This window comes from Flavihumibacter sp. (genome assembly GCF_036676075.1).
In the GTDB taxonomy this organism is placed as follows: Bacteria; Bacteroidota; Bacteroidia; order Chitinophagales; family Chitinophagaceae; genus Flavihumibacter.
This window is the reverse complement of record NZ_JAKFDQ010000007.1, coordinates 1-115343: the sequence shown is the minus strand read 5'-3', so window position 1 is coordinate 115343 and position 115343 is coordinate 1. Positions and strand designations below refer to the sequence as shown.

At 44.0% G+C, this 115343-nt stretch carries 94 protein-coding genes, 1 tRNA gene, 1 rRNA gene and 1 riboswitch (1 of these 97 running past the window's edge); of the genes, 49 read left to right on the top strand and 47 right to left on the bottom strand.

From position 1 onward, the window contains the following. From V6M43_RS03340 to V6M43_RS03325, 4 genes are all read right to left on the bottom strand, one after another. Positions 1-1623, bottom strand: partial view of a sensor histidine kinase gene (locus V6M43_RS03340; RefSeq protein WP_332732621.1) — the 5' portion only. The gene continues 249 nt to the left of window position 1, outside the view; the window shows 1623 of its 1872 coding nt (coding positions 1-1623); it begins with the start codon at positions 1621-1623; its stop codon lies beyond the left edge, outside the window. A gap of 16 nt (positions 1624-1639) precedes the next feature. Then, entirely contained in the window at positions 1640-2794 is a 1155-nt protein-coding gene (locus V6M43_RS03335) for an acyl-CoA dehydrogenase family protein (protein ID WP_332732620.1), read from the bottom strand. Positions 2795-2804: 10 nt separating this feature from the next. Further along, positions 2805-3221 carry a response regulator gene (locus tag V6M43_RS03330; RefSeq protein ID WP_332732619.1) on the bottom strand — a complete coding sequence of 139 codons (417 nt, stop codon included), beginning with the start codon at positions 3219-3221 and terminating at the stop codon, positions 2805-2807. Between the two features lie 65 nt (positions 3222-3286). After that, positions 3287-4297, bottom strand: a complete 1011-nt coding sequence (locus V6M43_RS03325) for a zinc-dependent alcohol dehydrogenase family protein (protein WP_332732618.1) — start codon at positions 4295-4297, stop codon at positions 3287-3289. Between the two features lie 518 nt (positions 4298-4815). Between V6M43_RS03325 and V6M43_RS03320 the strand changes: the two genes are divergently transcribed. From V6M43_RS03320 to V6M43_RS03285, 8 genes are all read left to right on the top strand, one after another. Next, on the top strand, positions 4816-5751 hold the full coding sequence (locus V6M43_RS03320; RefSeq protein WP_332732617.1) for a fasciclin domain-containing protein: 936 nt from the start codon (positions 4816-4818) through the stop codon (positions 5749-5751). Positions 5752-6105: 354 nt separating this feature from the next. Continuing rightward, positions 6106-6816, top strand: a complete 711-nt coding sequence (locus V6M43_RS03315) for a ferritin-like domain-containing protein (protein WP_332732616.1) — start codon at positions 6106-6108, stop codon at positions 6814-6816. A 10-nt stretch (positions 6817-6826) separates the two neighbouring features. Next, positions 6827-7687 carry a ferritin-like domain-containing protein gene (locus V6M43_RS03310; RefSeq protein WP_332732615.1) on the top strand — a complete coding sequence of 287 codons (861 nt, stop codon included), beginning with the start codon at positions 6827-6829 and terminating at the stop codon, positions 7685-7687. Positions 7688-7808: 121 nt separating this feature from the next. Then, entirely contained in the window at positions 7809-8168 is a 360-nt protein-coding gene (locus V6M43_RS03305) for a hypothetical protein (RefSeq protein ID WP_332732614.1), read from the top strand. 145 nt (positions 8169-8313) lie between these two features. Then, the gene (locus V6M43_RS03300) at positions 8314-10626 is read left to right on the top strand and encodes a TonB-dependent receptor (protein ID WP_332732613.1); all 2313 of its coding nucleotides are present in this window, start codon (positions 8314-8316) and stop codon (positions 10624-10626) included. A 44-nt stretch (positions 10627-10670) separates the two neighbouring features. Next, a complete protein-coding gene (locus tag V6M43_RS03295; protein ID WP_332732612.1) occupies positions 10671-11237 on the top strand; it encodes a hypothetical protein in 567 nt (188 codons plus the stop codon). A gap of 107 nt (positions 11238-11344) precedes the next feature. Further along, positions 11345-11710, top strand: a complete 366-nt coding sequence (locus V6M43_RS03290; RefSeq protein WP_332732611.1) for a DUF3347 domain-containing protein — start codon at positions 11345-11347, stop codon at positions 11708-11710. Beyond that, on the top strand, positions 11707-14367 hold the full coding sequence (locus V6M43_RS03285) for a multicopper oxidase domain-containing protein (RefSeq protein ID WP_332732610.1): 2661 nt from the start codon (positions 11707-11709) through the stop codon (positions 14365-14367). The genes V6M43_RS03290 and V6M43_RS03285 overlap by 4 nt, the downstream gene beginning before the upstream one ends. Here the strand turns inward: V6M43_RS03285 and V6M43_RS03280 are convergent. Both V6M43_RS03280 and V6M43_RS03275 read right to left on the bottom strand, forming a co-directional pair. Further along, positions 14357-15043, bottom strand: coding sequence for a response regulator (locus V6M43_RS03280; protein WP_332732609.1), 687 nt, complete (start codon positions 15041-15043; stop codon positions 14357-14359). The two genes, V6M43_RS03285 and V6M43_RS03280, sit on opposite strands and share 11 nt — an antisense overlap. Beyond that, positions 15040-16116 carry a sensor histidine kinase gene (locus V6M43_RS03275; RefSeq protein WP_332732608.1) on the bottom strand — a complete coding sequence of 359 codons (1077 nt, stop codon included), beginning with the start codon at positions 16114-16116 and terminating at the stop codon, positions 15040-15042. The genes V6M43_RS03280 and V6M43_RS03275 overlap by 4 nt, the downstream gene beginning before the upstream one ends. 141 nt (positions 16117-16257) lie before the next feature. On the opposite strand from V6M43_RS03275, the gene V6M43_RS03270 reads away from it, so the two are divergent. Together V6M43_RS03270 and V6M43_RS03265 are read left to right on the top strand one after the other, a co-directional pair. Further along, the gene (locus V6M43_RS03270) at positions 16258-18228 is read left to right on the top strand and encodes a KUP/HAK/KT family potassium transporter (RefSeq protein ID WP_332732607.1); all 1971 of its coding nucleotides are present in this window, start codon (positions 16258-16260) and stop codon (positions 18226-18228) included. 9 nt (positions 18229-18237) lie between these two features. Further along, positions 18238-19353 carry a porin gene (locus V6M43_RS03265; RefSeq protein ID WP_332732606.1) on the top strand — a complete coding sequence of 372 codons (1116 nt, stop codon included), beginning with the start codon at positions 18238-18240 and terminating at the stop codon, positions 19351-19353. Here the strand turns inward: V6M43_RS03265 and V6M43_RS03260 are convergent. Next, positions 19336-20295, bottom strand: coding sequence for a bifunctional helix-turn-helix transcriptional regulator/GNAT family N-acetyltransferase (locus tag V6M43_RS03260; RefSeq protein ID WP_332732605.1), 960 nt, complete (start codon positions 20293-20295; stop codon positions 19336-19338). The two genes, V6M43_RS03265 and V6M43_RS03260, sit on opposite strands and share 18 nt — an antisense overlap. 93 nt (positions 20296-20388) lie before the next feature. On the opposite strand from V6M43_RS03260, the gene V6M43_RS03255 reads away from it, so the two are divergent. From V6M43_RS03255 to V6M43_RS03245, 3 genes are all read left to right on the top strand, one after another. Continuing rightward, positions 20389-21129, top strand: coding sequence for an energy transducer TonB (locus V6M43_RS03255; RefSeq protein WP_332732604.1), 741 nt, complete (start codon positions 20389-20391; stop codon positions 21127-21129). Between the two features lie 102 nt (positions 21130-21231). Continuing rightward, on the top strand, positions 21232-23595 hold the full coding sequence (locus V6M43_RS03250) for a TonB-dependent receptor (protein WP_332732603.1): 2364 nt from the start codon (positions 21232-21234) through the stop codon (positions 23593-23595). A 70-nt stretch (positions 23596-23665) separates the two neighbouring features. Further along, entirely contained in the window at positions 23666-24775 is a 1110-nt protein-coding gene (locus V6M43_RS03245; protein ID WP_332732602.1) for a PepSY-associated TM helix domain-containing protein, read from the top strand. Between the two features lie 79 nt (positions 24776-24854). On the opposite strand, the gene V6M43_RS03240 is transcribed toward V6M43_RS03245, so the two are convergent. Both V6M43_RS03240 and V6M43_RS03235 read right to left on the bottom strand, forming a co-directional pair. Beyond that, positions 24855-26096 (bottom strand): hypothetical protein, encoded by a 1242-nt coding sequence (locus tag V6M43_RS03240; protein ID WP_332732601.1) that lies wholly within the window; start codon positions 26094-26096, stop codon positions 24855-24857. 132 nt (positions 26097-26228) lie between these two features. After that, the gene (locus V6M43_RS03235; RefSeq protein WP_332732600.1) at positions 26229-27140 is read right to left on the bottom strand and encodes an alpha/beta fold hydrolase; all 912 of its coding nucleotides are present in this window, start codon (positions 27138-27140) and stop codon (positions 26229-26231) included. 63 nt (positions 27141-27203) lie between these two features. Between V6M43_RS03235 and V6M43_RS03230 the strand changes: the two genes are divergently transcribed. Genes V6M43_RS03230 through V6M43_RS03220 form a run of 3 tightly spaced genes read left to right on the top strand, consistent with a single transcriptional unit; the run spans position 27204 to position 29532 of the window. After that, the gene (locus tag V6M43_RS03230; RefSeq protein WP_332732599.1) at positions 27204-28436 is read left to right on the top strand and encodes a sensor histidine kinase; all 1233 of its coding nucleotides are present in this window, start codon (positions 27204-27206) and stop codon (positions 28434-28436) included. Beyond that, positions 28433-29020: a response regulator transcription factor gene (locus V6M43_RS03225; RefSeq protein ID WP_332732598.1), complete on the top strand. Its 588-nt coding sequence runs from the start codon at positions 28433-28435 to the stop codon at positions 29018-29020. Before V6M43_RS03230 ends, V6M43_RS03225 begins: the two co-directional genes overlap by 4 nt. A gap of 20 nt (positions 29021-29040) precedes the next feature. After that, a complete protein-coding gene (locus tag V6M43_RS03220) occupies positions 29041-29532 on the top strand; it encodes a DUF1579 domain-containing protein (RefSeq protein WP_332732597.1) in 492 nt (163 codons plus the stop codon). Positions 29533-29582: 50 nt separating this feature from the next. Here V6M43_RS03220 and V6M43_RS03215 read toward each other — a convergent pair whose 3' ends face one another. The 5 genes from V6M43_RS03215 to V6M43_RS03195 form a co-directional block, all read right to left on the bottom strand. Continuing rightward, on the bottom strand, positions 29583-30410 hold the full coding sequence (locus V6M43_RS03215) for a CHRD domain-containing protein (RefSeq protein ID WP_332732596.1): 828 nt from the start codon (positions 30408-30410) through the stop codon (positions 29583-29585). Between the two features lie 54 nt (positions 30411-30464). Then, positions 30465-31724, bottom strand: coding sequence for a homoserine dehydrogenase (locus V6M43_RS03210; RefSeq protein ID WP_332732595.1), 1260 nt, complete (start codon positions 31722-31724; stop codon positions 30465-30467). 22 nt (positions 31725-31746) lie between these two features. Beyond that, positions 31747-32940 (bottom strand): trans-sulfuration enzyme family protein, encoded by a 1194-nt coding sequence (locus V6M43_RS03205; protein ID WP_332732594.1) that lies wholly within the window; start codon positions 32938-32940, stop codon positions 31747-31749. A 160-nt stretch (positions 32941-33100) separates the two neighbouring features. Further along, positions 33101-33212: riboswitch (SAM riboswitch) on the bottom strand. 130 nt (positions 33213-33342) lie between these two features. Further along, complete coding sequence (locus V6M43_RS03200; protein ID WP_332732593.1) at positions 33343-34008, bottom strand: porin family protein; 666 nt, start codon at positions 34006-34008, stop codon at positions 33343-33345. A gap of 39 nt (positions 34009-34047) precedes the next feature. Beyond that, positions 34048-34722, bottom strand: coding sequence for an OmpA family protein (locus V6M43_RS03195; RefSeq protein ID WP_332732592.1), 675 nt, complete (start codon positions 34720-34722; stop codon positions 34048-34050). 84 nt (positions 34723-34806) lie between these two features. Between V6M43_RS03195 and uvrA the strand changes: the two genes are divergently transcribed. Next, on the top strand, positions 34807-37674 hold the full coding sequence (gene uvrA, locus V6M43_RS03190; RefSeq protein ID WP_332732591.1) for an excinuclease ABC subunit UvrA: 2868 nt from the start codon (positions 34807-34809) through the stop codon (positions 37672-37674). A gap of 293 nt (positions 37675-37967) precedes the next feature. Here the strand turns inward: uvrA and V6M43_RS03185 are convergent, their stop codons facing one another. The 9 genes from V6M43_RS03185 to aspS all read right to left on the bottom strand — a co-directional run bounded on the left by V6M43_RS03185 (position 37968) and on the right by aspS (position 47086). Beyond that, the gene (locus V6M43_RS03185) at positions 37968-38321 is read right to left on the bottom strand and encodes a hypothetical protein (protein ID WP_332732590.1); all 354 of its coding nucleotides are present in this window, start codon (positions 38319-38321) and stop codon (positions 37968-37970) included. A gap of 27 nt (positions 38322-38348) precedes the next feature. Next, entirely contained in the window at positions 38349-39323 is a 975-nt protein-coding gene (locus tag V6M43_RS03180; RefSeq protein ID WP_332732589.1) for a hypothetical protein, read from the bottom strand. A gap of 121 nt (positions 39324-39444) precedes the next feature. Next, positions 39445-39894 (bottom strand): GNAT family N-acetyltransferase, encoded by a 450-nt coding sequence (locus V6M43_RS03175; RefSeq protein WP_332732588.1) that lies wholly within the window; start codon positions 39892-39894, stop codon positions 39445-39447. Between the two features lie 27 nt (positions 39895-39921). Continuing rightward, a complete protein-coding gene (locus V6M43_RS03170) occupies positions 39922-41184 on the bottom strand; it encodes a replication-associated recombination protein A (RefSeq protein WP_332732587.1) in 1263 nt (420 codons plus the stop codon). A 43-nt stretch (positions 41185-41227) separates the two neighbouring features. Next, the gene (locus V6M43_RS03165) at positions 41228-42169 is read right to left on the bottom strand and encodes a transglutaminase family protein (protein WP_332732586.1); all 942 of its coding nucleotides are present in this window, start codon (positions 42167-42169) and stop codon (positions 41228-41230) included. Between the two features lie 8 nt (positions 42170-42177). Next, positions 42178-43119, bottom strand: a complete 942-nt coding sequence (locus tag V6M43_RS03160) for an alpha-E domain-containing protein (protein WP_332732585.1) — start codon at positions 43117-43119, stop codon at positions 42178-42180. 19 nt (positions 43120-43138) lie between these two features. Continuing rightward, positions 43139-44587: a circularly permuted type 2 ATP-grasp protein gene (locus V6M43_RS03155; RefSeq protein WP_332732584.1), complete on the bottom strand. Its 1449-nt coding sequence runs from the start codon at positions 44585-44587 to the stop codon at positions 43139-43141. A gap of 110 nt (positions 44588-44697) precedes the next feature. Next, the gene (locus tag V6M43_RS03150; RefSeq protein ID WP_332732583.1) at positions 44698-45204 is read right to left on the bottom strand and encodes a hypothetical protein; all 507 of its coding nucleotides are present in this window, start codon (positions 45202-45204) and stop codon (positions 44698-44700) included. Between the two features lie 64 nt (positions 45205-45268). Next, positions 45269-47086: an aspartate--tRNA ligase gene (aspS, locus tag V6M43_RS03145; protein ID WP_332732582.1), complete on the bottom strand. Its 1818-nt coding sequence runs from the start codon at positions 47084-47086 to the stop codon at positions 45269-45271. A 305-nt stretch (positions 47087-47391) separates the two neighbouring features. On the opposite strand from aspS, the gene V6M43_RS03140 reads away from it, so the two are divergent. Then, positions 47392-48189: a zinc-dependent peptidase gene (locus V6M43_RS03140; protein ID WP_332732581.1), complete on the top strand. Its 798-nt coding sequence runs from the start codon at positions 47392-47394 to the stop codon at positions 48187-48189. Here the strand turns inward: V6M43_RS03140 and V6M43_RS03135 are convergent. Further along, positions 48186-48881, bottom strand: coding sequence for a Crp/Fnr family transcriptional regulator (locus V6M43_RS03135; RefSeq protein WP_332732580.1), 696 nt, complete (start codon positions 48879-48881; stop codon positions 48186-48188). The two genes, V6M43_RS03140 and V6M43_RS03135, sit on opposite strands and share 4 nt — an antisense overlap. Further along, positions 48856-49644 (bottom strand): uroporphyrinogen-III C-methyltransferase, encoded by a 789-nt coding sequence (cobA, locus tag V6M43_RS03130; protein ID WP_332732579.1) that lies wholly within the window; start codon positions 49642-49644, stop codon positions 48856-48858. The genes V6M43_RS03135 and cobA overlap by 26 nt, the downstream gene beginning before the upstream one ends. A gap of 199 nt (positions 49645-49843) precedes the next feature. Between cobA and nirB the strand changes: the two genes are divergently transcribed. The 7 genes from nirB (at position 49844) to V6M43_RS03095 (ending at position 61127) form a co-directional block, all read left to right on the top strand. Continuing rightward, entirely contained in the window at positions 49844-52345 is a 2502-nt protein-coding gene (gene nirB / locus V6M43_RS03125; RefSeq protein WP_332732578.1) for a nitrite reductase large subunit NirB, read from the top strand. Between the two features lie 85 nt (positions 52346-52430). Next, the gene (gene nirD / locus V6M43_RS03120; protein WP_332732577.1) at positions 52431-52772 is read left to right on the top strand and encodes a nitrite reductase small subunit NirD; all 342 of its coding nucleotides are present in this window, start codon (positions 52431-52433) and stop codon (positions 52770-52772) included. A 17-nt stretch (positions 52773-52789) separates the two neighbouring features. Next, the gene (locus tag V6M43_RS03115; protein ID WP_332732576.1) at positions 52790-54313 is read left to right on the top strand and encodes an alginate export family protein; all 1524 of its coding nucleotides are present in this window, start codon (positions 52790-52792) and stop codon (positions 54311-54313) included. Between the two features lie 40 nt (positions 54314-54353). Then, positions 54354-55658 (top strand): NarK family nitrate/nitrite MFS transporter, encoded by a 1305-nt coding sequence (locus V6M43_RS03110; RefSeq protein WP_332732575.1) that lies wholly within the window; start codon positions 54354-54356, stop codon positions 55656-55658. A gap of 9 nt (positions 55659-55667) precedes the next feature. After that, positions 55668-59171, top strand: coding sequence for a molybdopterin-dependent oxidoreductase (locus V6M43_RS03105; protein ID WP_332732574.1), 3504 nt, complete (start codon positions 55668-55670; stop codon positions 59169-59171). Continuing rightward, entirely contained in the window at positions 59159-59623 is a 465-nt protein-coding gene (locus tag V6M43_RS03100; protein WP_332732573.1) for a nitrate reductase associated protein, read from the top strand. The genes V6M43_RS03105 and V6M43_RS03100 overlap by 13 nt, the downstream gene beginning before the upstream one ends. Before the next feature lie 16 nt (positions 59624-59639). Next, positions 59640-61127 carry a rubredoxin gene (locus V6M43_RS03095; protein WP_332732572.1) on the top strand — a complete coding sequence of 496 codons (1488 nt, stop codon included), beginning with the start codon at positions 59640-59642 and terminating at the stop codon, positions 61125-61127. On the opposite strand, the gene V6M43_RS03090 is transcribed toward V6M43_RS03095, so the two are convergent. Next, positions 61113-61700 carry a molybdenum cofactor guanylyltransferase gene (locus tag V6M43_RS03090; RefSeq protein WP_332732571.1) on the bottom strand — a complete coding sequence of 196 codons (588 nt, stop codon included), beginning with the start codon at positions 61698-61700 and terminating at the stop codon, positions 61113-61115. The two genes, V6M43_RS03095 and V6M43_RS03090, sit on opposite strands and share 15 nt — an antisense overlap. A 17-nt stretch (positions 61701-61717) precedes the next feature. Beyond that, complete coding sequence (locus V6M43_RS03085; protein ID WP_332732570.1) at positions 61718-62002, bottom strand: SelT/SelW/SelH family protein; 285 nt, start codon at positions 62000-62002, stop codon at positions 61718-61720. A gap of 70 nt (positions 62003-62072) precedes the next feature. Between V6M43_RS03085 and V6M43_RS03080 the strand changes: the two genes are divergently transcribed. Continuing rightward, positions 62073-62870, top strand: coding sequence for an MOSC domain-containing protein (locus V6M43_RS03080; protein WP_332732569.1), 798 nt, complete (start codon positions 62073-62075; stop codon positions 62868-62870). Here V6M43_RS03080 and V6M43_RS03075 read toward each other — a convergent pair. Further along, positions 62860-63282: a hypothetical protein gene (locus V6M43_RS03075; protein ID WP_332732568.1), complete on the bottom strand. Its 423-nt coding sequence runs from the start codon at positions 63280-63282 to the stop codon at positions 62860-62862. The genes V6M43_RS03080 and V6M43_RS03075 overlap by 11 nt on opposite strands. A gap of 51 nt (positions 63283-63333) precedes the next feature. Continuing rightward, on the bottom strand, positions 63334-64410 hold the full coding sequence (locus V6M43_RS03070; RefSeq protein ID WP_332732567.1) for an NAD(P)/FAD-dependent oxidoreductase: 1077 nt from the start codon (positions 64408-64410) through the stop codon (positions 63334-63336). Positions 64411-64486: 76 nt separating this feature from the next. On the opposite strand from V6M43_RS03070, the gene V6M43_RS03065 reads away from it, so the two are divergent. Next, positions 64487-66325: a glycoside hydrolase family 2 protein gene (locus tag V6M43_RS03065; RefSeq protein ID WP_332732566.1), complete on the top strand. Its 1839-nt coding sequence runs from the start codon at positions 64487-64489 to the stop codon at positions 66323-66325. On the opposite strand, the gene V6M43_RS03060 is transcribed toward V6M43_RS03065, so the two are convergent. The 10 genes from V6M43_RS03060 to deoC form a co-directional block, all read right to left on the bottom strand. Continuing rightward, a complete protein-coding gene (locus tag V6M43_RS03060) occupies positions 66292-72249 on the bottom strand; it encodes an alpha-2-macroglobulin family protein (RefSeq protein WP_332732565.1) in 5958 nt (1985 codons plus the stop codon). The genes V6M43_RS03065 and V6M43_RS03060 overlap by 34 nt on opposite strands. A gap of 204 nt (positions 72250-72453) precedes the next feature. Next, positions 72454-73092, bottom strand: a complete 639-nt coding sequence (locus V6M43_RS03055; protein ID WP_332732564.1) for a T9SS type A sorting domain-containing protein — start codon at positions 73090-73092, stop codon at positions 72454-72456. A 209-nt stretch (positions 73093-73301) separates the two neighbouring features. Further along, on the bottom strand, positions 73302-74423 hold the full coding sequence (locus V6M43_RS03050; RefSeq protein WP_332732563.1) for a T9SS type A sorting domain-containing protein: 1122 nt from the start codon (positions 74421-74423) through the stop codon (positions 73302-73304). A gap of 165 nt (positions 74424-74588) precedes the next feature. Next, a complete protein-coding gene (gene sucD, locus V6M43_RS03045) occupies positions 74589-75458 on the bottom strand; it encodes a succinate--CoA ligase subunit alpha (RefSeq protein ID WP_332732562.1) in 870 nt (289 codons plus the stop codon). 64 nt (positions 75459-75522) lie between these two features. After that, complete coding sequence (locus V6M43_RS03040) at positions 75523-76332, bottom strand: ABC transporter ATP-binding protein (protein WP_332732561.1); 810 nt, start codon at positions 76330-76332, stop codon at positions 75523-75525. 22 nt (positions 76333-76354) lie between these two features. Continuing rightward, entirely contained in the window at positions 76355-77092 is a 738-nt protein-coding gene (locus tag V6M43_RS03035; RefSeq protein ID WP_332732560.1) for an MlaE family ABC transporter permease, read from the bottom strand. A 26-nt stretch (positions 77093-77118) separates the two neighbouring features. Next, positions 77119-79464 carry an NADP-dependent malic enzyme gene (locus V6M43_RS03030; RefSeq protein ID WP_332732559.1) on the bottom strand — a complete coding sequence of 782 codons (2346 nt, stop codon included), beginning with the start codon at positions 79462-79464 and terminating at the stop codon, positions 77119-77121. 55 nt (positions 79465-79519) lie between these two features. Continuing rightward, the gene (locus V6M43_RS03025; protein ID WP_332732558.1) at positions 79520-80710 is read right to left on the bottom strand and encodes a M20 metallopeptidase family protein; all 1191 of its coding nucleotides are present in this window, start codon (positions 80708-80710) and stop codon (positions 79520-79522) included. Positions 80711-80749: 39 nt separating this feature from the next. Continuing rightward, entirely contained in the window at positions 80750-81178 is a 429-nt protein-coding gene (locus V6M43_RS03020) for an SPOR domain-containing protein (RefSeq protein ID WP_332732557.1), read from the bottom strand. Between the two features lie 44 nt (positions 81179-81222). After that, positions 81223-81897 carry a deoxyribose-phosphate aldolase gene (deoC, locus tag V6M43_RS03015; RefSeq protein WP_332732556.1) on the bottom strand — a complete coding sequence of 225 codons (675 nt, stop codon included), beginning with the start codon at positions 81895-81897 and terminating at the stop codon, positions 81223-81225. Positions 81898-81982: 85 nt separating this feature from the next. Here deoC and V6M43_RS03010 point away from each other — a divergent pair, with 85 nt between their 5' ends. From V6M43_RS03010 to V6M43_RS02995, 4 genes are all read left to right on the top strand, one after another. After that, on the top strand, positions 81983-85063 hold the full coding sequence (locus tag V6M43_RS03010; RefSeq protein WP_332732555.1) for an amidohydrolase family protein: 3081 nt from the start codon (positions 81983-81985) through the stop codon (positions 85061-85063). A 10-nt stretch (positions 85064-85073) separates the two neighbouring features. After that, positions 85074-86378 carry an amidohydrolase family protein gene (locus V6M43_RS03005; protein ID WP_332732554.1) on the top strand — a complete coding sequence of 435 codons (1305 nt, stop codon included), beginning with the start codon at positions 85074-85076 and terminating at the stop codon, positions 86376-86378. 243 nt (positions 86379-86621) lie between these two features. Next, positions 86622-87062, top strand: a complete 441-nt coding sequence (locus V6M43_RS03000) for a hypothetical protein (RefSeq protein WP_332732553.1) — start codon at positions 86622-86624, stop codon at positions 87060-87062. A 63-nt stretch (positions 87063-87125) separates the two neighbouring features. Then, positions 87126-87545: a hypothetical protein gene (locus V6M43_RS02995; protein WP_332732552.1), complete on the top strand. Its 420-nt coding sequence runs from the start codon at positions 87126-87128 to the stop codon at positions 87543-87545. A 67-nt stretch (positions 87546-87612) separates the two neighbouring features. Here V6M43_RS02995 and V6M43_RS02990 read toward each other — a convergent pair whose 3' ends face one another. Both V6M43_RS02990 and secA read right to left on the bottom strand, forming a co-directional pair. Continuing rightward, positions 87613-88446 carry a 3-keto-disaccharide hydrolase gene (locus V6M43_RS02990; protein ID WP_332732551.1) on the bottom strand — a complete coding sequence of 278 codons (834 nt, stop codon included), beginning with the start codon at positions 88444-88446 and terminating at the stop codon, positions 87613-87615. A 67-nt stretch (positions 88447-88513) separates the two neighbouring features. Further along, positions 88514-91843 (bottom strand): preprotein translocase subunit SecA, encoded by a 3330-nt coding sequence (secA, locus tag V6M43_RS02985; RefSeq protein ID WP_332732550.1) that lies wholly within the window; start codon positions 91841-91843, stop codon positions 88514-88516. Positions 91844-92055: 212 nt separating this feature from the next. Between secA and V6M43_RS02980 the strand changes: the two genes are divergently transcribed. The 8 genes from V6M43_RS02980 to V6M43_RS02945 all read left to right on the top strand — a co-directional run bounded on the left by V6M43_RS02980 (position 92056) and on the right by V6M43_RS02945 (position 99459). Then, positions 92056-92565: a hypothetical protein gene (locus V6M43_RS02980; protein ID WP_332732549.1), complete on the top strand. Its 510-nt coding sequence runs from the start codon at positions 92056-92058 to the stop codon at positions 92563-92565. 129 nt (positions 92566-92694) lie between these two features. Continuing rightward, positions 92695-93576: an ATP synthase F1 subunit gamma gene (gene atpG, locus V6M43_RS02975; RefSeq protein ID WP_332732548.1), complete on the top strand. Its 882-nt coding sequence runs from the start codon at positions 92695-92697 to the stop codon at positions 93574-93576. A 207-nt stretch (positions 93577-93783) separates the two neighbouring features. Further along, positions 93784-94590: an SMC-Scp complex subunit ScpB gene (gene scpB / locus V6M43_RS02970; RefSeq protein WP_332732547.1), complete on the top strand. Its 807-nt coding sequence runs from the start codon at positions 93784-93786 to the stop codon at positions 94588-94590. 47 nt (positions 94591-94637) lie between these two features. Then, on the top strand, positions 94638-95849 hold the full coding sequence (lysA, locus tag V6M43_RS02965; protein ID WP_332732546.1) for a diaminopimelate decarboxylase: 1212 nt from the start codon (positions 94638-94640) through the stop codon (positions 95847-95849). Positions 95850-95974: 125 nt separating this feature from the next. Beyond that, a complete protein-coding gene (locus V6M43_RS02960) occupies positions 95975-96637 on the top strand; it encodes a ferritin-like domain-containing protein (protein ID WP_332732545.1) in 663 nt (220 codons plus the stop codon). Positions 96638-96661: 24 nt separating this feature from the next. Further along, complete coding sequence (locus tag V6M43_RS02955) at positions 96662-97498, top strand: ferritin-like domain-containing protein (protein ID WP_332732544.1); 837 nt, start codon at positions 96662-96664, stop codon at positions 97496-97498. 73 nt (positions 97499-97571) lie between these two features. Next, entirely contained in the window at positions 97572-98051 is a 480-nt protein-coding gene (locus V6M43_RS02950) for a PaaI family thioesterase (RefSeq protein WP_332732543.1), read from the top strand. Positions 98052-98055: 4 nt separating this feature from the next. Further along, the gene (locus tag V6M43_RS02945) at positions 98056-99459 is read left to right on the top strand and encodes an MBL fold metallo-hydrolase (protein ID WP_332732542.1); all 1404 of its coding nucleotides are present in this window, start codon (positions 98056-98058) and stop codon (positions 99457-99459) included. 6 nt (positions 99460-99465) lie between these two features. Here V6M43_RS02945 and V6M43_RS02940 read toward each other — a convergent pair whose 3' ends face one another. Further along, positions 99466-100629 (bottom strand): trans-sulfuration enzyme family protein, encoded by a 1164-nt coding sequence (locus V6M43_RS02940; protein WP_332732541.1) that lies wholly within the window; start codon positions 100627-100629, stop codon positions 99466-99468. Positions 100630-100664: 35 nt separating this feature from the next. Then, positions 100665-101093: an OsmC family protein gene (locus tag V6M43_RS02935; protein ID WP_332732540.1), complete on the bottom strand. Its 429-nt coding sequence runs from the start codon at positions 101091-101093 to the stop codon at positions 100665-100667. 64 nt (positions 101094-101157) lie between these two features. Between V6M43_RS02935 and metX the strand changes: the two genes are divergently transcribed. Then, the gene (metX, locus tag V6M43_RS02930; protein ID WP_332732539.1) at positions 101158-102177 is read left to right on the top strand and encodes a homoserine O-acetyltransferase MetX; all 1020 of its coding nucleotides are present in this window, start codon (positions 101158-101160) and stop codon (positions 102175-102177) included. 8 nt (positions 102178-102185) lie between these two features. On the opposite strand, the gene V6M43_RS02925 is transcribed toward metX, so the two are convergent. Together V6M43_RS02925 and V6M43_RS02920 are read right to left on the bottom strand one after the other, a co-directional pair. Continuing rightward, positions 102186-102881, bottom strand: coding sequence for a LytR/AlgR family response regulator transcription factor (locus V6M43_RS02925; RefSeq protein WP_332732538.1), 696 nt, complete (start codon positions 102879-102881; stop codon positions 102186-102188). Positions 102882-102887: 6 nt separating this feature from the next. Beyond that, entirely contained in the window at positions 102888-103280 is a 393-nt protein-coding gene (locus V6M43_RS02920) for a hypothetical protein (RefSeq protein WP_332732537.1), read from the bottom strand. 74 nt (positions 103281-103354) lie between these two features. On the opposite strand from V6M43_RS02920, the gene V6M43_RS02915 reads away from it, so the two are divergent. Continuing rightward, positions 103355-105502 (top strand): ATP-binding protein, encoded by a 2148-nt coding sequence (locus V6M43_RS02915; protein ID WP_332732536.1) that lies wholly within the window; start codon positions 103355-103357, stop codon positions 105500-105502. A gap of 34 nt (positions 105503-105536) precedes the next feature. Here V6M43_RS02915 and V6M43_RS02910 read toward each other — a convergent pair. Then, a tRNA-Glu gene (locus tag V6M43_RS02910) sits at positions 105537-105608 on the bottom strand. A gap of 133 nt (positions 105609-105741) precedes the next feature. On the opposite strand from V6M43_RS02910, the gene gap reads away from it, so the two are divergent. The 5 genes from gap (at position 105742) to V6M43_RS02885 (ending at position 109978) form a co-directional block, all read left to right on the top strand. Beyond that, a complete protein-coding gene (gap, locus tag V6M43_RS02905) occupies positions 105742-106755 on the top strand; it encodes a type I glyceraldehyde-3-phosphate dehydrogenase (RefSeq protein ID WP_332732535.1) in 1014 nt (337 codons plus the stop codon). A gap of 54 nt (positions 106756-106809) precedes the next feature. Next, a complete protein-coding gene (locus tag V6M43_RS02900) occupies positions 106810-108006 on the top strand; it encodes a phosphoglycerate kinase (RefSeq protein ID WP_332732534.1) in 1197 nt (398 codons plus the stop codon). 99 nt (positions 108007-108105) lie between these two features. Further along, positions 108106-108696, top strand: a complete 591-nt coding sequence (locus V6M43_RS02895) for a LemA family protein (RefSeq protein ID WP_332732533.1) — start codon at positions 108106-108108, stop codon at positions 108694-108696. Between the two features lie 9 nt (positions 108697-108705). After that, a complete protein-coding gene (locus V6M43_RS02890; protein ID WP_039135030.1) occupies positions 108706-109167 on the top strand; it encodes a TPM domain-containing protein in 462 nt (153 codons plus the stop codon). A 19-nt stretch (positions 109168-109186) separates the two neighbouring features. Continuing rightward, positions 109187-109978 carry a TPM domain-containing protein gene (locus tag V6M43_RS02885; protein WP_332732532.1) on the top strand — a complete coding sequence of 264 codons (792 nt, stop codon included), beginning with the start codon at positions 109187-109189 and terminating at the stop codon, positions 109976-109978. A gap of 184 nt (positions 109979-110162) precedes the next feature. Here the strand turns inward: V6M43_RS02885 and V6M43_RS02880 are convergent, their stop codons facing one another. Next, positions 110163-112652 (bottom strand): M1 family metallopeptidase, encoded by a 2490-nt coding sequence (locus tag V6M43_RS02880; RefSeq protein ID WP_332732531.1) that lies wholly within the window; start codon positions 112650-112652, stop codon positions 110163-110165. 113 nt (positions 112653-112765) lie between these two features. Between V6M43_RS02880 and V6M43_RS02875 the strand changes: the two genes are divergently transcribed. The 3 genes from V6M43_RS02875 to V6M43_RS02865 all read left to right on the top strand — a co-directional run. Next, complete coding sequence (locus tag V6M43_RS02875; RefSeq protein ID WP_332732530.1) at positions 112766-113476, top strand: hypothetical protein; 711 nt, start codon at positions 112766-112768, stop codon at positions 113474-113476. A gap of 15 nt (positions 113477-113491) precedes the next feature. Then, positions 113492-114241, top strand: coding sequence for a tRNA pseudouridine(38-40) synthase TruA (gene truA / locus V6M43_RS02870; RefSeq protein ID WP_332732529.1), 750 nt, complete (start codon positions 113492-113494; stop codon positions 114239-114241). A gap of 692 nt (positions 114242-114933) precedes the next feature. Next, positions 114934-115343 (top strand): 16S ribosomal RNA (locus V6M43_RS02865); the annotation flags it as partial.

The window sequence follows — 115343 nt, the reverse complement described above, 5'->3', positions numbered from 1 at the left end:
ATAAGAGCTGATCTCTTCCTGCAGCGCGTTGGTGGAAATTATTTCAATGAGAGGCGGAATGCCAGGTTTGGAGAATTTAAGGGCGTTGTTGATAAGGTTGTAGAAGAGCTGCTGCATTTGCACCGGAATTGCTCTCAGCACCGGAAGCTCTTCCAGTTTAATGGTGGCATTTTTTTGCGCGATCAAAAGTTCGAGGTCAACCAGCACCTGCGCAACCACTTCATTCAGGTCAACCGTGCTAAACTTATCTTCACTTTTTAGTCGGGAGTAAGTCAACAGATCTTTTAAAGAGTCGCTCATCCTTTCTGCAGTAGTGCTGATCTTGTTGAGGTATCTGTTTGACTGCTCATCGAGCTGCTGTTGTGAGGTGCTTTGAAGCAGGCTTGCAAAGGTCATGATCTTTCGAAGCGGTTCCTGCAGATCATGACTCGATACATGCGTAAACTGTTCCAGCTCGTTATTGATAAGTTCCAATGAGTGGGTGCGCTCCTTTACTTTTTTTTCAAGCTCTTCGGTTAACAACACCTGGTCATGAATATCGGTGCAGGTGCCTACCCACATTACAATTTCATTACCCATACCATATATGGCGGAGGCACGGGCAAGATGCCATCTGAATTCTCCTTTAGCATTTCGATACCTGGCAGCCTGCTGAAAAGGTTTTCCGCTGATCAGGGAAGCTTTCCATTGGAGAAAAAGTTTTTCTTTATCGTCCGGAAATAAAACATCAGCCCAGCCAATGCCTTCAGCTTCTTCTTTGGTTTGATTGGTATAGAAGTACCATCCCTGGGTAAAATAAGTTACCGATCCATCAGCTCCGGCAGTCCAGGCCATTTGAGGCAAGGCTTCAAGAATATTATGGATACGCTGGGTTTCCTGTCGCACATGGGTCACATCGTTCAAGAGAAGCAGATAGTGTTTTTGTCCATCTTCACTATATACATCGGAGGAAGTTAATTCGAGAATTTTTTGCTGGATGGAGATCTCGATGCTATTATCCGGACTATGGTCGCGGTGAATGAAGTTCCTGATCTGCAAAATCTGTTGCTTTGATAAAACCTGCGAAAGTTCAATGCCTATAGTCTCCAGCATGGGGAATAGTTTTCTTGCCTGCTGGTTAAAATTCACAATGCGGTCGGTATCGCTCAGAAGAATTGCACTGATGGGAGCGTATTCAAGGAAGCTACCCATCTGCGCCACTTTGATTTTTTCAGCATCTGCTTTTTTGGGCGGGGCATTTAAATTCAATTGATGGAACGATCGCTTTTGCCTTGTGCGGTTGGCGGCGTTTTCGCATAGGGTAGGAAGATCAAGTTCAGGATTCAGGTTTACAACAAGCGTGTTTTTGCCAATGAAGGGAGCAAACTGGAATGCTTGCTTAACCTGTTTTAGATCTATTGGTTTCACCAATACAAGTATGGAGAGGTGCTTATCGGCAGCATAAATTTTTTGCACTTCTTTTACCGGTGTGGTAATACCCGGACCAATCAGGAAAACCTCTGCTCCGGGCAGCAGGTACTGATTAATTGCTTCATCGGCGGTATCCACTTCGGTGAGTGGAAATGCTGATGCTACCTGGTGAAGTTCTGATGGTTTGTTATGCAGGCCGGCGTAAATGATCATTTCGATTTATTTACGTTTAGTCTGATAATAGAGGCTGGTCGAGCAGGGCACGTCCCAGCCAGGTATAAAGAATATCTGTTGTTGGCGCCATCACATGTGCGGCTCTCGCATCACGCAGCAGCATTCCTAGCATGCCATTATTTTCGTACCCCATTCCGCCCGCGAGGGTCATCGCTTCATTAACGGTATCCACGGCGCAAGAGGCCACTTCAGCCTTAGCGGCCAGGATAGAAAGTACCGCGGAATCATCACCGTTATCGCCGGAGAGGGCAGCATTATAAATCAGCTGCCGCGTGCGCTCCACTTTTGCCCAGAGCGTACCCAGCCGGTGTTGCAGGATGGAAACCTGAGCAAGGGAGCTGCCGTTATGAGCATACATTCTTTTGGAGAGCGTTGACCTGGCTTCTGATAATGCGCGGTCGGCAATGCCGAGGTAGGTGCCAGCCATTGCCGTCAAAAAATATGGCGCTACTACATTGAAAATATACCAGAGCTGATCATCTTTTTCACCAAGTATCTGGTCTTCTGATATGCGGACATTATTCAGCTTCAGAGAGCGGGATGAGTTGCCACGCATGCCGAGTCCATCCCATTCTTTACCCCAATGCATGCCTTCCGTGTTCTTGTCCACCACGATGCAGGAAAACTGATCGGGATTGGCATCACTGCTGGCGCCAACTGTTGAGAGTACATAGGAATCGGCCTTAGATCCATTGGTAACAAAGGTCTTCATTCCATTCACGAGGAAGTCGGATTCGGATATAGGAAGCAGTGAGGTTTGCGGAATATAAAAATGTGCGCCTGTTCCTTTTTCACTGAGGGAGAGTGTAGTGATATGCTGTCCTTTTGCAATAGGTTCAAGGTAGTTTTCCTTTTGCCATGCTGTGGGTTTTGCTGCTATCACGGCAGTGCCAACGCAATGCATGCCAAAACATAATCCGGCAGAGGAATATCCTTTTCCAAGTTCTTCACAAACTCTGGCTAGTCCATATAAGCCGTGGCCATGTCCACCACAATTGGAGGGTGCGGTTAATGCGGTAAGTCCGGATTCTTTTAATGCGCTCATGGTTTCAGCAACCCACACACCATTTTTATCGGCAGTGACTGATTCTTTCAGTGCAACATCAGAAGCAATTTCTTTGGCCTTATTGATCAGCGATTGAATATTCATTATGTTCAGTTTACCTGCAATACCTGAGCATCCCTTCTACTGTTTTTACAAAATCGGGCATATTGGCCGGCTTAACTACATAATCAGTGGCACCTTTTGATAAGCTGCGATCCCTGTCAACTTCAGAATCAGAGGTTGTAAAAATGATCTTGGGGATATGCTGAAAGGTAGATTTGTTGCTGAGGATCTCCAGTGTTTGAATACCGTCGAGTACTGGCATATTTAAATCGAGGATGATGACGCAGGGCAGGCTTTCTTCAGTGGAAAGGTTGGATAAAATTTCAAGGGCTTCCTGACCGTTTGAAGCCATATGGATCTTATGATAAGATCCTACATCCTTAAGTGCGTGCATTAAAAATTCTCTATCATCTTCATCGTCTTCAGCAAATAAAATGGAGAAAGAATGACCGGAATTAGAAATAGACATATTCTGCGAATTTACAACTAGAGACGCAGGAATGGTCTATAAAGACATGAAAATATATGCTAATGTTAGTTGGGGAAAATTGTCACCACTACTTTCCCCATGTTTCTTCCGCTTTTTAATAGACTATGAGCCTCATCGATAGTTTGAAGGGAAAAGTTTCTGTGGTCTACAAGAACTTTTAATTTTCCTTCTTCTGCAAGTTTTGTCGCCTCGCGTAATATTTCTCCATGATGCGCTCTGCCGATTCCTGTTAATAGAGGTAGTAAGGTAAATACACCAGAATAGGTTGCTGCCCTAAATGATAGCGGAGCCAGAGAATGTGTACCCCATCCCAGACAGCTTACGACATGCCCGGTATATTTTTTCACTGCCTGAAAAGAATTATCAAGTGTGGTTCCGCCAACAGTATCATATACAATATCAAAACCTTCACCATTGGTGGAAGCATTTACATATTGCTCAACAGTTTCCTTTTTATAATTGATAGCGATCGCACCAAGGGCTTCAACTGTTTGCTGGTGTTTTTCAGACACCGTTGCAAATACAGTTGCGCCAAAAGCTTTGGCTATTTGAACTGCCATGTGGCCCACACCCCCGGCACCGCCATGGATCAGTACTTTTTGTCCGGCATGGATTTTAGCTCTGTCAACCAATCCCTCCCATGCAGTAATAAAAACCAGGGGAGTTGCAGCAGCTTCTTTCATTGTAAAATTGGAGGGTTTTACTGCAATCAGGTCAGGGTCTACAACAGCGTATTCTGCGAGGGAGCCTGGAATATTTCCAACGCCTCCTGTCATTCCAAATACTTCATCACCCGGTTTGAAATTTGGTACTAGCGTCCCCACAGATTCTACAGCGCCGGCTAAATCAATCCCAAGTATGGCTGGTAATTCCACCTTTGCGTGTGGGGCATTGCCACTACTGATTTTTACATCCAACGGATTTGTTCCGCTTGCTTTAAGACGCACAAGAACCTGGTGATCTCCTACAGATGGTCGCTCTAACTCCAATACTTTTAACGGGCTTTGGTGAGTCTCTAAAATTGCCGCCTTCATCAATATTTTATTGTCATCCATAGTGGGAGTTTGAGAATATGTGCTATGTAAAGGTGGGTTGAACTGTCGGGTTTCATTTTCCAGTAATGGCTAAACAATTTGATTTTTCAGTTCAAGCTGGCAGAGAAAATCCAGCACCAAATAAAGCTTCGTGCAACAAATAAGGCGTTAGTGTATATCAGAAGTCTGTTAGTCCAGTTAGATTTGGAAACCCCTGCTCCGGCAATGTATAATTGTACAGTTATGACTAAAGCATATACTAGAAACTGTCAGGTTTCATTCATTTTAAATGCAATGCAAATGGTTATTACTTATGTTCTCCGAACCCTCTTCGAAGGATGCTCGAAGGACGCTCGAAGGATTGTCGAACCAATACGCACAAACGGGCTAGGCCCTCTTAAACACGAATATTTATATCTGAAATTGTACAACATTTTGAGAACATTTCATTAACACTCTTGTTGAATTCTTTCCATTCCGCTATAGCTGATTTACCCTGGGAAACGAAACAAATTGTAAAACATATAAAAAATATGCCCATGAGGAAGTTTTTCATGGCGGCCATGCTGCTGCCCTCTTTATTATTTCTATCCTGTCAAAAGGAATCCGCAGATCTTACTGATCAAATATCAACAGGCGATGGCATTCTTTCCCAACTGAAAGAAGGCAGAGCCCGCCAGGCTAACTTTCAACTGCTGTCTTTTGCTATTGCAAGGGCGGGACTCACAAATGAATTGAACGATCCGAATTTTGCCTACACCTTATTTGCACCAACAGACGAAGCTTTCGCATCAATCGGATTAGACAGTCGCGCGGCCATCAATGGTGTGCCAGTAGAAACCCTGAGGGGAATACTTCTCTATCATGTATTAGCCAGCAAAGTACTGGCTGCACAGGTTCCATCAACTTCAACCGAACTGACTATGCTGAATAGCCAGAAAGCTTATATAGAAAGCAGTGCTGCCGGTGTATTTATAAATGGTGTTCAGGTGGTATCGGCAGATATCAGCTCCAAGAGCGGCGTGATACATGCAGTAAACCGGGTGTTGCTGCCACCAGCCGGAAATATTGTTGATGTGGTTGCGGGCGATGACAGATTCACTTTCCTGGTTGCGGCTGTTCTAAAGGCCGACCTGGCTGGGGCACTTTCTGGTGCGGGTCCATTAACCGTATTTGCTCCAACCAATGATGCCTTTATTGCAGCAGGTTTTACAACTATCGAGGCTGTTGAAGCAGCAACGGCAGAAGCCCTGGCCCCCATTCTCACTTATCATGTTGTTGATGGCCGTGCTTTCTCTTCCGACCTATCTGATGGACAGGTATTGGAAATGTTATCCGGCTTGTCAACCACTATTTCTTTAAGCGGTGGTGCGCAGATTGATGGTAACAAGTCAGCTCCGTCTAATATTATTCAAACAGATATCATGGCCACTAATGGTGTGGTGCATGTTATTGACGGTGTATTGCTTCCGTGATTTGCAGATCTTTTATAATGAGAAGACCCTTTTTTTAAGGGTCTTTTTTTGTTTTCAGAATATGGCCGGTTTTGACATCTTCCTGTCCATTTAGTCCTTACAATCAAGGCTAGCTTTGCATTATACAATAACAATCAAAAAACATTAAAATGAAAAAGTCAGTATTCGCAACCCAGGTATTAGTGCTGATTGCACTCCTTCCATTAGTAGTAATTCTTGAAATGTGTTTCGGGTAAATCCAGATCAAACTGTTTTGCGTAGATAGCTCGTACCCCTTCTTAAAATTGTACAGTTAATCCTGTCTCCTTTTAAGTGAAAGGGGTTTTTGTTTTTATCATACTTCAAAACAATTTTATGCCTGAACAAAAATTACCCGACGCAGTTTCGCGCCGCAAGTTTTTAAACTATGCGGCTCTCTCATCAGTGATGGGAGTAGCATTGATTTCCTGTACAAAAGAATTCAGGGAGGGGGAGCCTAACGCGCCTTTCGCCCAGGACGATCCGCAGAACATGCCCAAGAACACCGTCAACCTCGGATCCGGCGACATTGGCATCCTGAATTATGCCTATGCCCTCGAGCAGTTGGAAGCAGCCTTCTATATTAAGGCGGCATCCTCATTTTATGCAGGCGCAACCATGAAAGAAAAAACTTTCCTGGAAGACATCCGCGACCATGAGATAGCACACCGCGAGTTTTTTAAAACGGCATTGGGCAGCAAGGCTATCGGTTCGTTGCTGTTCGATTTCAGTTCCATTGATTTCAATAGCAGGGATAGTGTACTGTCAACGGCTAAAGCATTTGAAGATTTAGGCGTATCGGCCTACAATGGGGCAGGAGAGCTTTTGAAGAGTCCGGATTATCTACTGCTTGCCGGGAAAATTGTTTCCGTGGAGGCGCGCCATGCTGCTGCCATTCGTGATCTGCTGAGCTATGGAAGTTTTGCAGGTCCGGATGTTATTGATGGCAATGGCCTGGATGTTTTCCGTATGCCTAAAGAAGTTTTGGCCATAGCCGGCAACTACATTGAAACAAAGATCATTGCAAATAATCTCCCCACCTCTTAAAACCAGAACTATGAATCTGCATAATATAATAACCGAAATCGAAAAGATCGATCCTGAAGTATATGACCGGCTGGATGGAAGAAGAAATGCTATAAAGGCCCTTTCCCATGCAGGAGGTAAGTTAGCGCTTGCCGCCGTACCTCTTGCACTGGGTTCTCTTTTGTCAAAAGCCTATGGACAGGCAAGTTCCAACCAAATATTGGATGTACTCAATTTTGCGTTGACACTTGAATACCTTGAAGCAGAATTTTACAATACTGGTCTAGCTGCGGGTGCATTAATCCCTATGGGTGACGACCGTAATTCATTCCAGGTAATTGCTGATCATGAAAATGATCATGTTGAATTTTTACGAACTACCATAACTGCGCTGGGAGGCATGCCCGTTACTAAACCAACATTTGATTTTTCTGCCGGTAAGGGAAGCGGAGCGGGACCTTTTGCAGCTGTATTCACTAATTACAGTTTGTTCCTTGCCGTGTCTCAAACTTTTGAGGATACCGGCGTGAGGGCATATAAAGGCCAGGCCGGAAACCTTATAAGTAGTAATGGGGTATTGAGAGCCGCCCTGCAGATCCATTCTGTGGAGGCAAGACATGCAGCCCATGTTCGTGAATTGAGGAGCAGGCGGATGGGTGATGGACTGGTGGCGGGCATTCCGCAGCCATGGATAACACTTAATCAATCAAATATACCATCGGATGCTGTGCAGGCAAGTTATAATGGTGAAGAAAATACCATGCAGGCGGGCGTTCAGATAACCGGTATCAATGGATTTGCTATTACTGCGGAAGACGCATCGGAGGCATTTGATGAACCATTAAGCAAAGAGCAGGTATTAATGATCGTTGATCCGTTTATTGCGAGTTAGGATCTCAGGAACAAAAGCAGGAAGCCGATATGCGCGCTTCCTGCTTTATCCAGTCTATATCAATCACCCTCGGGTGATTTTTTTATCTTACATCCCCTATATTTGCATCATTGTTTCAAATATGCCATTAACCACTAAAAAGAAATACAGGCAATTTATAGCCATCATTTTGATGGCGCTGTATGCTTTTGTGGCAACACCGGTTCAGTTCTGGCATCACCATAAAGATGAACAACAGTCGGGTGTTACTCGACAGGCTGAAAAGAACGATGCTGAATCCCTGTCAAGTTCTGCGGGTAAATCGTTGGAAGGAAACTGCGAGACATGTTCGCATAAATTCTCTAGTTACAATGAAGGGGCTACAATAATATTTGCAGCACCTGTATTTTATCCAGTCCTGAAAGCAGGATTTTATTATTCCTTAGTTCCTTCATCCCCCTTATTCAGATTATCTAATAAGGGTCCGCCTGCATTAGCTTGATCTCTCCTTTGTAATGATGGTGATTTTCTGCCATTTCTTTCTGCTTGCTTGAAAGCAGCTTTAATTTAATTCAATAAGGTCACTCCCTTTAGTAACCCGCATTAGCCGGGTGCTCCAATCATTTGTGTATTTAAAATTTCTTCAATTGAAATTCATTTCAACCATCCTGGTCTTGTTCCTGATTGTGCATACAAGCCGGGCTCAATCATGTAGCATCAAACTTTCCGGACATGTGGAAGATGCAGATACAAAAGAAAAGCTACAAGTCGCCACGGTTATAATAAGGGAGACGGCTAAAGAGATCGTTACTGACGCGGCGGGTGATTTTGTATTTACCGGTTTATGTGCCGGAGAATATACCATCTTAATTACGCATCCCAGTTGTAATCCGGTAGAAAGGAAAATAACGCTCACAAAAGACCATCATATTGATGTATGGCTACCGCACAGCCGGCAGGTACTGGGCGTGGTAAAAGTGGATGCACAGAAAGGAATTGCCAATACGGGTTATAAAAAAGAATTGAGTGGAAGGGCATTGGAAGAAACCAAAGGTCTATCACTGGCAGAAGCATTGAGTAAGATAAACGGGGTGACTATGCTTCAAACGGGATCTACCATTTCAAAGCCGGTAATTCATGGTTTACACAGCAACCGCATACTCACCATCAATTATGGGGTTCGGCAGGAAGGACAACAATGGGGCAATGAGCATGCACCAGAAATTGATCCCTTTATTGCCGATAAATTGATCGTAATAAAAGGCGTGGATGAATTGCGCTATGGTTCTGATGCCATTGGCGGGGTTATACTGGTAGAACCTAAAGCATTAAGAAGCAAACCCGGATATGCTGCTGAAATAAACACGGCCTACTTTAGCAATAACCGGCAATATGTTGCTTCTGCACTCTTTGAGCAGCAATTAAAAAAGCAACCTGCTTTCAGTTACCGGGTGCAGGGAACGTATAAAAGGGGAGCAAATGTTGCGACGCCCAATTACCGTCTTAATAATACCGGTAATGAAGAAAATAACTTTTCGTTGACTGCAGGATGGAAAAAAGAGAAGTTTAATACTGAACTTTTTTACAGTCACTTTTCCGGCAAAATGGGCATTTTTACCGGGGCGCATATTGGCAATTTAACTGACCTTCAAAATGCAATTAATGCATCCAGGCCCAATGATGTTTTCCTCGGACAGAATACCTACAAAATTCAGCGGCCATACCAGGATGTTACACATGACTTATTAAAATCAAAATCCTTTTTTTATAGGGGGGAACATAAGTTCACAGTATTGCTTGCGGCACAATTTAATCGCCGTAAAGAGTTTGATATAGTAAGAAGCAGTAATAATAAAAAACCACAGTTAGACTTATCGATTTATACCCTCAGCGAGGAGCTAAGCTGGGAGCATCCGCGGAAAAATAATTTTAGCGGCGTTGCGGGTATTTCAATGATGCAACAGGATAACAGTTACCGGGGACGTTATTTTATACCAAATTATTTTGCATACTCTTTTGGTGGTTATTATATTGAAAAATGGAGCAAACATAAATGGGAATTGCTGGCGGGTATCCGGTACGACAATAAGAGCATCAATACTACCCGGCTGAAATTCAATAGAGATACCATTAATTACGATTTCAATTTCTCAACGCTGGCCTCATCTTTCAATGCTATTTACAAGCCCACCAATAACTGGCGGCTCAATACCAATATCAGTTTAGCCAACAGGGCTCCTTTTGTAAATGAATTGCTAAGTGATGGAATTCATCATGGCACCGGCACTTATGAAAAAGGGAATCTGGCTTTAGTTCCGGAGCGTTCACTGAATATTTCCACGGGGGTTAACTACCAGCATCCCTCCAATATATTCAGCATAGATCTTTTACTGTATTCAAACCGTATCCGGAATTTTATTTATCAGCAGCCGCGGCCAAATGATCCTGTCCTGACCATTGCGGGGGCCTTCCCTTTGATCGAGTACAAACAAACCGATGCCGTATTGAGCGGATTCGATATTTCCACCATGGTAAAACCTCTTCCTGCTGTTGAATGGATTTCAAAATTCTCCTTTTTGAATGCAAGGAATAAGATGTTAAACGATTGGTTGATACTTATGCCAGCCAACAGGTTCAGTAATGAAATTACCTACCAGTTAAAAGATGGTAAGAAAATTACCAATACCTACCTGAGTGCTGAAATGATGAATGTAATGCAGCAAAAAAATGTACCCGGTGAAGAGAATGGGAAGCAGGATTATAAGTTGCCCCCGCCGGCCTACACATTGATCAGTCTGAATGCCTCAGCAACGGTGCCTGTTTATAAAAAACCTGTAACAGTAAGTGTGGGTGTAAGAAACCTGTTAAATACTGTGTACAGGGATTACCTGAACAGCATGCGTTATTTCACCGACGAAATGGGAAGAAATATCAGTCTTCGTTTAAAGATTCAATTATAATAACCTATACCATCCTCTATTAAAAATTTAAAACAAAAAGAAAAATGAAAAAGCAATTTATGAAGATCGCGCTGGGAATGTTTCTATTAAGTGCATTGATAACATCCTGTTCAAAAGATAAAGTTGAAGAAGCCAATGAAGAAGAACTGATAACCACCATGAAACTCAGTTTTGTACCTACAGGTGGCGGTGCAACTCTAACCTACCAATTTAAGGATACTGATGGGCCGGGTGGAGCAGCACCAACTATCGATGAAATAGTACTGGCTCCATCCCAGTCTTACAATGTAACGGTGCAATTACTGAATGAAGCTGAAACGCCTGCTGAAGATATTACGCTTGAAGTGGTTGAGGAAGCAGATGCCCACCGGTTTTATTATGAACCAACTGCAGGAAGCAATATAACAGTATCCGGACTGAATAATGATGGTTCAGGCATTCCATTGGGTACTAATGGTACCTGGACAACCGGGGCTGTAGCCACAGGAAAGGTGAAAGTGACATTGCGTCATTATCCAGGTGTGCCTCCGGGAAAAGCTGCTGCCGACCTGGTTAACAGTTCTAAGTCGAACACGGATATTGAAGTGGAATTCAATACAAAAATTCAATAATGCAATAAAGGGAGCAAGGTTCTACTCTGCTCCCTTTAATCTTTGGATGGGCTGGCATGGTATTTCCATGCTTTTGTTATTTATAGTAAGCCCAATTGTATTCCCACATGAAAAAACTGTTATTGTTAATAGGCCTTTTCACTTCATTGGGTCTGCAATATGCCTCTGCGCAGGACAGTAGCTCAAAAGCTTCCCCCCAAATTACCGCACTCTTCTCTGCTTTTTATGGAATTAAAGAGTCGCTGGCAGCCGGTAAAGCCGATAAGGCAGCAACCAGTGCCACCGCTTTTATAAAGGAAGTAAATGGCATTGATTATAAAGAAGTTTCAGAAGGTAATATCCATGCATTGCTAAAAGATGCCGGTGCCATTTCAGCAACAACTGATATCGAAAAACAGCAACGTAGATTTGATAATCTTTCTGCAAATATGGCCATATTGGCAAAGGCTTTCAATATTACAATACGACCATGAAGAAGATAATAATCCTTTCTATTCAGTTGGTTTTAATGCTGGTTTTTGTGAATGACATGCATGCACAGAATACACCATCTCAGGTGATCTATACCTGTCCGATGCATCCCGAAGTGAAAATGGTAAAGCCGGGTAATTGTCCAAAATGCGGGATGACCTTGGTGAAGAAAACGGTCGATAAGCCAAAGCCGAAGACTATTATTAAAAAACGAGCGGAGACTAAAAAGGCCGTGGCAAAGCCATCCGAAAAGAAAGTAAATGAGATGCACGAGATGCATGAGAAAAAGGATACTTCGGATAAGATGGAAATGGCTGAAAAGAAAGATACGGCGGATAAGAAGGATATGGAAATGCACCAGCATGATCAAATGGATATGCAGCATTCACAAGCCGATACTATGGAGCCCGCCGGCGAAAAACTTATTATGACCGGTGGTAGAACAGTTCGCTATGATCTATATGTTAGCGACACGATGGTTCATTTTAGCGGTAAGCATCGCCATGCGCTTGCAGTAAATGGATCTATTCCAGCTCCTCCGCTCGTTTTCACAGAAGGCGATACGGCTGAGATCTATTTACATAACCAGCTTAAGACTTCAACATCTATCCATTGGCATGGCGTGATATTACCCAACGAACAGGATGGGGTCCCTTTTTTAACCACTTCTGTAATTCCGGGCGGTACCACGCATCTGTACAAGTTCAAAATTGTTCAGAATGGAACTTACTGGTATCATTCGCATACGGGCCTTCAGCAGCAGGTGGGAACCTATGGTGCATTGGTCTTTAAAAGCAGGGAAGACAGTGCCATACACGGAGGTGGCCATGATATGAAGGAGATGAGCCACGCTTACACGGCTGAACTGCCACTTGTTTTGAGCGACTGGACCGATGAGCATCCCCACCAGGTACAAAGGCGTTTAAGGAGCGCCAACGATTGGTATGCTATCAAGAAGGGAAGTGTGCAGGCCTATGCCGAAGCCATCGCTAAAGGGCATTTTGCTACCAAGCTTTCCAATGAGTGGAAGCGCATGAATGCCATGGACGTGAGTGATGTGTACTATGAAAAATTTCTGAGCAATGGAAAGCCCGAAGCGGAAGCCCCGCAGTTTAAAGCTGGCGATAAAGTGAGGCTGCGCGTAGTGAATGGAGGATCCTCGTCATATTTCTGGCTGCAGTATGCCGGAGGAAAAATGACCGTGATAGCTAATGACGGAAATGATGTAGAACCGGTAGAAGTGGATCGTTTGATCATAGGCGTTGCTGAAACCTATGATGTGGTTGTAACGATTCCGGAAAACATGAGCTATGAATTCCGGGCTACACCTGAAGACCGCACGGGACATACTTCGCTTTGGCTGGGCACTGGCATGAAAATGATCGCTCCAACCCTGGGGCGACTCAAATATTTTGAAGGGATGAAGATGATGAATGGTATGATGAAGATGAATGGTGATATGAAGGAAATGCCGGGAATGAAAATGAGTCTGCAGAAGATGGATATGAATAGTGTGATGTATCCGGAGGTTGGCGAAGGTGAGATGGGAGCTGGTTATGATATGCATGCAATGCAAGACACGAAAGAGATGGACCATAGCAAAATGGAGCATGGCAAAATGGAGCATGGCAAGATGGATAGCAGCACTGGACTGGTAACGCTTAATTATGCCATGCTTCGATCCCCCGTTATTACAACACTTCCCGATGCGCCTGTTAAAGAACTTCATTTTACGCTGGAAGGAAACATGAATCGTTATGTATGGTCCATCAATAACAGAACGCTGGGTGAGTGGGAGAAAATATTGATCAGGCAGGGCGAAAAAGTGCGCATTATTCTTACCAATAATTCAATGATGCGCCACCCGATGCACCTGCATGGACATGATTTCAGGGTATTGGGAGCACAGGGTGAGTATGCGCCCAATAAGAATACATTGGACATCATGCCGATGGAGACGGATACCGTAGAATTTGCTGCTAATAAAGACGGCGATTGGTTTTTCCATTGCCATATACTCTATCACATGATGGCCGGCATGGGGAATGTGTTAAGCTACCAGAACTCACCACCCAATCCACAGCTACCCGATAAAGCAAAAGCATGGAAGCAATTTAAGCGCAGCGAGCAAATGATCCATCCATCCTTCAATATTGGCCTGGAGAGTAACGGAAGTGATGCAAGCTTTATGATAGCAGGTAACCGCTTTGAGTTGCAGGGTTTGTGGCATCTTGGATTAACCCCTGAAAAGGGCAGGGAAGTAGAAGTGAATTTTGGTCGATACCTCGGCAAGATGCAGTGGTTGTTTCCTTATGTGGGATATGACTATCACTATGCAAAAGTAGGCGATGATGTAGAAAAGAATTCATTCGGGCAGGTAAGCAATAAGAACGACCGGAACACCTTTGTCGTAGGATTGCAGTATACCTTACCCATGCTCGTTATAGCCGATGCAAGGGTTGATGGTGATGGCAAATTCCGTTTCCAATTGGGAAGGGAAGATATACCACTTACCACCCGGTTAAGGGGAAACCTGATGTGGAACACCGATAAGGAATATGCAGCAGGTCTGAGATATATACTTAAGAAATGGCTTGCCTTATCAGCCCATTATGATAGTGATATGGGGCTGGGTGGAGGTGTTGCTGTTATTTATTAAATATAAACCGGTAGCCTACTCCCGATTCGGTTAACAGGTACTGGGGCCTGTTGGGATCATCTTCTATTTTCTTTCGTATCTGTGCTATAAAAACGCGGAGGTATTGGCTCTGGTTAATATATCCCGGTCCCCATATAGCCCTCAGTAAAAACTGGTGTGTCAGCACTTTGCCTTCATTGCGCGCAAGTAATGAAAGAAGGTTATATTCAGTGGAAGTAAGCTTAACAAGCTGGTTATCCTTTTTAACGGTTCTGGTAATAAGATCAATGGTCAGTCCATCAAAATCCATCGTTGTTTCTCCTTCTTCATTACTGCTGTTCCTTATCACTGAACGAATGCGGGCGAGTAGCTCGCCTGTTCGAAAAGGCTTTGAGAGATAATCATTGGCGCCATTGTCCAGGGCTTTTATTATCTCTTCTTCTGCTTTCTGAACAGAAAGAATAATGATTGGATTAGTATACCACTGTCTTAGTTTTTGCAGAACAATATGACCACTTTCATCCGGCAGTCCAAGGTCAAGCAAAATAAGTACAGGGGGATGATTGCCAGCCATTATAAGTCCCTCTTTGGCAGATGTAGCAGACTTTACCAGGTAGCCGTTGCTGAGAAGGGTGATCTCCAGCAGTTTCCTGATCTGTGGCTCATCATCTATTATTAGAATTTCTGCTTTATTCACTGCAATCTGGTTTCATGTTGATATGTTCTAACGGGAAGGGTTACCGTAAACTTTGATCCTGTTTGTCTGCTACTAACTAATTCTATATTTCCTCCCAATGCTTCAGTAAATCCTTTTACAATGGTGAGTCCCAGCCCTGAGCCGGAGGTTGTTGGATTTTTTGTGCGGGAGAATTTATGGAACACTTCCTTGCTGTTAACATTATTAAATCCCGCCCCATTATCTTCTATCTCTATTTGTAGTATATCCACATGCTGGATGATGGTGATGGCAATGGAACATTCCGGCGCTGTATGGATCGCCGCATTATTGAGGAGGTTGTAAATTATCTGGTCCAGCATCCCTTTATCAATAGCACAGAGAGGCATATCGGGGTTAATGCTGATAGCGATCTTGCGGGCCGGATTATTTTCTTCCACTCTTTTTACTACATCATAAACAAGTTCGATAATATCGGTCCAATCGTTTTTAGGTTTTATATGTCCCGATTCAAGTCTGGATATATTCAACAGGTTTTCAACCTGCTGGTTCAGCCGGAGAGATGCATTTGATATTTCCGTCACAAGTTGGTTTCTGTCGTTAGTGGAAAGGTTGTTATTGGATTGCAGGTTGTCGGTGGCGGCTATGATGGTGGCTATAGGCGTTCTAAGTTCATGCGAAAGGGAGTTCAGGATGGTGTTATAGAGTTTAACGCTATTTGCTCTTTCTTCCTTTAGACGGGTTATTTTTTCTACCTGCCTGATCTTATAGGTGAGTACTCCGCTGATGATGGCGATAACAAAGTACATGATCAGCAGGATAGTATCCTCTGTGGTCTCAACATGGATAGCATAGCGTGGTGGAATAAAAAAGAAATCCCATAGCAGCGCACTTAATGCCGCAGATAAAAGTACCGGCAAAATATCAAATGTTACTGCCAGCAAGGAGACAGTGATCAGGAGGATGAAAGCTGCAACGCGATAACCCATCAGGCCCGAGAAGGCATAGCATATCGCCGCCACTACCACAATAATGGAAATACTATAAAGATATTGCCTGCCTTTTGGGAGTGTGTTAAATAAGAACTTATTCATGGAAGATTCCTGTTAAGCAAAAGTAGTTTTTAAGTTGAAGCGATGAAGGTGCTGTAAAGAGTATAAAGATTTTATAAGGATTTATGTGTCAACAATCACTTAAGGCCTTAACCCATCTACATTTGAGGCCGAAAACTACAAATGATGTCATCACATAATCGGGTTACGGTAGCGGGGGTTCTAATTGCGCTGGGAATTATTTACGGCGATATTGGTACTTCACCGTTATATGTACTCAATGCTATAACCAGTGGAAAGGTGATCTCAGAAGAGCTTATAATCGGGGCATTATCACTGATCATCTGGACACTTACCTTACAGACCACCATCAAATATGTTATCCTCACATTAAGGGCCGATAATAAAGGGGAGGGTGGAATATTTTCTCTTTTTGCATTGGTGCGACGGAGGAGAAAATGGCTGGTGATACCTGCGATGATGGGTGGTGCGGCGTTATTAGCCGATGGCATGATCACCCCGCCTATTTCAGTAACCTCGGCCATTGAGGGATTAAAGCAGGTGCCCGCATTTCATGAGATCAGTCAGTGGACGGTTATTTATATAGTGATAGGAATTATATCAGTGCTTTTTTTTGTGCAGCAGTTTGGGACAGCATTTATCGGAAAATATTTTGGTCCGGTTATGACGGTCTGGTTTTTAATGCTGGCCGTATTGGGTTTAAGCAATTTTATTCATGATATAAGCATACTGAAAGCATTCAATCCCTTTTATGGCATCAGATTGTTAACTGTTTATCCCAATGGATTTTATATTCTGGGTGGGGTATTCCTTTGTACTACGGGAGCAGAGGCACTTTATTCTGATCTGGGGCATTGTGGTAAATGGAATATCAGGTACTCCTGGATCTTTGTAAAGAGCTGTCTTATCATAAATTATTTAGGACAGGGGGCATGGCTGCTGAAGAATCATAGTGGAAAACTGATAAGCGCAGAAATTATTGAGAGTGGATTCAATCCCTTTTATGGTGTGATGCCTTCCTGGTTTTTATATTTTGGAATTGCTATTGCAACGGCGGCAACTATTATTGCATCGCAGGCCTTGATATCGGGATCATTCACTTTGGTGAGTGAGGCCATGCGACTTAATCTCTGGCCAAAGATGGAGATAAAATATCCAACGGAAGCGAAAGGACAGTTATTTGTACCGGCGGCCAATATTTTATTGTATATCGGGTGTATTGGAATAGTGTTATACTTTAAGAAGGCCTCCAATATGGAAGCTGCGTATGGACTGGCCATCACTGTTACCATGATCGCCACTTCCATTCTTTTTGCCAATTACCTGGTGCTTCGCCGAACAAGGCCTGCACTGATCTATTTGTACCTTATTATTTACCTTGGGATAGAATTCAGTTTTTTCTACGCTAACCTTGAGAAGTTTCCACATGGGGGATATGTTACACTGCTTGTAGGAGGGCTGTTGTTTCTGATCATGTATGACTGGTATAAGGCAAGGCAGGTTAAGAACAGGTATGTGGAGTTTGTTCGGATGGAGGATTATATACCAAGAATCCAGGAACTAAGTAATGACAAAACAATACCAAAATATTCAACGCATCTTGTTTACCTGACAAGTGCGGCTAACCGAAAAGAGATAGAGCATAAGATCATTTATTCAATACTGAACAGGAAGCCAAAACGGGCCGATATATATTGGTTCATTCATGTGGATACAGTGGATGATCCATATACGGCGGAGTATAGTGTTGATCATATAATCCCGAATGATATCATCAGGGTAGAGTTCAAACTGGGCTTTAGGGTGCAGCCGAGGATCAATTTGTTATTCAGGAAAGTGGTGGAGGAACTGGTGAAGAACCGGGAAGTGAATATCACCAGCCGGTATGAGAGTCTGGAGCGGAGCAAAGTGGTGGGTGATTTCTCTTTTATTGTGATGGAAAAGTATCTAAGCCAGGATAATGAATTGCCATTCAGTGAAAGGTTGATCATGCGACTGCATTTTTGGCTGAAAGAAATATCACTATCAGAAGAAAGGGGTTTTGGTTTGGATCCGGGTAATGTGGTGGTAGAGAAATTCCCGCTTATTGTATCGCCCATCACTAATCTTCGGTTAAAGCGGGTCATGGAATAATGAATCAGCATGAAAAGATCCCTTCGTTTATTGATCTGCGGTTTCATTGCTATGGGGTGTTTCTCATTATGTAGTAAATCATATGCACAGGAAGAAATAACCATCGATAGTGCGGAAGCTGTAAAGAAGTTCCAATGGAAAGCTTTTATTGATGCCTATTATTCATATGATTTCACTGCTCCGGTTAACCATGAGAAAGCATCTTTTATCTACAATCATAAGCGGCATAATGAATTTTCTATCAATCTTGCTATGCTTGGGGGGGCATATGATGATGGATCAGTAAGGGCAAATCTGAGCATGATGGCGGGCAATTACCCACAATATAACCTGGATGCAGAGCCGCAATTGTTCCGTTCGATTTTTGAAGCCAATATAGGTGTTAGGATTTCCAGAAAGAAAGCCCTTTGGCTCGATGCGGGCATCATGCCTTCGCATATTGGATTTGAAACGGCGATCAATCCGGATAACTGGACGCTAAGCAGGAGTATTCTTGCTGAGAATTCACCTTACTATGAAGCGGGGCTGAGACTTTCTTACAATTCGGTTAATGGTAAATGGTATATGGCTGCCTTGCTCTTGAATGGTTGGCAACGCGTACGGCGTGTTGATGGTAATAATACACCGGCTTTTGGTAGCCAGATAACATTTAGTCCAGCAGGTAAAATCAGTTTTAACTGGAGCACCTTTATCGGAAATGATAAACCTGACAGCGCGAGGCTTTGGCGTTATTTCAATAACATTTTTGCGAAATGGATGCTGACCGAAAATATTGGAATCATCTTAGGACTTGATCATGGGCTGGAACAAAAAACAAAGAACAGTTCAAAACTAAATAGCTGGTATTCGCCTATGATAATTGTGCATTACAAGTTAAGTAAATGGTCGATTGCAGGTCGGGCGGAAATTTATAAAGATAAAAATGGGGTAATTGTATCATTGATTAACGAGGAGCCCTTTGAGATGCAATCCTATTCATTAAATGTTGATCGCCAGATCGGGAAGAACTTGCTATGGCGAACAGAGGGGAGGATATTTAAGAACAGTAGTGCATATTTTGTAAAGGAGAATAGTTTAGTACGGTCCAATCAGCATATTACAAGTTCATTATCGATCAGGTTCTAGATCAAGTTCCATGTGGATATTGCATCGCTCGTAGGGGGTAGATCGACCGGAGATTTTCTTAAAGCCAAGTTTGTAATAAAGATTGATGGCTGGTTTAAGAATTGTATTGCTTTCGAGGTAGAGCTTTTTACTTCCCAGTGATCTTGCTTTTTCGATAATGGCCTGTGCTAATAACCATCCAATGTTTTTGCCCTGCGCTTTAGGAGATACGGCCATTTTCGCCAGTTCGAAATCATAGTCAGGGTCTTTCATTTTAATGAGTGCACAAACGCCTACCGGTTCATCATCATATAAGGCTACAAGTATTGCACCGCCTTTGTTGAGGATATATTCCTTTGGATGATCGAGGGCTTTATAATCAGATTCCTCCATCTTAAAATAGGTGGTGATCCACTCTTCATTCAGGTTTCGAAAAGCCGCTGCATAGATTGGTTTGTAGGGTACGATCTTTACTTTCCTGCTTTCCCTTTGCTTCTTTTGTTCCTGCACATATTTCAGCAGACTTTTGCGGTTGAGCAAAAATTCCCATTCTTCGATTGCCTTCCAAAGATCGTTTTTCGCATCTTTCGATATTTCCTCCACTGCAGCGGTGACGTCGGCATACTGGTCTTTAATTTTTTCTGAAAGTTCCTTCCCTTTTTTGGAAAGGCTTATTACATTTTTGCGGCCATCTCCCTTGTCTTTCTTTTCGAGGATCAATCCACTCTTTGCCATCTCCCGAACGATCTTACTAACGGAAGGATGTGAATGCCCGATTTGCTGCGCCAGCTCCGTTATGGTAAAGCTTCCCTTTGCGAGGGTATGGAATACAGGGAACCATTTTGGCTGCAGGTCGATATTGTAAAGCTGGTAGATGGCAGTGGCGTCGGCAGTTATCTTATCGGTTAAAAGTCTGAGCCGGCTTCCGATCGCCATCTTACCCGTTTGGGTGTAGAAGTCCATATAAGTATCTATTTACGTAACAGGTTACATAAAATTATGGAGTTTCTTTTCATTGGCAAAAAGTTGAATTCAAATATTTTCTATTTTAGATCGATGAAACCAATCCTGACTACTCTATTTGCCTTTTTCCTCTCCGTTACTATTGCTAAAGCCCAATCGAAAGATTCCTATTATCTGTTCGACAGTAAGTGGAACAGTACAACGGCAGACTCCGCCCGTTATGTACTTCGTGTATTTTCCCAGAACGATACCTGCTGGCAGTACGACTTTTACAATATTACCGGTCCCCTGGTATACACTGAACAATACCGCGATAAGAAGGGGGAGATACTTCATGGAGCCGTTCGTTTTTACAATAAGGATGGCCGTCTCGATTCCATGGGTGTATATCGCAATGGCAAAAAACATGGTGATTTCTACAAGTTAGTTGCGGGTAGCGACTCGCTTATCTACAAGACCAAATATGTTTATGAAGAGGATAGTCTGATTGAAACAATTGATGCGCGTATAACGCGTGACACCACAACTTATGGTGATGAGAAAGAGTCGGAGTTTCCTGGAAGTATCGGAGGCTGGCGTGAATACCTCACGAAGAATTTAAAATACCCCGAGCGGGCAATAAACGCTGACAAGCAGGGAAGCGTGCGGGTATTATTTATGGTAGATACTGACGGGCAGGTTATCGATCCCTATATTGCAAAATCAGTGGAGATCTCATTGGATATGGAATCGCTTCGCATGATCCGGTCAAGCGGTAAGTGGATACCCGGATTTCAAAATGGTCGTAATGTGAAGACCTATAAATTACAGCCGATCGTCTTCAGGCTGGAATAATCGAGTCTTTTTCCGCTTCTCGTAATCTCTTTTCCCGATTGCTATCGGATACAACGTACAGTGGGGGCAATTTTGTGCCCTAATAGCAAAAGGAAAATTAATATGAGAAGATTGTTTTCGATTTTATGCCTGCTGGTTTTATCGGCGATTGGCTTTGCACAGGATGAAGCCACAAAAGGAGGAATTAAAGGAACTGTAAGAACCCAGGACAATAGTCCGGCCCCGTCTGCCACCGTCAGGATAAAAGAATCAAGAAAGGCAGTGCTCACAAACAACGAAGGTGCGTTTACCCTCGACAATATTCAACCGGGAAATTATATACTGGAAATTTCTACTATAGGTTATCAACCGGTGGAAAAAGGCGTTACTGTTTCGGCAGGAAGTTATACAGATATTAATCTCCAATTATCGCAGGCACAAACTGAGCTGAGAGAAGTGATCGTATCGGCCGGACGAACAAAGGAAACCATTGATGAAGTGCCTTCCTCGGTAACCATTGTTGGGTTGAAAACAATGCAGCAGAATATCAATATCACGCCCAACCTGGGTGATATCCTCGAGAACCGCGTACCCGGAATGGCGGCCAGCACAGGGTTGAGCAGTAATTTCGGACAAACACTTCGCGGTCGGAGCCTCCTGATAATGGTGGATGGCGTTCCTCAATCAACTCCCCTTCGTAATGGCGCTATGGATCTTCGCGCGCTGGACCCTTCAGTAATTGAAAGGATAGAAGTAGTAAAAGGTGCCACCGCTATATATGGTAATGGCGCAGCAGGTGGATTGATCAACTATCTCACCCGCAATCCAAAATCAGATAAGCTTTTGAACAGCCAGACCTCCCTGAGCACCACCGGTTCACTCGTGAACAAATCAAATAGTATGGGTGCTCGTGTGAGCCAGCTCTTCTATGGTAATAAGGGAAAATTCAATTATGTTTTAAGCGGTGTGTATGAGCAAACCGGTGAGCAAAAGGATGCCGATGGGGATGTTTTGCCACCGGTATATGGACTTGGAGAAACTGATTCTTACAATGCCTTTGCCAAGGTTGGCTATGATTTCAATGCCAACCATAAAGTGCAGGCCACTTATAACTTTTTTAGTAGTCGACAGACAACTAATTATATCACTGTGAATGGGGATTATAAAACAGGACAGAAAACAACTGCGAAGCAGGGAGAAAGTAAAGGTGTGCCGCAGGGTGTGAGAGGTAATCATAACCTTAGTGTTCAGTTTAGCGGTGAAACTGGTATTGCCAACACACGCTATGATGCGGATGTGTATTACCAGAGCGTGGATAATATCTTCTTCTATTCTGAAGTGTTTGTAGACGGGGGGATTTCGCGAATCCTGTCAAAGAAAAATGGTGCGCGACTGGTGCTGAATACACCAGTGTTGCTAAATAATATCGATGCAAATTTCACTTATGGCCTGGATGCGCAGCGCGATATTACTTCACAGCCACTCGTGGATGGCAGGATCTGGGTTCCGGAAATGAACATGCTTAACATTGCGCCTTTTATCCAGACTAAGTTTACCTTTTTTGATAAGCTGGTGCTGAAAGGAGGTGTGCGATATGAAAAAGTAAATATTGGTGTGGACGATTATGCAACGCTCCCAACAAAGAATACTAGCACCGGTGTTGTAACGCCATCGATGAATGTAAGAGGAGGAGACCTCAAGTATAATGCAGTTGTTTCGAATGTTGGTCTGCGTTATAATTTCTCCAACTATTTCTCTCCTTATGTGAGTTTCTCGCAGGGATTCAGTGTTTCTGACATCGGGCTGGTATTAAGATCTGCCAGGGTTGATGATATTGAAAAGATTAATACAGAAGCAGTTATTATCAATAACTATGAAGCTGGTTTTGTAAGCAAAGTGAAAAACTTCCGGTTTGAGGCCACGGGTTATATCAGTAAGTCAAGTTTGGGTGCCAACAGTGTTTATAGTGATGGAGTTTTTGTGGTTGTTCGTACCCCCGAGCGCATTTATGGATATGAACTGGCGGCGGATTATCAGATAACCAAAGATCTGCAGGCAGGAATATCCTATTCTTATGTGGAAGGAAAAGTTGATGCTGATGATGACGGCAAGTACGATGGGGAGAGTGATGACTATCTTCCCGGACAGCGCATTTCTCCACCAAAATTGGCGGGTCATGTAGACTATGCGGTAGTGCCGGGTAAACTGAATGTTCTGTTGCAGTACACGGGTATCCTTAAACGCGATCGTTTCGCACGGAACAGCAGCGGATCCTATGATCCTTATAAGGCACCGGTTAGTCCATATCATCTTTTCAACTCATCCATAGGATATAATTTTAATGAATCGACCTCGCTGAATGTAGGTATTGAGAATATGTTCAATACAGATTATTTTACAGCAAGATCGCAGTGGGGTGCTTTCAATGACAGCTATACAAAAGGGAAAGGAGCGTCTTACCGGATAACACTAAATGTGAAACTCTGATCTAAAGAATTCAGAATTATCAATGGTCCTGGCTTGCCGGGACTATTTGATTTAAATAAAGCATAAGCAATTGAAGAAAATAGCGCGCCAAATACATTTGTGGCTGGGCCTCGCAACCGGGCTGGTAGTGTTTATTATGGGTGTAACAGGTGCTATTTATTGTTTTGCTCCCGAGTTACAGAATCTCCAGGCATATCGTTGGGTAGAGGAGGAGAAAGCTGCGTTTCTTCCTCCTTCCACTATTAAGCAGATCGCAGAAGAGCAACTGCCCGGGAAAACCCTTCAGCGTATTTATTATGATGCGCGGGATAAGTCGGTAATGGTTTTGTTCTCGCAAAAGGAGGTATATAGTTATTCAGTGTTTTTAAATCCTTATAGTGGTGAGGTATTAAAACTGAGGGATAATGACAGGGATTTTTTGAGTGTGGTGTTACAGATACATCGAACGCTGAAGATCCCCTTTGGGCATGAGATCATTCGCTGGAGTACAGTGATCTTTATGCTAATGCTGGTGACGGGTATTATACTCTGGTGGCCAAAGAACAGTGGAACAGTAAAACAGGGCTTTACCATTATGTGGCGGGCATCCCCCAAAAGATTGAACTATGACCTGCATAAGGTCCTTGGATTTTATGGTAGTTGGATTGCCATCTTTTCTGCCTTCACGGGGTTGATGTTTGCGTTTGAAGGTTTTCAAAATATTACCTATCGTATTAGTGGTGTCAGTAATTCTATCGTGCAGAAAAAACCTCCTCTGTCAGATACTTCGGGTGGGCGGGGACTGATGGCAATTGATAAAGTGTGGAGGGAGGTAGAGCCCGATCTGTATGGGAAATATGCCATGGCCATGTTTGTGCTTCCTGCGGTTAAGGATGGTCCGATATTGTTAAGAGCCAATCCATCCCGATCAACTTTATACAAATCTGATTTCCGGTATTTCGATCAGTATAGTGGAAAGGAATTCAGTGGTGCCTATGTTTGGGGAAGGTATAATGATGCGCATACTCTGGCGGATTACATAAAGCGGATGAATTATGATATTCATACCGGTGCAATATTTGGATTGCCGGGAAGGATCGCATTGTTCTTTGTTGCGCTGGTAGTGGCGAGTCTGCCGCTAACAGGATTTTATTTCTGGTGGGGCAGGCGGAGAAAAACGAGGGCTAAACATTTTGCATAGTGAAGGTTAATGGGAAGAAATTGAAAAGGAGTTGCGGTTTTGCAACTCCTTTATATATTGGCCTGAGGTTATGAAAGTTTTATTTGAATCCGAATATCAGTGGGAATAAAAACGTTACGATTACTGTCCAGATAAAGTATACCGGCAGGTAAGCTGCAATAGCCTTTCCTACCGAATTCAGATTTGTCTTCTTCGTGAGTACTTTGAAAAGTTGCAATGTTACAAGGAGGAGGTTTAAGAGTATGAGAACATTTCCTCCGAGTACTGCTGCCCTGTTGGGTGTTATACCCCATTCGGAGATCCTGAACAGGATGGCAGATAGAGCGATGCCGTTAACCACGATAGTGGCCATTGATAAGAGTAACAGGATCCAGATCTCTGTTTGGCTTTTGACCCTTGATCTTTCTGCAACTGAGAAAAATATGATGGCCATAACGCCTACCAATAGGGCATTAAAGATGAGGAGAAATTCGCGGTCGTTATAAGGGTCCTTGCCCGAGTAGGCCATTGCAACGAGGTAGATCACTAGCATTGCCAGCACAAGGGGACTGAAGATCTTGGCAATCACGGGTGAAACTTTGCCCACCAGCTGGGGATTGGTTCGTGTGAGCCAGGTTGCAACAATGGGTAATGCGGATAATGCGAAAATGCCGAAATAATTAAAATAAGTCTCCCTGATATCAAATCCGATCAGTTCAAAAAGTCCGATGGTTATACCGGTCATTAACCCACCTGCGATACTGATCAGCGCTGCCATTACAACGAGATCGCCGTTGTATTTCAGAAATCCCAATCGCCTATCTTCCTTATTATAAAATTCACCTACAAATGCAAATCCTAGAATCGACCAGAGAAAAAGGACCATGTGAATGCATGCGAGAACAAGAGTATCGCTGGTTTTATTATTTGGAAGAAAATTTATATAGAGTACTGCCAGTAAAGTGCAGCCAACGATGAATGCAATTTTTGGGGTGGATAATTTATTCTTCCAGCCAAAATAAGCGTAGAGAGTGGGGAAAACGATAAAGCCAATATTGCGGCTATAGAAAAGTTCTTCGTCGATATTCAGGATCACCGGCAACTTGGCGATGAGTCCGGCGATGAGAGAAGCGATGATCACAAATACCAGGTCTTTGCTACTGCCGAGTGACATTTCTTCGCGGGTGAAATTGAGTCGCTCGTTCCAATAACTGATAAGTGTATTGTTGGAGAGCTGCGGCGTTATGGCATTAAAGGCGCGCTTGAAGGATGACTTGTCGGCCCTGTACAACCTTTCCAGTTGACCGGGATTGTCGAGGTTTGATAAGATTTCTTCTTTCATAAATCAGTCTTGTTACTATTGTTTAAAAGCACTTTGTATTTCAAAGCTAATACAAGATTTATCAAACTGCAAGTTTTTTTTCAATTACCCGTCTGACATGTGTCCTGACACATGTCAGACGGGTATCCTCGCCTACCCTCTCAGGAAGGGGACAACCGCTGCATACAGCTCCTGGTTGTGCTCCATGTAGAGGGCATGGCCGCCGGGGATGTAGTGCACCTTCATGTTGGGGAACTTCATCAGTCTGGGATGGTCGGTGCCGATGGTATAATCGCGGGTTCCGCCGATGACAAGTACGGGGATCCTGATTTGGGTGGTCTTGGGAGAGAAGTCGGCGAAGTACTCGGGGTAGTTCCAGACATTTTGTTGCATCTCCCAATGTTTAGCCGCCTTCTGGGTGATGGCCGAATGGATACTGTCATTTTCCTTCGTATCAAAGAAAAGGGAATAGCGAATACCGGCCTGGTCGAGGTGCCAGAAGGAATTGAACCAGCGGTCGAGCAGTTTCACGGTATCGTTCTTCAGGTAATCCACCTCATTCTTTTTCAGGTTGGGAAGCAGTTCCAGCGCTTTTTTGATGCCGCTGTTGGCCGAGGCGGTGATATTGATAGTAGTATTAAGGTAAACCATCGATCGGATTGATCCAGGGTACTTGTAGGCATATTCGGTGGCGAGGATACCGCCAAAGGAATGTGGCATCAGGATCCATTTTTGGATGCCGAGGGCTTTGCGGATGTCTTCAAAATCTTCGATGATGCGGGCAAGGGAATAATCTTTTCCAGGTGAGTTGTCCGAGCGGCCGCAACCCCGCTGGTCGACATATATCATTTGTACATCTTTCTCGAAAACATTTCCACCGGTATATTCAAAATAGGCGGAATTGGAACCCGGTCCGCCATGGATGAAGAGAACGGGCGTGCCTTTTCCGGCGCGTTTTACAAAGAGTTTTACTGAATCGGAGGTTGAGATCATGGCAGAATCGGACTGTGCCAGGGCCAGCAGGGTATTGAATGCAAGGGTAATCAGGATCAGATATTTTTTCATAATACCCATTAGACTAAGCGCTTATGAAACAGGTTACACCATTTTGACTTATATTGGAATGGTATGAAGAAATGGCTCTGGATGGTAGCTGGCAAAAAACCCGAGTTCGCCCTTGAACACCAGGTTTTTAACAGCACCAGTTTTTTTATTACCCTGTTCGCTTTCCTCGCCTCTACCGCCAACTGGGTGATAGGGCTGCATGAACTGACCATCTGGCCGGGTTACCTGGGCGGGGTGATCTCCCTCTATATTTTCTTTATCAGCCGGTTCCGGAAAATTTTCAACAGCGTTGTAATATTTATCTATGCTTTATTGGTGATGGTATTCATGGGATGGATCTATTTTTTCAACGATGGATCACATGGTACCATCAATTACCTGGTACTTATGTTCATGACCATCCTGCTCATGATCACCCCGCGCAAACTACAGGTAGGAGTTTTTATCCTGATGTATGGATCCATCCTGGTGCTGCTGGTGTTGGAGTACCTGCATCCCGAATGGCGGGTGGGTTATAATTCAGAAAAAGAGAGGCTGGCCGATCATATGGTAACGATTTTTCTGGCAGCATTATTCATCACTATCAATACGATCGTTTTCAGGGCAAGTTATACGGAGGAGAGGCAGCTGGTGACACGTCAGAATGAAGAGCTGATAACCCTGAACCAACAGATAGATGTACAGAAAGCAGCCCTGGAAACATTGCTGAAAGAACTGCATCATCGCGTTAAAAATAACCTGCAGGTGATCTCGAGTTTGCTTGCACTTCAATCGAACCGGATGGAAGATGCGCTGGCGCGTGAAAGCCTGCAATCGAGCCGAACCCGTATTGAAGCAATGGCGTTAATCCATAAGAGCCTCTACCAGAACGAAGATGTATCGGCTGTGGAAATGAATCAATATCTGGATTCGCTGACACGTTCGCTGGCAACAAGTTTTGGGGTGGATGGTAAGGTGATAAGTGTGGATACCGGCGGTAGGGATTGCATGATGGATATCGACCAGGCCATTCCGATCGGGCTTATAGTGAATGAGCTGGTAGGCAATTGTTTTAAGCATGCTTTCCGGAATACCAGCTCTCCTGAAATTCATGTAACCTTAAATAAGAAAGGTGGTGAAGATTTTGAACTTATCGTTGCAGATAATGGGGAATGGTTGCCGGAAGAAGGCCATAAGGATAAATCAACTTCTTTCGGGATGAAACTTGTTAAGACCCTGGCCATCCAGTTAGATGCAACTGTTGAGGTGTTAAGGGAAAACGGAACGGTATTAACTATTAAAACGGAACTGGCATGATCAAGAGTGCATCAATATTAGTGGTAGAAGATGAATTAATTACTGCCGAAAGTATTTTCGAATTATTGGAACAGGAAGATTTTAAAATGATCGGTGTTGCTAAAGATGCCGCAACTGCATTTCAGCTCTGTGATAAAGAAATTCCACAGGTAGTGGTATGTGATATTAACATTAAAGGTGAGATCAATGGCATTGAGCTTGCGAAATTGTTGAAACAGAAATTTGGTTGCCAGATAGTATTCCTCACAGCCTATACAGATATCCGGACGGTAGAATCTGCTGCTGCAGTAGAGCCGGTGATGTATGTTATCAAACCATACAATGATGTACAGTTACTGGTTGCAGTACAAATGGCCTTCCATCGCCTCTACAAAAAGCAGATGCCGAAAATAAATGAGCAACTGCAGCTTACTGGAAGGGAACGCGAAATAGCAAGCCTGGTAGCGCAGGGATTTTCTTCCAAGGAGATCGCAAAAAAATTATTCATCAGTGAGGAAACGGTAAAAACCCATCGCCGGCGAATGTTGCAAAAGAATAATATCAATAACTTTCCCCAGCTCATCTACATGATGGGTGGATCCTGATAACCTGAAAATATATTCTGATGGAAAAAGTAAAATTCGAGCAATCAATTCAGGATGGTGTTCATAGTAAACTTGCCGCAATGGCGGGTTACTGGACGGGCACCTGTAAAGTTTGGTTTGGTCCGGATACATTGGCTGATGAAAGTGCTGTTGAGGCTAGTATCCGACCTGTACTCGGAGGAAGGTTTCTTATTCATGAATACAGATCAACATTTCAGGGCAAGCCATTGGAGGGGATTGCGTTAATAGGTTTTGATCTTTCATCCAACGAATACCAGGTTGCCTGGGCCGACAGTTTCCATATGAGCACTGGTATCATGTTTTCCGTTGGGAAAAATGATGATGTGTTACAGGTACTTGGATCATATGGTGGGGGAGAACCTGCCGAAAGATGGGGATGGCAAACAGAAATAGTGTTAGATGTAAATGACCGGTTAATTATGACAGCCTATAATATTTCACCGGCTGGCGAAAGTGTGAAAGCAACAGAAGCGATCTTCACAAGAGCATAAAAAAACAGGTTGCAACCGCAACCTGTTTTTTTATGGATAAACTTCTAAGCTTACCTGATCTGTCCCCTTACAACTCCGCCAGGATGAAGGGTTGAATGCGCGTTAACATAGAGCGCGTCGGTTCCCTTGATAGAAGCATAAGCTGCATCATCGAGTGTGATCATTTTCACCACACCAAAATCAGCTGCAGCGGCGGCCAGGCCAACCAACACATCTCCATTTGCACCTGCGGCGCCTTTATGAATATGTGCCATACTAAGGGCGTCAATTGCCTCCAGGTTGGTTACTGTAACATTTGAATACAGCTTCTTGTCAGCTGTCATTCTCAGGATAGCAGTTCCGGTAGCTGTTGTAACAACAGGTGGAACTTCATTGGTTCCGGAAAGGGCAACATCCATTGCAAATTCAACCTTTGAATTCAGTTGCGCACGAACCAATCCCGATGTAACCTGCTGAGAGTGTGCATTGAAATAAATGTGGTTAGCATCACTTTTCAGGCTGTCTACCAATGACTGCCTTAAACCTGTAATAGTACCAGTTGCATTACCGCCGGTAAAAGCGGGATCAAGACTAAGGATCACCGGACCATTAGTAATGGCGTCACCGGCATGCAGATGGGCTGCCTGCAGCGCATCACCACCTGTTAGTCCACTTACTGAAATGTTATATTTCAGTGAGTTGTCTGCCCGTAACTGAAGCGTTACAGTTCCTGTTTCTGTTCTTGATGGAACTGCCGGGTTTTCATTTTTTGTACTCAGGTCAAGTGTCCACTCCTTCACCATGTCGGGTTCCTGAACATCATCATCATCATCGTTGCAGGCGATCAACATAAAGGGTAAGCTCAACACAAGAGCGCTTTTGAAAAGAAGCTTTTTCATAATGTGGTTTTTGTAATGATTCAATTACAAGCCACATGCAAAAACTGTGCACTCTTATAGTATAACACCTGCCAGTTCGAGGCTTTTCTTTTTAAGTTGCTGTATCGCAACGTTCTCTATTATGGGATCTGCGGTTAATATTAAAGAAGTGTTATTTTCTTTCCACCAGGTATTGAGTCTTAGTTCTGCGGCTGGCAATACCCCAACGAGGTATTTTCTTTCCTCTCCTGCATGCCATTCTTCGATCCATTCAAATTTTTCGCGTGGAATATTTTTCCAATCGGTGAAACTCAGGTACACGCGTAGATAATAATCATCAGTGAGTGTATTGGGTTCATGGTGATATAATTTTTTGTATTCATACTTATAATCATATCGCAATGCGGAAAGATCACTCAGTACAGCAGATGCTGTCGGAAAGCTTCCTGCTCCCTTACCGTAAAAAAATTGTTTATCAGAGAATCCGCTTTCGATCACCACGCCATTGTATTCATTTTTCACAAAAGAGAGATGGTCATCCTGTGGTACAAATTGGGGAATCACATAACTTGCGACTTTTCCATTTGATAATTTACGAGCCTGTGCAACCAGTTTTATCTGTTGTCCCTTTTCTGCAGCCACTTTAGCATCACCTGCATGGATGTTCTGGATACCGGTGAATAAAAGATTATCAGGATGCTCAATTATTCCATAGGCATGTGTTAAGAGGAATGCCCATTTATTAACGGCATCATATCCCTCCACATCCAGCTTCGGATCAGATTCTGCGAAGCCAAGCTGCTGGGCGAGGAGGAGCGCCTGTTGGAAGTCGAGTTTGTCCTCAAACATTTTTGTGAGGATGAAATTGGTTGAACCATTCACGATTGCTTTGATCCCATGCAGCAGGTCATTATCATAATATTCTTCGAGGTTGCGTATAACGGGGATGGATGCACAGGCGGCAGCTTCGTAGAGAAAACTTTCCCCGGTTTCCTGTTGCAGGGCAAGCAATTCCGGAAGATGTTCTGCGATCATTTTTTTGCTGGCGCTAACCACAGCTTTTCCATTGCGCAGGGCTGTGCTTACAATTTCAAAGGCAGGATCGGCTTCATTGATCACTTCAACGATCACATTGATCTCTTCATCATTGAGCAGTTCATCACGGTCGGTAGTGAACAAGGCATCGGGAGCATTTCTTTTTTTGGATGGGTCCTTGATACATACTTTTTTGATGGAGGCTCTCAGCGATGGTGTTTGTTGCAGCACCCGGTATAGCCCTTCTCCCACCACACCAAATCCGAATAAACCAATGGTCAGTTGTTTGTGATATGTCATCTTATTTTGTTTTGCTTGCTTGTTAACATTTTTCTTTTTGCGTTGCATGTTTTGCCTTCTGCGGATGCGTTGCAGAAACAAGTGTTAATGCAGTTTCGATATCATTGATAAGGTCGCGCGCATCTTCAAGGCCTATACTGAGTCTGATGAGACTGTCTTTGACGCCCGCTGCTTTTCTTTTCTGCGGATCAATGGATTTATGTGTCATAGAGGCGGGGTGACTCACGAGGCTTTTCACGCCACCCAGACTTTCAGCCAGGTGGAAAAGGCTGGTGTTAGTAACGAATGCCGTAGCTGCCTCTTCTGTATCTTCTTTCAGACTAAAGGAAACGATGCCACCATAATTTTTCAATTGCTTTTTTGCAAGATGATGGTTGGGATGGCTGCTGAGTCCGGGATAGTATACTTTATCCACCAGCGGATGTGTTTGCAGGTAACGGGCAATGATAGCCGCAGAACTGCAATGCTGGTTGATTCTTAGATGCAGTGTTTCGAGGCCGCGGATAAGAAGAAAGCTATCGAAGGGCCCCAGCACTGCGCCACATGCATTCTGGTAAAACTTTATTTCTGCACCGAGGGTGGGATCTTTTGTTACTACGAGTCCGGCAATTACATCACTATGTCCGCCGATATATTTGGTAGCGCTATGCACCACGATATCTGCACCTGCAAGTAGGGGTTGCTGTAATACCGGTGATGCAAAAGTGTTATCTACACATAGCAGGATATGGTAGCGTTTTGCGATTGCAGCGATTGCGTGGATGTCTGAAATTTTAAGGGTAGGGTTGGTTGGACTTTCGATCCAGATTAGTTTTGTTTTAGGCGTGATGGCGCGGGTGATAGCGCCGAGGTCGGTGGTGTCAACATAGTTTGTATTGATCCCGAATTTTTTATAGACTTTTTCAAAGAGCCTGTATGCGCCGCCATAGATATCATCTACCGCGATGATCTCATCCCCTGATTGAAGCAGTTTTACAACAGCATCGATGGCGGCGAGTCCGCTTGAGAAGGCTGCGGCTACGGTGCCGGCTTCCAGTTTGGCAACTATTTTTTCGAGTTCATGTCGCGTAGGGTTGTTGGTGCGGCTGTAGTCATAACCTTTGTTTACGCCAGGTGCTTCCTGAACAAAAGTACTGGTCTGGTAAATCGGAACGGCGATTGCGCCGGTTTGTGCATCCACCGGGATGCTGTGCAATAATTGTGTTGTCGCTTGCATTGTTAAACAGTTTTTTTAATTGAAAAACAGGTTTGTTGCGACACCACCTACCAAGCTTTTGATCGGAAGAGTTGTTGTATAAAACAAAAAAAGCTCTTCCGATAAATCATCAGAAGAGCTATATGTAGAAGTTTGTTATTTCTGCAAAAGCCTTTCATCAGACTTATCTGTCCCCGCTATGCGGGCTGGATTTGGCACCTTACTTCGTGTTGCCACGAAACAGGTTGTCAAGGCTTCATAGGGCCATTTCCCTCTGCCTTTCTTGATAAGCGATGTTATAAAGAACTGGTGCAAAGATAGGGTGACAGTTTGCGAATTGCCAAAAAATATTTTCTTAAAAACGAAAACCCCGCACTGGGCGGGGCTTTCAAGTTGGTTGCAGAGGTATTTTATTCAAGGACCTTAGAAACGGTAGCCTACAGAAACTCCGAATCCTGTGTTGTTTGCTTTGGGTTGTTTGAAACCTGAAGGCAGTCCGGTAATATCCGGATGAAGGTTGGCGAGACCGAACTGTGAATTCAGCTGGAAGCTGAGTCCGGAAGCCATTTCATAACCAGCCATAATGTTTGCACCGAAGTCGAGTCTTCTCAGGATAAGATTATCGCTGTTGGCATAATCTTCCGCAGATACTTTGTTCTCAAATTCGATATCTGAATCTGCGTCTCCATCAAACTTTACTTTACCACCAACGGCAACGCCTGCATATGGTCCTGCTCCAAGAATCAGACGACCATTCCCCAATACCGGCTTATACATAAAGCTTACCGGGATCTCAACATAGGAAAGGTTGATAGTGGTTGCATCTTCTGAGTCGTCAGATTTAGCTCCCTTGGTACTAAACAAAACTCCGGGTTGGATAAAGAATTCATCAGCCAGTGGAATTTCAACATCAGCGCCTATATGAAAGCCTGTTTTGAGTTTACCATTGTCTTTGTCGCCTTCAAAATCCTTTCCGGTAATGTTGGTGAAGTTTACACCTGCACGACCAATAACACGAGCTCCGGTCTGCGCGCTGGCAGTGAATAAAATTCCTGCTGCAAATAATCCTGTCAAAATTGTCTTTTTCATAAACGGGTATTTAAAATATTTAAGGATAGGTTTATTTTATTAATTTTCTCCTGCTTCTTTTTTAGCTTCTGCTTTCATTTTTTCATTTGCGGTTATCAGGAATTCAACACGGCGGTTTTTCGCCATATTGGCTTCTGAATCGTTGTCGTATTTAGGTGCGAGTTCACCATAACCTTTTGTAGTTAGGCGGTGGGAAGCGATTCCTTTTGCGTCAACATAACTGGCAACTGATGTAGCTCTCCTTACTGACAAGCGTTGATTATAATCCGTTGCACCCTGGCTGTCTGTATGTCCTGCAACTTCAAGATTTGTGTCAGGATATTTATTAAGTATGGCTACCAGTTTATCAAGTTCTGTTCTTGCACCTGCGTTTAAATCGGATCTGTCGAATCCAAAAAGCACTGCATTGTTGAATTCAACAACGATACCTTCTCCCACGCGTTCCACTTTGGCGCCATCAACTTCGTCATCAATTTCTTTAGCCTGCTTATCCATCTTTTTTCCGATAAGAACCCCTGCTGTACCGCCTACTGCGGCTCCCAGGATAGCGCCCAGTCCAGCATTGCCGGCTGCCTTGCCGATGATGGCTCCCATGGCTGCTCCTCCGGCAACACCGATGGCGGCACCTTTCTGCGTTTTTGTCATTGATTTACAACCGATCAACAGAATGGATGATGCGGCAAGTACAAGTAGTGAATTGGTTAATATTCTCATAATGCTGTTATTTAGGTGTTCAGGCACCTTAATCAAAAACCGTTCCTGTTTATGGTTGTTGTATTTTTGACGATCAATCAACATATGAAGAAAAAAGTAAAAACAGAAGATCCACAGGCTGTTGTGGAGACGATTGAGGTGATAGGAGCGAGGGAACATAATCTTAAGAATATTGATATAACCATACCGAAAAACAAACTTGTTGTATTTACCGGCGTTAGTGGCAGTGGTAAATCTTCTTTGGCATTTGATACAATATATAATGAGGGCCAGCGAAGGTATATGGAAAGCTTCAGCGCATATGCCAGACAGTTTGTTGGTGATATGGAAAGACCTGATGTAGATAAGATCACCGGGTTGAGTCCGGTTATTTCCATTGAACAGAAAACAACGAATAAGAATCCGCGATCAACGGTTGGTACCATAACGGAAGTGTATGATTTCCTCCGTCTGCTGTATGCGCGTGCGTCTGATGCTTACAGTTATAATACGGGTAAGCTGATGACAAAGTTTTCTGAAGAGGAGATCGTGGAGAATATTTTTTCTAAGTATGGTAACAAGAAGATCAGTTTGCTGGCACCGCTGGTTAGGGGACGGAAGGGGCATTACCGTGAATTGTTTGAAGACATCCGTAAGAAGGGATTCCTGAAAGTGCGGGTGGATGGTGAAGTGAAAGACCTTGTGCCGAAAATGCAGGTGGATCGTTATAAGATCCATGATATTGAAGTAGTGATAGACAGGATGGCAGTAACTGATGAGATGAAATTAAGGTTAAGCCAGAGTGTACAGAAATCGATGCAGGTGGGAAAGGGACTAATGTTTTTGCTGATCAATGACAGCAATCATCTTGTTCAGTATAGCCGGCAGTTGATGTGTGAGGATACGGGTATCAGTTATGAAGAGCCATCGCCCAATAGTTTTTCTTTTAACTCGCCATATGGTGCATGTCCTACCTGCAAGGGACTGGGAACAGTTTACCAGGCGAGCATGGAGAAGATAATTCCCGACAATTCATTAAGCATTAAGGATGGTGCTATTGCGCCGCTGGGTGAGGAGCGTGAGGCATATGTGTATAAGCAAGTGCAACAGGTGGCGAAGAAATTCAAGGTTGATCTCAAGAAACCAGTGAAGGATCTGCCTGAATCATCCCTTAATATCATCCTTTATGGAAATGAAGAAGGGGAGATGGAGAGTATTGTTGATTTTGAAGATTCGGCTACAGATCAACGTGTGTATGCAGAAGAGTTTGAGGGTGTGATTCCGCAATTGAAGAGATGGTTTTCGACCGCGAGTTCTGAACCGATCCGCGATTGGGCAGAGAGTTTTATGGAGCTGAGTGTGTGCACCAGTTGTGAAGGGGCGAGGCTTAGAAAAGAGAGCCTTTGGTTCAGGGTTGATGGAAAAAATATTGCAGAGATTAGTAACTGGAATCTGGATAAACTGCTAGCCTGGTTTACTGGTATTGAGAAGCGGCTAAGTAATAAACAGCAGATCATTGGAAAAGATATATTGAAGGAGATCAGGGAGCGGTTGCAGTTTTTGCTGGATGTGGGGTTAACCTATCTTACTATTAACAGGGCCTCGCGAACGCTGAGTGGGGGCGAATCGCAGCGGATCAGGCTGGCCACGCAGATCGGATCGCAGCTGCAGGGGATTACTTATGTATTGGATGAACCTAGTATTGGTTTGCACCAGCGCGATAACCAGCGGCTGATATCTGCGTTGCAGCATCTCCGTGATATTGGGAATAGTGTGCTGGTGGTAGAACATGATAAGGATATTATGATGGCTGCTGATCATCTTGTTGATATTGGTCCCAATGCGGGCAAGCATGGTGGCAGGATCGTTGCGCAGGGAACACCGCAGCAGGTGCTGGAAGCGAACTCGGAAACGGCGCAATACCTGAGTGGTGAGAAGAGTATTCCAGTTCCTGCAGAAAGGCGGAAGGGCAATGGTAAATCGCTTGAGCTGAAAGGTGCCACCGGTAATAACCTGAAGAGTGTGAATGTGAAGTTTCCACTTGGTAAACTGATATTGGTGACGGGCGTTAGTGGCAGTGGTAAATCAACGCTGATCAATGAAACGCTTTATCCACTGCTTTCGCAGCACTGTTATGACTCGAAGCAAAAACCACTGGCGTATAAGTCGGTAAAGGGCCTGGATCTGATCGATAAGGTAATTGAGATCGACCAGTCGCCCATTGGTCGGACCCCAAGAAGTAATCCCGCGACATACTGTGGTTTCTTTACTGAAATAAGGCAACTGTTTGCGGCTGTTCCAGAGGCCAAGATCAGGGGTTATGCAGCGGGCCGATTTTCTTTCAATGTGAAAGGTGGCCGATGTGATCTCTGTGAAGGGGGTGGGATGCGGGTCATTGAAATGAACTTCCTTCCTGATGTATATGTGCACTGCGAAAAATGTAATGGGAGGCGATACAATCGCGAAACGCTTGAGATAAGATATAAGGGAAAGTCGATCAGTGATGTGCTGGATATGACAGTTGATGAGGCCGTTGAATTTTTCCAATCCATTCCTTACCTGTACAGAAAGATCAAGGTGTTGCAGGATGTGGGGTTGGGCTATATCACGCTGGGGCAGTCGGCGGTTACCCTTAGCGGGGGCGAGGCTCAACGTGTAAAGCTATCCACCGAGCTTTCCAAAAAGGATACAGGTAAAACATTTTATATTCTTGACGAGCCAACTACGGGATTACATTTCCAGGATATCCAGCATTTGCTTGATGTGTTGAATAAGCTGGTTGACAGGGGTAATACTGTGTTGATCATTGAACATAACCTTGATGTAATTAAGGTTGCGGATCATATCATTGATATTGGTCCGGAGGGCGGCGATGGCGGCGGGCAGTTGTTGTTTGAAGGCGTTCCGGAAGATATGGTGAATGTAAAAGCGAGTCATACCGCGCGGTTTCTGAAAACGGAATTAAGCGTCTGACATCCGTCTTGACAGATGTCAGACGGGTTGTAAGGTTCAAAACAAACTGCCGGCAGTTACTCACCGCCGGCAGTTAAGAATACTGGATTGTCAGACTTTTGAACCCATCTGACGCCTGTCCTGACAGGCGTCAGATGGGTAGTTTAAAAGCCAATAAGCAGTGGCAGGGAACGATCAATAAAATCATTGAAAGAAAGGGTACTTAGTATAGGGAACGGATCAGGTTTATGACAAACCGGATATTGCGATTCTACTAACGTCCCTGCCGCTTATTGGTTTAAATCTTAATATTTTTATTGTACTATAATAGTTCCTGTCTCAACACGATTATCGCCGGTAAAAACTTCAAAATAATAATCACCCTTTTCGGGTTTTGCCACTACTGCTGTTTCGCGGCTTAGGATCTTGGTTTGCTTTATCAGTGTTCCCCCTTTTCTGAAAAGCAGCAGATGGTACACGCTGCCTTCCTGTCCACGGGCATTAAAGAAGAGAACTTTCTGCGATGCATTCGTGTATAGGTTTATGTTATGTTTGGTGCTTGTGTTTGTTTTATGAATGATTATACTGTCTTGTGCATGTATTGGCAGGCAACTGAAACAAATAGCCAATGATACAAGCAGTAGCCGGCATTGTTGCATTCGCTTCATGGGTACGTATTAAATGAACTATAGGGTTTAGTAACGCATCACCGGGCATTTTATTCGCTTGTAATTATCTCCATTGCCTCTATTTCCTAAACGGAATCCCAACTTAAAACCCGCAGAATAATATGCATCATTATTGGTTGGTGTTCCTCTTTTGTCGCCAGGACCGAAACCGGCACTGGTACTACTTCCCTGGTCGGTTTTGTTGGCCATACGCCTTGCAAGCTGGGCTTTCTCCGAACCTGCACCGAAGTATTGGTCAAAGAGATTTGGATCGATATAAGTGGTACTTACATCATCGATATAATCAGTAAATGTTTTGCGGTGAATCACTTCAAAGGCAATGCTAACATTATCATTCATGAAGTATTTCACACCCAATCCCATGGGGATATTCAGTTGTGTTAATTTATAAGGTTTGCGATCAGGATACTCTGCAAATCCCTGTCCCTCTGTACTAAGATCTTTAAGGTTCACCCAATCACCCGTAAGGGGATCGGAGCCCATGGGATTGTAGTTGAAAACACCCACACCAAGAACGCCATAGGGGCGGATCTTCTTATAAAGGTCTTCGGGATCTTCTTCAAAGAAAACGGTTGGAAATACTTCGGCGGCGAGGAATGCTTCAAACAACCTCGACCTGAAATCGGAGTTCCTGAATTTCCTGGCTTCTTCGAGTCCGCCAGATCCTTTGATGATCTTATCATCCCCTGCAAGGGTTCCATAATTAACTGCGAGTCTTAGTCCGAGGAAGCTGGCCGGCATTGCTGTGATGTGCCCGCCGATAATGAATTTGGTTTGCGCGATATTATTGTCTTTAAGGAAGCCCATGCCACGGCCACGGTTACCACCAAGGTCGCCGAGGAAATTTGATGGCCCAAAACTTACGCCGGCTTCTACTTCGTTGAAGATGCCAATCTGGCTGAAAGAGGCTTGTGTAAATGTTGTTAAGGCAAGACAGGATAAGGCACATTTACGCAGCAAAACGTGTAAATGCTGTTTCATGAATATCAGATTTAGTTTTCGAACGGTTACGTGGATTATATTAAAAACGATATACTTGATGGCTATGGTATGACCATCGTAAAGTTTTTTTTAACCTTCGTAAAACTACCTGACGGAACTACTATGGTAATAATACCATTTCTATATGCTGGATATCATCTTCAAGGTAAATTTCCCCTTCTTCCTTAAATCCGAGGGATCGATAAAATTCAAGAAGATAGAGCTGAGCCCCTATCCTGATCTTTTCGCGACCGAAGAGATCGTAGCAGGCTTTGATGGATTCCTGCATGAGTAAGCGACCAATTCCGAGTCCGCGGGCGGCGGGCGAGGTCACCACCCTTCCGATAGAAACCTCTTCATATGCAAGGCCTGGAGGAACAATGCGCGTGGATGCCGCTAGTAAGCTATCCTTCCATCCTAAAAGATGCCAGCATAACTGGTCTTTATTATCCATATCTAGGAAAACGCAGTTCTGTTCAACAACAAACACTTCACTGCGCAGGCGAAGGAGTTGGTATAGTTCATTATTAGTGAGTGTGTCGAATTCTTTCAGTTGCCAGTTAATGTTCATTTTGTATCATTTTTGGGGGCTCCCTTATTAATAACCATATTTCTCGCGCCACCGTTGCTGCAGGAATTTCCGGATCTCTTCTTCGCGGGCATTTTTTCCGGGCTGGTAAAAAACATGTCCCTTTAAACTATCCGGAAGATATTCCTGCGCCGAAAAATTATTTTCATAATCATGTACATACTGGTAACTCTTGCCATAGTTAAGATCCTTCATCAGTTTGGTTGGGGCATTCCTGATATGCAGTGGTACGGGCAGGTCACCGGTTTGGTTAACCATCGCAATAGCTGCATCTATAGCCATATAGCTTGCATTGCTCTTGGGGGAGGTTGCCAGGTAAACCGCACATTGCGATAAGATAATTCTTGATTCGGGATGCCCGATCTTATTCACTGCATCAAAGGCTGCATTGGCCAGCAAAAGCGCATTGGGATTGGCATTGCCGATATCTTCACTGGCGAGGATCACCAATCGCCTAGCAATGAATTTCACTTCTTCCCCACCGGCTATCATGCGTGCCAGCCAGTATACGGCACCGTTAGGATCACTACCACGTATCGATTTTATAAAAGCGGAGATGATATCATAATGTTGTTCGCCCTGCTTATCATAGATGGCTATTTTTTGCTGTGCCACCTGCATCACCAGTTCATCAGTAATGATTACGGGGCGATTAGCTCCCGCAGATTGTACCACCAGTTCAAGCAGGTTGAGCAACTTACGGGCATCCCCACCCGAAATACGGATCATCGCCTCCACCTCTTTAAGTTGGGGCGAATGATTACGCAGCCATTCATCTTTTTCAATTGCCTGGTGCAACAGGGCAATAAGGTCATTTTGCTGAAGTGGTTTAAGAACATAAACCTGGCAGCGGCTCAGCAAGGCACTGTTCACTTCAAAGGATGGGTTTTCTGTGGTGGCCCCAATAAGTGTCACCGTTCCTTTTTCAACGGCTCCCAGCAGTGCATCCTGTTGCGATTTGTTGAAACGATGGATCTCATCAATGAATAAGATGGCTTTTTCCTGCTGCCTTGATTTTTCGATAACCTCGCGGATCTCTTTAACCCCTGATGATATGGCGCTGAGGGTATAGAAGGGCAGGTCGAGTGAATGCGCGATGATATTGGCGATGGTGGTTTTGCCTACGCCGGGCGGTCCCCATAAGATCATGGAGGGCAGGTTACCCTGTTCCATGGCTTTTCGCAGGATACTTCCCTTTCCGGTTAAGTGTTCCTGCCCGATAAGATCATCCATCGAAACGGGTCGCAGTCTTTCTGCCAATGGTGCCGCCATATGCTTTCCAGGAGTTGTTGATTGCGAAGATAGGAAGCCTGTACTATTGCTGGGCAGCCGCCTCTTCTGCAGCCTGCCGCAGCAGCCAGAGGTCCTGCGACTCGGGCTTTTTCACCAGGTTGCGGTCCTCAAAATGATGACCATCTTCATATCCCACGGAAACATATACAAAAAGCTCCTGAATGGCTGGTCCCTTAAAGCTTCCTTTCACAGGGGAGCAGTCGGTGAAGTTCCTACCCACTGCAAGCTTTACATGGGTATTGGTGACCCATATATTATTAGTGGGATCGATACCTGCCCAGCCAAAGCCGGGGATAAATGATTCTACCCAGGCGTGGGTGGCACCTTCACCGCGAAGGCCATTTTTATTCGGGCAGATATAACCGCTCACATAGCGGGAGGGGATGCGCAGGGTTCGCATCACCTGTAGCATCACGTGGGCGAAATCCTGGCAAACGCCGGAACGATGATCGATGATATCATCCACCGTGGTTTCAATATCGGTGATGCCGGCTATATAACTGAAATGCTGGAAAATAAACTGGCAACAATCCTGTACAGTAGCCGCCACACTTTTCCATGGCTGGTGGATCTGTTTGACGATATCATCAATGGCGGCCTGGTTGCGGATAGGTTCTGCATGTGTGAGTTCAAGCAGGTTAAGATCTTTTTCCACTTCTGCTGCCAGCTCTTCAAACCCGATATTGAAATTCAGGTGCCTGTCGTTGGGTGGAATTGTTCGCACCACAAGTTTGCTTTCGATCACCAGTGATGTATGTGCGCCGGGGATGTTGAAGACCCCGGTTTTATTTCCCCAGTAATCAGTGAACGTATGTATGTCGGGGTTAGAGGTAATGATAAGTTCGTGATTGAGTATCTCCTGTTCATTGCAGAGATAAGGATAGATGCGGATTTCGTTTACACTTTCTTTTACGGCACGATCGTATTCGTAACTGGTGATATGATGAATCTTAAAAGTTGGCATAGGGTTCGTTAAGCATATGAAAAAAATAACTGGCTGAACTGCATATTGAACTGGATGAGATCAGCACGTAAGTCGTGCAGGTAATTTCTCACTCCTTTTGTTTCAAGCAGTTTCATGTCGGCAAATTCTACCCGACTATGTATACGTCCAAATTGTTTATAGAGTGCCATCGCTTCGTCACTGTTATTGTCGAGCACTACTTTATGCAGGTAAAACCCAACCCGCTCAAGGCAATAGGTGGCAGAGCGGGTGAATTGTTTATTGAAAAGAACCTGGTCAGCTACATTTTTATTATGCTGGCTGCTGCGATAGGTTTTTAGGTGAAGCTCATAGCCTGAAAGTGAAAGCAGCAGGTTTCGCCAGTACAGAACATCGAGTGATTTTTCGAGGTCATAGTCGGCTTCAGAAAAATGCCTGTCTGCCATTTCAATGGTGATCATGCATCGTTCGATAAATTTCCCCAGCGTCATAAAGTTCCATCCCATATTGCGGGGCATGGTGCTATCGGTAACACCATTGTATTGTATTACCTGGAAGGTTAGTGATTCAAGCACGGCGATAGTATCATTGCGGATGATGCGTTGTTGAAGCAGTGGGTTGTTGATAAGGTGATAGACCTGGTTAACCTGTTCCCAAACTTCTTTGGTGATATGGTCCTGTGCTCCCCTTGCATTTTCTCTTGCCCTGATCACCATGGCGCGCATTGCATTATGGTTGGTGGTATCATAGATAAGATGTTGTACAAGGGAGATGGGTTGTTGTTCCAGGGTTGATCTCCTTGCTGCATCTGCGGTGCTGAAAATAGCCGCGAGATGGTGCCAGTGCAAATGATTGTATTCCCCCTTATCAAGAGAAAGGGCATAGTTCACATGCACGGATCTTAACAATGCATCTGTTCTTTCGAGATACCTGTTGAGCCAGAATAATGAGTCGGCGATTCTACTAAGCATATATTTTCGCTATGGGCTTTTAATCATTAAGTATCCATGTGTCTTTACTTCCTCCGCCCTGCGATGAGTTCACTACTAATGAACCCTCTTTGAGCGCAACACGTGTGAGTCCGCCGGGAATAATTTTCACTCCTGACGGACCGCATAAGGCAAATGGCCTGAGGTCAACATGGCGCGGTGAAAACTTGTTATTGAGGAAACAGGGAACAGTCGACAGGTTGATAATGGGTTGGGCAATATAATTCCTGGGGTCATCATTTACTGCCTGTATCATATTGTGGATCTCTTCATCGGTGGCGCAATTTCCCATGAGCATACCATATCCCCCTGATTGATTGGTTTTTTTGATGACCATTGTATGGATGTTTTTATAGGTATAGTCACGGGCATCCATATCCGCTAACTGGTAAGTGGGGATATTGGGAAGAATAGGTTCTTCATTGAGGTAGTAGCGGATCATGGCGGGCACGTAGGCATAAACGGCTTTATCGTCTGCCACTCCATTACCGATTGCATTCACCAGGGCCACATTACCTTTACGATAAGCGCTGAGGATGCCGGGAATGCCGAGGGCACTGTCGGGCTTGAATACCAGCGGATCCATATAGTCATCATCAATACGGCGGTAGATCACATCCACCTGTTGCAATCCCCTCGTGGTTTTCATGTATACTTTGTGGTTGTCGATCATGAGGTCGCGGCCTTCCACCAGCGGGATGCCCATGGTGCGGGCCAGGAATGTATGTTCATAATAGGCTGAGTTGAAAACGCCGGGGGTTAAGAGTACAACGGTGGGATTAGCGATTTGTCTGGGCGCAAGGGAAACCAGGATATTATAAAGTTCGAGGGGATAATTGTTTACCATGCGAACGCCGTTGGAGGAGAGGAGGTCGGGGAAGAGGCGTTTTGTTACTTCGCGGTTCTCCAGCATATAAGAAACGCCTGAAGGGGTGCGTAGGTTATCTTCCAGCACATAGAAGCTGCCGTCGTTCCCCCTGATCAGATCTATCCCCGATATATGAACGAAAATATCATAGGGCACTTTTATGCCGAAAACTTCGCGGGTATAGTGGGCACAGGAGGCGATGAGGGCGGCCGGAATTACATTGTCCTTTATGATCTGCTGGTCGGAATAAATGTCCTTCAGAAAAAGGTTCAGTGCTTTTAGTCGCTGGCTGATTCCCGCTTCGATATGGTTCCATTCTTTACCTGGAATGATGCGTGGAATGATATCAAAGGGGAATATCCTTTCGATGCCTTCATTATCGTTGTAAACAGTGAAGGTTATGCCCTGGCTGAGGAAGAGCTCTGATGCAAGCTGGTCTTTATCGGCCAGGGTGCTGGCAGAGAGCTGGTTCAGGCTTTCAAATACCTGCTGGTATTGATAGCGAATCATGCCGTTATCGCACATTTCATCCCATGCATCCGGGATAAGGCAATAGTTCTTGAAAACCGAAGATTCCATCATAAGCGTTGGTTAAAATAAAAAAACGAGTTGTTGCCCCTTTTCAGGCAAACAACTCGTTGCTTTCAATTTAATGATAATTTATTAACCAACAGCAGTCGGTGGAATAAAACTCAGACTTCGGGTTCTTTTGGAATGCCAAATGCATCGGCATGCTGCCTTACCAAACGGAAGGTCATGTATACATGGATGATGAGGGCAATGCTATAAACGAGGAGGAAGCGGAGCAGGAAATGCATGAATTTCAACATCATATCCTCCATGCCTTCTGCAGATGCTTTTTGCATGCTCAGCGCCTGTTCCATGATATCATTCAGGAGGGCAGGGTTCATGATGAGCGAGAAGGTCTGGATGGCGGTCATAGTTGCAAATGCGATGGTGCCGTATCCATTTACTTTGATGAGGTCGCGCAATGAAGGCTTGCAGTACATATGTGCGTTGATGCCACGGGTAAGAAAGCGCCAGCTGCTATAGGTATATAATACTACGCAGGCCACCAGGAAAACCGGTAACAGCAGAACGGGGTTGGCCAATGCGGCCATCAGCATAGTGAGGGTCATCAGTGCCATGAAACCGCCAACGGCAAACAAGAGGTAAGTCAATATCTTATAGAAAGTCATTTTGCAAGTTTATTAGGTGTCTGACATGTGTTCGCGACATGTTCGAACGTCCTCCGAACATGTGTCAGACACTTAGTCCGAGTTCTTTCAGTTGTTTATCATCGATGGATGAAGGTGCATCCAGCATCACGTCTCTACCGCTGTTGTTTTTTGGGAAAGCGATAAAGTCGCGGATGCTTTCTGATCCGCCGAGGATGGAACAAAGGCGGTCAAATCCAAAGGCGATGCCGCCATGTGGTGGTGCTCCATATTCAAATGCACCGAGGAGGAAGCCGAATTTATGCTGGGCCTCTTCTTTACTCATTCCAAGGGCATCAAACATTTTCTCCTGCAACTCACGCTGGTAGATCCTGATGGAGCCGCCACCGATTTCATTGCCATTCAATACCATATCATAGGCATTGGCTTTGATATTGGAATAAGGGTGATTCAGGTAATGGTCGGCATCGGTGATGGTTGGATCGTTGCCTATCATCACGGGGATATGATCGGGCTTGGGAGAGGTAAAGGGATGGTGACGGGCCACCCAGCGATTATCTTCCTCGGCATATTCAAACAATGGGAAATCGAGTACCCATAATAGTTTGAATTCATCTTTCCGGCGCAATCCCAGTCTCTCACCCATTTCGAGGCGGAGTTCGCTGGTAGCTTTGCGTGTGCGTTCTTCCCTTCCTGCCAGGATGAGAATGAGGTCGCCGGGCTTGGCACCACATATATCTGCCAGCACTTTCAGTTTCTCTTCATCAAAGAATTTATCAACGCTGCTCTTATAAGTGCCATCGGCATTGCATTTAATAAATACCAATCCGTTCATACCTATCTGCGGGCGCTTAACCCAGTCCGTGAGTTCATCGGTTTGCTTACGGGTATATTCACTGCAACCCGGAACGGCAATGGCGAGAACGGTTTCAGCATCATTGAAGACTTTGAATCCTGCATTCTCGAACATGGAGGTGGCAGCCAGGTTACCGGTCTGTCCTTCAAAAACTGTTTTCAGGTTGGTGAGTTCCATCCCGAAACGGATATCGGGTTTGTCGTTTCCGTAACGAACCATGGCATCATTCCAGGTCATGCGCTGAACAGGTTCGGGGTAATCTATATCCTTAACGTCTTTGAATATGCGCTTTATTAGTCCCTCGAACATATTGAGGATATCTTCCTGGGCAACAAAGCTCATTTCGCAGTCGATCTGTGTGAATTCAGGTTGGCGGTCGGCGCGGAGATCCTCATCGCGGAAGCATTTCACCACCTGATAGTAGCGGTCATAGCCGCTTACCATCAGCAGTTGCTTGAATGTTTGCGGGCTCTGTGGCAGGGCATAGAACTGGCCGGGGTTCATGCGGGAAGGCACAACAAAATCGCGGGCGCCTTCAGGTGTACTCTTTATAAGGAAGGGAGTTTCTATATCCATGAAATGATGTTCATGTAGATAGTTTCTCGCCGAACGATTTACTGCATAGCGGAGTTCAAGGTTCTTTTTGACTGCATTCCTGCGAAGGTCGAGGAAGCGGTATTTCATTCGGATATCATCCCCTCCATCTGTTTCATCCTGTATGGTGAAAGGAGGGGTGATAGATTTGTTCAATATGGTAAAGGAGGATACTTCTATCTCAATTTCGCCGGTAGGTATATTAAGGTTTTTATTGCTGCGTTCGATGACGGTACCGCTGACCTGCAAAACGAATTCGCGGCCCAGTGGGTTTTCATCAAGTTGCAGGGTGAGGGCTTCCCCGAACAATAATTGAGTGATGCCGTAGCGGTCGCGGAGGTCTATAAAGGTGATGCTTCCGAATTTCCTGACTGTCTGAACCCAGCCTGCAAGGGTTACCGGCTGGCTGGTATGTGATGCGTTCAATTCTCCACAAGTATGTGATCTATACATAGAGATTTATGTTTTCGGTCTTTTAGATGAGGGGCAAAGGTAATCCATAGCCTTATAGAAACCATGGAAGGCAGGGGAGAGGGTTGGTTTTCAATGAGAATTCGACGAATGGACCGTTAAAAATGTCAAAATGCTTTATCGGTTCAGATAGTATTGGTAAATTGTATTGGATTTCAGTTATACAAGATTTGCAACCTCTCACCTCTACCTAATCCGAGTACCCTGTTTCCATGTAAAAACCAAGTATCCATAACTGTGTCTAACCAGCATTACAGTGTCGATTTTCTTAACCAAAAGAAGACTTTATGGAAATCGTTCTCATTTGTTTGCTGGTGTTCTGTACCATTTTTTTATTCGAGGTACTGCATGTACGCCTGCAAAAATTCCTGCTTTATCGCAGAAGGAGAGGTTTTGAGCAACACGAGCCATTTTTCCGGAAACTGATTTCAGCCAACATCCGCTATTTCAATAAGGTGGATGAGGAGACCCGTCATAAGTGGTTATTCCGGACTTATCTCTTTTATCGCTCCAAAAAATTCCATTATGTAGGTGTGCAGAAATCGGACGAGATGCCGATCCTTATAAGTGCCACTGCCGCGCAGCTCACGTTGGGCCTCGAGAATTTTTCCCTCAATTATTTTCATGATATCTATGTATTGCAGCACGACTATCACTATGGATATTATTCCCTTCCTTTCATGGGGCATGTGGATAGTTCGGGGATCTATTTATCGTGGGATAATTTCCTGACCGGAATAAGGAGTGCGCACGACAGCAGCAATGTTGGACTCCATGAGATGGCGCATGCGCTGGCCTATGTCAATTTTATTACCAAGACTGATGAGGATAAACATTTCAAGAAAGAGTTCCACCAGTTCTCCAAAGTTGCGAGGCCTGTATACCAGGAAATGCAAAGAGGCAGGCGTACCATACTGGGAGAATATGCTGCCACCAATTATCATGAATTCTGGGCGGTGAGTGTGGAAGTTTTCTTTGAGAATCCTATTCGCTTCAGGCATGAGTTGCCTGAGCTGTATGATGCCATGACAAGATTACTAAAGCAGGATCCCTATGCGGTGTTATTAGCCCGGCTGGCGGCTTAGGCCATTTGGCTGTTAACAAGCTCACGCAGGGTTTCGGGTTGAAGGATCCGGATCATTTTACCATCCGTATCAATGAGTTTGGCTGCAATAAATTCCTGGAAAATGCGGAATACCGTTTCGTAGGTTGTTCCTGCAAAGGATGCGATATCCTGCCTTGATAAATTGATGTTTATAAGTCCACCCCCGTTTGTCCCGAATTTTCCTTCCAGGAAAAGCAGGATATAAGCCAGTCGACCTTTAACAGGCATATGAACAAGGTTGCGCATTTTTCTTTCCGACTCCTGCAACTCACGCGCATAGAACATCATGAGATCATAGGTGAAAGCATGATTCACTTTGAGGGTGGTGAGAAAAAAATCGAGTGGAATAAAGCAGGCAATGCTTTCTTCAAGGGCGGTGGCTGAAACGGGGAAGATGTTTTCATTTCCGAGTCCGCGGTGACCAATAATATCACCATCTTTGGCGAATCGAAGAATAAGTTCTTTTTCTGTTCCCCATTGTTTATGCACTTTAGCGAGTCCCCTGTTAAGAAAGTAAATTCCGGTAACCGGGTCACCTTCGCGGAAGATGAGCTCTCCTTTTTTTATGGCGTAGGTAATTTTATTTGAGGCGATGGCTGCTTGCCATTCGGGGAGGCATCCGCGGCAGAAAAAACAACTATTAAGATCACATCCTTTCTTGCTTATTTTCATCCATATAAAAATAGGGATTTTCAGCAAGCTTCGCCACCACTGTGGAGGGCTGCAGGTTTACAACTTCCCCCACCAGAATGATAGCAGGGTTCTGCATGTTTGCATAGGCCGCTTTGAAGGCGATATCACGAACTGTTCCTGTGACCATTTTTTCTTTATCGGTTGTACCATCCTGTATGATGGCCACCGGCGTTGAAGCTTTTCCGTTAGCAGCGAAAATATCCATGATGGCTTCCAGTTTACTCATGGCCATCAGGATCACTACCGTGGCGGTGGATCTGGCTGCCAGTTGGATATCGGTCGATATTTCTCCGGAGCGGGTGGTGCCGGTGGTAACCCAGAAGCTTTCACTGATGCCGCGGCAGGTGAGTGGGATCATTTTGGAGGCGGGTACTGCCAGGGCACTGGAGATGCCCGGGATCACTTCAACAGGGATGCCGGCCTGTCGGGCAGCTTCAATTTCTTCCTGGGCGCGACCGAATACGAAGGGATCGCCGCCTTTTAGTCTCACGAGGGTCCCATGTTCAATTGCCTGTTCTATCATGAGCTGGTTGATTTCCTGCTGGGAGAGGGCATGGCAGCCATATCTTTTTCCCACAAATATTTTAATACTATCAGACTGGCAGTGGTTGAGCAGGTCGGTATTGGCCAGTGCATCATATAATATTACACGGGCATTTGCCAGGGCTTTAACCGCTTTAATGGTAATCAGTTCGGGGTCACCGGGACCTGCACCTACCAATAATATTCTAGGTAATATCATATATAGTAAAATAAATAATGTTAATAAAACTCATATTAATATTATTAAAATTAATAAAAATTCCTTTAAATTTATGATACTAGCAACATTTGAAACGATAATTACGATTGCAGCCTATATAAAACATTACATGTAATATTATGTAATACGATTGTTTGCCATCCTGAAACGAGATTGACTAATCAAAAAGAATCATCGTATGAGGATCGTAATTATTGGCAATGGGATGGTAGGTTATAAATGCTGTGAGAAGTTGGTGGCGCGGATGGCGCCGGGCAGCATGGAAATAACAGTATTCGGGGAAGAGAGCCGGCCGGCCTATGACCGCGTTCACCTGAGTGCCTATTTTGCGGGTAAGACAGCAGAGGACCTCTCGCTGGCAACAGCAGACTGGTATGCTGAAAATGGAATCACCTTATATTTATCGGACCCGGTAACCCGGATTGACCGCGAGGCCAGGATGGTTTACTCGCACCAGGGGCTGGCGGTTCCTTATGATTACCTGGTACTGGCAACGGGATCTTCCGCTTTTGTTCCATCAATCCCCGGCGTTGAGAAAGAAGGGGTCTTTATTTATCGAACTATAGAGGACCTGGAATTGATGACCCGTTGGGCCCCCAGGACTAAAACAGCTGCTGTGATCGGTGGTGGGTTATTAGGACTAGAGGCCGCCAAGGCCCTGATAGATCTCGGAATTAAATCCACACATGTTATTGAATTTGCCCCCCGGTTGATGCCCCGCCAGATTGATGAGGCAGGCTCCGGCATCCTGAAGGCGAAGCTGGAATCGCTGGGACTTTCCATACATACCAATAAGAATACCACCGCCATTGAGGGAGGCGAGCATATTGAAGCCATGAGTTTCAGTGATGGCGATCGCCTTAAAATAGATATGCTGGTAATATCAGCGGGTATCAAACCCCGGGATGAACTTGCGCGGGCTGCCGGATTGGAAACAGGCAGCAGGGGTGGGATCATTGTGAACGAGCATATGCTTACCTCCGATCAGAACATTTTTGCCATTGGCGAATGTGCCCTTTATAATGGAATGATCTATGGCCTTGTGGCCCCGGGTTATGAAATGGCAGAGGTTGTAGTGAACCGGCTTAGCGGTGGTGATAAGTGCTTTACCGGTTTTGATATGAGTACCAAACTCAAACTGATCGGAACTGATGTGGCAAGTTTTGGAGATCCTTTTATAACAGGAGAAGAGGTGAAGACAATTGTAATGGAGGATGGTTTTAAGGGCGTATATAAGCGGATTAATATTTCTAAAGACGGTAAAGAATTGCTTGGCGGTATTTTGGTGGGAGATGCTGCTGCTTATAATATGTTACTGCAAACCTGCAAGAATAAGCTGGTACTTCCACCCAATGTGGAGGACCTGATTTTAGGAGCAAGGGGAGGAGAAGGGGACGCGGGAGCCGGAGTAGCTTCATTACCAGATGAAGCACTGATCTGCAGTTGTGAATCGATCAGCAAAGGTGCTATTTGTAATTCGGTTACTGATGGGGGTTGTGAAACGGTGGAGGCCATTAAGAAATGTACCAAAGCGGGCACGTGTTGTGGTGGATGTATTCCCATGATTAAGGACCTGGTAAATCATAGCCTCAAGGCCCAGGGAAAATATGTGCGCAATGTACTCTGTGAGCATTTCCAATACAGCCGGCAGGAACTATTTGACCTGATCAGGATACATGATATCCATAGTATGGATGCTGCGTTGGATAAATTGGGAAGCGGCCATGGATGCGAAACCTGTAAGCCGGCAGTGGCGTCTATCCTGGCTAGTTTGTGGGGAGAAATGATCCTCAAAAAAGGGAACGCAACTGCGCAGGACAGTAATGATCGTTTTCTCGCCAATATACAGAAAGGAGGAACCTACTCTGTAGTTCCAAGAATTCCGGGTGGAGAGATCAGTCCAGATAAGCTGATAGTAATTGGCCAGGTAGCAAAAAAATATAATCTATATACCAAGATCACAGGTGGACAGCGAATAGATCTTTTTGGCGCGCACCTTTCTGATCTCCCACTGATATGGGAAGAGCTGATAGCAGCCGGTTTTGAGAGTGGCCATGCTTATGGCAAGGCACTTCGTACGGTGAAGAGTTGCGTGGGAAGTACCTGGTGCAGGTTTGGGCTACACGACTCCGTTAGTTATGCCATCAGGGTGGAAGAGCGGTATCGGGGATTGCGTGCGCCGCATAAGATCAAATCGGCAGTGAGTGGTTGTATCCGTGAGTGTGCAGAAGCGCAGTCTAAAGATTTTGGCATCATTGCAACAGAAAAGGGCTGGAATCTTTATGTATGCGGAAATGGAGGCTCCAAGCCACAGCATGCGCTTTTGTTGGCCACTGATTTAGATAGTGAAACCTGTATCCGATATATAGATCGCTTCCTTATGTTTTATATCAGGACGGCGGATCCACTTGCCCGCACAGCAACCTGGCTCAATAAAATGGAAGGCGGGATAGACTATCTAAGGAATGTAATTATTAATGATAGTCTGGGTATGTGCGAGCAATGGGAAGCCGAGATGCAATTATTAGTAGACAGCTATGAATGTGAATGGAAGGCAGCTGTTGAAAATCCCGAGATCAGGAAACGCTTCTCGCATTTTGTAAATGCACCTGAAGAAAAAGATCCCACTGTACAGTTTGAAGCCTTGCGCAGCCAGAAGCGTGCGGCAGAATGGAAATAATTTTTCCCTTTCTACATCCACGATTGTTTGTCCGCCTCAGATGGGGCGAGAGCCCCATCATTTTTTAACCTTTAATACAATCACTATGTACCAAGAGAATTTCAGTAGCTGGACCTTTGCCTGTTATACCCATGATGTTCCTGAGAACGGAGGGGTATGCGTAAAGGTGAATGAGCAACAGATCGCTTTATTTCATTTCACACGGATGGACGCCTGGTATGCCACGCAAAATCAATGTCCCCACCGCCGGCAGATGGCATTAAGCAGGGGCATGATCGGAACACAGGGTGAGATCCCTAAAGTTGCCTGTCCCTTTCATAAAAAAACATTCTCACTGGAAACAGGTGAATGCTTAAATGGTGATGAGTGCTCCATTGAAACCTATGGGGTAAAAGTTGAAGGAGATAAAGTATTCATTGGAATTTAATCACTAAAAAATTATCAATGAATACCTATAACAACCGAATAATATTTTTGCTGCTATTGTTGCTGACAGGCCTTCAGCTCGAAGCACAGTTATCGCTTACAGCGCAGATCAGGCCTCGTTTTGAAGTACGTAATGGTTTTGGAACACTGCCCCTTAAAGGAAGTACACCCGCCGCATTCATGTCGCAGAGAAGCAGACTTGCCATCAATTATACCAGTCCGAAATTGGTGTTGCGTTATGCGTTGCAGGATGTGAGGTTATGGGGACAGGATGCGGGAACCATAAGTAATGCAGATGGTAACCGGCTTGGTACACATGAGGTATGGGCGGAGTTGATACTGGCAGAGGCAAAAGACAGTTCGGGCAGTTCAGCGGTGGATATGTTTAGTATACGCGTGGGCAGGCAGGAACTTGTTTATGATGACCAGCGATTGTTGGGAAATCTTGACTGGTTGCAGCAGGGCCGCAGGCATGATGCACTTGTATTCAAGCTGATGGATGGAGGATGGCAGGCGGATCTGGGGCTTGCATTCAACCAGCACACGGATGCTTTTGCCTATAACGGCACGGCCTATACACCTGCCAATGTGAGTGCCTATGTAAAAGACAGCAGGGGAAATGTTGCTGCCACTCCTGCAGGCATGATACCGCTGACCAACAGTGCGGGACTGAGTGCAAAAAATGGAAATCCAGCCCTCACCAATATGCCTTCCACCAATGGATTGAACCAGGCGTATAAGAGTATGCAGTTTATATATGGTTCGAAGAAGATCCGTGAAGCAAAAATTTCCGCACTGGTATTTGCAGATCACTTCGGACGATATAAAAATGATTCAGTCCGCAATATTTCAGGAACAGATACGGGATACATCTATGGAAGAAAGTTCAATGCCGGCGGTGTGCATTCGCGCATTACCACGGGTGTGCAGGTGAACTATCCCCTTAATGCAAAGAAGGGCTTACATCTAAATGCAGGCGCATGGTACCAGGGTGGTAAAGACAGGGATGGTTTGAGTTTGTCTGCCTTTATGACCACTGCATCATTGAACTATAGCAGGAAACAGTTTAGCTATACGGCAGGATGGGATATGCTTTCAGGGAATGATGCGCTTAACAACGAGGGCAGATCACATCGCTTTGATCCGCTGTATGGAACACCCCATAAGTTCTGGGGACAGATGGATTATTTCTATGCCGGTACGGGTTCACCTGCCGGGGGACTGAATAATATTTACCTCAAATCAAAGTATGCGGGTGCAGGAAAGAGATTCAGTGCCAGCCTCGATTACCATTGGTTTGCACTGTTAGGAAGGCAGTTTGATAAGCAGGGTGCGTCGCTTCGGAAATACCTTGGCTCAGAGATAGATTTTGTGACAACCTATTCAGTAAACAAATATGCTTCTGTTGAATGGGGACTGGCCCTGATGGCTGCTGGTAAAAGCATGGCCTATGCCAAAGGGATTGATCCTGCCAATGCCAGGAATACTGCAAGCTGGAGTTATCTGACGCTCCATATTAAACCCGAACACATTTTCAAATGAATTGCTGCTCTAAGTAAACATTAACCAAAACAACTACAACATGTCGACAAACAACCAACCACTGGAAACGCTGAAAATATTCAGCCTGAAGGGCGTTCAGATGCGGACCTTTCATATTACCTGGCTTACATTTTTTGTATGCTTCTTTGCATGGTTTGGAATTGCGCCCCTGATGCCATTGATAAGTGATCAATTGAATCTCACCAAGGCGGAGAAAGGAAATATTGGGATAGCAGCAGTATCAGCAACCATTGTAGCGAGACTTGTGATTGGGAGGCTCTGCGATTCATGGGGACCGCGGAAAACATATACGCTGTTATTGTTACTCTGTTCAATTCCGGTGATGCTTATCGGGTTAAGCAATAGTTATATCAGCTTCCTTATTTTTCGGCTGGCCATTGGTGTGATAGGAGCATCCTTTGTGCTCACCCAATACCATACATCGGTGATGTTTGCACCAAATATCAAGGGCACCGCCAATGCTGTTGCGGGAGGATGGGGCAATACAGGTGGAGGTGCCACGCAGATCATGATGCCGCTGGTGGCAGCAGGAATGGTGGCCATGGGATGGGTAAGCCAGGAAGACAGCTGGCGACTTGCCATGGTTGTACCCGGAGTGTTATTACTTGTGATGGCGTTTCTATATTATCGTTATACTGCTGATACTCCCGCAGGAAATATCGAGGACCTACCACGAGATACAAACGTGAAAAAGGAAAATACCATGCTACTTGCGGCAAAGGATTACCGAACCTGGATCCTTACAATAGCTTATGCAGCCTGTTTTGGGGTGGAGATAACAGTAGATAACTATGCAGCATCCTTTTTCCATGATGACTATAAAGCATCCCTTATAATGGCGGGATTGCTGGCAAGCATATTCGGTTGGCTGAACATTTTCGCACGCGCATTGGGAGGGATTCTTTCTGATAAAGTAGGAAAGCGATTTGGCTTTGGCGGGAAGGTGAACCTGCTTATTATCCTTTTATTACTGGAGGGATTGGGCATCATATTATTCTCTATGGCAGGTGCATTAAGCATGGCGATCATCCTCATGTTCTTTTTCGGTCTTTGCCTGAAAATGGCCAATGGTGCCACTTACAGCATCGTGCCTTTCGTGAATCCGAAAGCAATTGGAAGCGTGGCGGGCATCGTGGGAGCAGGTGGTAATATAGGAGCCATGCTGATTGGATTTCTCTTTAAAGCCTATCCATATGGTGAAGCATTTCTATATCTCGGTTCAGGTGTTTTTGCCATTGGGGTTATCGTACTCGGATTTAAGCTAATCAAAAAAGAAGCAACGGCTGTTGTAGCAGAGGAATTACCGGAAGCTATCCGGGCTTAAAAAATTATCATGGTGAATACGTTTAAATCTACCTGTTGTTATTGTGGTGTGGGCTGTGGCATACTTGTGCATAAGGATAAAACAGGAACTGTTACTGTTGAGGGCGATCCATCGCACCCGGTGAACAAGGGTATGCTTTGTTCGAAGGGAATGAATCTTCACCATACCCTCAATGACAGGAGCGACCGTTTGCTTTACCCCGAAATGCGCTCGTCGCGAAACCAGCCAAGGCAAAGGGTTTCATGGGATGCGGCATTAGAAAGGACGGCGGCAGTATTCAGCACATTGATCAGGAAATTTGGTCCCGATTCCGTTGCCTTCTATGCATCGGGACAATGTCTTACTGAAGAGTATTATGTAGTCAATAAGCTCATCAAGGGTTTTATCGGTTCTAATAATATTGACACCAATTCGAGGCTCTGCATGAGTTCAGCAGTTGTGGGTTATAAGATGAGCCTGGGAGAAGATAGTGTTCCGTTATCTTATGATGATATCGGATTATCAGACTGCATCTTTATTGCAGGGGCCAATCCAGCCTGGTGCCATCCCATTTTATGGCGCAGGGTGGAGGCGGCCAGGGAAGCCAATCCCGATCTGAAGATCATTGTGAGTGATCCACGCGTAACACAAACATGTGCGCTTGCCGATATTCACCTGCAGGTAAATCCAGGCACCGATATAACATTGCATCATGCCATTGGAAGATGCCTTATAGAGGAGGGCCATATTGATGAATCATTTATTGAAGCGCATACAGAAGGTTTCAGGGCCTACTGCGAATCAGTATTTGTGCGCAGTATAGAGGAAGCGGCAGAAATCTGTGGTATTAGTGAGGAGGATATCAGGCTTGCGGCATCCATGATCGGGAATGCAAAAGCATTCATCACCATGTGGACAATGGGATTGAACCAGAGTGTTGTTGGTGTGCAGAAGAATCTATCGCTGATCAATCTAAACCTTATCACCGGGCAGATCGGAAAACCCGGTGCGGGACCACTATCCCTTACCGGTCAGCCCAATGCCATGGGTGGTCGGGAAGTGGGGGGGCTAAGCAATATGTTACCTGCGCATCGTGATCTTTTGAATAGTCTTCATCGTGAGGAAGTAGAAAAGTTCTGGGGAGGGGGGAAGATCTCACCAACACCTGGATTAACGGCTACAGAAATGTTTGATGCTTTGGCAGATGGCAGGCTAAAAGCCATATGGATCATGTGTACTAATCCATTGGTGAGTTTACCAGATGCCAGGAAGGTGGAGGCTGCCCTGAAGAATGCCCGGTTTGTGGTGGTGCAGGAGATCAGTAACCGGCCCGAGACGCTGGAATATGCTGATGTAGTATTGCCTGCTGCTGGTTGGGCAGAAAAAACAGGTACCATGACCAATGCAGAGCGCAGGATAAGTCTGTTGGAGAAAGTTATGGATGCGCCGGGTGAAGCAATGCCGGATGCAGAGATCATTAGTGGCTTTGCCAGGAAGATGGGTTTCACCGGGTTTGATTACACATCAAGTGCTGAAATATTCAAGGAGCATGCTGCACTAACTGCGGGTACAAGTATAGATATAAGTGAACTTGATTATGGTACGCTGCGTGATAAAAGATCAGTACAATGGCCATGGAATAAGGCCACTAACGGCTATGGTACCGCGAGGCTTTTCACGGATAGAAAATTTCACACGCCATCAGGTCTTGCGGTAATACATGCAGTAGGGGATGATAACCGGAGTGAGAAGCCAAGTTCAGATCATCCGCTGGTGCTCACCACCGGAAGGATTCGAGACCAATGGCATACCATGAGTAAAACAGGAAAGGTTAACCGATTAAAACAGCATGCGGGTGTTTCATTTCTTGAGATTCATCCCGATGATGCTGCTGAACGCGGTATTGAGGAAAATGATGTGGTGGATATCTACAATGAGAGAGGACAGGTTCGGGTGAAGGCCAGACTTACAACAGATATTAAGAGAGGCGTGGTATTTCTTCCGATGCATTGGGGTAAGGTTTTAGGCAATGACCTGAACCGGGCAAATAATCTCACCAATAACCTGGTTGATCCTAAAAGCAAGGAGCCTGATTTTAAGTTCAGTGCTGTGGAAGTGCGCAAGCATATTCCGGATCATCGAAAGATAATAGTTGTAGGTGCAGGGGCAGGAGCCTGTGGTTTTGTCAAAGCATACAGACAGGTAAATACAACGGATGATATCCAGGTATTCAGTAAAGAAGCGTTTCCATTTTACAACAGGGTATTGTTACCGGATTATATCAGTGGCAGCCAGCCATGGAGCAATCTTGTTAAGATGACTGATGAAGAAGAGATGGAATATGGAATCAACATGCACAGGGGAGTGAGTATTGAGGATATTGACAGGAAGCTGAAAACTGTAACCGACAGTAACGGGAAAACGCATCAGTATGATGTGTTGCTACTGGCTACCGGAAGCAGGGCTGCCATGCTGCGCGACCTTCCGGAAATGCAAGGCATTTTTAGTATGCGAAATCGGAATGATGCAGATAATTTCAGGAAACATATTGATGCAACAAAAGCAAAGGTGGTTATCATAGGAGGTGGACTGCTTGGTATAGAGCTCGCGGCATCGCTGAGAGAAACCGGTGTATCGGTAGTTATCGTTCAACGCATCTCGCGGTTGATGGACAGGCAGCTTGATCCATTGGGAAGTCAGCTATTGCATGAAGAACTAAACAGTAAAGGCATCGATATATATTATAATGATGAGATAGACAGGGTGCTTGGAACAACCACTGTAGAAGGGATCCGGTTAAAGAGCGGATTGTTACTGGAGTGCGAGGCTATTGTGATAGCAGTTGGCACCGTTCCGAATATTGAGATAGCCAAGAAAGCCGGGATTGACTGCCAGCGGGGAGTAGTGGTGAATGAATACTTACAGACCAGTGACCCCTCTGTGTTTGCAATAGGAGAGATCGCTGAGTTCAAGGGATTTTTATATGGCATAACAGCAGCTGCGGAACAACAGGCAGGTATAGTTGCTTCCTTTCTTTCCGGAGATATCTCAAGGTACTACGAAGGCTCATTGCTGATGAATATCCTAAAGATGCATGGAACCGATATCTGTTCACTTGGAATGGCAGAATGCCCGGACGATCCATCATATGAAGAGGTTGTTTTCATTGATAAGGCAAAGCGTTATTACAAAAAATGCATTATTCATAATGACCGGCTGGTGGGCGCAATACTTATTGGAGATAAATCTGAGTTCCTTGAATTCCGGGATCTGATACAGCAAAAACTAGAGCTCAGTGAAAAGCGATTGCAGTTATTGCGATCGGGAAAAGCTGCAGAGCCCGTGATAGGCAAACTGGTATGCAGTTGCAGCAATGTGGGTGAGGGAAATATCTTCAGTAAAATTAACGAGGGATGTAATGACCTGGTGCAGCTATGCCAGCTATCCGGTGCGGGGATGGGATGCGGAAGTTGTCGCCCGGAAGTAAAAAAAATATTGGAGAAATCGTTAAATAAAATACCATGCATTCAATAGAATATTTTCTGTTTGAGGCTGATTTCGTGGAGAATAATATTCGTTGTATTCCCATGATAGTTCGATTTAAACTTGACCTGACGGGTGTTAAATTTTCGCTAGCTGCCTGGAGTAAATGTTCTGTTGCTGAAAGGCAGGAACTTGCTATGATGTGCTGCAATAGTACCTATGAAAAATTGGAGTATAAAAAATATGCAGAAAGGCTGGTTAGTGCGCATACGGATGAGCCGGTTAAGTATATACCTGTGCCCCTACAGCCTCTGTGGGATGATATTAGGGAAGTACCTGATGAATTGAAAAGCCAGGCGGATATCTATGGATGGACCATCACAGCAGAACAGTGGAAAGTTTTGCCAAGGTTAAGACGTTTTGCATTGCTAAAGCTATGCAGACCGGGTCATGAGAACCGGAATTTTCCATTGGCTATGCGCGAGTTTGGATTGGTAAACTGACGATTAAAAAAATGTTATGGGCAGCAGTGTTATTCTTAAGATCAATTTCAGGGGCGGAATTATTTCTCCCGGCGACTTGTTTAATATATTGGTGGCAGCAGGAAGGTGTGGGGTTACAGAAGTGAAATTCGGGCTTAGACAGCAGATGCTGATTGAACTTTCTGTTGTTTCAGCCCTAAGGTTATCGGAGGCCCTTAATGAACTGGGCATACAACATGAAACAAATGTTGACCGGTTTCCCAACATAGTAAGTTCCTATCCGGCTGAGGAAATATTTATCAACCAGACATGGCTGAGTGAAGGTGTTTATAAAGATATTTTTGACTCCTTTGAATATCGGCCCACGGTTAAAATAAATATTTCCGACAGCAACCAGAGTTTTACACCCTTGCTTACTGGAAATATCAATTGGGTAGCCAGTATCCAGATTCCACACTATTGGCATTGTTTTATAAGATTGCCGAAAACGAATTCTATTTATGAATGCAATACATTGGTGTATAGCAATGATATTGCCATGATGAGCCGGAAGCTTGAGACTACAATGAAGGAATTTTCCGGAAACATCAGTGGTATGAAGGAGGCGGATATCAAGGCGCTTTTCGATACAATCCTTTCCGGTTCAGTACTTTCAAAAGAAACGCCCGGAGCTGCAGTATTACCACCATTCAATCTGCCCTATTATGAGGGATTGAATCGATATAATAATAACAAATACTGGCTGGGGATTTACAGAAGAGATGAGATGTATCCGGTTGATTTTCTAAAATCATTATGTAAGGTTTGCCTGGATACCAAGATTGGACAACTTTGTTCCACACCATGGAAATCCATTATCGTCAAATCAATTGAGCCAAACCACCGCACTTTGTGGAATACAGTATTGGCGCGGTTCCATGTTAATGTGAGGCATGCGGCCAATGAACTGAATTTCCAGGTGGAAGATCATTGTGTGGAGGGACTATCGCTTAAGCATTACCTGGTAAAATACCTGAATGATACAGATACCAGAACATTCGGAATCTGTATTGGGATCAAGACAAGGAAGAAGTCGGAAGTTTTCAGCAGCATTCTGATACGTCGCAGGAGCCTGTTCAGCATTGGCGATAAAGGATTTTTCAATACCTATGATATTTTGTGTGCTGAAGAATTCAATCCCAATAAAAGAACAGCTTTTGTTTTCAGCAGGAATAATCCGAAATGGTTATTGCAGGAACAGTTAAGACGCGCAATTCTCTCGTATTATAATATGCCGGTTGTTGAGCAGCAGGTAAAGCCCGTAATAAGGAACAAAACAGCCATACCGGAAATGGAGATGACAGGTGTATGGGAATGCCCTGCCTGCTTTACTATTTACAATGAGCAATCTGGAGATGAGGGTGCCGGTGTGAGTGCCGGAACATCCTATAAAAATCTTCCTGATAATTATTGCTGCTCTCTTTGTGAGGAGCCAAAATCTAATTTTAAAAAACAAGTATCAGCGAAAAGGTTAGAGACCATTTAGTTCTGAATGCGCATTGAAATTCCGGAAATCATTCAACTGCTCTTTTGGGATGGGAATGAAGAATGACCTGAGTTGCTCGATCATATATTTCATACTATGTTTTAAAAGTTTTCCCTGGAGAAATTCTTCATGAATTGCAGATAATCCTTTCGCAGTATAAATAGCACAGAGTGGTTCGGGCAATTCATTGTTGGTGAAAACATAAGCATCATACCCCGGGTTTTCTTTGTAGGAATTGATCAGTAGTATGATGGTGTTTCTTGTCATCAGGGGCATGTCACAGGCAAGAACCAGGAGGTCTTCAGAGGGCCGTGAAATGTGAATGCTCAAAACCCCTTTGAGAGGACCTTTCAATTGTAAACTATCATTGTCAACTACCAGCAGTTCTTCCCGGAAAATGTTGCGGTAGGTATTAAATTGGGTTTCATTAACCGAAATCAAAGAAGGTGTTTCCAGTACTGATAGGCATTCTACGCTTGTCTGGACCCAGGTATCTGCTTCCAATAAGAGAAGACCTTTATCGCTTCCCATTCTCGAACTTTGGCCACCACAAAGTACAACTGGTTGCATCATGCCTGTATTTATAATTCCTATTGAGGTTTTCTATCTGAATGTCCAAGTGTTTTTTCAGGATTTACTATATCGCGTACAAGTTGTTTGATCTCTTTGATCTCTGCAAATCCTCCATAACTCTTTCTGTCGAATACCTGGTTGTCGTTTACGCTGATAGTGAATTTTCCATTTACTTCACTTGGTTCAAGCGTAACAGATTTGATATCCTCTTCAAAAGTGGTCAATAATTCCTGGGCCATATAGGCAGCGCGGAGCATCCAATGGCATTTAGGACAATATTCGATCCGGATATTTGCTTTCATATTAAATATTCTTCTTTAAAAGTACAGAACGCAAACAAAACTGTTGCTGTAATATTCAATAAATTGCAGCATGCTACAGATAAGCCAACTATATATCTATCCCATTAAATCGCTGGGAGGCATTTCCGTTAAGCAGGCAGCTGTTACTGACCGCGGATTGGAATATGATCGTCGCTGGATGCTTGTTGATGACAACGGTGTTTTTCTAACCCAGCGAATACTGCCGTCCATGGCCTTGCTACAGGTAGAGATGGCCGGTCCGGCATTGAAAGTGTATCCCAAAAATGACAAGGGGAATAGTATACTCATTCCTCTTGAAGCAGAAAGCGATGATGAAATGGAAGTGATTGTATGGGATGATACCTGTTCATCAGTACTTGTTAGTAAGGATGCCGATAAATGGTTCTCAGAAATGCTGGGTTTATCGTGTCATCTTGTTTACATGCCCGATTCATCGCTTCGGATGGTAGATAAAGGTTATGCGCACAATGGGGAAGTGACGAGTTTCAGTGATGGTTTTCCCACCCTCATAATAGGACAGGCCTCCCTTGATGACCTTAACCAGAGATTGTCAATGCAAATACCGATGGATCGTTTCCGTCCCAATATAGTATTTAGAGGAGGCAGGGCTTTTGAAGAAGATGAGATGCACTCCTTTACCATTAATGGGATCCAGTTTGCGGGGGTGAAGCCCTGTGCAAGATGTGTGATCACAACAATTAACCAGGCCACCGGAGAAAAAGGGAAAGAACCTTTGCAATCACTGTCGGGCTACCGGCAGGTAAATAACAAGGTGTTATTTGGAATGAACCTGCTTCACGAAGGCGAGGATATCATCCATGTAGGAGATGTGATCACTAGGCATTAGCAGCCTTTGCTATATTTTCTGGTACTTCCACTTCGAGTATTATGGTTTTCTGGTTTTTCTCTCCCGGACGAATGAAGAGATAATAGATAATTATGAAGATCATGCCACAGGCAAAGGGGATAGCTGAATAGTAACGGTAATGGTCATCCAATTCAAGAAATTCTACTACCATCCAGTAACAGTTTGCAATGATCCAGAAAGCAACAGCAAGGTTATGGTAAAGTTCTGATTTTACATTCCGGGTTTGCCAGGTTATCAACAGTGCGAAGAAAAGGGTGGGGAAGATCATGAATATGCCGAGTGGTTTCCAAAGCATTGCCCAGCTAAGGTCTTTTATCAGCCAGAATACGATATGAAGATTTTCTATTTTCCGGAATTTCTCCGGTATGGAATACATGCGTTTGCTTATCATCAGTATTATTATTCGGTGTAAAATTAAGGGAAGAGCAGGCAGGTTTTTGCATCAGGCGCCAAGGATCCTGGAGAACCTTGATATGGAGGCTTCTTCGTTGATGGGTGTGCCCTGTGTTATATGATTGGCAAATTCTTTTGCCAGCCATGGTGCAAGAGAACAACCTTTGGTTCCCATACCGTTGAGTATGCCCACCCGCGGATGTAAAGGATGCATTCCCGCAAAGGGCCTTCGTTCAACGGAGGCGGGTCTTATTGCGGCCCAGTGATCCAATACTTTGAAAGGCATCTTCAACCAGTTATGGAGTTGTGTTTCAGTACGATCGCGGAATGCCTTTGTAGGCTCAGGGCTTTCGTAAATATTCTCATAGGTTGATCCGGCCCAGAAGTATCGTGGGTTAGCTAACTGATTGAAGTGTGGAAATGGCACCAGTGAAATTCCTTTTTTATAAATATGGTCGGAGGGAAGGCCTTCTAATTCAACCAGCAATGCTTCACCTTTATTGGGAGCAAATGGAAGCCGGTTAAAGTAGGGGAGATCGAGGCTGCCAACACCATCACAGAATATGATCTTATCTGCAACAATATCTTTATAGATAACTTTATTTTCTTTAAAGAGGAGGTCGGAATGGTTGAATTTTCCCTGCTGGAATCGCCCTTCTTTTATCAGGTGTTGCTGCCAGTTAGTCAACAAAAAATTCAGGTCTATCAGTAAGGCAGGATAGATTATACCAAACCCGAATTCGGCATGCATGCGGTTATGCCATTCCTCCGTGGATGATGGAATAGCAAGGTGTTCAGGCATAATAGGAAATTTCTTTTCGAAGGCGGCTCTCATTTGTTGGGTAGCAAATGCATGGAGTATGTCAACTGTATCAATGCAATTGATACTAAGCCTGTTTCCAATTGCGGTGTAAGCTTCAAGCGCAAAGGGAATTAAAGTTTCAGCCATCCAGGTTTTTGCGAGCACCCTTCCTGTTACCGGGTTTATAACCCCTGAGGCTATGCGTGATGCAGTTTGTGTGTGCCCTTCATCAATAACGATTACATTACTGCCAGCTTCACCCAGCCACCAGCTCAGCCATGTGCCCGATAGCCCCTGGCCTATAATAATGATATCTGCCTGCATGATGCAAATCTAAATGAGGGCTATCAAAAAATCCTTTAAATTGTTAATTCCAATTATAACACTTAATAATAACCAGATGAAAAGGATAGTTCTTGCCATACTCAATATAGTTATACTATTTAGTGCTAAGGGGCAGGAGAAATATACCAGGGTGGAAGGAAAGATCATGACCCCCTGGGCAGATAGTATTAATATATCGGCGCCCCTGAATGAATATCCACGACCACAGATGGTGCGCACCCAATGGCTGAACCTGAATGGACTATGGCAATATGCCGTACTTCCGGTCAATGGATCAGAAGCAATGCCTTCCTCGTACGATGGAAATATTCTGGTTCCATTTGCCATTGAATCAGCCTTATCAGGGGTAGGTAAAACTGTTGGCAAGGATAGTGTGCTTTGGTATAAGAGAACAGTTTCCATTTCACCGTCACAGCGGAAAGGCAGGGTGCTGCTTCATTTCGGTGCTGTGGACTGGCGGGCTGAAGTTTTTGTGAATGGTAAATCTGCCGGTATTCATGAAGGTGGTTATGATCCTTTCAGCTTTAATATTACAGCGCTGCTTCAGAATGGAGCCAGGCAGGAGATAGGTGTTCGTGTTTGGGATCCAACTGATGATGGGGTTCAGCCGCGAGGAAAGCAGGTGAAGAAGCCGGAGGGTATCTGGTATACATCGGTAACTGGAATCTGGCAAACGGTTTGGCTTGAGATGGTTCCGGAAACTTATATTGCCGAAACCAGGCAAACCCCGGATCTTGATAAGGGAGTTGTACATATAAATGCACGTGTTGAATCAGCAAGGCCGGGTGACAGGATAAGGGTGAAAAGCTTTGGTGAAAACAAACTGGTTGCTGAACAGGAAGGCACTGATGCTGCGAATGTAGAATTGGCTATTCCTAATGCCAGAGTATGGTCGCCGGAAGATCCTTTTTTATACCAGCTAAGCATTGCCGTTATACGCAATGGAAAAATAATAGATGAGGTGAAAAGTTATTTTGCCATGCGAAAGATTTCCATGGTGAAAGACGCTCAGGGAATTCAGCGCATGATGTTCAACAATAAGTTTCTGTTTCAGTATGGCCCACTTGACCAGGGCTGGTGGCCTGACGGACTCTACACCGCCCCCACCGACGCAGCTCTGCGTTATGATATTGAGCAAACCAGGGCCATGGGATTTAATATGATCCGGAAGCATGTAAAGGTAGAGCCGGCAAGATGGTATTATCATTGTGACCAGCTTGGTATGCTGGTTTGGCAGGATATGCCAAGTGGTGATATGGGCGCGCGATGGGAGAGCAGGCCTGGTGTGGATGGACTTGGAACAGAAATGAATAGATCACCTGAATCAGAAAAGGGTTTCCGAAAAGAATGGCAGGCAATCATGAGCAGTCTGCATAATTTTCCTTCTATAGTTGTTTGGGTTCCATTTAATGAGGCATGGGGACAATTCAAAACGGTGGAGCTTTCTGAACAAACGATTCAATCAGATCCATCACGGCTGGTGAATGCAGCCAGCGGGGGTAATTTTATTGAGACCGGACATATTATTGACCTTCATAATTATCCTGAACCTGCTATGCCAAGAGCTGATATTTTTGGCGCTAAGCAGATACTTGTTTTGGGTGAATTCGGCGGACTCGGCTTGCCGGTAGAAAATCATAGCTGGCAGGATAAAAACAATTGGGGTTACCAGAGTTTCAAAGACAGTCAGCAACTGCTTGATCGATATACTTTTTTCATGAATCGTTTTCCTGAGTTGATAAAGAAAGGATTATCAGCAGCCGTTTACACCCAAACAACTGATGTTGAAGTGGAAGTAAACGGGCTGATGACCTATGACAGAAAAAAAATTAAAATGCCGGTTGATAGTCTTAAGAAACTTCATTCAACATTTATTCGAACGCCTTCTGAGTGACTGGTAAATTCTGGCGCATACATACACTGGATGGTACTTATGCCATTACTGAAAATGCCGGCGTGGGAAACAAATAACCCGTATTCCATCACGTACGTTCCCTTGGGAAGGTAGCTGATGAAAAAGTTAGTGCTTGCATCACGGGTGCTTTCATAATATCCAAGTCCCCCCTGCCAGCGGTATCCGCTTAAAACATTAATGGGTTCCAATCCACTGGCACGCATATCTTTCAAATGAACGTATTCCATACTTCTGTCAGAAGTTATTTCCATGCGGATCTTCAGTTTGTCGCCCACCTTAAGGATGGTTCCTTCTGAAACCGGTTCCAGAACAGGACCTGAATTGGTGAGCCTTTCCACCATTACCTGTTTTTTGAGTTTCAGCGGAGATGCTGATGCAGTAATTTTGTCAAGGTCTTCGAAATACTGCCAGTACACTGCTCCCCATACCGGAAGATCAGAAGATATATTGCCCGCCTGCTGTACAGTTACATTGATTTTTCCCATTTCAGCATGTACAGCGGTTCCCGGAATTGTTTTCTTGTAATAACCGGTACCAGCCTCGGCTACATCGGCAGTAACCGTTGTAATGTTACCCAGTGAAACGGTTATTTTAGGTTCGGCTTTCAGCCAGTCATTTCCACTCAGCAGGAGAGCATAGCAGGCATCTGCAGTAGCTTTTGTTGACTGCCAGTGGTTGGTATGTTTATTCTTCAGGAGCCAGGCTTTTAATAGCCCTGTTGTCTTTGTATTTTTTCCGATTTCTGAGAATGCTTCAATAAGCAGTGCTTGCGTTTCTATAGGAGCATCCTGCCAGTAGTACCTGCTTGCATTATCTTTCCAATACATGCCGAGTTCTTCATTTTTTATAGAAGTCTCATCCAGCGACTTAAGGATGCTTTGGGCATTTAGTTTATCGCCGGTGCGATGGAGGGCTAATGCGATCATTCCTTTTGCCATGCGGTTCCCTTTTTGCCAGTTTTGCTGGATCTCCTTACGGTAATGGTTGGCCGCTGCCATGTATTGACCAGGGATACCATTTTTAGGGAAAAAACTCCGCATATAATGATACTGGATTGCATAATAATTGAGGTGGGTAACGGTCTTTGCTTTTTTATCGCGTTTGTCGTAATCCTCTTTGATGCGGGCATCCAGATAGGGCAGGGCTTTATCAACTATACCGGTCAACTCTTCCATGTCTTCAGTAACAGCACCAAGTTTTAACAGGTGACCAATTCCTGTTACAATATACTGGGTGATAAACCTGTCATCGGGTCCGCCCTTGAACCAACTGAATCCACCATTTGGACTTTGCATTTCGAGGAGTTGTGCTGCCAGTTTATTACGGTTGGTTGCCAGCTTTACCAGGTCAAACAATTGAGCGATCCTTTTTTTCTGTTCTGATTCAGACTGTGCTTCCAACACCCAGGGAGTTTCTTCAAGCAATACCTGCTTCAATTCCTGGTTCTTATGCAGATTGCTGAGTAAGGCTGCAGTATCTTTTGTCTGCCATTTTTCCATCACCGATTTTATTCGGGGCATCTGCCTTACTATATGTGCTGCTAACAGGTTTCCATAGAGCCTGTTGAAGGTTTGCTCTGAACATTCGTATGGATAGTCGGTAAGGTAGGTGAGGGCCTGAACAGCATACCAGGCAGGGTTTGAACTATATTCCACTACCAATGACTTATTACTGAGGCTTTCACTATCGGCGCTTTCAAGTAATTTTTTTAATTCGTAGGTTTTGTTTCCTGAACCATTAACAAAGAATGGAACAGATTCTGTAACCAGTTGGCGGTTGGTTAAAACCGGTAAAGAGGCCTCTTCGCCATCACTGATATTTCCGGACCGCGCAATGATTCTCCAGGTTAATGCCTTGCCATAGAGGTAAGGAACTTCGATGGGGAATTTAACCAATTCACTGCTGCCTGCTGCCACGGTAAAATACTGGTTAGGAAAGAAGTTTCTGAACCATCCATCAACGGGCTGGTTGGTGCTGGCATCAATCAGCTGTAATTCAGCCTGGCCAGTCATTTCCTTATCGGAGATATTTACAATCTTGGTAGTGATTTCCATGCGGTCGCCTTCACGCAAAAATCTTGGCAAATTGGGCTGAACCATCAGGTCCTTTTGCGTAATGATATTCTTTTGAATAAGACCCGTGGCAAGTTCCCTGCTATGTGCAAACAGTTGCCATTTCCAGGTTGTCAATGCTTCGGGCATTGTAAAGCTGAAACTATATGATCCATCAGTATCGGCTTCCATATGGGGGAAGAAGAATGCGGTTTCTTTAAAATCTTTCCTGATCTGTGCAACGACCTCGGGAACTTGAGGTTTTGTTTCAGCTTGAGGTGCAGCGGAGTTTGAGGATTTGCTCATTACCATATCCATATTTGCACTCTCTTCTCTAGCCGATGCTGCACGCTGTACCACCACTCCAGCCGCTTTTCCACTCAGGTATCCGATTACACGATTATCGCCAAAGCTGAGTAATTCGTCATAGACTTTTTCTTTACCCTCCATTCGTTTTAATGAAGGGACATCATTGCTGGAAACAACACCAGTGAAATTGGTGCCGCCATTCCAGTTGGCGGGATTCCAGTATGTGGGCCATATTGAAGGTCTGATCCATTGATGTGGAGCAAATTGATCCAGCGAAGCATCATACATACTCGTTAATAATTCCGACGCTATTTTTTCTCCTTTCTTTCCGCTGATCTTTACCTTCCATTTTTCTTCTGCGCCTGGCAATGTTTTATCACGATATGTCTGTACACTAATCTCAAGTTCCTTATCCAGTCGGGGTACAGCAATGATATGATCACTAGAATAGAACCTGTTATGTTTTACATAGAATTGGGTAATTCCCATCCCGCCAAGATCTTCTGGCCTTATGATATGTTTAAAATTGAGGATGCCACGGTTGAGTTTAATTAATTCAAACCTTGAGGCAAATGGCAATAATCTATCTGTTGATGAAAGATTTTCCTTTTGCTGAATAACAACTAAGTTCTCTGCATCGCTGCCAAGGCTCACAACGATTGTTTCCCCGGGTTCTGCAACTGTTTTGTTCAGGTTACTGATCATATAGGAAGGTGTAGGCAATGATTTTGCTGCTGCATCCATCACCAGGAAATATGCCTTATTCGTAACCGTGTCATTGTACTTATCAATGGAACTTGCCTCCAAAACGTACCATCCTGCTTTTAATTTTTTATTGCCAATGCCTATGGTTCCGTTTTCGCTAGTATTGAGAGATTGCTGCCCTACAGGTGATAATGCATTCCAGGTTTTAGGGTCCGACTCATTACGATATTCATCATGTGGAAATGCCTGCAGGAATTCTGTTTCTGAAAGGATGAACCTGTCGGGCTGCTCCCAATAACGCTCCCTGATAAGACGGCCCGGATGTTGTAAAGGTTTTATGCTAATCACAGTAGCAGAAGATTCAAACTGCCCGGAGGTATTTGTTGTGGTAACCTTTATCTGCCGGAGACTATCGGTGCTGATATATTGAGGTGCTGTAATATTTACCTGGATGGCTTTATACGATACAGGCACAGTAGTATTTGCCGATCTGGTCTCTCCATTCTGATCGGTAACATCAACATTTACTTCATAATCAAAAACCGGATTTGTTTTCGGATCAATATCCTCATCTGGAATTGCTATGAAGGGGATAGTAAAACTTCCATCGTCATTGGTTGTAATATTTCCGTTTACGATCTCCTGTGTTTCTGATCTTCTGATTGGTCCGCGCATAATACCCCATGGGTAAGGGAATCTGGCCATTCGTGTAACCCTGTATGTGATGACTGCATTATTGATGGGGTTTCCCGCATAGGATTTGGCAAATCCTGAAATAGTGACACTGTCATTAACCCGATATGAACCGGTTAGAGGTATGTATTCAACATAAAATCTTGGCCTTTTATATTCTTCTACCTGGAAGAATGCATCACCTTTGAGAATTCTGTCCTCAAGCCTGAAACTGCCCGTCAGTCCGGATTCGGGAAGGGTGAATTTGCCGCTATAAGAGCCATATTCGTTCGTTTTCAGCGATAATGAGTCCTGTACTTCTCCGTTGGCATTATATAAATAAACTGTCGTAGTTCGGCCTGAATAAATTTTGCTTTTCTGATCATTCTTATCTTTTGTGACTGCAATTCCCTTGAAGTAAATAATTTGTCCCGGACGGTAAATACTCCTGTCAGTAAAAAAGAAAACCCTGCTCTGCTTTGCCTCATAGTCGAGGGAGTCTGTATCAATTAACTCAGTAGGAGAGTAGTTATAATAATAGCCCTCTTCCAGCAGGAAAAGGTGGTCTCCCTTATGATCGATCTCCAGACTGATCCTTTTGTTCGGATGCTGGCCTATCCCAAAGAATCCCTGGTCATTTGCAGTATACCTGGCATCCTTTTGCAATTCATATTTTCTGGAATTGTAATCATATTTGCTCTGCCAGGTCTGGATTGCTGCTTTCGGTAATGGATGACCGCTGTGTCTGTCGAGAATAAAATATTCATTATTCCTTTTCACATAACTGATAGTGGAGATGTGAAAATAGTTGGCTGATAAATAAGTATCGCCAGCCTGCATATCCGGTTTGCTGCCGGCAAGCAGAATATACTCACCCAATGGCAGCGCATCAATTTTTATTTCCGTACGATGATCATTGTGATCAATTTCACCGGGAAGGGTTTGCACCCAGTTACGGATGGTCTGCTGTTTTAGAATACTTGCCCACCAGTCGTTATTATTGCCATAGTTTTTAGACAGCCAGGCTATTCTCCCCGCCTGATCTACCTTAATCAACCGGAGATAGATCTTGTCCAGATTTTTCCAACTCACCAATGTGCGGAAGGGCTGATCCGGGATATTTACATTCTCCGTTGTTAAGCTGAGAGAAGGCTCCTTTATTGATTGCAGGAGGTTTAGGCAGTTTATATAACCTTCTGAATTATTTTTTGCTTTAATAACCTCTTCACAAAGACTTATTGCTTTTTTATGGTCAGCGGGAATGGAACTGGTAAGGTGAGAAGCCAGCAGGAATGCTGCTTCATCGGCCGCGGGTTGACCTTTATACTTTGAATAAATATTTTCGAGAGCATTTGCATAAAGCCTTTTTTCACCTGATATGGTGCTATTATTAAAAATGAAGTGGATCCTGTTTATGTCAGCATCAATAAAGGCATCAGGATTTTTATCATTCTGGTGGAATGCCAGCAATTGCTGATAAAGTAATACAGCTTTATAATGATGGCTGCTGGTATCAGGTGTATGGAAAGGCTTGTTTATAAATTCAGCAGCAGGAGCAAATAGGATCGTATCCCTTAGTTTGAATGTTTCAGTGGGACGAATAATTTCCGATTCTTCCTGCTGGTAATACTCTATGGCCTTCCATGCCAGGAGGTCATAAAGTGTAGGCCTTAATTTTCTGGCATTTCCCTTTCTGACTATCGCTTCGTATTTTTCAATGTTTGCTGATTGAAGCAATCGGGATTCTTTCAATGCTTCTGTAAAAGCATTATCTATGGCTTCATGAAAGTCAGCTGCCCCCCATGTTCGGATTGATTCCTTTTTATAATTACGGGTGGTGCTTGAATTATAAAGTTCCCAGCGATGTTGCTGGTAGTAGCCAATATAATAGTCTGCCAGCAAGGTATTCAGGATGGCCTTTGTAGCGCCTGTATTTCCTGCTACCTCCTTTTTAAGGTTATGGATGGCCAGCGTATCACTGAATTCCTCCAGTTGCTGTTGTAATCCTATCTTATATACGAGGGCCTTTATTTGCTGGGCTTCCTGTTTTTCTGCTTTTGCCTTTTTGTAAAGGGCATCAATTTCGGTTAAGGCTGAACGGTATAGTCCTTTCTTTTCTACAAGTGAATCAATTTTTTCCCACCAGCTGGTATAATTGGTTTTCATGTTTTGGGCCGATAAGGTTGCTGTAAATAACACTAAAAAACTGCATGTCAGGTACAGGATTTTGCGAAGGGTCGAGTGCATACCACCTATTTTAGTACAAGTTATCAAAAAGAGTACTAAAGGTAGATGCTCCGATCCACTAATTGCATAAGCAACCATTTCAACCTGCACTACCTTAACGTTCTTTTAAGGCAGGCCAGGATCTTATTGTTTTATAAAGCGCCTGTTAATGATCTTATCACCCTTCTTTAGGAGCATCATGTAACTTCCTTTATGGAGGGCAGTAATGTTAAGAGGATATCTTGTAGTGCCTGGAATTACTTGCAGGCTGCCGTATGAAAAACTTCTTCCGCTCATGTCGATGATATCTATTTTAACCATTGATTCTTCACCACTGCTGATCTGCAGGTTAAGCTGGTTTTGTGCAACCGATGGAAAAATGTTATCTACAGCCAGGTGGGTGCCATCCATTTTAACGAGAATGGTCTTGGTATAAGTAGTGTTCCTGTTTGCATCAACAAGTTTGATCCTGTAATAATTATCGCCGCTAAAAGGATCGGTATCACTATACCAATAACGAGTGTCTTCTTTCTTGCGAAGGGGAACTGTTGCCAGTTTTTCATAGTTACCATTGCGGGAGCTGCTTCTTTCGATTTCAAACCATCCATTGAGTAGGTTGGCACTTGCTATCCATTCGATCTTAACGTTGCCATTGAATGGGGCAGCCATAAAATTTCTAAGCTTTAGTGTGGTTGCTGGGGTTACTGTGTTTGCCTGGGTGCTGGCAGGTATGAAAAATGTAGTTGCAAGCGAGAGTAATCCCGCAGTTAAAAGCGTTTTCATTTCCGGTAGTTTACAAAGGTGTACGAATAAATTTCCTGATTCAAGGACTTGGAAACTGCTACCGGTTTTTCAGGGGGATGTAGTGGAGTGAGTGCTAAAGTATAAACCCTTCTCTGGAACTGCAAGGGTATTGGGGTTGATTTCGACGAATGGGCAAAAAATAACCGCCCTATGGAGGCGGTTATTTCTAACTAAATAGCGGAAATTATTTATTGTTTGATGAATTTCCCTGTGATTATTTCATTTTCCTGGCTGAGTCTTACTGTATAACTGCCGCTGTTGAGTCGAGTGATATCAAGAGGATAGGACTGACTGCCTGTGGCAACAACAATCTTTTTTTGGATTACCATTCGGCCATAGGAATCAAATACAAAAACTTCAATGGGCTTGCTGGAGGAACTGCTGACTACGAGATTCACCTGGGCATTTGCTACCGAAGGGAACAGGTTATCGAGAGCAAAATGAGCACCGCGTATAGCAACTTTAAGCACTTTTGTATACGAAACACGACCATTCTCATCGGTTATACGGATACGGTAGTGGCTGGCGGGTAAAAGAGGACTCTCATCTGTGAATGAGTAAGTTGATTCACCAATTATCCTGGTTGGAATGGTTGATATAGCTGTGAATCCGCTGTTGCCTTTACTACTGCGTTCAACTTCAAATTTTGAATTCATATGAGTGGCAACACCTGTCCAGCTTAGGTTGACTCTACCATTGCGGGGTACTGCTGTGAAATTACGGGTTGTGAGAGGCAGTAAAGCCAGTGGGCCAACAACTATTCCATCTATATAAGTGGTTCTGTCATTGGCAGCGTTTGTATTTTGAGTTCTAAATCTTATTGATAATGAAGTAGTGCCAAGGGGTAAAGTTACGGTAGCAGAGGTTTGCGGTTGCCAATTGAAAGCATCGGCCGGAATTGCTGGTAAAAAGGTAAAAGCTGTCCAGGTGGTTCCATTTAAACTGTACTCAACAAAGGTTGTACTGTTATTACCAACTCTTCGAATATTAAAACTTATGGCAATTACAGGAAAATTGGCAACGGGAATATTGGAAATAGTAAAAGTCTGTTGTTCATTTTGTCCAGTTGCAAACATCCGCACCATTGAACCACCATTTATGCTTGCAGTATTCGTTGCATCCGGTGCAACAATTGAGACCCCTGCCGTACCTGTGAAATTTGCTGACGGCAATCCGGATGTCCATCCCGTATAAGTATTGACGGATGGTGATGTACCTGTTCCAACACTTTCAACGAAAACGCCTTGCTGCGCCTTTACCTGTAATACCAATAAAGTTGCGGAAATAATCAGAGTAAAGATTCTTCTCATCTTGTTTGATTTAAATAATTAATTGGTTCGGGAAGAGGCAGTCGTCATTACCTTTTAACAGGTAGAAGGAGATTCGAAGGATTGGAGAGGATTATAGAAGTGCTAATATAAGTAATGCGACCCGTCAAACGGGCCGCATTACAATATTTTAATGTCAACTAATTATTACTTAAGTACTTCTGCCATCTTCTTACCGATATCAGCCGGACTTTGAACAACATGTATTCCACATTCAGCCATGATCTTCATTTTTGCTGCAGCAGTATCATCTGCTCCACCAACGATGGCACCGGCATGGCCCATCCTTCTACCGGGAGGAGCAGTTTGTCCGGCGATGAATCCTACAACTGGCTTTGTTCCATTTTCTTTTATCCACTGAGCCGCCTCTGCTTCCATGCTACCTCCGATCTCACCGATCATTACAATGGCTTCTGTTTGCGGATCATTCATTAATAATTCTACAGCCTCTTTTGTAGTTGTACCGATGATAGGGTCCCCACCAATACCAATAGCAGTTGTTACGCCAAGTCCGGCTTTAGCAAGCTGGTCGGCTGCTTCGTAAGTAAGTGTACCGCTTTTAGAAACGATGCCAACTTTACCTGGAATGAAAATCATTCCGGGCATGATACCTACTTTACACTCACCGGCAGTGATTACACCCGGACAGTTGGGTCCAATAAGGCGTGAGTTCTTTCCAGCCATAAAATTTTTGGCTTTAACCATATCCTGCACAGGTATCCCTTCAGTAATACAAACGATCAGTTCGATGCCGGCATCGGTTGCTTCCATGATAGCGTCGGCTGCAAAAGCAGGTGGAACAAATATGATGGAAACGTTTGCACCCGTTGCAGATACTGCTTCTGAAACTGTATTGAAAACCGGACGATCAAGATGTGAACTTCCACCTTTGCCGGGTGTTACTCCACCTACAACCTGGCTACCGTACTCAATCATCTGGGTGGCATGAAAGGTTCCTTCGGTACCTGTAAATCCCTGTACAATTATCTTAGAATCTTTATTGACTAAAACGCTCATATGGCTTGGTTTTAATATGAAGATGTCCCAATGGGGGCTGAATCGGGGGCAAAACTAAGGGAAATTACTTCATCATGTCTTCCATGTTGCGGTTTTCATCAATTTTACCCGTTTGCTCCAGCATTCGCATATCCTTTGCATCACGGAGAAACTCAGAGGCGAATATGAATTCATTCAACCGTTGGTTCTTACTGAATATAATTTCCTTATTATTTCCTTCCCATTCTTTCACTCCCTGGTACATATAGATGATCTTATCTCCAATTTCCATCACGCTGTTCATGTCGTGGGTATTGATTACAGTGGTAATATCGTATTCAAGGGTCAGTTCTTTGATGAGCTTGTCGATTACCAAAGATGTTTGCGGGTCAAGTCCGGAGTTAGGCTCATCACAAAAAAGGAATTTTGGATTCAGCACAATAGCTCTTGCAATACCCACCCGCTTTTTCATACCTCCGCTTATTTCGGCTGGAAACTTCTTATTGGCTCCATTTAATTCAACCCGGTCGAGCACTTCATTTACACGCTTTCTTTTTTCTGCGAGTGTCCAGTCAGTGAACATATTAAGGGGGAACTGGATGTTCTGTTCTACGGTGAGACTGTCGAACAGTGCTGAGCCCTGGAAGAGCATGCCGATCTCTTTCCGTATTTCTTTTCGGTCAGCATCATCCATAGTTGTAAAATCCACGCCATGATAGAGTATCTTTCCTGCATCAGGTTTATAGAGGCCAACCAGGCATTTCATGAAAACGGTCTTACCACTTCCACTTGAACCTATTATGAGGTTGCATTTTCCGGCTTCCATAACAGCACTTACATCGTTGATAACGATCTTCTCACCAAAGCCTTTTTTCAGATTCTGAACTTCAATCACAATTAATAAGTTGAGGTTTGAACTACAATAGTATTGCTGCCAGTAAATAATCCGCAAACAGTATCAGTACACAACTCACTACCACTGATTTTGTACTAGCCCGTCCGATCTCAAGTGCACCGCCTTTAACATGATATCCATAATAAGCAGGAACGCTTGATATAATAAAAGCGAATACATATGCTTTCACCATTGCGAAGAAAACATTATAGGGTAGAAACGATTGCAGGAGTCCCTTATCAAAATCGGTTGTTGAAAGTATCTGTGCGGCTGAACCGGCGATCCTTCCACCCCAGATGCCAAGGGCAGCTGATATTACAACAAGCATAGGTATTACCAATAGTGCAGCAACGATCTTTGGAAGAACCAGGTATGTTTTTGTATTGATTCCCATGATCTCCAGGGCATCGATCTGTTCGCTTACCCGCATATTACCCAGTTCACTTGCAATCTTGGAACCCACCACACCTGCAAGAACAATGCATACAAGGGTAGGAGCAAACTCCAGCAATACAGTATCGCGTACAATTTGTGCGATGGATGACTTTGGAATAAGTGGACTAACCAACTGGTAGGCGGTCTGCAGCGTTGATACGGCACCCATGAAAATAGAAATGATCACAACAATTCCAAGGGAACCAATTCCGATATCGGAGCATTGGTGCATGAATTCTTTCCAGTATACCTTACTATTCTCCGGCCGGGCAAACATGCCTTTCAGCATTAATAAGAAGCGACCTATTTCAGTGAATAATTTCATTCGTTGCTAGCTTGTTGCGTAAAATACTATATATCTTTCGATACTTTGCTGAAGCGTTTCCACCATTTGGATTTGGTAACAATACCCGCGGTATCGGTTTTGCCGCATTTTATCTGGGCATCAATTACTGCCACCAGTGCCATATTGAAAATGCTGCGTACCGAACTTCCCAGTTGCAATACATGTACCGGCTTCTTCATTCCCATTAATATGGGTCCCACAGCATCGGCCCCGCCTACTTCCCTTAGCAGGTTGTAAGCAATGTTGCCTGCCGCGAGGTTGGGGAAAATGAGTGTGTTAACATCTTTATCAACGAGTTCACTGAAAGGGTAATTCTCTTTAAGTATATCCTTATTGAATGCTACGCTTGCCTGCATCTCTCCGTCAACTACAAGGGAAGGATTTTTTTCCTTTACGATCTTACGGGCGCTGGCCACCAATTGAGCCTCCGGCGATGCGCTGCTTCCGAAATTAGAATAGCTGAGCATGGCGATACGAGGAGTGAGGTTGAAATTCCGCACCTCCTTGGCAACCATTAATGTTATTTCTGCAAGTTCTTCGGCAGTCGGATTAAAGTTTACCGTTGTATCTGCCATGAAAATTGGCCCCTTTTTGGTAAGCAAGAGGTACATCCCGGCAATTTTCTTTACCCCTTCTTCGGTACCGATCACCTGTAAAGCGGGGCGGATGGTTTCGTCATAGTTTCTTGTCAACCCGGAAATCATCGCATCAGCATCTCCTGTTTCCACCATCATGCAGCCAAAGTAATTCCTGTCTTTCATTATCTTGAAAGACTCATACTTATTCATTCCTTTTCTCTGGCGCTTCTGGAAAAACAACTGGCCATAAAACTTACGTCTTTCTTCTTCAGCGTCACTCCTTGGATCAATAATGGGCAACCCTTCCAGGTCCAGATTATTTGCTTCAGCAATACTCCGGATCTTTTTTTCATCTCCTAACAGGATGGGATATGCGACGCCTTCCTCAAATACTATCTGTGCTGCTTTGAGAATCTTAAGATTATCGGCTTCCGCAAATACAAGGCGCTTTGGATCACGCCTTGCCTTGCTCCCTATCACTCTCATAAGCTGGTTATCGAGGCCCAACCGGCGGTTGAGCTCTACAGCATAGGCATCCCAATCAGCGATGGTGGTAGTTGCTACACCACTTTCTATCGCAGCCCTTGCTACTGCAGGCGCAATGGTCGATAAAAGTCGGGGGTCCAAAGGTTTTGGAATGATATATTCAGCACCAAAAACGATGTTGCGTTCATTATAGGCGAGGTTAACGATATCGGGAACCGGTGTTTTGGCGAGATCGGCCAAAGCGTGTACAGCAGCCAGTTTCATGGCTTCATTGATCTGCCGGGCCCTAACATCGAGGGCGCCACGAAATATAAAGGGGAATCCCAATACATTGTTTACCTGGTTGGGAAAATCACTTCTGCCCGTTGCCATGATGATATCCTTGCGGGCGCTTACAGCCATATCATAAGTGATCTCCGGATTGGGATTGGCCATCGCAAATACAATAGGGTTTTTAGCCATGCTCTGCACCATTTCACGGGTAACAACATTGCCTACACTAAGCCCAAGGAAAACATCGGCATCCTTCATAGCTTTCTCCAGACTCCAGTCTGTTCCCTTTACTGCGAAAGGTTCTTTATCTTTTCCCAGATCAGTTCTTCCCTTGTGTAAAACGCCATCTTTATCAAATAATATGAAATTCTCATAGCGTGCACCAAGTGAAACATAAAGCTTAACACATGCCATAGCAGCTGCACCAGCCCCATTTATTACAAACTTTACTTTATCGATCTTTTTCTTTTGTAGCTCAAGTGCATTGAGTAGAGCGGCAGAACTAATAATGGCCGTTCCGTGCTGGTCATCATGCATCACCGGGATATTGAGTTGCTCCCTCAACTGCTGTTCTATATAAAAGCATTCGGGTGCCTTTATATCTTCCAGGTTGATGCCACCAAAAGTGGGTTCCAGTGATTTCACAATCTCAACAAACTTCACAGGATCCTTTTCATTTATCTCGATATCAAAAACATCGATATCAGCGAAAATCTTAAAGAGTACGGCCTTTCCTTCCATCACGGGTTTACTTGCTTCAGGACCTATATCCCCTAAACCAAGTACTGCTGTACCATTACTGATAACACCTACCAGGTTTCCCTTGGCAGTATATTTATATGCATTCTCTTTATTTGCGGCGATCTCGAGGCAGGGCTCGGCTACGCCAGGGCTGTATGCAAGCGAAAGATCGCGCTGGGTCTTAGCTTCTTTGGTCGGTACAACTTCAATTTTGCCAGGTTTGCCCTTTGAATGATATTCCAGGGCCTGAAATCTTCTGGTTTCTTTACTCATACAGAAATTTTATGGGGCACGGTTAGTTTGAGGGGTGCAAAATACGAAAATGGTATCAGGACGGATAATTGGCAGTAGCGCCAAGCCATGCCATCATTGCTATTCCGGTGGCGATTGCATCTTCATCTATATTGAATGTTGGGGTATGAACACCTGAACTGATGCCTTTCTCCTTGTTCATTACACCCAGCCTATAAAAACATCCCGGTATCTTTTGGGAATAATAGCCAAAGTCTTCAGCACCCATTCGGATCTCGGTTTCTTCCACTCTGGTGGTGCCCAACAATTCAATGGCTTTTTCCACAGCCACCACATGCAGCATCTCGTTATTATAAACAGTGGGGTATCCGATATCAATATGCAGGTCAATTTCTGCACCCATTGCAGTTGCCAGTCCTTCTACAATATTCCGGATTAGTACATGGGCTTTATAACGCCATTCTTCGTCCATGGCCCTGAATGTTCCCATGAGCTTAACTTCATGTGGAATAACATTAGTTGTATGTCCGCCCTGGAAGGAAGTAATTGAGAGTACTGAACGCTGCACGGGGTCAGCGTTTCGGCTGATCACCTGCTGTAATGCAATAACTATATGCGATGCAATGAGGATGGGGTCGGCTGTGGTATGAGGTGCTGCAGCATGGCCCCCTTTGGCCTTTATAGTAATATAGATCTCATCGGCACTTGCCATTACTTTTCCACTGCGGAAGCTCACTTGCCCTACCTGCATCTGGGGGTGAACATGCATGCCAAATATTGCCGCGGGCTTTGGATTTTCCAGTACTCCATCCCTGATCATGAGACTAGCACCACCCGGGTTCTTTTCTTCACCGGGCTGAAAAAGAAGCTTAATGGTTCCTTCCCAATCTCCTTTCAATTCATGGAGGATCTTTGCGGCTCCCAGCAGACAGGTTGTGTGAACATCATGTCCACACGCATGCATGATGCCTTTTTTGATGGACTTATAAGGAACCTCATTTGCTTCCTGGATAGGAAGGGCATCCATATCGGCGCGAAGGGCAATGGTGCGGGAGGAGGGATTGCGCCCCTCAATTATTCCAACCACACCTGTTTCGGCCATGATAATAAAAGGAATACCCTGCTTTTGCAGAAAGTCCTGTATAAAGGCGCTTGTTTCAAATTCCTGGTAGCTTAATTCAGGATTGGCATGGAGGTGATGCCTGATGGCAATAAATTCATCGGCATAGGTAGCTGCTTTTTGAAGGATGCTATCTTTTAATGACATTCCGCAAATATAGGGAGAAGGCATCAGCAGAGTGGTGCATCAGAGTTCACCACTCTTATCAGGGTTCACCTCAATGGTATCATTTACTATGTAAACATTCTGCTTGAATTCTCTCGCCAGCTGGCGCTGGTAGGTTTCTGCTTCATCGCGACTCTCAAAATTTCCTACCCGTAGGCGGAAATATGGACTCTGGTACATCAGGTATGCTTTCAGCTCAGGGTAAAGCCTGTACACAGTGGTTTTTGCTTCGATGGCGGCATTCCTGTCGGTTGTATTGATCACCTGTATCCGAAAGCCTTTTGCAGTTCGTCGTGCATTACGGGTAGTGTATTCATTTATCTCTACCTGTTTTTGTATTAAAAGGTCAATCCTGGAATCTTTGTGAACGGTTAATGAATCAGCAGGCATTTGTGAAAATGCTGAGATGGTAATAAGCGCGCAAGTCAGTAACAATGCAAAGGGTTTCATATAGGTGATTTATCAAATTCCTCGCCAAACTATACCTGTAGACGTTAATACCCACCCACTTGGTGGTCAGGTGCTCCGGAAACAATAGCAATGCTGGCACTGCAGCCGAGTCTGGTTGCCCCGGCATTTACCATGGAACTGGCGGTGGCAAAATCACGGATGCCTCCTGATGCCTTGATCCTGACAGAGGCGGGGAGATGTTTTTTCATCAGCTGAACGGCTTCAATGCTGGCGCCTTTTTCGGCGTAACCAGTGGAGGTTTTCATGAAATCAATGCCCAGCGGCCCGAGTTTTTCACAACAGCTGATGATCTCTTCGGGGCTAAGGATTCCGGATTCAATAATCACCTTAAGGATGCGGCCTTTATTGTGGCAAACCTCCACAAGCAGGCTTACCTCTTTCTGGATATAGGCGTAATCGGCCTGCCTTAACGCAATAAGATTTATTACCATATCTATTTCGTGGGCGCCATCCACAATGGCCAGTATTGTTTCCGCCACCTTGGCTTCCGTTGCAGAATAACCGAAAGGAAATCCTACCACCGTTGCGATTTTTACATTGGTGGGGGCCAGTATAGTGGCACATCTTTTAACAAAAGGTGGGGGAACACAAACGGCGGCAAAGCCATATTGAACAGCTTCTGAACAGCATTGTTCAATTTCTGCGATGGTTGTTGTGGGCTTAAGGATCGTATGATCAATGAATGCGGCGATGTTCATAAACAATATATGCCGTTGATAAAAATCGGTAATCGAAGTTATACCATTTACTTATATTCGGCGATAGCTAAATAAACTAACACTCATGAGAAGGCAAACCCTGTTTCACCACGGGCGAAGGCTTACGTCCCTATTGGGCGGACTGCTTTTAGCGTCCCTCGTTCATGCACAGCCGACCTTTCCTGTCAATGGCATAGCAGAAGAACGTCAATCTACTTACGCATTTACAAATGCCACGATCGTTTCCAGTGAAAAGACCACCCTTACAACTGCTACACTTGTTGTAAGGGAGGGCAGAATCATTGCCGTGGGTACCAATGTACCTGTTCCAAAAGAGGCCATGGTGATCGATTGCAAAGGGAAGTATATTTATCCTTCCTTTATTGATATCTACAGCGATTACGGGATGCCGGTAGTTGAACGGCAGCAGCGTGGATTTAATTTTAATGCGCCCGCACAGCTAGCTTCAAACCAGAAAGGGCCATATGGCTGGAACCAGGCTATTAAGGCAGATGTTTCCGCTGCCACTCTTTTTGTTGCCGATGATGCAAAGGCAAAAGGATTGCGGGAACTGGGCTTCGGCACCGTGTTAACCCACCAGAAGGATGGAATAGCTAGAGGTACGGGTACAGTGGTAACACTTGCCAATGAAAAGGAGAATAAAGTGATTTTGAAAGACCGTGCAACGGCGCATTATTCATTTAATAAGGGCAGTTCCACGCAAAGCTATCCAGGTTCATTGATGGGAGCCATTGCATTATTGAGACAATCTTTCATTGATGCCAAATGGTACCAGAAAAACCAGCATAAGGAAGGCCTTAACCTGAGCCTCCGTGCCTGGAATGATATACAGGCGCTTCCCCAGGTTTTTGAAGCCAATGATAAATGGAACGCCCTTCGCGCTGATAAGATCGGTGATGAGTTCGGTGTACAGTATATAATTAAAGCAGGTGGAAATGAATACCAGCGCATCAGCGATATGGCAGCTTCAAAGGCAGCATTCATCCTGCCACTGAATTTCCCCCAGGCTATGGATGTAGATGATCCGAATGATGCTCGATTTGTTTCCTTATCAGATATGAAACATTGGGAGCTGGCGCCAACAAATGCTGCTACTTTTGAAAAAGCGAATATTCCGTTCTGCATAACAACTGCCGATCTGCGCGACACTAAACAGTTTATGGCCGCATTGCGCAAAGCCATAGAGTATGGATTGTCGGAGAATAAAGCACTTGAGGCTCTCACAAAAACGCCTGCAACCTTATTAGGAATGTATAGTGAAGTAGGAAGTATCGATGCTGGCAAACTTGCTAATTTCATTATCACTTCAGGACCTGTATTTGCTGAGAAGACAACTATTTTCCAGAACTGGATACAGGGCGAAAAATATTCATTGAATGAATCAGGCTGGGATGCTGCTGCCGGACAGTATACCATTACACTGAGTTCAGATAAGGGAAGTTCAAAATATTTACTTGATGTAAAAAATAGCAACAGCGCCCAAATAATTGATAAGGATACAATACCTGCCAGGTTCAGTTTTGATGGCAAGATGGTTCGTATAAGCTTTCCTGAAAGCAAGCAATCAAAAAAGAATATCCGTTTGAGTGGTGCTAAAATTGGTGATGAATGGCATGGCAGCGGAGAAGATGTGAATGGGAATAAAGTGCTTTGGGTGGCAAGCCTGACAAAGGCTGCCTTATCCAAAGAAGATAGCGTCAGGAAAAAGCCAGTGACACAATTGACATCAGTCACTTATCCTTTCAATGGGTATGGCTGGGAAAAAACGCCTGCCCAGGAGGCTATCCTCATCAGGAATGCTACGGTTTGGACAAACGAGAAGGAAGGTCGCCTTGAAGGCGCCGATGTAATGGTAAAGAACGGAAAAATAACAGCCATTGGTAAAGGTCTTGCCGACGGGGGTGCAAAAATTGTAGATGGTACCGGAAAGCATTTAACTGCGGGTATTATTGATGAGCATTCTCATATTGCGGCTGCATCAATTAATGAAGGCGGACAATCAGTTACTTCGGAAGTTCGTATTGCTGATAACCTCAATCCGGATGATATCAATATTTATCGCCAGCTGAGTGGTGGTGTAACATCTTCGCATATACTTCATGGTTCAGCAAATACCATTGGTGGACAAACCCAACTTATTAAACTACGTTGGGGTGCTAATGCGGAAGACCTGAAATTCGCCAACTGGGATCCGTTTATCAAATTTGCCCTGGGGGAAAATGTGAAGCGCTCTGGTGCCTCACAGAATAACCGTTTCCCTGATTCAAGGATGGGTGTGGAAGAAGTATTGATGGATGCATTTACCCGTGCACTCGATTATGACAATGCTGTAAAGGCAGCATCTTCTATAACGAAGGGAAAGAAATCAACAGCTACCGTTCCATGGACGGTTGTGCGTCGTGATCTTGAGTTGGATGCATTGGCCGAGATCATTAATAAGAAACGTTTCATTACCTGTCACTCTTATGTGCAAAGTGAGATCACAGCTGCAATGAGGGTAGGAGAGAAGTTCGGATTTACCTTCAATACATTTACGCATATTCTGGAGGGTTATAAGGTAGCTGATAAGATGAAAGAACATGGCGCCAGCGTTTCGACATTCAGTGACTGGTGGAATTATAAGATGGAAGTAGTTGATGCTATTCCTTACAATGCTACACTTATGCACCAGGTTGGTCTTAATGTAGCTATCAACTCCGATGATGCCGAGATGGCGCGCCGCCTCAACCAGGAAGCCGCTAAAAGTGTGAAATATGGTGGAATGAGCGAGGAAGATGCATTGAAGATGGTAACCCTAAATCCGGCAAAAATGCTCCATGTGGATGACCGTGTGGGAAGTATCAAAGTTGGAAAGGATGCTGACCTTGTTCTATGGTCAGATAACCCACTAAGTATTTATGCAAGGGCCGAAAAAACCATAGTTGATGGTATAGTTTATTTTGACCGTGAAAAAGACAAGGAACTGCGCGCTAAGATTGTAGAAGAGCGCAGCCGGCTTGTCCAGAAAATGATGGGAGAGAAAAAGGCGGGTATGCCTTCAAGACCAGCTGAGGCAAGCATGGAATTGATGCATACCTGCAGCGACCATTATCATAATCATGGTTTGCTTGTAGTAGATGCAGATGAAATCAACGGTAACAATTAAAGGCAAAAAAATGAAGAAATTATTATTCACCATATGTTGTGGTTTACTATTGACCACTGCAAGCCAGGCACAGGAAAACGTTTACCCTGCGAAAGAATATAAGGGGTTGTTATTTATAACTAATGCAACCGTTCACGTTGGAAATGGACAGGTTATGGAGGGTACAACTATTGAGGTCCGCAACGGAAAAATAGATAAGATTGGAAAGGATTTACCCGTTCCACAAGGTGACGTAAAGGTTTTTGATGTGAAGGGAAAGCATGTTTATCCCGGACTTATTCTCACCAATTCACAGCTCGGTCTGGTAGAGGTACCAAGTGTTCGCGCTACTGTAGACAGCAGGGAGATCGGTGATCTGAATCCTTCTGTCAGGGCAATTGTTGCTTACAACACTGATTCCAAGGTTATCAATACTTTAAAGAGTAATGGAATATTACTTGCAAATGTGGTTCCTTTAGGAGGCCTGATCAGCGGATCATCTTCCGTGGTACAACTAGATGCCTGGAATTATGAAGATGCGGCATATCGCATGGAGAATGCCATCCACTTCCGTATGCCCAGCCTGATCAACAGGCCAAATCCATTTGCTGCTTTTATGGGAATTGTTCCCCAAACGGATCCTCTGAAACGGGGGATGGAACAGATTGCTGAAGTCAAAGCTTTTTTCAGGCAGGCGCAAGCCTACGCAAATACCGCGAAGCCCGGTTCAACCAACCTTAAATATGCTTCTGTAAAAGGCCTCTTTAACAAGAGTCAGAAACTATTTGTGCATTGTGATATCGTTAAGGAGATGCTTGTAGCTATTGACTTTGTGAAGGAGTTTGGAATGGATGTAGTAATAGTAGGCGGAAGCGAAAGTTACCAGATAGCACCGCTTCTGAAAGCAAATAATATAGCTGTGATCCTTAATCAACCCCACAGTTTGCCAACCATGCAGGATGATGATGTAGACCAGCCTTACAAAACTGCTGCAGCATTACAGAAAGCAGGTGTCCTTTTTGCGATCAATGACGAAGACGGACAAACAAGAGGTCGTAACCTTCCATTCAATGCAGGAACAGCGGCTGCCTACGGCCTCACGAAGGAACAGGCCCTGCAGGCTATAACCCTGAACGCTGCAACCATACTAGGAGTAGGTGACAGAACGGGTTCCATCGAAGTAGGAAAGGATGCAAATATTGTTGTGAGTGAAGGAGATATTCTGGATATGAGAAGTAGCGTTGTTACCCACGCATTTATCCAGGGCCGTCATGTGGATTTAACTGATAAGCACAAACAGTTATACGAGCGTTATAAACAGAAATACGCTAAATAAGCTACAGTTCATTTATTAAAGCCAGGCAATCTGCCTGGCTTTTTTTTTGTGAATGGGTTACTTTTTCTTAGTTTCGGTATTAATCAATGAGGATTATTCATTTCCTCCATCCGCTTTGCTTCCATAAAAGCAGATTGCTTTCCCTCAACATTTGCCCACATAGTGTAACGAATTTTTGTTTTGGCTTAAATGCTACTAACGTGCTGCTGTACAAAAAGCATTCTTAACAAAAAATGTTATTGTATGAAAAGGCAAATTCTTTCAATTGTATCGTTGCGTTTTTTGATCGCAGCAACCGTATTGACGGCCACGTCGGTTGCAGGTGCTGCACCTTCGTTACCTTCGGGAAACCCAGTGTTGGCGCTTGATTCCATCGCGGATGAACAACCCCAGGTAAGTTATCTTGGTAGTGATGAGGAGTATTATTATTTCCGGATACAGTTCATCAACAGTGATGGCTCGCGGAATGAAATTACACTACGCGATAAATCAAATGGCACCGTCCTATACAGTGATAATTTCACTTCACCAATTTTTCTGAAAAGGATCGCTGTTCCCAAGGATATTACTTTTTTGCAGTGGGAGCTTGAGAAAAAGAGTGGAAAGGGAAAACCTTACAAAACTTACCAGAGTTTTACTACAGAAGTAAAAAAGCGCGAAGAAGTTTACGTTACCAGGCTCTGAGTGATATTTATCACCTTTTTCCTTTTTCCCTCGTTGTAACTTAAGGTAACAAAATCCTTAGTTATGAAGCGAATGAAATTGTTGATTAGTCTGGCTCTCCTGATGGTTATTGGTTTTTGGGCATGTTCTTCTGACGATGATCCTGTGCCTACTGATAATTCCATCATCACAAGTGGTGGCTGGGTGGTTCATCTATATACAGATGATAATATTGATGAAACAGCTCATTATACCGGATATACTTTTGTATTTGCAAATGGTGGTAACCTAACTGTATCAAAAACAGGAGTTTCTGTTACTGGTACATGGGGGATCCGAATGGATGATGGGAAAAAGAAACTCGATATTACGTTGGTAACATCAGATGCTGACCTCCTCGAACTCAACAATGACTGGGTTGTAAAAACATTAACAAGCAGTCTTATTGAATTAGAAGATGATAATGTAGCATCTGGTGAGGTGCTTCATTTCCAAAAGAAGTAAACGACAAAGGAGAAATTGAATTCTTAATCAATATGGTCCCGCATAAAATGGGACCATATTGGTTAACCTAGGAATGTTTTTGAAGTGCATGAATTGCTTTGCGTAGTTTCTTCGGGTTGTTTTTGTATTTCCCGAGGTCTAACAATTCTACTTTCCTGAATTCTACAGGATGGCTTTCGGCCTGGAGTGAAATGTACCCTTCCTTTATTGTTTGTCCGCCAGAAAGTTTTGCTTTCTGTACCCATGGATCTTTGCCATCATATTGAGGTTGCATAAATCGTAAAACAGTATCCCCCTCAATGATATGCTGAACAATTGAGTCGCCCAGCACCAACATTTCAGCCCTTACCCATTGGTCACCATGATATGTTTTTGAAACTGAATTCACACAGTGCGGGGTAAAAACTTTGCCATCCATGACAACATTGGTTCCCGGAGTACACAGGTTTCCTGTTGTCCGTTCATCTTTTCCATTACCGCCAAGGAACTGTGCTTCCAGTGAGATGGGAAAGTCCTGCTCTAAAGCCATGCTTTCGGGCGATTGACCATGTAACATGGCCCCACTGTTTCTTATTGCCCACCCGGGACCATCTTTACATTGCTGCCCAGTGAAACGATATTCCACTACCAGGAGGTAATAGGAGAAGGGGCGATCATAAAAAATATGGCCATATTTCTCCTTGAAACTATCATACTGGTCGTAGTTAACCGTCAGCTTCCCGTCCACAACCCTGAATGTATTGGCATAATTTTCATTCAGCGGATGATCCTTGATTTTTATTTTCCAGTTAGTAAGGTCTTTACCATTGAAGAGTTGAATCCATTTGCCGTGCTTTGTTTTTTTCTGTGCCATTGATGCTATCGAAAGCATAATGAGCAGAAGGGTTGTTAACAGTTTCATGGCAGGAAGTTAAGTATAAAAAAAAGGTGCCCCGGGGGACACCTTATAAAAAATTATTGAGTGGTTATCAGAGATTGCTTCCGTGGCAGTTTTTGAACTTTTTACCACTTCCACATGGGCATGGATCATTACGCCCAACTTTGGGTCCAACCCGAATTGGCTCCCGAACCGCTGGTCCACCAGATGGATCGAAATAATCATTCTGGTTGGCGGCATAATCATCTCCTTTGGCTTCTATCTCCTCTTTATTAGCCTGCAACTTGCTCATGTCGGTTTTCTCTTCATGGCCTTCGCGGATGATATCGGCTGGTCTTTGTTGTTCCATTGGTATACCGCTATGGCTGAGGAAGGAAACGATCTCCCTATTAACCTCACCATCCATTTTACGGAAAAGTTCAAAGGCCTCAACCTTATAAATTACAAGGGGATCTTTCTGTTCGAGATAAGCCGTTTGAACACTTTGTTTGAGGTCATCCATTGCACGCAGGTGTTCTTTCCATGCATCATCGATCAATGCAAGGGTTATTGAGCGTTCAACAGCGTTCACCAATTCACGGCCATCAGTGTCAAGGGTTTTCTGCATATTACTTAACACACTAACGGCTTTTCTGCCATCGGTGAATGGTACCACAACATTTTCAATATGTCCTCCCTGCGTTGTCCTGATATTCTGGAAAACGGGGACAGCCTGAACGCGCAGGGCATCCATCTTCCTTTGATAACTTTCGGTAGCCTCATTATAAAGTCTGTCTGACAATTGCTGCGCATTTACAGACTTGAATTCTTCTGATGTGATTGCAGTGTCGATACCAAAGTTTACGATGGCTGCCAGTTTGAACCCTTCGAAGTCTTCCTGCTCCTTGAAAGAACTGATAAGACCCTCTGCCACACCATAGAATGCATTATCGAGGTCAAGCGCCAGTCTTTCGCCAAAGAGCGCATGCTGGCGTTTTTTATACACCACATTCCTTTGCTTGTTCATTACGTCATCGTATTCAAGCAGGCGCTTCCTGATTCCAAAGTTATTCTCCTCTACTTTTTTCTGAGCACGCTCAATACTCTTGGTGATCATGCTATGCTGTATCACTTCCCCTTCCTTGTAACCCATTCTATCCATGAGAGAAGCGATACGGTCTGAACCGAACATTCGCATCAGGTCATCTTCCATCGAAACATAAAACTGCGAAGTACCCGGATCACCCTGGCGACCGGCACGGCCTCTCAACTGGCGATCGACGCGACGGCTTTCATGCCTTTCGGTACCAATAATGGCAAGTCCACCAGCTTCTTTCACACCAGGCCCAAGTTTTATATCGGTACCCCTACCAGCCATGTTGGTAGCAATGGTAACCGCTCCGGCAAATCCTGCTTCTGCTACAACCTGAGCTTCACGGGCGTGTTGCTTTGCGTTCAATACGTTATGCGGAATTTTTTTAACCTGCAACATTCTGCTTAGCAATTCACTCACCTCAACTGAGGTAGTACCTACAAGTACCGGACGGCCAGCTGTGCGAAGGTTTTCAATCTCGTCAATTACTGCTGAATATTTTTCGCGCTTGGTCTTATAAACAAGATCCTGCTGGTCTTTACGGATTACCTGCACATTGGTTGGGATATTCACCACATCCAATTTATAGATATCCCAAAGCTCTGCTGCTTCTGTTTCTGCAGTACCGGTCATGCCCGCGAGCTTGTGGTACATCCTGAAATAATTCTGCAGCGTAATGGTTGCATAGGTTTGAGTAGCAGCCTCGATCTTCACATTCTCCTTTGCTTCAATGGCCTGGTGAAGTCCGTCCGAATAACGCCTTCCCTCCATGATACGGCCAGTTTGTTCATCTACAATCTTCACCTGTCCATCTATCACTACATACTCAACATCTTTGTCGAACAAGGTATATGATTTGAGCAACTGGTGGATGGTATGTATACGATCGGCCTTGAGTGTATATTCATTAAGCAATACTTCCTTACTATGTAGTTTTTCTTCGGCGCTGGCATCACTGCTTTCTATTTCGCCAAGTTTTACACTGATATCAGGCAGTACAAAAAAGTCGGGATCTTCTCCTGATTTGGTGATCATCTGGATACCGCGATCAGTGAGATCAACTGAATTGTTTTTCTCATCAATATAGAAAAACAGCTCAGAGTCAACCCTTGGCATTTCCTTTTGCTGGTCGGCCAGATAATAATTTTCGGCTTTCTGCAATTTGACCCTTATTCCCGGCTCACTGAGGAATTTTATAAGAGCGCTTGTTTTAGGCAAGCCGCGATAGGCACGCATCAGCGCCATACCTCCATCCTTTGGATCATCATTGCCCTCACTTATCTTTTTACGAGCCTCGTTCAGGAATTTATTTACCACTTGTTTCTGCGCTTCAACCAGTTGGAGTACCCTTGGCTTAAGAAGATGATATTGTTGTTCATCGCCTCTAGGCACCGGACCAGAAATGATAAGTGGAGTTCGGGCATCATCAATCAATACGGAGTCAACTTCATCCACCATGGCGAAATGATGTTTTCGCTGCACCATTTCTTCCGGACTATGAACCATGTTATCACGGAGATAATCAAAACCGAATTCATTATTGGTGCCATAGGTGATATCAGCATGGTAGGCTGCTCTTCTTTCTTCACTGTTGGGCTGGTGCTTATCAATGCAATCAACCGTCAATCCCAGCCATTCGAAAATAGGACCATTCCATTCAGAGTCACGTCGAGCCAGGTAATCATTCACGGTAACGATGTGAACGCCTTCACCTGCCAGCGCATTCAGGTAGGCGGGAAGGGTGGAGACGAGGGTCTTACCTTCACCTGTTGCCATTTCTGAGATTTTGCCGGTATGTAAAACATATCCGCCGATTAGCTGAACATCATAATGTACCATGTTCCAGGTAACTGTACCTCCACCTGCTATCCAGGTGTTGCTGAAATTGGACTGGTCGCCTTCAATTGTTATATGTTGTTTATTGACAGCTAGTTTGCGGTCAAGATCAGTTGCGGTGGCTGTGAGAACGGTGTTTTCCTTAAATCGACGGCCGGTTTCTTTTACAACGGCAAACGCTTCAGGAGCAATTTCTTTAAGGATCTCCTCAATATGTTCATTCCGCTTTTTGCGAAGTTTATCAACCTCCTGGTAAATGGTGTCTTTACCTGTGAAATCATTAAAAGGAAGCGCCTCTGCGGCGGCATTTGCTTCTGCGATCTCTGCATCCACAGCTTTCAGGTGATCCTGGATTCGCTGTTTGAATTCTGTGGTTTTGGCCCTAAGCTGGTCATTGGTCAAGGACTGGTAAGTAGTGAAATATTCGTTAACCTTGGCTACAATCGGTTGGATGATCTTTACATCTTTCTCTGATTTACTGCCACCAAATAACTTCTGTATAAAACCTAACATGTTTTGGGTATTGTCTTATATAATAGTTCAAATGAGTTATAAACCTGTCAATTTCAATGCTACAAATCAAAAAAGGTCAAATTGACAGGGCGTCAAAGGTAATAAATCTGTATCAGGAATTGGCAATTTGATAGGGCTGCGTAGGCGCCGGTTGCTTTGATAAAAGGAAAGAATAGTGTAATTTGCCGGTTCCCATAAGTAAAAAAGAACACATGAAGTCTGTTATTCGTACGCTTACCTTATCAACCACCCTGATGTTCGCCGTTTTTGGCCTTAATGCCTGCAGCGACAAAGGTGATGAAGAGAACCCTTATTTGTTCCCGGTTGATGTTCAACCCTCTCAATTCACCTTTTCAAACGCAAACCTTAAATCGGGCGTTTGGAAAATAACCAAGCACCTCGTTGACCCGGCATATGATTATAATAATGACGGGAAGCTGGAAAACAACGCAATCCCCTTTTACCAGCAATGTGACAAGGATGATTATGTAATTTTTACTACTGACACCGAGGGAATCCAGCATGAGGGAACAAATGTTTGTGCCGGTGAACCACAGCAAAAGCCTTTCACCTGGAGTTGGGAAGAAAGCACTAAAAAGCTATACATCTCAACAGGTACTTTCCTGACTATTTATAATCTTACTGCTACAGAGTTTGTTGTAAAGCGGCTTTTCAGCCAGGGAGGTAAGAATTACAGCGAGTATATATATTATACCCATTAAGTAGTTTAAACCAGTAACAAAGAATTTCTTTTTTTACGGTAATAACCTAACTTTGCGCCCCATCAGGGTAGCTGAAAACATAGGCGTTTTGGCTCCTGGTGGGATTTTTATTTAATAATTATTTGAGACATGTCAGGAGCACTAAAAGAGGTACGCAACAGGATCAAATCGGTACAAAGTACCCAGCAGATCACAAAGGCAATGAAAATGGTAAGTGCTGCAAAACTGCGCCGTGCCCAGGATGCCATTATCCAGATGCGTCCCTATGCCAATAAGCTGCAGGAAATGCTCAGCAATATCGTTAGCAATACCGAAGGCGAGCTGGGTGGAACTCTCGCTACTGAAAGACATGTTGATAGGGTATTGCTGATCGTTATAACCAGCGATCGCGGACTGGCCGGTGCCTACAATGCTAATGTCATTAAAGCGGCCAAAGCGGTGATCGCAGAAAAATATGCCAGCCAGGCAGCGGCAGGCAATGTTGCAATCTGGAATATTGGTAAAAAGGGGTATGAATCCATGCTCAAATCCAATTATAAGGTGGATGCAACTTTTAAAGATCTCTTCCTTGACCTCCGTTTCGAGACAGTTCAGGCCTGCGCACAAGCTGCAGTAAAGGCCTTTGAAGAGAAGCAGTTTGATCTGGTGGAGGTTGTTTACAGTGAATTCAAGAATGCCGCTACCCAGCGCTTTGTAGTAGAGCGGTTCCTTCCAATTCCCAAAGTGAAGCCTGGTGCTAAAACAAAAAAAAGCGATTTCATCTTCGAACCAAATAAGGAAGAGCTGATTGCGGAACTAATGCCAAAGATCCTTAATACACAATTATACAAGGCAGTTCTGGATGCGAATGCATCTGAACATGGTGCACGTATGACGGCCATGGATAAGGCCTCTGAGAACGCAAACGAACTCCTGCGCTCACTGAAGATCAGTTATAACCGTGCCCGCCAGGCAGCCATTACAACTGAACTTACTGAGATAGTAAGTGGGGCAGCAGCATTGCAGGGTTAATATTGGGTCAGGATAAGAATTACTGATTAGTATATTCGAAATATTGAAAATAGCGACCAATGGTCGCTATTTTTTTGCCCAATCAGAGGCTTTTCCACATTGTGCAAAACTCCATTTCCCTTTTTATCAAATAAATAGAAGCTTGCGGCATGTTGATTGCTGCAAACCAAGGTGTATTGTGGCAACGGTACCTTAAAAATTACGACTATGGAAATCGGACATATCATACCCCATATTGAAGCATTGATATTCGCCAGTGAAAAGCCCCTCGGCGCTTTGGAACTGACCGACCTGGTCAACCAGGCTTTTGGGTTCATGGAAGATAAGATCAGCCTCGAGCAGGTGGAAGCTGGCATAGAAGGCATAATTGAAAAATATCAATCTGAATTTTATCCTTTTGAACTGCGGTTCAGTGGGGGTGGCTTCCAATTCCTTACAAAGAAGGAATATCATAAGACGGTAGCCCAACTTAATGGAGATAAATTCCTGAAACGATTGAGTCCCGCCGCAATGGAAACACTGGCCATCATTGCCTATAAGCAGCCCATCACCAAATCAGAAATAGAATCAATCAGGGGCGTTAGTGCAGATTACAGCATCCAGAAATTACTCGAGAAAGAACTGATTATAATCAGCGGCAGGAATGAGGAACTGCCCGGCAAGCCGCTCGTATATGTTACTTCAAGATCATTCATGGATTATTTCGGATTGAATGGACCCGAGGATCTGCCTCGTATCAAGGAAGTACTTGCTGAACAGGCCGTGGAGCCCACACTTATGTTTGGTAATAACCTTCACGTTGCGAATGGTGACGATGAGCAGGTGACCGATACAATGGTTGATACCATGGAGGATCCCAATTCAGTTCTCCTTGTAAGTGAAAATGGGGAATTATTGGAAACCCTTTCCCGCCAAGAGAAAGAGGAAGAAGAAAGCAATCAAACCGAAAATAATCCGGATGAGGATAATGAAATCCCCCAAACTGGTGAAGGGGAAGAAGAGGATCCGGAATAAATTGTGTTTTGGATGTATATTCGCCCAATTCGCAAGCAAAATTATTTATGTCTTATTTATCTAATGAGTACCTGGTGCAGATCGCCCAGGAATATGGTACTCCCGTTTATGTTTACAATGTCAACCAGATCAGTGAACAGTATGAAAAACTGAAATCTGCCTTCACCAAATGCAATGCACGCTTTTTCTATGCCTGTAAAGCACTCAGCAATATCAATATTCTTAAATATATTGAGTCCATTGGCGCATCGCTTGATTGTGTGAGTATAAACGAAGTGAAACTTGGCTTGCGTGCCGGTTTTACACCCGACAGAATTCTATTCACCCCCAACTGTGTAGACTTTGCGGAGATCGATGAAGGAAAGCAGCTCGGCGTTAACCTGAACATAGACAATATTTCAATTCTTGAGCAGTTTGGAACAAAATACGGGGGTTCCTATCCCATTTGTATCCGCTTCAACCCTCACATTATGGGAGGGGGTAATTACAAGATTTCAACTGGCCATATAGATAGTAAATTCGGTATCTCCATTCACCAGATCAGGCATATAGAGAGGGTGGTGAAATCAACCGGATTAAATGTTGCGGGCATCCATATGCACACCGGAAGTGATATAAAGGATGTAAATGTTTTCCTGCAGGGCCTTGAAGTAATGTTTGAAATTGCAACACATTTTCCTGCCCTGAAGTTCATTGACCTGGGTAGTGGATTTAAAGTTCCATATCAGGAAGGCGATGTTCAGACAGATATTAACCTGCTCGGTGAAAAAGTAACCGAGGCTTTCAAAAATTACCAGCGGGAAACTGGTCAGGATCTGGAAGTATGGTTCGAACCCGGGAAATATCTTGTTAGTGAATCCGGGTATTTTATAGTTAAGGCAAATGTCATCAAACAAACTACTGCTACTGTTTTTGTGGGTGTGAACAGTGGCTTTAATCATCTTATCAGGCCGATGTTTTATGATGCCTACCACCGTATCAAAAACATAAGCAATGCGAATGGTAGTGAACGCATCTACACTGTAGTTGGAAATATATGTGAAACCGACACCTTCGCATGGGACCGAACACTCAATGAGGTTCGTGAGGGTGATTTGCTGGTATTTTATAATGCTGGAGCATATGGGTTCGAGATGTCATCTAATTTCAATTCCAGACTGAAACCTGCCGAAATAATGGTAATGGATGATAAAACTTACCTTATACGTAAACGTGATAGTTTCGAAGATCTGCTGAAGAACCAGATAGAGGTGCTTTAAGGATATAATTCATTTTATAAAGTCCCGGTCGTTAGCTACGGCCGGGATTTTTTTTGTGCCCTGCAATCCAGAATTCTCCCTGTTGCGTAGATCTGTTAATACCATTCATTAAAAAACTAAATATTATGATTCAACAAACTTCAAAAGCGCTTTCCAGGCGAGGATTCCTGGGCCAGGCCAGTGCCGCCGCCGGAATCATGGTGCTTGCTGCTGCCTGCGATAAAGATGATGACATGATGCCGTCAGATGGCATTGATCTGGGTAGTGGTGATGTGGGCATATTAAATTATGCCTATGCACTTGAACAATTGGAAGCAGCCTTCTATACAATGGTTATTGCAACCCCATATAGTGGTATATCTGCTTCAGAAAGGGCATTGCTAACAGATATCAGGGATCATGAGATAGCTCACCGCGAATTTTTTAAAGCGGCATTAGGAACTGCGGCCATACCTGAACTTGAGTTCAATTTCAGTTCAGTGAATTTCAGCAACAGGGATAGTGTTCTGGCTACCTCTAAAGCTTTTGAAGACCTTGGTGTTTCGGCTTACAATGGAGCAGGAAAACTTATATCAAATCCTGATTACCTCACACTGGCAGGTAAGATAGTATCTGTTGAAGCACGCCATGCTGCCTATATACGTGACCTGATAAGCAATGGAAGTTTTGCGGATACCATGGTTGTAGATATGAATGGACTGGATACCAGCAGGATGCCATCAGAAGTACTTATGGCAGCATCCTCTTTTCTGAAATCCAAAATAAACGGTTCGAATCTTCCGAAATGATCATAAAACTTTAAATCATCAACTATGCAATTCAATAATATTATCCGCGGCATTCAGCAGGTGGATCCTGAAATGACGGAGAGAGTGAGTACCCGGAGGAAAGTAATGAAAGAATTCGCCGGAATAGGCGCAAAGCTTTCCCTGGCTGCCATGCCGATATTTCTCGGAAGCCTTCTTAAGAAGGCCTATGGACAATCTGGTCCGGCGCAAGGCGCGGTAATGGAAATTCTAAATTATGCACTTACCCTTGAATACCTGGAAGCCGGCTTCTATGAAGCAGCAATTGCAAAAGGAACAGCACTGGTACCAGCGGGTGCTCCTGCAATGGCTATCAAAACAATTGGGGATCATGAAACAGCCCATGTGGCCTTCTTAAGAACTGCTATTATGGGTTCAGGTGGAACACCCGTTAATAAGCCAAATTTTGACTTCACTGCCGGCGGAACTTTTCCGGATGTGTTCACGAATTACGGAACATTCCTGGCAGTAGCACAAACATTTGAAGATACAGGTGTTCGTGCCTATAAAGGTCGTGCAGCAGAATTGGTGAATGGTGGCGACCTCCTTACTGCCGCACTTAATATTCATTCAGTTGAAGCCCGCCATGCGGCACATATACGCCAGATGCGCAAAGCAAATGGTTTCGGTGATGTGAAACCATGGATCACTGGAAAAGAATCTGGTATAGGTGCGGTTGTACAGGCCAGTTATGATGGTGAAGAACTTACTACCCAGGCGGGCGTAAATATCGTAAACATTGGTGGACAAAATATTTCTGCAGCAGCTGCCTCTGAAGCTTTTGATGAGGGACTAACCAAAGACCAGGTCCTTGCAATTGTTTCTCCTTTTATTGCTCAGTAATACGGTCCGGTTGTGTTGTACAAACCGTGCTGAAAGGCACGGTTTTTTTGTGCTTATTCACTATCTTGGAGAGATGTCAAACGAAGGTGCATTTTTTGCGATGCTGAAGAATCCCATAAAATTCAGGTTATTCCTGCTAATGAATTTGCCAAGCGCTTTTTTTTCAGGTGTACGTGTATTGGCGGCAGATAATAACAGGTGTAGTGTAACGGTGCCGTATAAGTGGTTTTCTAAGAACCCGTTTAAATCAACTTATTTTGCCTGCCTGGCAATGGCAGGAGAAATGAGCACCGGAGTATTATGTATGGCTCATATCCATCAACGTAAGCCTGCAGTTTCCATGCTGGTTTCATCTTTACAGGCAAATTATTATAAAAAAGCCCGCTCAATCACTACATTCACCTGTACGGATGGAGAATCAATAAGGGAAACCATTGAAATGGCGATAGCAGATGGGGAGAGTAAATCAATAATCACAAAATCAACAGGTAAAAATGAAGCGGGTGAGTTGGTGGCGGAGTTTTTGATTACCTGGTCTTTTAAAAGCAAATAACTATATGAAGATTGCATTCCATGGTGCTGCAAGAACTGTTACCGGTTCAAAGCACCTTCTCACACTGAAGAACGGTAGAAAGATATTGCTCGACTGTGGTATGTTCCAGGGGATGGGAAAAGAAACTGATGCGCTGAACCGCCATTTTGGATTCGATCCTGCAGAAGTAGATATATTGGTATTATCCCATGCTCATATCGATCATAGTGGCCTTATACCCAGGCTTGTAAAGGAAGGATTCAATGGCACTATTTACTGTACGCCTGCAACCCGGGCATTAAGTATAATACTCCTGGAAGACTCAGCAGAAATCCAGGAAGATGATGTAAAGTATATTAACAAAAAGCGTAAGGCTGAGGGCCAGCCCTACCTTCATCCACTTTATACTCTGGATGATGCAAAAAAATGTTTTGGCATGTTCCGCGAAGTTGAATACGGCAGTTGGTTTAGGATAGAGGAGGGAGTGGAACTCCTATTCACCGATGTAGGTCATATAATAGGAAGCGCAGCAGTTCATCTGCGTATAACAGAACAGGGGAAAACCCAACAGGTTAGTTTCAGTGGTGATGTGGGTAGGTACCGTGATATCATACTGCGATCACCAGATGTATTTCCACAAGCCGATTTTATCATTCTTGAGTCAACATATGGTAATAGCCTTCACGATCTTCAGACCACTACTCCCGATCATTTATTGGAATGGATTGAAAAAGTTTGCGTTCAACGTGGAGGAAAATTAATCATACCCGCTTTCAGTGTAGGTCGCACACAGGAAATATTATATTCTCTTAACCAGTTAGAAGTTGAAAGAAGGCTTCCAGATCTAGATTATTTTGTAGATAGTCCCCTAAGTATTGAAGCAACGGAGCTTGTAAAAAGTTATCCGCAATATTTCAACAAAACCATCCAACGTTTATTGCAAACCGATAATGATCCTTTTCATTTCAATGGTTTGAAATATGTAAAAACGGTAGAAGAATCCAAGCTGCTTAATTTCAGGAATGGCCCCTGCGTTATTATTTCAGCCAGTGGAATGGCAGATGCCGGAAGGGTTAAACACCATATCAGTAATAATATAGAGAATAGTCACAATGGCATACTGATGGTTGGATACTGTGAGCCGAATTCGCTTGGTGGAAGGTTGCTTGCCGGTAAAAAAGAGGTTTCCATTTTTGGTGTTTCACATGAAGTGCACGCAGAAATAGGATCAGTTAGAAGTATGAGTGCACATGGCGACTATGAAGATCTGAGCCAGTTTCTAGCCTGCCAGGATCCCAAATTGGTAAAAAAGCTTTTCCTGGTTCATGGAGAATTTGACGTGCAGATTCAATTCAAACAAAGGCTGATAAACAAAGGATTCTTTGATGTTGATATCCCCGAGAGGCATTACGAAATAGGTCTTACCTGATTTTCATCAGGCCTTCTCCAGGCCATTCAGAATATCTGCCAGAATATCATCACGGTTTTCAAGTCCGGCAGATATTCTAATTAGTCCGGCACTGATGCCCACCGCTATTCTTTCAGCTTCTGAAAGCTTGGCATGTGTAGTACTGGCCGGATGGGATGCAATGCTTCGGGTATCACCCAGATTAGCTGAGAGGGAAAGCATCTGGAGTGCATTAAGAAAATTCCTTCCGCTCTCAATTCCGCCTTTGAGTTCAAAGCATACGATGCCACCGCCATTCTTCATTTGTTTTTTAGCGATAGCATGATGCGGATGTGATGCGAGCTCCGGATATTTCACCCAACTAAGCTTTGGATGACCCTCAAGCTTTTCAGCGATATATAATGCATTGGATGCATGCCTTTCCATTCTCACTTCCAGGGTTTCGAGACTCTTACTTAATATCCATGCATTAAATGGAGAAAGGGAAGGGCCTGTGCTTCTGCAGAACATATAAACTTCCTTAATAAGTTCTTTATTGCCAAGTACTATCCCACCAAGCACTCTGCCTTGTCCGTCGAGCCATTTTGTTGCAGAATGGATAACAAGATCAGCACCAAAATCACCAGGGCGTTGTGCGATGGGCGTAGCAAAACAGTTGTCAACATTTAACAGTAATCCATGTTTTTTTGCCAGTCGGCTTACAGCCTCAAGGTCGATCACTTCCAGTGCCGGATTGGTGGGTGTTTCAATATAGATCATCCGGGTTGCCGGGGTAATTTCTTTTTCCCAGGAATCTATATCACTGGCATCAACATAACTATAACTGATGCCATATTTCGGGAGGTATTTGGTTATGACAGTATGTGTGCTACCAAATATACTTCTGCAACTCAGCAAATGATCTCCCTGTTTGAGGAAGGTCATGAAAGATGCAAATATGGCGCTCATGCCGGAAGAAGTGGCGAAGCCAGCTTCCATGCCTTCAAGCACGCACATCCTGTCTACGAATTCCTTGACATTAGGATTGCTGAATCTGCTGTAAATATTATCCTCGGTTTCATCCGCGAATGCAGCCCTCATTTCTTCCGCGTTATCAAAACAAAAGCTGCTGGTCAGGAACATGGGTTGAGAATGTTCCATTTCACCCGTTCTTTCTATTTGAGTGCGAATCGCTTTTGATATTGGATGCATCTTATGTTTTATTATAATGGTTCTTACTTTCCGCTTTAGTTACCTGCTTCAAGCCTTACTTCCCAGCTAATTTCACAACCACCACGGCGCAGGGTTTCCGCCACGGAACAATATTTTTCCATGGATAACTGGGCAGCGCGCTTAGCCTTGTCCTCATCAATATTTCCTGCCATTGTAAACACGATACGAGCCGATTTCCACAAAGAAGGCTCCACACCTGATTCCCTTTCAGCTTCTATATGCATAGAAAACTGAGTTAGTTCCTGTCTTTGTTTCTTCAGGATACTCACTACATCAATACCACTGCAGCCTCCCAGGCCCATCAGCAATAACTGCATAGGCCTAACACCATAATTGGTTCCTCCGGTTTCTGGACTGGTATCTATCCTGACAACATGTCCGTTTGCATCTGATGCTTCAAAACCAAAATCTCCATTTTGCCTGATAATGTCTATGATAACCATTTTAAAAAGGTATTTTTTTCAATTAAGACACAAAGGTAACGGTGGGAGCGTTTATTTTGCAGTCATGCTTCATCGTTTTATTTCACAGGAGCCGTTTGAACTTGAAAACGGAATTGTTTTACCCTCATTGGAGATCGCATATCACACCTATGGTGAGAAAAATGTAGACGGTACCAATGTTGTTTGGGTATGCCATGCTCTAACAGCCAATGCAGAAGTAATGGCCTGGTGGCCTGGTGTTGTAGATGATGCAGCTGCAATTGATCCGGCGAAACATTTCATAGTGTGTGCTAATATTCTTGGTTCCTGCTATGGAAGTAGTGGTCCTCTTTCTAATGATCCACATACTGGCGAGCCTTACTATGCGGATTTCCCCCAGGTTACCATCAGGGATATGGTGAAAGCGCATATTCTATTGAGAAAGCATCTGGAAATAGATTCAATTGCCTTATGTATGGGGGGAAGTATGGGCGGCTACCAGGCAATTGAATGGGCCTTAATGGAGCCTGAAATAATTGGAAGGATTTTTTTGATAGCAACTTCAGCAACAGAAAGTGCATGGGGGATAGCCATCCATGAGGCCCAGCGATTGGCAATTGAAGCAGACGGTAGCTGGAAAGAAAAGCACCCATCTGCAGGTGCAAAAGGATTAAAAGCGGCGCGTGCAATAGGTATGCTCACTTACCGGAATTATACTGCTATGGTAAGGCAGCAGCAGGATATGGATTCAGAAAAGATAGATAATTACCGGGCTGCTTCCTATATAAGTTACCAGGGCGATAAACTGGTAAAACGATTTAATGCCCAATCTTACTGGTTACTTACAAAAAGTATGGATAGTCATCATATTGCAAGAAGGAGAGGAGGTGATGTGGTAAAAGTGCTCCAGGCAATCACGCAGCCAACCCTGATCATTGGCATAACCAGTGATCTGCTATGTCCCCTTGAGGAACAGCAGCGAATGGCTGCATCCATTCCCGGAGCAACATTTATTGGAATAGATTCAATGTATGGCCATGATGGTTTCCTTGTTGAATGGAAGCAGGTGAGCCAGCATCTGGCAGAATGGATGGTAAGGTCTTAATTATAGATTTACTGTAAAACCTTGATATGTTTTTTCACTTTAGCCTTGTTTGCTTTGCTAACAGGTATAAGGTGCCCTTCAATACTTGCATTGTTATCACGGAAATCATTGAGCTTGCACATATTCACAATATAAGAACGGTGAACCTGGCAGAAAATATCCGGATCAATCTGGGAGAGAAGTTTTTTCATACTATTATGGGTAATATACTTTTTGTCTTTAGTTACAAAGCGTACATAATCACCCATACTTTCCATATAAAGTATCTCCGAAGTTTTTAGTCTTATTACCTGTCCGTTACATTTGATGAAAATATCTTCTTCTCCTTTCTTTTTCTCTTTAACGTTGGCGGTAATGGTTATTACTTTCTCCACTGCATCCAGGAAACGTTGGTACGTATAAGGTTTTTTAAGGTAATCGCATACATTATATTCAAATGCCGTGAAGGCATGGCTGGTATGAGCCGTGGTCATAATCACCTGTGGTTGCATGTTGATCTGGTCAAGCAAGTCAAAGCCACTGGGTCCGGGCATTTCCACATCCAGGAAAACAAGGTCAACAACATTTTGCTGAAGAAATTCAGCAGCTAATACTGCATCAGGAAAATGATGCAATACATTGACGATTCCCGAGCGAACGCAGAATTTTTTTAGTATCTCAGCCGACATTGGCTGGTCTTCAACTATTATCGCTTTTATATTCATGGCTTTCTAATGCAGGTGGTTCTTTAATCGGTTTGCTTCCATCTCAAGGAGGTCGAGGCCAATCTCCATCTGTTTAATGAGGCGATGATAGCTTTCCTTCAGGTTCTCCCGGTCAGGTTTCCTGCAGCAGAAATCTTCAAACACCTGTACATGCTGTTGCCAGTAGTGGAGCCCCGAAAAGCCCCACAAAGGTTTTATACGGTGAAACCGCTGCCTTAAACTTTCTGCATCACCACGTTCCGCAAAGGGCTTGCTTAGATGTATCTCATTGATGATCTGCTCGTGGGCAGTCATAAAAATTTCAGCAATGGCATTAAGGTCGTTGTCATGAACCTCCAAAAGGTAGGCGCTGTCAAAGACCGCGCTGAAATCGAAGGTTTCGGTTTTCATCACAGGCATAGGATACAATTTTGGACATTGGTCAGCGTTATACTTTCGTCCTGAAAAATCAAAAAGAAAATGGCGCTGTCCAGATGAAAACGAAAAACCTTTACGCAATAGTATTTCCAGCCATAAGAATTTGGGACCAGTTGGCCGCAGATCTTTACGAAAGACAGCGTAAGGCAGGTGTTACACCACTTAAATCGCTCACGGAGATCGGGATAGGTGTTACCGCATTGAACGTAATCCTGAGTCAATGGGTGAACCAGTTTGGCAGCGCTTTCATATTCCTGCTTTCCTGCACAGCTCTTGTTATTGCATATGTCCTGCGCTTGTATAACCGTGAGAATCAGGCCAAATGGCTCGTGATCGGAACGTTTAATGCTACTTTATGTTTTGCCTGTTACTTCGCCGGACTTAAGACCGGCACTTACTTGTATTATTTCCCGGTAATTTTTGCGATGGTCTTTTTGATAGATAGTAAGATCAACCAGGAACTACTTATCATTGAAGCTATCACGATGACATTTCTCGGTGTTACATTCCTGTTTTCACCCTATGAAATACAAAGTGCAGATGCGGGTTCTGATAGCTTCCATTATTTCTTCAGAACAAACCTCTCGCTCTCATTAATTTTTACGGGCATTGTTGGCTATTCAATTTTAAAAACGCTTGGTGTAAAAGAGGAAGAAATGCGCAGTGAGAAAGCCTTTTCAGATACCATTTTCAATACTTCCCTCGATGCCAGTTTTATTATCGGACTGGATGATGAGTTGGTTGTTGATTGTAATGAGCGTGTGCTTGAATTGTTCGGTTATGGGAAGAAGGACGCGGTACTTGATCGATCCGTTGAATCCCTCCTTGGAAGGCCCGCTCTGGAAATTGTAAGAACCTTCAGACAGGGGAATACTTCACAGATAATGCCCTGGGTTGGCAATATGGAATTTGAACAGTTGAATGGCGTTCCGGTATATGCCCATACCAATATCGTTGGGTTTAATCACCAGGGCAAGCGATTTGTAAAGATGAGCATACTTGATATTACACAGATCAGGATAGCTGAAGTGGAGACCCTTAAAGCCAAGGAGAAAGCAGAACGCGCGGCCATGGTCAAATCAAGGTTCCTGTCTAATATGAGCCATGAATTGAGGACACCGTTAAATGCAATAATAGGAACAACAAATCTTCTGCTAGATGAAGATATCAGTGAAGATAAAAGACCAATGCTGGATGTTTTAAAGCATTCATCTGAACACATGCTTGAACTGGTAAATGATGTGCTCGACTATAGTAAACTAGAAGCGGATAAAATGGAACTTGAAAAGCTCCCTTTTATTTTACAGGCAGCACTAAAAAAATTGCACGGAATATTCCTGCCCGCTTACCAGGCAAAACAGCTTCAGTTCAGGCTTGAAGAAGATATACCACCCGGAATAATGGTTGTAGGAGATGAATTGCGTTTAACACAGATACTCAATAATCTTTTATCTAATGCTTTGAAATTTACAGAGAAGGGGCATGTGGTATTATCAGTGAAGGCTATGAACCAAACAAGGGATGCGATGAGCATTCAGTTTTCATTGTCAGATACAGGAATTGGGATCCAGAAGGAAAAATTGCATAGGATCTTTGACAAATTCTACCAGACAGATGCTATGACCACAAGGAAATATGGGGGTTCCGGCCTTGGCCTGGCGATCAGCAAATATCTTGTATCGCTGATGGGAGGAACCTTGCAGGTAGAAAGTACACCTAAGAAAGGAAGTTGTTTTTCTTTTATTATACAGCTACCCATTATTGCCAGTAAACAAGCTACAGAGGCCGTCATAAAAGATGGTATTAATAATCATCTGGAGGGGGTTAAAATCCTGATTGCGGAAGATAATTCTGTGAATATGATGGTAGTGAAGAAATTCCTGCAGAAATGGGGTGTGGAGGTAACAGAAGCAATTAACGGATTGGAAGCGCTGGATGCACTCAGAAGACAACCCTTTGATCTTTTGTTGGTTGACCTTGAAATGCCTTTGGTTGATGGCGCAGGAGTAGTAGCGGTATCCAGAAAAGAGTATCCGGGAACACCTGTAATTGCATTTACCGCCGCGGTATATGATAACATGATTGAAGACCTGCACCAAAAAGGCTTTTCTGATTTCCTCCCCAAACCTTTTAGACCCGATGATCTTAAAGATAAGATCGTTAAGCTATTAGCACGGTCCGGAAAAGGGAAAGCAAGATCATAAAATGACGAAAGCCTCACTCAGTGAGGCTTTTTAGTAGCGCGTACGGGAATCGAACCCGTCATTCTTCCGTGAAAGGGAAGCGTCTTAACCGATTGACCAACGCGCCATTTCCCGTTTGGGAGTGCAAAGATAGGGAGCGGGACATATTCACCAAAAATATTTTCTTAAATTTTTATTGGCTTTACACAAACTGTAACTTAGCGCCTCATTAATTAAAATCAAATCTCAAACTTGAAATTATGAGCACTGTAAAAGTTGCCATTAACGGTTTCGGTAGGATCGGAAGACTGGTATATCGCCAGATCTATAATATGGAAGGTATTGACGTTGTTGCAATAAATGATCTGACTTCTCCAAAAGTACTTGCACACCTGTTGAAGTATGATAGCGCTCAGGGTCGCTTTGATGCTGAAGTAAATGCCACTGATGATGCCATTGTTGTAAATGGTGACCAGGTTAAAATATATGCTCAGAAGGATCCCTCACAGATACCCTGGGGCAGTCACGGCGTAGATGTTGTAATTGAAAGTACTGGTTTCTTTGCCGACAAAGATAAGGCTGCTGCTCACCTGAAGGCAGGTGCCAAGCGTGTGGTGATTTCTGCACCAGCAACCGGAGATCTTAAAACAGTTGTTTTCAATGTAAACCATAATATCCTCGATGGTTCTGAAGAAATAATTTCCTGTGCATCCTGTACAACCAATTGCCTTGCGCCAATGGCAAAGGTTCTTCAGGATAGCTATGGCATTGTTGTAGGCAGCATGACAACTGTGCATGCGTATACAAATGACCAGAACACACTGGATGCTCCACATGCAAAGGGAGACCTTCGCCGTGCACGTGCTGCTGCTGCCAATATAGTTCCTAACAGTACGGGTGCAGCAAAAGCCATTGGACTTGTTCTTCCGGAACTTAAAGGAAAGCTTGATGGTGGAGCACAACGCATTCCCGTAATCACCGGTTCCCTCACTGAGCTTACTTCAGTATTGGCAAAGAAGGTAACCGTTGAAGAAGTAAATGCAGCAATGAAAGCCGCAAGCAATGAAAGCTTCGGTTATACTGAAGATGAGATCGTAAGCAGTGATATCATCGGTATATCTTACGGTTCATTATTTGATGCAACACAAACCAAAGTTGTAACAGTAGGTGATCAGCAACTGGTGAAAACCGTGAGCTGGTATGATAATGAGATGAGCTATGTTAGCCAGCTTGTTCGCACTGTGAAATTCTTTGCAGGACTTATATCCAAATAGATACGGAAAGCGGGTTATGCCCGCTTTTATTTTTTCCCCGCTTAACCAACTACTATGAGCAAATTCAGTCAATATGATTTTGCGGGTCAGAAAGCATTGATCCGTGTTGATTTTAATGTACCCCTTAATGATAAATATGAGATCACGGATGATACACGCATGCGTGCTGCCATCCCCACTATTGAGAAGATCCTGAAGGATGGTGGTAAAGTCATTTTGATGAGTCATCTGGGAAGACCTAAAGATGGGCCAACCGAAAAATATTCACTAAAACATATTGTTCCGCACCTCACGGAATTGTTGGGTGGTGCTAAAGTGCATTTTGCTTCTGATTGTATTGGCGCAACAGCACATGATGCAGTGAATACATTGCAGAATGGAGAAGTGCTGTTACTTGAAAATCTTCGATTTTATAAGGAGGAGGAAAAAGGGAATGAAGAATTTGCCGGAAAGCTCGCTGAACTCGGAGATGTATATATAAATGATGCATTTGGAACAGCCCATCGCGCGCACGCCTCAACTGCTATCATTGCAAAATTCTTTGATGCTGATAAAAAAATGTTCGGGTTGGTGATGGAAGGAGAGGTGAGCAGTGCTGAAAAAGTGTTGCACGGGGCGGAAAATCCTTTCACAGCAATCATTGGTGGAGCAAAAGTGTCTGACAAGATTCTCATTATAGAAAATCTGCTTGAGAGAGCTACTGATATTATCATTGGTGGTGGTATGGCGTATACATTTATGAAGGCTCAGGGTGGAAAAATCGGAAATTCCCTCTGCGAAGAAGACAGGTTGGAGATGGCTAATGAGTTACTAGCAAAAGCAGCAGCCAAAGGGGTTAATATACATCTGCCATCCGACTCCATTATTGCCGATGCCTTTAGTGAATCAGCGAATGTCTCCGTTTCCCCAAGTAATGCGATCCCGGATGGCTGGTTAGGACTCGATATTGGTCCCGCTGCCAGTAATCAATTCGCTAACGTAATAAGGCATTCGAGGACCATTCTTTGGAATGGACCTATGGGCGTATTTGAGATGGCCAAATTCCAGGCAGGAACAAAAGCAATTGCCGATGCTGTTGCCGATGCTACACAAAATGGCGCTTTCTCACTTGTAGGGGGAGGAGATTCGGTAGCAGCGGTTAACCAGTTCGGTTATACTGATAAGGTAAGTTATGTATCTACGGGTGGCGGTGCAATGCTTGAATACTTTGAAGGGAAGGAACTTCCAGGTATAGCTGCGGTCAAAGCCTGATAATTCCTGAATATTTATTTTGCGGGCCATCCAACCAGGTGGCCCGCTTTTTTTGTCTACTATGTTGTACATTTAAAATCTCAACTAAATCTTTCTGCAATGAATTCTAAAAATCTTATCATCATCATTATTGTAGGTGCCATCCTTTTGCTGGGTGGATGCGGCTGCTCCAGGTACAACTCTATGGTTCAGCAGGATGAAAATGTAAAAAATAAGTGGAACAATGTTCAGAGTGATTACCAACGGAGGTCAGACCTTATTCCAAACCTGGTGAAAACGGTACAAGGTGCTGCAAACTTTGAGCAGGAAACATTGACCAAGGTGATAGAAGCACGTTCTAAAGCTACATCCGTTCAGATCGATCCAACAAATATAACTCCGGAAAAACTCGCAGAATATCAACAAGCGCAAGCAGGTGTAAGTTCTGCATTGGGCAGGTTGCTGGCAGTGGTAGAAAATTATCCCGATTTAAAGGCCAACCAGAATTTCCGTGACCTCCAGGCACAGTTGGAAGGAACCGAGAACCGTATAAAAGTTTCGCGTAATGATTTTAATGCTGCGGTACAACAGTATAACGGTACGGTAAGAACTTTCCCTAATAATTTGTTTGCGGGTATGTTTGGCTTTAAGGTAAGGGAAGGCTTCCAGGCTGATCCCGGCGCTGAAAGAGCTCCACAAGTACAATTCTAAAAACGAATAATGGCATTTTTCTCCTTCAGGAAAGGATCCCGGTTCTTCACACATGATGAGGCTTCAAAGATCGTTCAGGCCATCCGTGAGGCAGAAGTCAAAACAAGTGGGGAGATCCGGGTCTTTATTGAGAGTCGCTGCAAGTATGTAAATCCAGTAGACAGGGCTGCAGAATTATTCTGGAGTTTGCAAATGGATCATACACAAGACCGCAATGGTGTGCTTGTATATGTGGCGTCAAAAGATCACCAGGTTGCTCTTTGGGGTGATGATGGAATACATAAGATTGCCGGGCCTGACTTCTGGACGAACGAAGTGGTTCAGCTTACAGATCATTTTCACCACAATGCATATGCCGAGGGCATTCTACTTGTCATAAATGACATAGGTGAATTATTACAGAAACATTTCCCTTACAAAGCAACTACTGATAAAAATGAATTGCCGGACGATATTATTTTCGGGCACTAAGGGCAAGCAGCTGAATATTATGAAGAGATCACTCCTTTTACTCTTACTGCTTATTGTGCTACTGCCATTGGCAGCGCAGCGCACTCTGCCAAAACCGGTACCGGCAAAATTGGTAAATGATGCTGCGGGATTGCTGACACCCGACCAGGTGGCTTCTCTGGAAGCCAAGCTTGTGGCATACGACGATTCAACCTCCAACCAGATAGCAGTTGTAACAGTTCCAACACTCAATGGACTGGAGCCTGTGGATTATGCTACAGAGCTTGGCCGCGATTGGGGTGTAGGGGGTAAGGAATTCAATAATGGAATCATTATTCTCATCTCTACAGGTCAGGGAGAAGGAGAAAGCCGGAAAGTTTTTATTGCGACAGGATATGGTCTGGAAGGTGCAGTTCCGGATATCACCGCTAAACAGATTGTAGAAACAGATATGGTGCCTAATCTACAGGCTGGTAATTATTACCGGGCCATAGATGAGGCAACTTCCTCTTTGATCAGGGCTGCAGCGGGAGAATATAAGGCGCCTGAAGGCTACGGAAAAAGGGGAAAGAAAGATGGATTTCCAGTTGGTCTTATAATAATGATCGTCATTCTTGTAATATTCCTATCCAGTAGAGGCGGGGGTGGAAGAGGGGGTGGAGGAATGATGAGCAGAAGAGGTTACAGAGGATGGAATAGCGGACCTCCAATCATATTTCTTCCTGGTGGCGGGGGTGGCGGCGGCTGGGGAGGCGGCGGTGGCGGAGGCGGTGGCTTTGGCGGGTTTGGTGGCGGCGGGTTTGGTGGCGGCGGCGCCGGAGGTAGTTGGTAATAAGAAACATATATTAAATAGGAATGCCACCAATTTGGTGGCATTCTATCTTTCATCAGTTTAAATACGGTTCATCTAATACTTAAGGCAGGCTTTAGAAGGCTCATACAAATAGATTGGTCGCCTCCTGGTCGCCTCTTTATCGCCTCTTTATCCCCACCCGGTCGCCATAAGCTGCAATTTCTTAAAATGCTTTTTTCTCACTCACACGCCTGGCTTTAATATATTCTACCAGTTCTGTATTATTCTCTTTTTGCTTTGCAACCTGGATGCTTTGAAGGATCATATCATTTATGTAGGGATCCAACTGGTTCCGGTATGCTTGTGGAATAGCTTCTCTGAACTCCACAAGGTTATCGACACCCTTTTTTACTTTCTCGGAAGATTTAATGGAAGCGATTAACTGAGCATAGGGCTGAAGTAATTCAAATTTGGTTTGAGTAAGTGACATCGAAGAAAAAGCTTTGCTGATAGATTCAAACGATTCTTCAATACCATTCTTGGCCGAAACAAGTGTTACCGCTGTAACTAGCGCGCCTTTAATGGGTTTGCCTGCCAATTTGCGGGCCGCTTCAATTGACGCCGCATTATCTACCACCATCAGGCTCTCAAGTGATGCTCCTGCTACACTATATGAAGAATCCTGGATACCTTTAAGAAAAACTGGCGTATAAGCGGCATTGTTGTAACTGCCCAGCAATTCAATCGCTTTTGCTTTTACGATTTTCTTAGTATCATTCTCTGCAATGCCTGCGATTATTCTTTCTGCGGCTGTTCTTACTGCAGGCTTTTTCATGTCTAATTTGGTAAGGGTCAAAGTTCTTAGTCCATGGTAAGGGTCCTTTGCTGCTTGCAGTAGCAGAGACAATGCTTTGGGGTCATCCTGTTTGGTGGCGGCAAACTCGATTGCCTCTCGTCGATCCATATAATTGCCAGCATGTGTATACTGGTAAATAAATTGCTCAAGAGTTTTAGCATCTTGTTTTTCAGCAAGTAATATTTTATCTCCATCAACATTTACCAGGTCGGGTCTTTGTTGAAATGAAAATCGGAAACTGTCTATCTTATTGGAGGCTACTACATGATGCCTTGTTTTTTTCCCGCCCTCGTAAATGTCAATTGCAAAAGGAAGTCGAAACGATTTATCTCCACCCTGTGTTTGCTCTACAATAACATCAACCGTTTTTGTAGCATCATCATAAACATAATTGATCTTCAATTTCGGATGTCCGGCATTGAAATACCACTGATTGAAAAACCAGTTAAGGTCGCGACCGCTCACCTCTTCAAATGCCAATCGAAGGTGATGCGCTTCTGCAGCTTTGAATTTGTTTGCAGTCAGGTATCTGTTCATACCCTTAAAAAATGCACTATCACCCAGGTGATTCCTAAGCATATTCAGGATTCTTCCGCCTTTCTGGTAGCTGACAGCGTCAAACATATCTTCCTTATCATGATAATGAAACCTGGCCAGGTGTTTTTCTGCATTTGCGGTATTGGCCAGATAGCCTTGCATACCGGAATAATTTGTGGCAGCACCAGCGTCTTTGCCATATTTGTATTCATTCCAAAGTGTTTCACTATAATCAGCAAATGATTCATTAAGGGTGAGATTGCTCCAGCTTTCTGCGGTAACATAATCTCCAAACCAGTGATGGAAAAGCTCATGGGCAATTACGTCTTCCCACCTGTTTTCGTCAAGTAATTCACGCGCGTCCTGTTGGGCACTTTCCTGGTGAAGGGTAGCTGTGGTATTTTCCATGGCTCCACTTACATAATCTCTACCCACGATCTGTGCATATTTGACCCATGGATAATCAATGCCCGTAATTTTACTGAAATAGGCCATCATTTCCGGTGTATTACCGAAAATTTTGCGTGCCACGGGAGCATATTCTTTCTCAACATAATAACTAACTTCCTTGCCTTTGTAGTTATCCTTAACCACGGCATAATCACCTACACCCATAAAGAACAGGTAAGGTGCATGTGGGAGTTCCATTTTCCAATGGTCGGTTCGGGTCCCATCACTATTAGGTTTGGAACTAATCATTTTACCATTACTCAATGTCACATACTTCGCCGGAACGGTCATCAGAATCTCTTGTGTGGTTTTCTGTCCGGGGCGGTCGATAGTGGGGCACCAAACAGATGTTGCTTCGGTTTCGCCCTGGGTCCAGATTTGTGTGGGTTTGGTTTTATCTTCTCCTTTAGGATTAATAAAATACAAACCTTTTGCATCGGTTATCGCAGCGCTTCCTTTGACTTTAAGTTCATCTGGTTTTGCGATATAATCTATATGAACAGTGTATGATTCACCTCCCTTATAGGTTTTATTCAACTTAATACGAAGCTCTGTTCCATCATATTCATATTTAAGGGGTGAGTTAGCTGAGCCTTTAACAAGTGCAACCTTTTTTATTTCCATCCCCTTTGCATCTAGTGTCAGGGAATCTGTTGAGTAGAAATGTGGTTTCAGCGTTATAAACGCCTTTCCATACATCCAGGATTTTGAATAGTCGAACCGCGCTTCCAATTTTGTGTGAACAAGGTCATTGATCTGGGTAGGGGTTTCACGATAGGGTGATTGCTCAGTTGGATGTTCTTCGGGAACCTGGGCAAATCCGGCTAAAATTGATAACAAACAAACTAAGCTGAGGATTCCTTTTTTCATATGTGTATTTTGACCGGGTAAATTTATCGGATACAAGTCATCATTATTCATAAAAAAGTATGAAAGGTTCGGAAAGGCTGGTTTCTGTAGATTTGTTGACTAAACATCAGGGGTTGAAAAGCGTTCTTCTAACAGGATTTATATTGTTTGGTAGTATGGCCGGGGTTTTGGCCCAGGGTTCTTCGGGTTATATCCTTATCCAGACAGAGCCTTCTCAGCCCTTTTATGTACGAACTGCTGACAGCTTATATCATTCGGCGGAAGGTAATTACCTGGTGCTGGCACCTTTAAGGGGGATTAAAGATGTAAGTATTGGGATGCATGGTGAACAAGCTCCACTTGCAGTTTTCACCGTCGCGGACAGCTCCATGGAAGCAGGATTAGTATTAAGAAATATGGGAGAAGAGGGGTGGAGATTATTGAACTGGCAAACCAATGAGATGATAAAAATCAGGCGGCCTGGGAGGGAAGAATCTGAAATGGGTCAAATGCAGCGACGATCTGATGCTTTTGCTATTCGTTTAGCCCAGGCTGTGAATGACGAGGCCATCTTATATTACCGTAGGGCAATGGTATTAAAGCCAATTGTAAAGAATATTCCCATTTATGAATCAGACCAAAGAAAGGAAGAGAAAATTGAGGTTGAACAACAAAAGACTACAGAAACCTTCAGGCAAGAAAAGGGCACTGTGGCTGGTATTAAAATAACACCGGTGCGCAGGCTGGAAATGATCCGTACATCTGCTGGCCTTAAAATAACCTATGAGGTACAGGAACCGGGAGGCAAGGATATCGTTATAATTGAGATACCGAAGGAATCCTGATTATACATTCGCATTATGAACAGGTATTTCATAGAAGTCAGTTACAGGGGCACCAGATATTCAGGATTTCAGGTCCAGGAAAATGCACATACAGTACAGGCTGAGTTACAAAAGGCCATGGAGCTTGTGTTCAGAAAGGCATTTGTATTAACAGGATCTTCCCGAACAGATGCAGGTGTTCATGCCCTGCAGAACTATTTTCATTTTGATGAAGAATCTGATTTACAGCAGAAGCAGGTATATAATCTGAATGCGGTGTTACCCAATGATCTGGCTGTGAAGCGATTAATCACAATGAATACGGATGCGCATAGCCGTTTTGATGCTATTAGCAGGGAGTATCGTTATCACTTATATACTAGAAAGGATCCCTTCCTTTATGACCGGGCATATTTTTTTCCATATAAAATAGATGTTGAGGCAATGCAGACTGCAGCCGGTATACTGCAGGAATACAGTGATTTCACCAGTTTCAGCAAACGTAACACACAGGTAAAGACGTTTATTTGTGCGCTCTATGAGAGCCGATGGGAGCAGACAACTGAGGGATACTGTTATTATGTAAAAGGCAATCGTTTTCTAAGGGGGATGGTGAGAGGACTAACCGCCACTATGCTTAAAGTGGGTCGGGGGCGTCTTGATTTAAAAGGGTTCCGCAGCATTATAGAAGGTCGGGATTGTACACTAGCGCAATTTGCAGTGCCCGCCCATGGGCTATTTCTGGAAAAGGTGAATTACCCGGAAGGGTATTTTGCGGAAATCTAGGCTGTGGTGAATATTATCAACAAAAATATATCTTGGCTATAACCCTTGGTGGGTATGGGTTAGGGTTTTTTAACAATCACCGTTAGTATAAATTATTTGGAGATAATTCATTCCTGATTATCTTTGCGCCCCGCATTTGAAGTAAACAGGTGCGACAGTTCTTCGAAAAGTTGGCAGAAAAAATCTTCAAAAAAAGATTTGGTGGTTTACAAAAAACACTGCTACCTTTGCACCCCGCTACGGAATAAAAGCGGTTAGTTCTTCGAAATAAAGCAGGTTAATTTTTCAGTAATCAGAGGGTGATTTCGGGCACATAATATGCTGGAAATTACAGGTAGATTAAGGGCCTGAAGTTTAGACAAACAGGTGGTGAAAAGACTGAAAAAAAACTTGCAAAAAAGTTTGGTTCGAAATGATGAAATCACTTACCTTTGCAACCCGAACGACGGGAAAGAAATTGTGAGATAAGTTATTGAGGGTTAAGGATTTGAAGAGATTGAACCGGGCGAAAAAATAGAGAGAAAGTTAGTAATAATATTCTTTAAGATCTTTGAAAGTTTGGAAGCAACAGTACCGAGAGACATCGCGAGATGTTTGATAGGTAAGGTTAGTTTAGCGTAAGAAAAAAACGACAATTTTAGTTAATTCACTTTTTTTAAGAGTAGAATTTAGCTAGAGGTCAAACAACATTTACAATGGAGAGTTTGATCCTGGCTCAGGATGAACGCTAGCGGCAGGCTTAATACATGCAAGTCGAGGGGCAGCACAGGGTAGCAATACCTGGGTGGCGACCGGCAAACGGGTGCGGAACACGTACAGAACCTTCCTTCGAGCGGGGAATAGCCCAGAGAAATTTGGATTAATACCCCATAGTATAATGGTGTGGCATCACATTATTATTAAAGATTTATCACTTGAAGATGGCTGTGCGTATGATTAGGTAGTTGGCGGGGTAACGGCCCACCAAGCCTACGATCATTAACTGGTGTGAGAGCACGACCAGTCACACGGGCACTGAGACACGGGCCCGACTCCTACGGGAGGCAGCAGTAAGGAATATTGGTCAATGGACGCAAGTCTGAACCAGCCATGCCGCGTGGAG

Bases quoted from the DNA above. Each gene is read 5' to 3' on its own strand.
- deoC (WP_332732556.1), bottom strand. From the start codon at position 81,897: ATGAACATCGCCGCATTCATTGATCATACGATCCTTAAGCCCACAACA.
- V6M43_RS03260 (WP_332732605.1), bottom strand. From the start codon at position 20,295: ATGGACTTCTACACCCAAACGGGTAAGATGGCGATCGGAAGCCGGCTC.
- V6M43_RS03215 (WP_332732596.1), bottom strand. From the start codon at position 30,410: ATGAAAAAGCTTCTTTTCAAAAGCGCTCTTGTGTTGAGCTTACCCTTT.
- V6M43_RS03175 (WP_332732588.1), bottom strand. From the start codon at position 39,894: ATGAACATTAACTGGCAACTGAAAGAATTCGACACACTCACTAATAAT.
- V6M43_RS03200 (WP_332732593.1), bottom strand. From the start codon at position 34,008: ATGAAAAAGACAATTTTGACAGGATTATTTGCAGCAGGAATTTTATTC.
- V6M43_RS03060 (WP_332732565.1), bottom strand. From the start codon at position 72,249: ATGAAAACCAATTATACCAGCTGGTGGGAAAAAATTGATTCACTTGTA.
- V6M43_RS03105 (WP_332732574.1), top strand. From the start codon at position 55,668: ATGGTGAATACGTTTAAATCTACCTGTTGTTATTGTGGTGTGGGCTGT.
- V6M43_RS02935 (WP_332732540.1), bottom strand. From the start codon at position 101,093: ATGGTTATCATAGACATTATCAGGCAAAATGGAGATTTTGGTTTTGAA.
- V6M43_RS03170 (WP_332732587.1), bottom strand. From the start codon at position 41,184: ATGGCGGCACCATTGGCAGAAAGACTGCGACCCGTTTCGATGGATGAT.
- V6M43_RS02915 (WP_332732536.1), top strand. From the start codon at position 103,355: ATGAAAACGAAAAACCTTTACGCAATAGTATTTCCAGCCATAAGAATT.
- V6M43_RS03310 (WP_332732615.1), top strand. From the start codon at position 6,827: ATGAATCTGCATAATATAATAACCGAAATCGAAAAGATCGATCCTGAA.
- V6M43_RS02995 (WP_332732552.1), top strand. From the start codon at position 87,126: ATGAAGCGAATGAAATTGTTGATTAGTCTGGCTCTCCTGATGGTTATT.
- V6M43_RS03090 (WP_332732571.1), bottom strand. From the start codon at position 61,700: ATGATGCAACCAGTTGTACTTTGTGGTGGCCAAAGTTCGAGAATGGGA.
- sucD (WP_332732562.1), bottom strand. From the start codon at position 75,458: ATGAGCGTTTTAGTCAATAAAGATTCTAAGATAATTGTACAGGGATTT.
- V6M43_RS03135 (WP_332732580.1), bottom strand. From the start codon at position 48,881: ATGAAAATAAGCAAGAAAGGATGTGATCTTAATAGTTGTTTTTTCTGC.
- gap (WP_332732535.1), top strand. From the start codon at position 105,742: ATGAGCACTGTAAAAGTTGCCATTAACGGTTTCGGTAGGATCGGAAGA.
- V6M43_RS02955 (WP_332732544.1), top strand. From the start codon at position 96,662: ATGCAATTCAATAATATTATCCGCGGCATTCAGCAGGTGGATCCTGAA.
- nirB (WP_332732578.1), top strand. From the start codon at position 49,844: ATGAGGATCGTAATTATTGGCAATGGGATGGTAGGTTATAAATGCTGT.
- V6M43_RS02890 (WP_039135030.1), top strand. From the start codon at position 108,706: ATGGCATTTTTCTCCTTCAGGAAAGGATCCCGGTTCTTCACACATGAT.
- V6M43_RS03320 (WP_332732617.1), top strand. From the start codon at position 4,816: ATGAGGAAGTTTTTCATGGCGGCCATGCTGCTGCCCTCTTTATTATTT.
- V6M43_RS03290 (WP_332732611.1), top strand. From the start codon at position 11,345: ATGAAAAAACTGTTATTGTTAATAGGCCTTTTCACTTCATTGGGTCTG.
- V6M43_RS02925 (WP_332732538.1), bottom strand. From the start codon at position 102,881: ATGAATATAAAAGCGATAATAGTTGAAGACCAGCCAATGTCGGCTGAG.
- V6M43_RS03250 (WP_332732603.1), top strand. From the start codon at position 21,232: ATGAGAAGATTGTTTTCGATTTTATGCCTGCTGGTTTTATCGGCGATT.
- V6M43_RS03140 (WP_332732581.1), top strand. From the start codon at position 47,392: ATGGAAATCGTTCTCATTTGTTTGCTGGTGTTCTGTACCATTTTTTTA.
- truA (WP_332732529.1), top strand. From the start codon at position 113,492: ATGAACAGGTATTTCATAGAAGTCAGTTACAGGGGCACCAGATATTCA.
- V6M43_RS03210 (WP_332732595.1), bottom strand. From the start codon at position 31,724: ATGACATATCACAAACAACTGACCATTGGTTTATTCGGATTTGGTGTG.
- V6M43_RS03150 (WP_332732583.1), bottom strand. From the start codon at position 45,204: ATGACTTTCTATAAGATATTGACTTACCTCTTGTTTGCCGTTGGCGGT.
- V6M43_RS02990 (WP_332732551.1), bottom strand. From the start codon at position 88,446: ATGAAACTGTTAACAACCCTTCTGCTCATTATGCTTTCGATAGCATCA.
- V6M43_RS03220 (WP_332732597.1), top strand. From the start codon at position 29,041: ATGGAAAAAGTAAAATTCGAGCAATCAATTCAGGATGGTGTTCATAGT.
- V6M43_RS02920 (WP_332732537.1), bottom strand. From the start codon at position 103,280: ATGCCTGTGATGAAAACCGAAACCTTCGATTTCAGCGCGGTCTTTGAC.
- V6M43_RS02945 (WP_332732542.1), top strand. From the start codon at position 98,056: ATGAAGATTGCATTCCATGGTGCTGCAAGAACTGTTACCGGTTCAAAG.
- V6M43_RS03030 (WP_332732559.1), bottom strand. From the start codon at position 79,464: ATGAGTAAAGAAACCAGAAGATTTCAGGCCCTGGAATATCATTCAAAG.
- V6M43_RS02900 (WP_332732534.1), top strand. From the start codon at position 106,810: ATGAGCAAATTCAGTCAATATGATTTTGCGGGTCAGAAAGCATTGATC.
- nirD (WP_332732577.1), top strand. From the start codon at position 52,431: ATGTACCAAGAGAATTTCAGTAGCTGGACCTTTGCCTGTTATACCCAT.
- V6M43_RS02895 (WP_332732533.1), top strand. From the start codon at position 108,106: ATGAATTCTAAAAATCTTATCATCATCATTATTGTAGGTGCCATCCTT.
- V6M43_RS03180 (WP_332732589.1), bottom strand. From the start codon at position 39,323: ATGAAACAGCATTTACACGTTTTGCTGCGTAAATGTGCCTTATCCTGT.
- V6M43_RS03235 (WP_332732600.1), bottom strand. From the start codon at position 27,140: ATGAAAAAATATCTGATCCTGATTACCCTTGCATTCAATACCCTGCTG.
- V6M43_RS03335 (WP_332732620.1), bottom strand. From the start codon at position 2,794: ATGAATATTCAATCGCTGATCAATAAGGCCAAAGAAATTGCTTCTGAT.
- V6M43_RS02940 (WP_332732541.1), bottom strand. From the start codon at position 100,629: ATGCATCCAATATCAAAAGCGATTCGCACTCAAATAGAAAGAACGGGT.
- V6M43_RS03165 (WP_332732586.1), bottom strand. From the start codon at position 42,169: ATGCCAACTTTTAAGATTCATCATATCACCAGTTACGAATACGATCGT.
- V6M43_RS03325 (WP_332732618.1), bottom strand. From the start codon at position 4,297: ATGGATGACAATAAAATATTGATGAAGGCGGCAATTTTAGAGACTCAC.
- V6M43_RS03295 (WP_332732612.1), top strand. From the start codon at position 10,671: ATGAAAAAGCAATTTATGAAGATCGCGCTGGGAATGTTTCTATTAAGT.
- V6M43_RS03285 (WP_332732610.1), top strand. From the start codon at position 11,707: ATGAAGAAGATAATAATCCTTTCTATTCAGTTGGTTTTAATGCTGGTT.
- V6M43_RS03085 (WP_332732570.1), bottom strand. From the start codon at position 62,002: ATGAAAGCAAATATCCGGATCGAATATTGTCCTAAATGCCATTGGATG.
- lysA (WP_332732546.1), top strand. From the start codon at position 94,638: ATGTCTTATTTATCTAATGAGTACCTGGTGCAGATCGCCCAGGAATAT.
- V6M43_RS03005 (WP_332732554.1), top strand. From the start codon at position 85,074: ATGAAGAAATTATTATTCACCATATGTTGTGGTTTACTATTGACCACT.
- uvrA (WP_332732591.1), top strand. From the start codon at position 34,807: ATGAAGAAAAAAGTAAAAACAGAAGATCCACAGGCTGTTGTGGAGACG.
- V6M43_RS03305 (WP_332732614.1), top strand. From the start codon at position 7,809: ATGCCATTAACCACTAAAAAGAAATACAGGCAATTTATAGCCATCATT.
- V6M43_RS03265 (WP_332732606.1), top strand. From the start codon at position 18,238: ATGAAAAGATCCCTTCGTTTATTGATCTGCGGTTTCATTGCTATGGGG.
- V6M43_RS03185 (WP_332732590.1), bottom strand. From the start codon at position 38,321: ATGAAGCGAATGCAACAATGCCGGCTACTGCTTGTATCATTGGCTATT.
- V6M43_RS03110 (WP_332732575.1), top strand. From the start codon at position 54,354: ATGTCGACAAACAACCAACCACTGGAAACGCTGAAAATATTCAGCCTG.
- atpG (WP_332732548.1), top strand. From the start codon at position 92,695: ATGTCAGGAGCACTAAAAGAGGTACGCAACAGGATCAAATCGGTACAA.
- V6M43_RS03160 (WP_332732585.1), bottom strand. From the start codon at position 43,119: ATGCTTAGTAGAATCGCCGACTCATTATTCTGGCTCAACAGGTATCTC.
- V6M43_RS03230 (WP_332732599.1), top strand. From the start codon at position 27,204: ATGAAGAAATGGCTCTGGATGGTAGCTGGCAAAAAACCCGAGTTCGCC.
- V6M43_RS03270 (WP_332732607.1), top strand. From the start codon at position 16,258: ATGATGTCATCACATAATCGGGTTACGGTAGCGGGGGTTCTAATTGCG.
- cobA (WP_332732579.1), bottom strand. From the start codon at position 49,644: ATGATATTACCTAGAATATTATTGGTAGGTGCAGGTCCCGGTGACCCC.
- V6M43_RS03075 (WP_332732568.1), bottom strand. From the start codon at position 63,282: ATGATAAGCAAACGCATGTATTCCATACCGGAGAAATTCCGGAAAATA.
- V6M43_RS03225 (WP_332732598.1), top strand. From the start codon at position 28,433: ATGATCAAGAGTGCATCAATATTAGTGGTAGAAGATGAATTAATTACT.
- aspS (WP_332732582.1), bottom strand. From the start codon at position 47,086: ATGTATAGATCACATACTTGTGGAGAATTGAACGCATCACATACCAGC.
- metX (WP_332732539.1), top strand. From the start codon at position 101,158: ATGCTTCATCGTTTTATTTCACAGGAGCCGTTTGAACTTGAAAACGGA.
- V6M43_RS03010 (WP_332732555.1), top strand. From the start codon at position 81,983: ATGAGAAGGCAAACCCTGTTTCACCACGGGCGAAGGCTTACGTCCCTA.
- V6M43_RS03065 (WP_332732566.1), top strand. From the start codon at position 64,487: ATGAAAAGGATAGTTCTTGCCATACTCAATATAGTTATACTATTTAGT.
- V6M43_RS03255 (WP_332732604.1), top strand. From the start codon at position 20,389: ATGAAACCAATCCTGACTACTCTATTTGCCTTTTTCCTCTCCGTTACT.
- V6M43_RS03000 (WP_332732553.1), top strand. From the start codon at position 86,622: ATGAAAAGGCAAATTCTTTCAATTGTATCGTTGCGTTTTTTGATCGCA.
- V6M43_RS03070 (WP_332732567.1), bottom strand. From the start codon at position 64,410: ATGCAGGCAGATATCATTATTATAGGCCAGGGGCTATCGGGCACATGG.
- V6M43_RS03155 (WP_332732584.1), bottom strand. From the start codon at position 44,587: ATGATGGAATCTTCGGTTTTCAAGAACTATTGCCTTATCCCGGATGCA.
- V6M43_RS03035 (WP_332732560.1), bottom strand. From the start codon at position 77,092: ATGAAATTATTCACTGAAATAGGTCGCTTCTTATTAATGCTGAAAGGC.
- V6M43_RS03330 (WP_332732619.1), bottom strand. From the start codon at position 3,221: ATGTCTATTTCTAATTCCGGTCATTCTTTCTCCATTTTATTTGCTGAA.
- secA (WP_332732550.1), bottom strand. From the start codon at position 91,843: ATGTTAGGTTTTATACAGAAGTTATTTGGTGGCAGTAAATCAGAGAAA.
- V6M43_RS03195 (WP_332732592.1), bottom strand. From the start codon at position 34,722: ATGAGAATATTAACCAATTCACTACTTGTACTTGCCGCATCATCCATT.
- V6M43_RS02980 (WP_332732549.1), top strand. From the start codon at position 92,056: ATGAAGTCTGTTATTCGTACGCTTACCTTATCAACCACCCTGATGTTC.
- V6M43_RS03095 (WP_332732572.1), top strand. From the start codon at position 59,640: ATGGGCAGCAGTGTTATTCTTAAGATCAATTTCAGGGGCGGAATTATT.
- scpB (WP_332732547.1), top strand. From the start codon at position 93,784: ATGGAAATCGGACATATCATACCCCATATTGAAGCATTGATATTCGCC.
- V6M43_RS03025 (WP_332732558.1), bottom strand. From the start codon at position 80,710: ATGTCATTAAAAGATAGCATCCTTCAAAAAGCAGCTACCTATGCCGAT.
- V6M43_RS03050 (WP_332732563.1), bottom strand. From the start codon at position 74,423: ATGAGAAGAATCTTTACTCTGATTATTTCCGCAACTTTATTGGTATTA.
- V6M43_RS03205 (WP_332732594.1), bottom strand. From the start codon at position 32,940: ATGCAAGCGACAACACAATTATTGCACAGCATCCCGGTGGATGCACAA.
- V6M43_RS02880 (WP_332732531.1), bottom strand. From the start codon at position 112,652: ATGAAAAAAGGAATCCTCAGCTTAGTTTGTTTGTTATCAATTTTAGCC.
- V6M43_RS03115 (WP_332732576.1), top strand. From the start codon at position 52,790: ATGAATACCTATAACAACCGAATAATATTTTTGCTGCTATTGTTGCTG.
- V6M43_RS02960 (WP_332732545.1), top strand. From the start codon at position 95,975: ATGATTCAACAAACTTCAAAAGCGCTTTCCAGGCGAGGATTCCTGGGC.
- V6M43_RS03020 (WP_332732557.1), bottom strand. From the start codon at position 81,178: ATGAAACCCTTTGCATTGTTACTGACTTGCGCGCTTATTACCATCTCA.
- V6M43_RS03275 (WP_332732608.1), bottom strand. From the start codon at position 16,116: ATGAATAAGTTCTTATTTAACACACTCCCAAAAGGCAGGCAATATCTT.
- V6M43_RS02885 (WP_332732532.1), top strand. From the start codon at position 109,187: ATGAAGAGATCACTCCTTTTACTCTTACTGCTTATTGTGCTACTGCCA.
- V6M43_RS02950 (WP_332732543.1), top strand. From the start codon at position 97,572: ATGTCAAACGAAGGTGCATTTTTTGCGATGCTGAAGAATCCCATAAAA.
- V6M43_RS03055 (WP_332732564.1), bottom strand. From the start codon at position 73,092: ATGAAAACGCTTTTAACTGCGGGATTACTCTCGCTTGCAACTACATTT.
- V6M43_RS03080 (WP_332732569.1), top strand. From the start codon at position 62,073: ATGCTACAGATAAGCCAACTATATATCTATCCCATTAAATCGCTGGGA.
- V6M43_RS03100 (WP_332732573.1), top strand. From the start codon at position 59,159: ATGCATTCAATAGAATATTTTCTGTTTGAGGCTGATTTCGTGGAGAAT.
- V6M43_RS03315 (WP_332732616.1), top strand. From the start codon at position 6,106: ATGCCTGAACAAAAATTACCCGACGCAGTTTCGCGCCGCAAGTTTTTA.
- V6M43_RS03240 (WP_332732601.1), bottom strand. From the start codon at position 26,096: ATGAAAGAAGAAATCTTATCAAACCTCGACAATCCCGGTCAACTGGAA.